Here is a 115343-nt window from a genome sequence, read left to right on the forward strand (position 1 = left end):
TCGTGGCCGCCTTCGCCATCTCCGAGCTGAAGACGGGCTTCACCATCGGCTTCCTCATCTACATCCCGTTTTTGATCCTGGACATGGTCGTGGCCTCCATCCTGCTGGCCATGGGCATGATGATGCTCCCGCCGGTCATGATCTCGCTGCCGTTCAAGATCCTGCTGTTCATCCTCATCGACGGCTGGAACCTGCTTATCGGCTCGCTGGTCAACACCTTCCAGTGACGAGATGCACAGGCATTCCCAGGGAGCCTGCGCGGAATTTCCAAGGCTGAGGCAAGGCAATGAAGAACCCGACAACCAAGGAGCATGAGGCATGACACCGGAATTCGTCGTCGGCTTCGCGAGACAGGCCATCGAGATGACCCTGATCATCTCCCTGCCCATGCTCGGCATCGGCATGGCGGTCGGCATATTCATCTCCATTCTTCAGGCCGCCACCCAGATCCAGGAGATGACTCTGACCATGGTCCCCAAGATCGTGGCCATCTTTCTCGCCCTACTCCTTGCATTCCCCTGGATCATGGACAAGATGACCACCTACACGACAAATCTTTTCCTCAATCTTCCCAATTATATAAAATAAACCGCACCCTTCCCGTGCGCCGCCCCGGCAGCGCCAGCTCCGCGCGGGGGCCTCATCAACTTGCTGACAAACATGGGGAAACCACGTAAGTTCCGTTGTAGCGGCGAACCTCTCGCCACACAGCAACTCTCGTGAGCGTTTGATGAAGCAGACCACCCCACCCAAGGCCAAGGCCCTTCCCGTCTCCAAGCTCCGCGCCACTCTGGACCCGGAGCGCATCCCGTACGCGGACAGCACGGAGATCCCCGACCGCAACGTCTATCCCCGGTTTCAGCCCAGAGCCATCCAGGCCCTGTCCCTGGCCCTGCGCATCACGGGCAACGAGCATAACGTCTACGTGGCCGGCGAGCCGAACATGGGCCGGACCTACTTCGTCAAATCGTTTCTGCGGCCCGCGGCGTCCAAGGGAAAGACCCCGTGCGACTGGGTCTACCTGTACAACTTCGAGGACAGCGACCGGCCCGTCTGCGTCGCCATGCCCGCAGGCCGTGGCCGCAAGCTCAAGCAGGCACAGCACAAGGCCATGACCGCCATCCGGCAGGAAATCCCGGCCCGGTTCGAAAAGGATGCCTTCCAGAAGAAGCACGAGCGCCTCGTCAAGAAATTCAACACCAAGCGCGAGGACCTCTTCGCCAAGATGGACGCCACGGCAGAAAAGGAAGACTTCTCCCTGAGCCTGGACGATGAAGGCGTACTGACCCTCTCGCCAATCGTGGACGGCGAGGTGGTCTCGGACAAGGACTTCGACAAGTTCAAGCCCGCCGAGCGCAAAAAGCTCAAGGCCAAGGGCGAGGAACTGCTCGCCTCGGTCTCCTCCATCCTGCGCCAGATCAATCAGAACGAGATGGACCTGCGGGACTCCGAGACCGACCTGCACCGCGAGACCGCCAAAAACGTCATGGCCGACTGCTACCTCAAGGTAGTCGAGAAGTTCAAGGACATCGAGGCATTGCGTGGCTACTTCGAGGACGTGATCAACGAGGTGGTCGACAACGTGGACCAGTTCATGCCCAAGGACTCCGCCCTGGCCGGGCTGCTGTCAGACGCCGTGCCCGGCGGCGAGGACTTCTTCTCCCGCTTCGAGGTCAACCTGTTTGTGGACAACGGCAAGACAAAGGGCGCGCCGGTCATCGTTGAGGACCACCCCACGGCCTTCAACCTGCTCGGCTCCATCGAGCGCGAGGCCGAGATGGGCGCGCTCTACACGGACTTCACCCTGATCAAGGCCGGAGCCCTGCACAAGGCCAACGGCGGGTTCCTGATCCTGAACATCGAGGACCTGCTCTCCAATCCCAACTCCTGGGAGGGCCTGCTCCGCGCCCTGCGCTCCGGCCAGTCGCGCATCGAGGACCCGGTGGACCCGGACCAGGTCAGGGCGCGCTCCCTCCAGCCCGATCCCGTCGAGCTGGAGCTCAAGGTCGTGCTCATCGGCACGGACGAGCACTATGAACTGCTCCTCTACAATGACGACCGCTTCGCCAAATATTTCAAGCTGAAGGCGCACCTCCAGCACGCGGCGCCGCGCACTGCGGCCAACATCCGCAACTTCCTCTCGGTCATCGGCCAGACCGCAAAGGCCGCCGACACCCTGCCCTTCACCAGGGAGGCCATGGCCGGACTGGTGGACTTCGCTTCCCGCCTGGTGGAGGACCAGAAACGGCTCTCCCTGTACGTGCCTCTCATCCGGGAACGGATGATCGAGGCCTCGGCCATGGCGCGCATGGCTGGCAAGGAGAAGGTCGGCACGGCAGAACTGGCAGAGGCCGTGTCCGCCAAGGACTACCGCGTGAACCTGTACGAGGAGGAATTCCTCTCGGACTATGACCGCCAGGTGATCAAGGTCTCCACCTCGGGCCAGGGCACGGGCCGGGCCAACGGCCTGTCCGTCACCATGTTCGGCGACTACGAGTTCGGTCTGCCCCACCAGATTTCCTGCACCGTCGGCGTGGGCCACGGCGGCATCCTCGACCTGGAGCGCGAGGCCCAGATGGGCGGCCCCATCCACACCAAGGGCATGATGATCATCAAGTCCTACCTGGTCCGGCTGTTCGCCCAGGACAAGCCCATCGTGCTCACCGGCTCGCTCTGTTTCGAGCAGTCCTACGCAGGCATCGAAGGCGACTCGGCCTCGGGCGCGGAGCTGGCCTCCCTGCTCTCGGCCCTGTCCGACGTGCCCATCAACCTCTCCCTGGCCTTCACCGGCGCGGTCTCGCAGACCGGCGCGGTCATGGCCGTGGGCGGGGTCAATCGCAAGATCGAGGGGTTCTTCGAGGTCTGCCGCCGCCGCAAGCTGACCGGCAAACAGGGCGTCATCCTGCCGGAGGACAACGTGGTCAACCTGATGCTCAAGGACGAGGTGGTCCAGGCCGTGAAGGACGGCCTCTTCCACATCTTCCCGGTCAAGACCATCGAGGAGGCCATGACCATCCTCACCGGAATGCGCTGCGGCACACGCAACAAGCGGGGCAAATACCCCACGGATTCCCTTTATCATCGCGTAGACAAGCGGCTTGCCGAGCTGGCCGAGCTGGCCGCCCCCGGCAACGGAGCCTGCTGGACGCACGGCGAGTCCTAGGCACGCAGCAAGATTCTCGACAGAAGGCCACCCCGAGGTTATCGGCGGTGGCCTTCGCCTTTCATTGACTCCGCCTCCCCTGGGGGATACGGTCCTGTCGAATCCCCTGACCAAGCCATTTTTCGGAGTTGAAAGATATGTATTTCATAGCATTCGGCGACGTGCACGAGTCCACCGGCGTCCTGGAGAGCATCCCGGACCTGGCGAACGCGGACGGCGTGATCATCACAGGCGACCTGACCAACCGGGGAAGCCGGGAGGCGGCGGCCCGGGTCATCGACGCGGTGGCCGCCATCAACCCGCGCATCCTGGCCCAGCCGGGCAACATGGACACCGATACGGTCCAGGCTTACCTTGAGGAACGCGGCATGGGTCTGCACCTTCAGGTGCGTGAGCTTGCCCCGAACCTCGGCCTGCTGGGCGTCGGCCTGTCCACGCCCACCCCCTTCGGCACGCCCGGCGAGATTTCCGAACAGACCCTGGCCGGCCTGCTCGACGAGACCTACGCCAAGGCCGACGGATTCGGCCATCTGGTCTGCGCCATCCACGAGCCGCCCCACGGCACCGCCCTGGATATGCTCGGCAACGGCCAGCACGTGGGCAGCCCCGGCGTGCGCGCCTTCATCGAGCGAGTCCAGCCCGCCCTGGTCATCTCCGGGCACATCCATGAGGCCGCAGGCGTGGACCGCGTGGGCGATACCACGATAATCAACCCCGGCATGCTCGCCGGAGGCGGATATGTGCGCATAGACTATGCGGACGGCGAACTGAACGCCGAACTCAAGAGCATCTAACGGAGCCATGTCGAAAATCGGATTCATCTGGGTAGGCAAGCTCAAAGAGCGCTTCTCCCAGGAGGGGTGCGCCCTCTACTGGAAAAAACTGTCCCGCTTCTTCAAGCTGGACGAGGCCGTGGTCAAGGACGGCCCAAGCAAGCTGCCCAACATCGATCGCAACAAGAAGGAGGGCGAGGGAATCCTCGCCAAGGTGGGCAAGGGCGACGTGCTCATCATCCTGGACGAGCACGGCGAGCGGCTCACCTCGCGCAAGCTGGCCAAATTGGTCCGTCAATGGACCGACGCCCCCAACCAGCGGCCGGTCTTCGTCATCGGCGGCCCCTTCGGCCTCTCGGACGAGGTCAAGGAAGCGGCGCGGCACGCCATTCGCCTGAGCGACATGACCCTGCCCCACGAACTGGCCCGCCTCGTACTCCTGGAGCAGCTCTACCGGGCCGGGACCATCCTCAAGAACATGCCCTATCACCACGACTAGCGGAGACCCTATGCTGGACATCGACTACCTCAAGCGCGTGGCGCACTATTTTGAAAGCGGAGACTGCCAGTTCGAGTTCGAGCACGGCGAAGAAGAACGCCGTCTGGCCATCATCGACTTCCTCGAGCACCTCATGGAGCTGGGCGAACAGGCCGACGAGCTGGCCACCAAGCTCATCTTCAAGGACGCCTACGCCTCCATGACCAACGAGGACGGCGTGGCCAAGGCCCTGGAGGAGGAAGCCGCCGGGGAGCCTGGGGACTAGAGCCTTTGCTTTATCGACCGTCCGTGCTAGGACGGGCCACCCGATGGCGGGATGAGCCGCTGCCGGAAATAATGGGGCCACGCCCCGGAGAACAGCCATGAGCGAAGATCAAACCAAGGACTTCCTCGACTCCCTGCCGGAGCTGGAGGAAGGCAAAACATACTGTTTCAAATGCTATCCCGGCATCGAATGCTTCAATGCCTGCTGCAGCGACCTGAACATGACCCTGACGCCCTACGACATCCTGCGCATGCGCCAGGCCACGGGCAAGGACTCCATCGACTTCCTGCGCGTCCACACCATCGGACAGCGCGCCCCGGACACCAATTTCCCGGTCTTCAAGCTGCGCATGACCGACAACGCGGCCCGCACCTGCCCCTTTGTCACTGAAGAAGGCTGTGCCATCTACCCGGACCGCCCCGGCGCGTGCCGCATGTACCCCCTGGGCCGCGCCACCCGCCCGGACGGCAAGGGCGGCGTCAAGGAGCAGTTCTTCATCGTCAAGGAGGACCACTGCAAGGGCTTCCTCGAAAAGGACGAATGGACCGGCGCGTCCTGGAAGCAGGACCAGGGATTCCACGAATACACCGCCAGCAACGACCGCTACATGCACATCCTGGCCCGGATCAAGGAAGGCGGCCATCCCGTCTCCGACAAGATGAGCCACATGGCCACCCTCGCCCTCTACAAGGTCGACGAGTTCCAGCGGTTCATCGAAAAGATGCGCCTCTTCGAACGCGTGGACGTGGACGAGAAACGCCAGCGCGCCATCCTCAACGACGAATTCGTCTGCCTCTCCTTTGCCATGGACTGGTTCGAGCTGATGCTCTTCCACGACACCACCAAGCTCAAACCCAAGAACGTGCCGACCCGCACGCCCTGCCAGAAATAGGACGACGCCATGGCCCTTCCCGAAAATTCCAAGCTCATGTCCATCCGCACCTACCTGAAGCGGAAGGCGGAATTCATGCCCGGCCACCGGGTGGTCTTCACCAACGGCTGCTTCGACGTGCTCCATCCCGGCCACGTGGACCTGCTCACCCGGGCGCGCGCCCTGGGCGACTCACTCATCCTCGGACTCAACTCCGACGAGTCCGTCAGGATGCTCGGCAAGGGCGCCGACCGCCCCCTCAACTCCCAGGAGGAGCGCGCCTTCGTGCTCGCCGGACTCACCTGCGTGGACCAAATCATCATCTTCCACGAGTCCACGCCCCTGGAGCTGATCAAGGCCGTCCGGCCCCAGATCCTGGTCAAGGGCGGCGACTGGCCCGTGGAGGACATCGTGGGCAACGACGTGGTCACCAAGGCCGGCGGACAGGTGCTCAGCCTGCCCCTGCTCGAAGGCTACTCCACCACCGCCTTTTTGGTGAAGGTCCGCGCTTCCTAAGCTGGCTTCCATAAGAATGACGAACGGCGCACGCTTTTGGAGCGTGCGCCGTTTTTTTTGGCTTTTATGTGCGGGAGTATGGCGTGAGGGGAAGGCCTCCGGCGGCCCTACCGGGGGTCGCCTTCGGCGGGACCAGAGAACCCTTTGGAAAGGGTTCTCCGGACTCTCCTAAACTTTTTGTGTTCGCTTCGCTCAGAGCCGTGCGGAAGCAAGCTGGCTGCCATGTATGGAACTGAGGTCAGCCAATAGTTTTTCCTTTTAAAGACGTTCGCCAAAGGCGAGAAAGGGTTTCCAAAGGGGGCTCGCCCCTTTGGCCGCCGGAGGCTAAATCACCCGACATCGCCGCCCTGAAGGGCGGCTTCCCCTTCTGATTTTTCCGCCTCTACCAGGCAGCCCACACAGCTACTCCTTGACCGAACCGGCCAGCAGACCCCGGATGAAGTAGCGGCCAAGGAAGATGTAGATGCAGAGCACGGGCACGGCGGCCATGATCGAACCGGCCATGGGCAGGTTCCAGCTCACGGCCTGGCCGCCCGCCAGTTGCGCCAGCCCCACGGTGATGGGGTTGTCCGCATGGCGGGTGAGACAGATGCCCCAGAGGAACTCGTTCCAGATCTGCGTGAACTGCCACAGCGAGGTGACCACGAAGCCGGGGATGGAGAGCGGGAACACGATGCGCAGGTAGATGGAAAAGAAACCCGCGCCGTCCAGCCGCGCCGACTCGATGAGCGCAGTGGGAATCTGGGCGTAGAAGTTGCGGAAGATCAGCGAGGTGATGGGCAGCCCGTAGACGATGTGGGCCAGAATCAGGCCCGGCAGCCCGCCGTAGAGGTTCATGGCCCGCAGGGTCTGGAAGAGCGGGATGAGGATGACCTGGTACGGGATGAACATGCCGAACAGGAAGAGCGTAAACACGATCTCGCTGCCCGGGAACTTCCACTTGGAAAAGACGTAGCCGTTCAGGGAGCCGAGCACCGTGGATCCGGCCGTGGCGCACAGGGTCAGGATCACGGAGTTGATGAAGTTCGGCTTGAGCAACTGGATTGCCTGGGAGAAGGACGACCAGTTGAAGACCGAGGGGAGCTCCCAGGCCGAGGGCAGGGATATCTCCGCAGGCAGCTTCAGGGCGGTCACGGCCGCCATGTAGGCGGGCATGAGGAAGAACAGGGACAGGACGGCCAGGGTGCCGTAGAGCAGGATGGAACCGGTGGTGGTGCGTTTCATGGCTATCCCCTCCTCCTCTGGCGATACTGCCCGATGAGGTACGGCACGATGAAGGTGGCGGCCACCAGGAAGAGCACGATGGCAATGGCGGCGCCCACGGCGAAATCATTGGCCCGGAAGGTGGTCAGGTACATGTTCAGTGCCGGATGGCCGGTCTCGGCGTTGTCCGGACCGGTCATGGCGAAGATCAGGTCGAACATCTTCAGCGAGATGTGCGAGAGGATGATCACTGCGGAAATGGTGATGGGCTTGAGCATGGGGATGGCCACATGTCGGTAGTAGCCCGCGTCGGACGCGCCGTCGAGCATGGCCGCGTCGCGCAGGTCCTGGGAGATGCCGTTGAACCCGGCCAGGTACAGGGCCATGGTGTAGCCCGAGTACTGCCAGATGGTGGCCATGATGATGCCCAGCGTGGCCATGTTGAAGCCGTGCATCTCTTCCATGAAGAGCGCCTCGGGCAGCAGCCCGCCGAAGAGCCAGGTTCCCGCGCCGAGTACGATGCCGGGCCCCAGCCAGCGCTTCACGGCCCGGCTCCCGTCTTTCCTGAACACGAAGAGCCCGGTCATGATCAGCAGGAAGGAAGCCACGTAGAGCAGGATGGAAAAGAGGTTCTGCCAGTTGAACTCGAGGATGGCGGCGGTGGAGGAGAGCCATTCGAAGTTCAGCGGCTCCATGCCCAGATAGGTGGGCAGGACGTTGACCCCGCCCTGGGGCGCGAGCAGCCAGCGCCAGATGGTGCCGGACACGATGAACGACAGGGACATGGGATAGAGGAAGATGGTGCGCAGGACGTCTTCGCCCTTGGGTTTCTGGTCGAGCAGGATGGCGATGAACATGCCCAGCCCGATGGCTCCGGCCAGGAGCATGATCGAATAGTAGACCGCGTTGACCAGGTCCTGGCGGAACCCGCCGCCGAGGAAGCCGGTGAACAGCTCCACGTAGTTGTCCAGTCCGACGAAATGCTTCTCGGGATTCAGGGCCAGGGACCCGGAGCCGCCCCAGTCGGTCATGGACGTCCAGATGGTGTTACCGATGAACCCGTAGACGAAGATCGCCATCAGGATCATGGAGGGCAACAGTGTCAGAAACGCCTTCAGTCTGTCTTTGGATGCTTCACGCATATTCCTTGCCTCGACGGCTGTTGCACCAGCATCGTCCGCGTTGTTGTCGGCTCTTAGGAAACCTCGGCGCAGATGCGCCCTTGGTTGTCTCGGGGGTGCCGACCGGCGTCCGTCACTTGTCGAACAGCCTCCATATCTGTCTTGAGCGGGCCGCGCACGGAAGCCGAAGCGTCCGGCGCGGCCAGCCCGGGTTGGTTTATGTTAGATGCCCGCTTTCTTGGCCAACTGCTGGCAGGCCTTGGCTGCGGCGGGAGCGTTCTTGGTCTTCAGGAACATCTCCATGACCGAGGCGAAACCGCCCATGAAGGTCTCGTTGGCGGCGACGCCGTGAGCCAGGGAGCCGACCACGCGGTCCTTGCCGAAATCGTTGGCGGAGGACTGCAGGTAGGCGTTGTACTTGGACAGATCGGAGTCGGTACGCGCGGAGATGGAGCCCTTGATCGGGTTGAAGGCATCAGAGCCTTCCTTGGAGCCGAGCACCTTGAGCCAGGCAATGGCGTTGTCGCGGTGCGGGGAACCCACGGGCAGACCGAAGGAGTCGGCCAGGAACATGAACTCGCCGGTGGTGCCGGGGGAGGCGGCCCAGCCGTAGCCCTCGCCGGGTACCAGCTTCTTGGTGGTGGTCATGTAACCGGCGGCCCAGTCACCCATGATGTTGAAGGCGGCGCGGCCGTCGATGACCATATCCGTGGCCTGCTGCCAGGACAGGGAAGAGGCGTCGGAGTTGGTGAACTCGAGCACCTTGCCGAAGAGTTCCCAAGCCTTGATGCCTTCGGGGGAGTCGAACTTCAGCTTGCCGGACCACAGGGCATCCCAGTTGTCCGCGCCGAGGGAGGCCAGGGCAACGGATTCCCAGAGGTGGTTGGCAGTCCAGTTCTGGGCCAGGGCCAGGGGGGTGACCCCGGCGGCCTTCAGCTTGGGCGCGATGGCGAAGAACTCGTCCCAGGTCTTGGGCGCTTCCACGCCCCACTTCTTCAGGTTGGCCGGGATGTACCACATGACGTTGGAGCGGTGGATGTTGACCGGGACGGACCAGATGCCCTTGTCGGTGCCGATCAGCTTGATCAACCCCTTGGGGAAGACGTCCATCCAGCCCTGTTCCTGGAACAGCGGAGTCAGGTCTTCCATGCGTCCGGCCTTGACCCAGGTGCCGATCAGTTCCTGTCCGGCGTGGACCTGGAAGGAATCCGGCGGCTCACCGCCGAGCATGCGGGTCTTGAGGACCGCTTTGGCGTTGACGCCGGAACCGCCGGTGACCGTACCGTTGATCACGTTCACCTTGGGGTTCTGCGTCTTGTAAATGTCGATCAGGGCCTGCAGGGCAGGACCCTCGTCGCCGGCCCACCAGGAGAAAATTTCCAGATCGCCGGTCAGTTCCTTGGCCTGGACGGCCTGCGGCATGGAGAGCAGCAGGGCGGCGACCAGCACCACGCACAGTTTGACAAAGGCCTTGTTCATAGTACCTCCTAGAATTGAAACTCTACACCTTAACCAATCAATTACACATAAAAACAAGCGATTGCAGCCTCGCAACATCAAACAATCGCATTTGTCGTCTCAGGATCGAACAGGACCATGCGGTCGAATTCGAAGCCGATGGGAACAGTTTCTCCGGGATGGGCGAGGACCCGCCCTTCCACTTCGGCGATCAGTTCGTTCTCACCGTCGATGACGATCTCCAGGTGGGACTGGCCGCCCAGGATCTCCGAGACCACCACCTCGCCGCTGCACAGCCACTCGGGCGGCAGCTTCTCGGTCCGGTCGCCCATCTTGATGGCGTCGGGCCGGATGCCTACGAGCACGGGCGTACCGTCCTTCAGAGACTCGGCCTTGCCCTCGGTGACAGGGAAGGCCGACTTGCCCACCTGCACGATGCGCCTGCCGTCCGCAACCCGGTAGGTGCCCTTGAGGATGTTCATGGGCGGGTTGCCGATGAACTGGGCCACGAATACGTTGACGGGCTTCTCGAAGACCTCGATGGGCGAGCCCACCTGCTGGATGTAGCCGTCCTTGAGGATGACGATGCGGTCGGCCAGGGTCATGGCCTCGATCTGGTCGTGGGTGACATAGATGGTGGTGGTGGCCAGCCGCATGTGCATCTTGCGCAGCTCCATGCGCATCTGGGTGCGCAGCTGCGCGTCCAGGTTGGAGAGCGGTTCGTCGAAGAGAAAGACGTCGGGCTTGCGCACCATGGCCCGGCCCATGGCCACGCGCTGGCGCTGGCCGCCGGAGAGTTCCGAGGGCTTGCGCTCCAGGTACGGCTCCAGTTCCAGAATGCGGGCGGTCTCGTTGACCTTGGCCGCGATCTCGTCCTTGCCGCTGCCGCGCATCTTGAGGGAGAAGCCCATGTTCTCGCGCACGGACATGTGCGGGTACAGGGCGTAATTCTGAAAGACCATGGCCACGTTGCGGTCCTTGGGCGATTCCTGGTTGACCACGCGGTCGCCGATGAGCACCTCGCCGCCGCTGATGGCCTCCAGCCCGGCGACCATGCGCAGGACAGTGGACTTGCCGCAACCGGAAGGACCGACCAGGACGATGAACTCGTTGTCCCGGATTTCCAGGTCCACACCGTGGACCACTTCCACGCTGCCGTACCGCTTGACGACTTGCTTCAACTCGACATTTGCCATTGCATCACCTTGATCATCCGCCGCCTCACGTGGTGGAGAAGCGGTATTCCGTTACATGTTGATAGGTCTCGCCCGGCCGCAGGGTGATGGCCGGGAACCCGGGTTGGTTGGGCGCATCCACGTAGCCGTGGGCCTCCAGGCAGAGGCCGTGCCGGTGGCCGTAGAGCGCTCCGAGCTTGCCGGAGAGCCGTTCTGGCAGGCCGTTGCCGGAATAGAACTGCACCCCCGGCTGGGTGGTGCGAACCTCCAGCACGCGGCCCGAGCCGCCGTGAAAGAGCTGCGCCGCCGTCTTCATCTCGCCCGGTGCGCCGTCCAGCACGAAATAGTGGTCGTATCCCTGGCCCATGGCGATGGCCTCATGGGGCGCGTCCACGTCCAGCCCCACGGCCTTGGGCCGGGTGAAGTCCATGGGCGATCCCGCCACGTCCGCGATCTCCCCTGTGGGGATGAGCGCGTCGTCCGTGGGCAGGTAGCGGGAGGCGTTGAGGGTCAGCACGTGATCCAGGACAGACTCTTCGAGGTTGCCGGACAGGTTGAAATAGGCGTGGTTGGTCAGGGAGACCAAGGTGGGCTTGTCGGTCACGGCCTTGAACTCCATCACAAGCCCTCTGTCGGCCAGGGTGTAGGTCACCTCGGCGTCCAGGTCGCCGGGATACCCCTCCTCGCCGTCCGGGCTGTGGTAGCGCAGGACCAGGGAGGCGCTGTCCGGGCCGCTCCCCACGGAAGCGTCCCAGAGCCGGGAATGGAAACCGCCGGGGCCGCCGTGAACCTGGTTCTCCCCCTCGTTGGGGGTCACCTTGTGAACCGTGCCGTCCAGCTCGAAGCGGGAATTTGACACTCGGTTGGACACCCGGCCCACGGTAACGCCGAAATAATTGGGATCGGTGCGATACTCCTCCAGGGTGTCGTACCCCAGGATAACATCGGCCATGGCTCCCCGCCGATCCGGGGCGGTCAGCTCCACCAGGGTCGCGCCGTAGTCCGCAATGCTGGCGCGCATGCCGCGTCCGTTGGTCAGCGTGAACAGCGAAACCTCGCGCCCGTCGGGCAGAGCTCCCCATGTTTGCCGTCTGATGTCCATCTACCGTTCCCTCCGCAAGGAAGAACCGCGCACCCGCAACTCGGTCGCAAGGATAACGGTTTCGGGATCGATCGTATCACGATCTTCATCGAATTGCTTCATCAAAAGCATCGCGGCTGTACGCCCCATTTCAAAGGCGGGCTGAAAGACCGTGGTCAGCGGCGGATCGATGAGCGCGGCAGCGGGTGTGTCCGAGAATCCCACCAGGGCCACGTCCTCGGGGATGCGCACGCCAGCCTTCTTGAATTCTGAAAAAAGTCCAACAGCCACTGGGTCGTTGATGGCCAGGATGGCCTCGGGCAGCTTCTCCATGGCAAGGTAGCGCGCGGCCCCGCGCCGCCCGTCCTCCTCGCGATAGCCACCGTGCAGGTGGTACCGCTCCTCGTAGGCCAGGCCGTGGTCCCGGAGTGCGTCGCGGTAGCCCCGGTAGCGGTGATCGTTGAGGGCGATGCCGTCCTCTCCGGCCATGTGTCCGATGACCCGGTAACCGGACTCGGCCAGATGGGAAACAGCCTCGTAGGCGGCCTTGTAGTCGTCCACCACCACCTTGGGCGTAGGCAGCTCCTCCACCACCCGATCGAACTGGACCAGGGGCACCCCCTGGCGAATCACGGCCTCCAGGTGCGCGTAGTCAGTGGTCTCGGACGAGATGGCGATCAGCAGCCCGGCCACGCGGTTGTCCACCAGGGCTCTGGTGTTGATCGCCTCGCGGGCCAGGGACTCGTTGGATTGGCAGACCATGATGGTATAGCCGTGCTCGTAGGCCACTTCCTCGATGCCGGAGATAACCGTGGAAAAGAAATTATGCCGTATTTCCGGGACGATAACCCCGATGGTGTTGCTGCGCCGCTTCTGGAGGGACTGGGCCAGCTGGTTGGGCCGGTAGTCGTAGCGCTCGGCGGCCTCCATGACCCTGCGCTTGGTCTCCTTGCTGATATCCGGGTGGTCGCGCAGGGCACGGGACACCGTGGACGGCGAGATGGAGAGCTTGCGGGCGAGGTCCTTGATGGTGAACTGGGCCACGGCTACGCCTCCCCGTCCGGCAGGATCAGATCAAGACCGGGCCTGCGTACGCGCAGGGGCAGCACCGCGCCCAGCCCGAACACGGCTTCCATGTAGGCCTGATAGTCCGGGAAGCGGTCCCGGGGCACATAGGCCTGGATGGTCCCGGCGAAGCCGCCGCCCTGGATGCGCCACGCTCCGTTGCCCCCAAGGAACCGTTCGGTCAGGGTCAAGGCCAGGGGGATGGGCTGCTCCTCTGGCCGGATCGTGCTCACGCAGTTCTGCAGCAGCCTCCAGGACGAGTCTCCCGAGGCCAGGACAAGGCGGAGAAAGGCAGTCATGTCACCCTGCGCGAGGGCCTCGGCCTGAGCCTGGGCCCGGTCGCTCTCCTCGATGAAGTGGAGCAGCCGGAGCAGAGCCCTGTCCCCGGCCTCGCGCCGGATGGTCGGTGCCGCGTCCAGGACCTGCGCCACGGTCAGACCGCGCGCCGTCTCCTGCCCGAGCACTCTGGCGGCCCGGCCCATCTCGGCCGGGATGGCCGCATACTCCGGGGTGAGATCCGCGTGGCTGCCCCCGGTGTCCACCACCGCAAGCTGGTAGTCCGTGGCCCCGAAATCGAAATCCACCTGACGCGTGACCGGACTCGCAGGATCGGCGAAGTCGATGGACAAGACACCTTGGGCTGCGCAGGCCAACTGGTCCATGAGCCCGCACGGCTTGCCGAAATGCACGTTCTCGGCCTGTTGCCCGAAGCGGGCCAGCTCCAGGGGGGTGACCCGGCCCTCGTTGAAAAGCTGGTTGAGCACCTGCCCCATGCAGACTTCGAAGGCGGCGGAGGAACTCAGCCCCACGCCCATGGGCACACCGCCCGAAACGCAGGCGTCGAAGCCGCCCACCACATGCCCGGCCTGCGCGAAACCATGAACAACCCCGCGGATAAGCGCCTCCGGGGTGCCCTCCTCGGTCTTGCGGGGCGCGGTGTCGGCGCAGTCCACTTCGATGGTCCCGCCAAAGCCCTCTGACTTGACCCGGATGCGATTCCCTTCCGAGGCGCGGGCCACGGCAAGGCAGTCGAAGCTCACGGCGGCGGCCAGCACCACGCCGTGGTTGTGGTCCGTGTGGTTGCCGCCCAGCTCGGTCCGCCCGGGCGCGCTGACCAGAACCGCAGGGCCCGTCCCCCGCCACTCGGCCATGCGCTCCAGCAGGGACGCCGCGCGCAGCCCCTGCCTGTCGGTTTCGCCCTCTCCGTACAGCTCGGCAAGGGCGCGGTCCAGCCCGTGGGAGTGGACGGCGGCGAGATATTCCTTCAGGTCGGTCACGGGGTCACGTCCAGGTAATGGGTCTCGGAGAGTTCCCGCAGGCGCAGGGCGGCGGCCTCGGCGGTCAGATCACGCTGAGGCATGGCCATCATCTCGAACCCGACCATGAATTTCTTCACGGACCGGGACCGGAGCAGCGGCGGATAGAAGTGCATGTGCCAGTGCCAGTGGGTGTGCTCCCCGCCGTCCGTGGGGCGCTGGTGGATGCCCATGGAATACGGGAACGAGGTGGAAAAGAGGTTGTCGTACCGGGTGCAGAGGCGGACAAGAGCGTCTGCCAGATCGTTGCGCTGGGCCGCGTCCATTTCGGTGATGGCACCCATGTGCGCCTTGGGCAGGAGCATGGTCTCGAATGGCCAGACCGCCCAGAACGGGACCAGGACAGCGAAGGAGTCGTTCTCGAAGACCACCCGCTCACCGCCGGAGAGTTCCCGCTCCAGGTAGCGGCAGAGCAGACATCCGCCGTGCTCCTCCAGATGGGCGCGCTGCCGGTCGTCTTCCATGCGCGGATACATGGGCACGGACCCGGTGGCCCAGATCTGGCCGTGGGGATGCGGATTGGAGCAGCCCATGATGGCGCCCCGGTTCTCGAAAATCTGAACGTAGCCGATGCTCTCCCGCGCACCCAACTCCGCGAACTCGCGGCACCAGACGTCCACCACCCCGGCCACGCGCTCCGCGCCCAAGCGGGCCATGTTCAGATCGTGGCGGGGGGAATAGCAGATGACCCGGCAGATGCCCGGCTCGTGCTCGGCCACAAGCAGGCCGTCCTCCATGGGGGAGGCTTCGCCCGTCTCGGGCAACAGGGCCGCAAAGTCGTTGGTGAAGACGAAGGTCTCGTCGTAGTCCGGGTTGACGGCACCGCCGGCCCGCTCGTTGCCGGGGCAGAGATAGCAGTGGGGATCGTACTCGGGCAGAGTGGAGACGTCGGGAGCCTCTTCCTTGCCCTGCCAGGGCCGCTTGGTGCGGTGGGGCGAAACCAACACCCACTCTCCGGTGAGCTGGTTGAGCCGCCGGTGCGGCTGCTCGTCGAACTGTATGCGCATCCCCGTAACCCCCTCTTCAAACACCTGTTCGACTGTTGGAAATCCAACAAGCCGGACTTGCTCGCCTTTTTGTGCAAACGTTACCGCAAACGTTGCCGCAAACGTTTGCGGGCGCGCGGAACAGAAAACCATATCGACACGTTCCTGTCAATAAACGGCCACAAAATGCTCGGCCACTCACAGAATATCGGACAAAATGGGGGGATGCGCAGTTATTTTTTACGGCTTGTGCCCAAATAAAGCGCGCTCGCGCCACACGGGCAACGGAAGAATGCACGGAGGGGAATCAGCGTGTAAGTTTCTCGGAGCACGGGAGGCCTCCCGCCCCCCAGGTCTCCTTTTTGACGACCTCATGGATTACGGAGACAGGTGCCTCGTCACAGTCTGCAGTGCGAGAGATCTCCCCGGTCCGGACCTGACCACGCTTTTGCCCGGCGCAACTTACCGCCCGCATTTCCACGCATATGATCGGCATGGGTCGCCTTTCCAGGGCGCAGCCCGGGAGGTGTCCGTCTCCGGTGGAAAGCGTTCGGACGGAGGACGTGCCGACGCGGCCACGGCCTTGACCGAAGGCTTCCCGTTCCCCCGAAAAGCTCACCCCCGGCATGGCCGGGGGGGAGCGAAAAAGCAGGATCAGTCGGGCAGCTGGGACAGGGTCTGGCCCACGCCCGCAGCGGTGAGGATGGAGAAACAAAGGCGCGCCTTGGTGTCGCCAAAGCTCACGTCCATGTAGACGGTCTCGTCGTGCTGGAAGCTCTCGGAGGCCGTGCCGGTGAGCAGGGGCAGCTCCGTGGTCTCGCTCAGGTCGAACTCCACCGGGATCATGCCCAGCTTCTCAGGGCCGATGGGAGCCTGGCTCATGTTGGTCAGGGCCTCGGCCATGCCCTTGGCGGCGTCAAGCGCCACCGGGAGGTACAACTGGCCGAACTGGAGCAGGCAGACGCCGTGCTCCTCCAGAAGCATGCCCTGGACCTCGACGTCGAGCACCTGGAAAAGATAGGGGCCGCCATCGCCGAATTCGATTCTCTGGCCTTCTTCGGTCACGGGAACCTCCTAGTCGATGTACGAGCAGCAGTAATCGGTGACCGAGGCCACCTGAAGCTTGAACTTGGACGAACCCGGGACCTCGAAGGTCTCGCCGCCCTTGACCGCGACCCATTCGTCGCTGCCGGGCAGTTGCACGGTCAGCTCACCGGCCAGGATTTCCATGACCTCGGGCTTCTCGGTGCCGAATTCGTAGTCGCCGGGAAGCATGATGCCCAGCGTTTTCACCGTTCCGTCCGGGAAGGTCACGACACGGCTGGTGACCTTCCCGTCAAAATAAATATTGGCTGCTTTCTTGATGGTTACGCCCGCAAATTCCGTCATGACTGCTCCTGGCTGAGTGAAGTTGAACGTGGATGAAAATCCCTCCTTGCGGTGGGGTGAAATCAGGCTATAATGGTCTTCATCCACCGTCAACAAAACCAAGGAATCTCCATGCGAAAAATACGTTTCGGCGTGCTCGGCGCGGCCAAAATCGCCCGGACCAAGGTCATCCCCGGCATGCAGGCGGGAGACCTGACCGAAGTGACCGCCATCAGTTCCCGAACCGAGGACTCGGCCCGGGCCGTGGCCGACGAACTGGGCATTCCCAAGGCGTACGGTGGCTACGAGACGCTCCTGGCAGACCCGGACGTAGACGCGGTCTACATCCCCCTGCCCAACCACCTGCACGTGGACTGGTCCATCCGCGCTCTGGAGGCGGGAAAGCACGTGCTCTGCGAAAAGCCCCTGGGCCTGGATTCGAAGGACATCGCCCGACTCATGGAGGCGGCGGCGCAGCACCCGGAACTGCAGGTCATGGAGGCGTTCATGTACCGCTTCCATCCCCAATGGGAGGAAGCCAAACGACTGGTTGACGCTGGGGAGATAGGTCCGGTGGCCTCCATCCAATCCTACTTTTCCTACTTCAACGCCGACCCCGGCAACATCCGCAACCGGGCAGAGATGGGCGGCGGCGGGATGATGGATATCGGGTGCTACAACATCTCCCTGTCCCGCTTCCTGTTCGGCGGAGAGCCGGACCGCGTCTGCGGCTTCGTGGACCGCGCCCCGGACTTCGGTACGGACAGGCTCTTTTCCGGCATGATGGATTTCTCGGGCCGGGTCTCGACCTTTACCTGCTCCACGCAACTGGCCGGACACCAGCGCGTGGACATCCTGGGCGCAAAAGGCCGCATCGAGCTTCCCATCCCCTTCAACGCCCCGCCGGACGAGCCCACCCGTCTCATCCTCCAACGGGAAGAGCACAAGGGCACAGACCGGCACCTGACCACCATCGAGTTCCCGGCCTGCGACCAATATACGGTCCAGGGCGACCGCTTCGCCAAGGCCATCTTGGACGGTGGCCCCACACCCACGCCCCTGGACGACGCCCTGGCCAACATGCGCGTTCTGGAGGTCCTGCTGGAGAGCGCCGACGCAGCCCGTTGGATCACCTGCCGGTCCTGAGCGTCTCCACCCTGCTGACCAGCGGCCAGCTCAGGGCCGACCCCATGATCACCGGGCGCATAGAGCTTGAGGACATCGTGGACAAGGGGTTTCTGGAACTGATCAACAACAAGGACGAAAACATCAAGCCCTGCGTCCGTCCTGAAGAATAGAGGCGTTCACGAAAGCCGTGAAGAGGGCCGCAAATCCGGCACGCTCTCCGCAGCGGCTCCGGACTCTCCCGCCTGCTACGAACGCGATTTGCCTCCGACCGTGACGGGAGCGGCCGGTTCCGCCGCTCAAAAAAATCAATCCCGCTGCCGCTTCAGCCTGACCGCCTCATCCAAGACCGCCACCAGATCCTCCATCTCCACGGGTTTGGGGATGAACCCGTCCATGCCCATGGACAGGAACTTGTCCCTGTCCCCCGCCATGGTGTAGGCGGTCATGGCGTAGACCGGCACGTCACGCCGTTCCGCCCCGGCCTCGCCCTCTCGAATGGCCCGGGTGGCCTCGATGCCGTTCATGCCCGGCATCTGAATGTCCATGAACACGGCGTCGAAGGGTTCGGCGCGAAGGAGGTTGATCGCCTCCCGGCCATCTTCTGTCACGCTCACCGAACACCCGGCCTTTTCCAGCATACGGCTGCCCACCAACCGGTTCACGTCGTCGTCCTCTGCCAGCAGCACGCGCAGCGGGACGGGATGGCCCGCTTCCGGGGCAGCCGCGTCAGGATCGGGCGAAGACATTCCGGCGTCTCGTTCGAAGGGAAGGACCAAGCTGAAGGACGTCCCCTTGCCCACTTCGCTATCCACGGCCATGTGACCATCCATCAGCCCCACCAGCCGTTTGCAGATGGAGAGCCCCAGCCCTGCTCCCTGAAACTGCCGAGCGTACCCTCTGCTGCCCTGGACGAAAGGCTCGAACAGGGACTCCAGTTGCGTCTCCTCGATGCCTATGCCCGTGTCCTCCACGACGAACAGGAGACGGAGCGGTTCAGCCTCGGGCGGAGAGACAAGGGAGACCGTCACACGGACGAAGCCGCTTTCGGTAAACTTCAACCCGTTGCCCACCAGATTGGTCAACACCTGCTGGAGACGAACATCGTCTCCAAACAGATGGGAAGGCACGGCCTCGTCCACAATCAGGGAAAGAGCCACATCCTTTTCCTCGGCGGCGAGCAGGAAATAGTCAAGGACCCGCCGGATCACGTCGTGTAGCTCAAAGCGTACCCGCAACAGCGGCATGCGTCCGGCCTCCACCCGCGACAGATCCAGGATGTCCGAGAGAAGCCGGTTGAGCCGAACGGCGGAATCTCTTCCTGCCTGGGCGTATTCCAGTTGGGTCTCGTCCAGTTCAGTGCCCTGGAGCAGGGTGAACATTCCCTGGATGCCGTTCAGCGGCGTACGGATTTCATGGCTCATGTTGGCCAGGAATTCGGATTTGGTCTCGTTGGCGGCCACTGCCTCCTCCTTGGCCCTGACCAGGCGATTGTGAATGCGTTTGATCTCGGACAGGTCGACGTCCACACAATACATGCATTTTTCGCCCGACGTTGTTTTCTGCATGACGTGAGAGGAGTAGACAGGAACCGGGTTGCCGTCCTTATGCAGCAGCTCCAGCTCGGCAGGCGGGATGGGTTCGTTCTTTTCCAGCCATGCCCTGTGCCCCAGGCGCACAGGCTCGTGCATGGGGTCGGGGATGATCAATTCCAGCAGCCCCCGCCCCATGGCCTCATCCCTGGTGTAGCCGTACAGCCTTTCGCTGGCCGGATTCCAGTAAACCACGTGGAGCGCGCTGTCGTAGCCCTGCACGGCGATGTCGATATTTTCGAAAATCTCACGGAACCGCTGCTCGCTCTCCCGCAGGGCCTCCTCGTTCTTCTTGCGCCGGGTAATGTCCTCAATGTGCCCCAGCGCCTTGACCACGCGGCCCTCCCTGTCGCGGATGGGAATGGCGGTCATGCGATACCACTTGTCAGCGCTCCTGTGCTGAACCTCCACCGACCTCGTCTCCCCCACACGGAAGGCCGTCTCAAAGGGGCAATCTTGGCCAGGCGTATCCAAATCGCTGAAAAAGTCGACGCACAATCTCCCGATCTCGCATGAACCAGGGAACATCCTCGTAAGCTCGCGGTTGAACCAGTCCACGCTCAAGTCCGGCCGAAGCAAAACCATGCCGATGTCCAACGCGGTAAGGACTTCGTCAAAGTAATCCCTTTCGGCCTTGACTGCGGCCTGAAGGCGATTTCGGTCCGTAACATCACGGCTTATGAGAAACACCCCGTAGATGTTCCCGTCACTGTAACGGTGTGGCGCAAACGTGACGTTCATGCACCGCTCGCCCACAGAGGGAAAGACTATTTTGAGCTCGGAATTGACATGCTCGCCGTTGAGGCACCTTTCCAGAGCGGGCAAGGCATCGTTGTAAAGGGCCTGGCCCACCACGTCCGGCATATGGGCGCCGAGAATAGATTCGCGCGGTCTGTCCCAATACCGGCAATACTCAAGGTTCGCCACGAGATAGCACAGCTCACGGTCAAAGATGGCCATCATGTCCTGAGACTGATCGAAGAGAGCCTGCACCTGCTGTAAATCCATCAGCACTCCTAGCTTGTCGAGCTTACACCAGCCTTTTCAGCATACCCTCTCCTGCACAAACCGCAAGGAATTCTTCCATTCCATCCTAATACTATTCGGAATGCACAAAAAAAGGGCCCCGCGCGGTATGCGCGGAGCCCCTGTGCAGCTGTCTGATCTATACTTATTTGATGAACAGCATCTCCTGGTAGCTCGGGAGCGGCCACAGATCATCAGCGACGATGCCTTCCAGGGCGTCGGCGACTTCGCGGACGGCCAGCATGGCGGGCAGGGTCTTGGTGGTCTTGTAGGCGGCTTCGGCTTCCACGGAGGAGTCGTCGGTGTCGGCGATCACGCCTTCCAGGGCGACGATGTTGTCCTGGAGATCACGCAGCATGTCAGTGACCTGCTGGAGCAGGGTGGTGCGGGGCTCGATGCCGGCGGCCTTGATGGAGGCGGCGGTTGCGGCCAGTTCGCCCTGGTAGCGGATGGCGGCGGGCAGGATGATGGTCTTGGCGATCTTCACCACCAGCAGGGACTCGGTCTGGATGTGCTGGTTGTACTGCTCGTGGTAGACTTCGCAGCGGGCGTGCAGCTCGTCCTTGGACAGGACGCTGTACTTCTCGAAGACCTTGACGACTTCCTCGCCGGTGATCATGGGCAGGGCTTCGGGAGTGGTCTTGAGGTTGGCCAGACCGCGCTTGGCGGCTTCGACCTGCCAGGCGTCGGCGTAACCGTCGCCGTTGAAGACCACGTGGCCGTGCTTCTTCATGATCTCCTGGATGACCTTCTGGGTGGCTTCGTTCAGCGCGGTGCCCTTCTTGGTCAGGGCTTCGATCTCGTCGGCGACGAAGTCCAGGGACTCGGAGATGATGGTGTTCAGTGCGACCTGAGCGCCGGCGATGGACTGGTTGGAACCGACCGCGCGGAACTCGAAACGGTTGCCGGTGAAGGCGAACGGAGAGGTGCGGTTACGGTCGCCGGAATCCATGGGCAGGGCGGGCAGGGTGTCGACACCCAGCTCCAGGCAGCCCTTGGCGTCGCAGCCCTTGAGGTCGCCCAGTTCGATCTGGTTGAAGATCTCGGCCAGCTCTTCACCGAGGAAGATGGAGATGATGGCCGGCGGGGCCTCGTTGGCGCCCAGGCGATGGTCGTTACCAGCGGAGGCGACCACGGCGCGAAGCAGCGGAGCGAATTTCTCCACGGCGCGGATGGTCGCGGCGGTGACGGCCAGGAACTGCATGTTCTCGGCCGGAGTTGCGCCGGGGGAGTACAGGGAGCCCTGGGAAGCGGAAGAGATGGAGTAGTTCAGGTGCTTGCCCGAGCCGTTGATGCCGGCGAACGGCTTTTCGTGCAGCAGGCAGGCCATGCCGTATTTCTTGGCGACGGACTTCAGGGTGGTCATGACCATCTGGTTGTGGTCGGTGGCCAGGTTGGACTGCTCGTAAACCGGAGCGATCTCGAACTGACCGGGGGCCACTTCGTTGTGACGGGTCTTGACCGGGACGCCCAGCTTGTACAGCTCACGCTCGACTTCCATCATGAAGGCGAGCACGCGGCGCGGGATGGCGCCGAAGTAGTGGTCGTCCAGCTCCTGGCCCTTGGCCGGCTTGGCGCCGAACAGGGTGCGGCCGCAGACCATCAGGTCGGGGCGGGCGAAGAAGAAGTTGCGATCGACCAGGAAGTATTCCTGCTCGGGACCGGCGTTGGAAACGACCATGTCGCCGGAATCGTCACCGAACAGCTTCAAGAAGCGCTGGCCGGCCTTGTTCAGGGCCTGGTTGGCGCGCAGCAGCGGGGTCTTCTTGTCCAGTGCATGACCTTTCCAGGAAACGAAGGCGGTGGGGATGCACAGGAAGGTGCCGTTGGGGTTTTCCAGGATGTAAGCCGGGTTGGTCACGTCCCAGGCGGTGTAGCCGCGGGCTTCGAAGGTGGCGCGCAGGCCGCCGGAGGGGAAGGAGGAAGCGTCCGGCTCGCCCTGGATGAGCAGCTTGGCCTCGAGTTCGGCGATGGCGCCGCCCTCACCGTCGGGGGACAGGAAGCCGTCGTGCTTCTCGGCGGTCAGGCCGGTCAGCGGGTAGAAAACGTGGGTGTAGTGAGTCGCGCCCTTGGAGATGGCCCATTCCTTCATGGCGGCGGCAACAGGTCCGGCCACGGCGGGGTCCAGCTTCTCGCCGGACTTCTTGGTCTTCATCAGGGACTTGTAGACGTCCTTGGGCAGCATGGACTTCATGACAGCGTCATTGAAGACGTTGGCACCAAAGACTTCCGTGGGGGTGGTCTCGGCGAAATTCAGGGGTTTCACGGTAGGGGTGTAGTTGGTCACCGCGTTGATGGCGTTCTGACGAGTCTGGTATCCGCTCATGTAAAATCTCCTTCAGGCAATAAGAAATGGATTTCCGGCACATCCGGATAAAAAAAAGGGCGCCTGACCCTTAGGTGTCTAGCGCTCCCCCCTACCAAGTTATATGCCAAACAATAAAAATCAAGATATCTCAGTCGACTATACTTTTGCACCTTTCCCGGAGAAGAGGAAATCATACGAAAATGTAGTTTGAGACCCCAATTCTTGCAGTTTGCGATAACAAATTTGAAAACTTTTTTGTATGTTTTTACAACATACTAATTTTATTGAATATAATAATGACATTAATGGGAATATCGCTCACAAAAAAAGGAAAAATTGCCTGTTTTTGCCATCCCGGACGGCATTTCAGCCCGAAGTGGCGTCCCCTGAAATGCCACTTTCGCCAACCCGGAGAGTGAATAAAGGCTCCAACTGCATCGGAGGAGGGGGCATCGGATTTCGATCGAGTCGGCAATCGCCCGCTTTGTTTGCTCGGAATGACAGCTGGCTGTGTTGCCGAGGCAGAAATGAACCCTGTCTTGGCCGGGGCCGTAGACGCCCCCTTTTCTTGCCATGGCACGTATGATTCCACCCCTGCCGCACCAAGGAGGTCGAGAGGGCTCCACCCCCTAAAACGGAGGCGGCGAGGTGAACTCCATGGGCTTGCGCGTCTCGGGATGGCGGAAGCGCAGGGTCCAGGCGTGCAGCTTGAGCTGGCCAGGGCCGGTGCCTGTGCCGTAGAGCCGGTCGCCCACGATGGGGACGCCCAGTCCCTTGGGATGGGAAGCGTGGAGACGGAGTTGGTGGGTGCGGCCAGTCAGCGGCATGAACTCCACCCGGGTCCGGCCGTTTTCGACGCCCAGCTTGCGCCAGCGCGTGGTGCCGGACTTGCCCCGCTCGGGGTCGTAGACCTGGTAGGGCCGGTTGTCCGGGTCCAGCCGAAAGGAAAGTTCGATGACGCCCGCGTCAAGCTCCACCACCCCGTCGAGCAGGGCGATGTAGCGTTTGCCCACCAGCTTGTCCATGAACTGCATGGAAAGGGTGCGGTGGGCGGCTTCGGTCAGGGCCAGGACCAGCAGCCCGGAGGTGTCCTGGTCCAGCCGGTGCACCGAGGGCTGGTCAATGGATTCGGGATGCAGGGCCTTGACCCGGCTGACGACGCAGTCCTGGTTGGCTTCGCCCTTCCCCGGCACCGAAAGCAGGCCGCTCGGTTTGTCCACCACGACGATGTGGCGGTCTTCGTAGACCACGGTCAGTCCGTCAGGAAGGTTCACGCGCCGCACTCCTCGCAAAGCATGTACCCCATGATGCGGGCGCATTTCTCGTGACAGGCCGCGTACATGCCGCCGTGACGCCGGGTGCCGGAGCGGTTCTCCCGCCCAACGTAGAACTCGGCCAGGCCCAGCGGCGTCAGGGAGTGGCGGGCCGCATAGCCCAGGAGCTTGGGACCGCAACAGTCGCCCATTCCCGTGGGGATGCCGCCCTGTCCGACAACGGCTTCCCGCAGGGAGATCAGCTCGCCGCACAGGTTGGGGATCATGTAAAGATTATGGATATCGCGCATGAGAGCTCTGGATACGGCCCGCCGTCGTGCGACAAGGGCCTCCCGCTCCGGCGAACCGGCCGGAGCCTCGTCGATCTGCCTTCCGAGGCGCTTGATGAACCGCTCCACGCCCGTGTTCACGGCATGAAACCGATCCATGTCCACCAGGGGAGGCACCCAGCCGTCCACCTCCCATACACCGTTGTACTGCCCGGAGAAGGCCTTGAGCAGGCCGGGCCTGCCGTCCATGCCGCGCACCACGAGCACGCCGAACATCTGCCCCCTGGCCTCGCCGTAGAGATAGTCGGTTGAGAAGCGGGGATCGGCCTCGCCGTCCGGGACCTCCAGGTCGATGCGCCCCTTCTCGGTCAGGGTGTGCAACAGCCTGTCGGCGAACCGACCGGCATAGCCCACCACCATGGTGTGCTCGCGCTTGCAGCGGGCACAATACCCACGCGCGGAGACACGGGTGTCGAAGCTGCCGGAGATGTCGATTGGTTCCAAAAGCATGCAAAGGCCCCACAGGTTTACTATGGGGCCAGAATACACGCTATCGGTTGTGAAACAATGATTTTCTTATCCGTTCAGGCCGGCAACGCCGAGAAACTCGACGGAGACGATCTCGTACTCGATCTTGCCACGCGGAGCGTCCACCACGACCTCGTCGCCTTCCTCCTTGCCCAGCAGGGCCAGGCCCATGGGCGAAAGGACGGAAATGGAGCCCTTCTTGTGGTCCGCGTCATCCGGGCCGAGCAGCAGGAACTTGCGGGTCTCCTCGGTGTCGATATCCTCGACCACCACGGTGGCTCCAAAGGTGGCCTGGTCACCCTTGAGGTTGTCCAGGTCGAAGACGTCGAACAGCGGCATGCGCGAGTTGATGTAGGTAATGCGGGCTTCGAGCATGCCCTGGCGCTCGCGGGCGGCGTCGTACCCGGCGTTTTCACTCAGGTCACCTTCTTCGCGGGCTTCCTTGATGGCCTGGATAATGGCAGGACGCTGGGCCTTGAGATCCTCGAGCTCCTGCTTGAGCTTGTCGTGTCCCTGTTTGGAAATGGGGATGCGATCCATGGGGTTACCTCTCTTGAGTCTGTCGAAAAAAATATAAAAAAAAGATGCAGATCGCGCGGCGTCACTAGGAGGGACCGCGCCCCTGCAATCGGTGTCTCAACGGGGCGACAAGGAAACCGATAAAACATCATCGCCCCCCGGTCAAGAGGGGGCGATGCAATGCTCGCCGGGGGCTGCCGGAGAACGAAGGCCGTTCCCCGGGAACACAACGGTCGCTAGGGGAAAATAACCTCGCACCGCTCTCCGGCGTTTGCGCCGTCCACGATCTCGCCGATGCGGTAGGCCTCCACGCCGTCCATGGAGTCCAGCAGGTCCATGGCCTTGTCCGCGCTGTCGGCGTCCAGAATGAGGATGTAGCCGATGCCGCAGTTGAAAATCTGGAGCATCTCGGGCCAGGACAGGCCGCCCTGGGCCTGGAGCCAGTCGAAGATGGGGAGCATGGGCCAGGTGCCGAACTCGATTCGCGCGGCCACGCCCTCGGGCAGGATGCGGGGAATGTTGTCATAGAAGCCGCCGCCGGTGACGTGGACCATGCCCTTGATCTCCACATTCTCCATGACTTCCAGCACGGGCCGCACATAGAGTTTGGTGGGCTCGATGAGCACCTCGGCCACAGTCTTGTCGGTGCCGGGGAAGGTGTCGTCCGCCTTGAGTCCGGATTCGGAGTAGAGCTTGCGGATGAGGGACCAGCCGTTGGAATGCGCGCCCGAGGAGGCCAGGCCGATGAGTACGTCGCCCTCGGACACGGACTTGCCGGTGACCAGTTTGGGCGTGTCGACCATACCCACGGCGAACCCGGAGAGGTCGTACTCGCCGTCGGGATAGAAGCCGGGCATCTCGGCGGTCTCGCCGCCCAGCAGGGCGCAGTCGGACTGGCGGCAGCCCTCGCAGACGCCGGAGACGACCTGCTCGGCCACGCCGGATTCCAGCTTGCCCGTGGCAAAATAATCGAGGAAGAAGAGGGGCTTCGCGCCCTGAACCAGCACGTCGTTGACGGACATGGCCACCAGGTCGATGCCCACGGTGTCGTGCCGGTCGAACATGAAGGCGAGCTTGAGCTTGGTGCCCACGCCGTCGGCGCCGGCCACGAGCATGGGAGCCTCCATGCCTGAGATCTCGGGCTTGAACAGGCCGCCGAAGCCGCCGATGTCGGTGGCCACGCCCGGAGTGAACGTGGATTTGACCATGTCCTTGATCCGGCTGACAAAACGGTTGCCCGCCTCGATGTCCACTCCTGCCGCGGTGTATGCCTGGGAACGTTTGGCGCTCTCGCTCATCTGTCTCTCCCTGAAAAAACTGTTTCGCCCGCCCTTGTCCGGAAACCTGCCGGGCGTGCGCTGAAAGCTCTATATGTGTTTGATGGCCCAAGTTCAAGTAGAGACTTGCCCGGCTCGCCAATTGCATTGCCATGACCGGCACCAGGGTATACATAGGTTAATAGGGGCGCGCACGCCCCCACGGAGGTAACCATGCGCTATTTCGGCACGATGCTTGTCCTTGCGGCGACGGTCGTCATTTTGACGCTCTCCCCGGCGGGGGCGGCAAAATTCAAGAACAAGGACACGGCCAAGAACCGGCAAAACAACGTCTTCGGCACCGAACCCGCCGAGGGCGACTCCAAGCGGACCACCTTCGGCAAGGACGAAAACGGGGACACCACCATCCGCACCAAGCACAAGAAGCAGGAAGAGGTGGACTGGTACGACAAGGTGATCATCACCGTGGACCCCAACGTGGACTGGAGTTCGGACTAGCCGGCCCAGTCGCCCGCGAGAGGCGGGCCAACGGCAGCCAGGAGGTTTGACATGATCGAAGCGCGCCTTTGGAAACCCCTCAAGGAAGGTTCGGTGCAATGCCGGTTGTGCAACCACTACTGCGCGATCAAGCCCGGGGAGCGGGGACGGTGCGGCGTGCGAGAAAACCGGGACGGGACCCTGTACGCCCTCAACTACGGCAAGATCGCAGCCCTGAACCTGGACCCGGTGGAAAAGAAACCGCTCTACCACTTCCAGCCCGGCACGCGCACCTATTCCTTCGCCACCATGGGATGCAACTTCCGCTGCTCCTTCTGCCAGAACTGGACGCTCTCCCAGCCCCCGCGCGAGGGCGGGGCCATCGAAGGCCGGAACTTCACGCCCGAGGAGCTGGTGGACGAAGCCGTCCGCCTGGAGGCGTCCTCCATCTCCTACACCTACTCCGAACCAACCATCTTTTTCGAGCTGATGCAGGACACCGCCATCCTGGCCCACAAGCGCGGCCTGAAGAACATCATGGTCTCCAACGGGTTCATGAGCCGGGAGTGCCTGGACGAGCTCGCCCCGCACATCGACGCCATCAACGTGGACCTGAAGGCGTTCACCGAGACCTTCTACGAGGAACTCAGCGGAGCCAGGCTCAAGCCGATCCTGGAAAACCTCAAACACATCAAGCATCAGCTCGGCTGGTGGCTGGAGATCACCACCCTGCTCATCCCAGGCAGGAACGACTCGCCCGAGGAGCTGGAGCAGCTCACCGACTTCCTGGCCAAGGAGATCGGCCCGGACACGCCGTGGCACATCTCCCGCTTCCACCCGAACTACAAGATGGGCGACGTCCCGGTCACCGGCGGAGACTCCCTGGGCCGCGCCTTCGACATGGGCAAGGCCAAGGGACTCAAGTACGTGTACATAGGCAACATGCCCGGCATGGACCGCCAGCACACGGACTGTCCCGGCTGCGGCAGGCAGATCATCGACCGCACCGGCTTCGCCGCGGGCCGTATCGAGGTGACGGACGGCAAGTGCGACCACTGCGGCGAACCCATCGCCGGAGTGAACATGGGCTGACCCGCACTTGCCAAGGGAGCCCTTTTTCAGTAGGTATGCGGACCTTTCGTGACGATTGCCGAAAGCGAACCAGCGCCGACGACCGGAGGCACCCCGGATCAATTCAGATTCGTGAGGATTGACATCCGGCAAGGCGCAAGAAACAGCCGGGACCGCCGCGTATCCCAATACGCAAGGGCCCAAGAGGTTCGCAGCAACACAGCCGGTGGCACCCTCCGATCTTTCAGATTCGTGAGGATTGGCATCCGGCAAGGCGCAAGAAGCGACCGGGACCGCCGCGTATCTTAATACGCAAGGGTCCGGACGGTTCGCAGCAACGCAGCCGGTGGCACCTTCCGATCTCTCAGATTCGTGAGGATTGTCATCCGGCAAGGCGCAAGAAGCGGCCGGGACCGCCGCGTATCTCAATACGCAAGGGTCCGGACGGTTCGCAGCAACGCAACCGGTGGCAATCCTCACGAATCTGACGGGGCGTGGCGCAGTCTGGTAGCGCGCCTGCTTTGGGAGCAGGATGCCGGGAGTTCAAATCTCTTCGCCCCGACCAGACAAAGAATGGACCTCATGCACAGGCATGGGGTCTTTTTTTTGGTATTCCGGGCATAAGCCCGGGCGAGGAGAAGAGGATAAACGCCAGGAGCAGGGCAGGTTTTCAATCTTTTGGCATCCCATGCTTTGAGGGGCCGAAATCATCGGAAAGGCCAGATTTATCGCGATGAAATATTTTCCCCAGCGATATGGACACAGTCTCGTCCTGCCTCCTTACTGAGGTAAAGTTGCCTGTCTGCCCTGTCGACCACAGCCATGGCCAACTCTCCTTCCTTGGAAATTGCCCCTCCGAAAGAGGCCGTCACCGCTATCCTTGCATTTTCATAATCAACCCAGGATTCTGCAACAAGCATCCTGAGTCGCTCGGTCACGACAACAAGACCGTCATGGGTAATGTTCGGGATCAGGATTACAAACTCTTCGCCGCCCCAGCGACAGGCCACGTCTAGAGGTCTGAGAACGGTTTTCAGAGTTTTTGCAACCATGGCAATGACCTGATCGCCAACACGATGGCCCCACCTGTCGTTGATTTCCTTGAAATGGTCGATGTCTGCGAACACAACCCCAAAGGGAACGCCGCTATCGCGCATGGACGAATCAAGCCTATCCAGAGTGATGTCTGCATATCGCCGATTCCCGATACCTGTGAGCTGGTCGGTGAGAACTTCTTTCCGAAGGCTTTCCATTTCTTTGATTATATCGAGATTCTTGCTGTTATCGGTAAAGACTTCCACTGCACCGACTATCTTGCCCGATTCATCACGCATGGGAGAGGTGCGCACGAAAATGGGCACCCTATGGCCGAATTTGTGGTGCATATACACGTGGGCTTCTCTCAAATCACCATCTTCCATCGTCGCAGCCAAAGGACATCCGTGAAGACAAAGCTGAACGCCCTCGTCATCTACATGACGAAGGATATTATCTGCGCAGCTTTTCCCAACGATCTCCTTGGCAGTGTATCCGCTGAGCCGCTCTGCCGCTTTGTTCCAAAAGGTAACCTGCTTCTCAAGGTTGACGAAATAGACACCGTCCGTAAGAGAATCAAGCAACTCTTTGTAAAATTCTTGGTTCATATACACCTCCACATATTCATAATGTGCCTTTTGTTGCATTGAGGTGCAATGATATATTGCGCTTTCAATAAAATCATTGGAATTGCAGAATCAAAAAATAACACCATTAAGGTATACTTTGTCACAAGCTGGAATTATCTATTATTTATTCTATAGCAACAATAGAAACACTCTATAACTGTCTAAAAAAACATCGCCCTCATCCCCTTATTCTTCTTCCACCCCTTCCCAAAATTCATCTGCTCATGTAGTCAACTGATGAACTGGGAATCATTCCCACTAGCGCATCAGCAACCATGACCAAAGGAGATTGTCATGCCAGAAGAAACCAGTGTTTCCTGCGAGCGCCCCAAGAGCGTCGTAAGCGAAGCCCCTCCGGCGGAGGCCTCCCAGGCCGCGCCCAGACCCGTGGAACAGGGCCCCAGGGTCCGCATCGGCCAAAAGGCCCCCGACTTCACCGCTCCCGGCTTCATCAACGGCGGGTTCGGCGCAGTCAAATTGTCCGAGTACGTTGGCAAATGGGTGGTTCTGTGCTTTTATCCAGGTGATTTCACCTTTGTTTGAGCAACCGAAATCTCTGCGGTCGCAGAGAAGTATGCCGAATTCGAAAAGCTCGACGTGCAGGTATTCTCCATGTCCACCGACTCCATGTTCGTCCACAAGATCTGGGTCGAGGAGGAGCTTTCGAAGATGATCACCAAGGGCGCGGTGCCCTTCCCCATGCTGTCTGACGGCGGCGGCAACGTCGGCAAGCTGTACGGCGTGTACGACGGCGCGGCGGGCGTGGATGTCCGTGGCCGCTTCCTCATCGACCCGGACGGCGTGGTCCAGGCCTATGAGGTCCTGACCCCGCCGGTGGGCCGCAATGTGGCGGAAACCCTGCGCCAGATCCAGGCATTCCAGTTGGTGCGCGAATCCAAGGGAACCCAGGCAACTCCCTCGGGATGGAAACCGGGCAAGCCCGTGCTCCGCCCCGGCCCCGATCTTGTGGGCAAGGTCTGGAAGGAATGGAAGGTCCAGATGGCCTTCGACGACTAGTTATTCAGGCTCCCCGGGCGGCCGGGGAGCCTTCACCCCCAACTCTTCCAAGAGGTACACCGTGTTCTGTCTGTATGTTTTCAATGGAGAATTGATGTGTTTCATCCATGTCCTGCTCAACGCCCTGGACATGAGGGAAAAGGGCAAGGAGGCCACCATCGTCATCGAGGGCGCGGCGGTCAAGCTGGTCCAGGAACTGGAGCAGGAGAGCTGCCCCCTGCACGCGCTCTACGTCAAGGCCAAGGAGGCCGGACTCATCGACGGCGTGTGCAAGGCGTGCTCGGCCAAGCTGGGAGCCCTCGACGCGGTCAAGGCGTCGGGCCTGCCGCTGCTCGACGATATGTCCGGCCATCCCTCCATGGCCGCCTACATGGACAGAGGGTATACGATCATCACCTTCTGATTCCGTTAAATGCCAGGAAAAACAGCCCGGTGGAGACTCCTCCGGGCTGTTTTTCGTTATTATTCCAACCCCCGTGAAATGAACATGGTAAAGCGGCCCGCCAGGGGAACGGTGCCTACCTGCCAGGCAGACCAGGGCTATCAGCAAAACAAAGACGGCAGCAGGTGCGCCGCCGTTTTTTCGGACCGCCGGAATCCTAGAAAGAAAAGACCTTGGCCTCCTCGGCCAGATCGATGAGAACCATGCCGGTGCTGATCTCGAATCCCGCGGGAAGGTCGTCCTCGCCGAGCATGCGGGTGGCCGCGCACGGCTTGCAGACCAGGATTTTGCCCTTCTCCTGGATTGTCTGGAGATACGGCAGCATTTCGTCGCCGGTGGGACACTTGATCCGCTCGGTCAACCCGAGGTTGGCGAAATACACGGCATCGTCTACCAGGAAGACGGTCACATCGTGCCCTTTTTCGGCGGCGATCTTGGCAAACTGGAAACAGCGCACGGCGCGGGTGGGATCTTCGGGGCCACGGGACAGGACGAACAGGAACTTGCTCATGGGTCACTCCACAAATTTCATATGAATATCTTTACGGGCATTCAGACAATGTCGGTTGTATAGCCCCGCCGCCATTTTTCAGCAAGGGGCTACGGCACCCTTTCACTCCGCTGAGAACAGGCATGATTGCAGCGTTGCTGTGAAAAGTTCAGGCCCTCGCGTACTTATGTTACACGAGAGTCTGAACTTTTTGCTTCACGCTTATGAACCTCTCCCGACAGCCTTCCGAAATGGACTTTGCCAACACTCTTTCTGGCGAAGCGTTCCTTCCCCCCTGTCGTTCACGGTGCGAGCGGTGGACAAAACCCACTTTTTTGCATACACGATTCTCACTTTTTTGAGAAAAACAGGGGAAAATTCGAAAAAATCAACAATTTTTGTCGTTTTTTCTTATTTCTCCTGAGGGCGACGCGGAATCTTTTCCATTGCGCCCGTATTCATTTCCGCTGCCGGGCGGAACGGACTTTCAAACCACACAGGTGAAGCATAATGGCTCAACGAGAACAATGGGGCTCACGCACGGGCTTCGTCCTGGCCGCGGTCGGCTCCGCCATCGGGCTGGGAAATATCTGGCGTTTTCCCTACATGGCCTACGAGAACGGCGGCGGCGCCTTCCTCATTCCCTACATCTTTGCCCTGCTCACCGCAGGCATCCCCTTCATGATCCTCGAGTTCGGCATGGGGCACAAATACAGGGGCTCCGCGCCCAAGGTGTTCCGGCGTCTCGGCTCCGGCCGGGAGTTTCTCGGCTGGATGCAGGTGGTGGTGGCCCTGGTCATCTCCATCTATTACGTGGCTGTCATCGGCTGGACCATCAACTATACCGGGTTCGCGCTGAACCAGGCCTGGGGCTCCGATCCCAAGGCCTTCTTCTTCGGCGACTACCTTGGCCTGACCGGCTCTCCATTCGAGCTGGGCGGCATCCGCTGGTCCATCCTCGGGGCCTGCACCCTGGCCTGGGGCGTCACCTGGCTGGCCATCACCTCGGGCGTGCGCAAGGGCATCGAGCGCGCCTGCAAGATTCTCATCCCGACCCTGTTCCTGCTGGTGCTGGTGCTCATCGCCCGCGTGGTCACCCTGCCCGGAGCCATGACCGGCCTCGACTTCCTGTTCAGGCCCGACTTCTCCAAGCTGACCGACTTCACGGTCTGGGCCGACGCCTACGGTCAGATCTTCTTCTCCCTGTCCATCGGATTCTCCATCATGCTCGCCTACTCCAGCTATCTGCCCAAGGACGCGGACATCAACAACAACGCGGCCATGACCGTGTTCATCAACTGCGGATTCTCCCTGCTGGCGGGCGTCATGATCTTCTCGGTGCTCGGCAACATGGCCCACGCCACGGGCCAGGCCGTCTCCGACGTGGCCGGAGCCGGTGTAGGCCTCGCCTTCATCACCATCCCGGCGGCCATCAACACCATGCCGGCCCCGGTCTTCGTGGGGACCCTCTTCTTCCTCTGCCTGACCATGGCGGGGGTCAGCTCCCACATCTCCATCGTGGAGGCGGTCAGCTCGTCGTTCATCGACAAGTTCGGCATCAGCCGAAAGCGGACCGCCACCCTGGTCTGCGGCTTCGGCTTCCTCGCCACGGTGATATTCACCACCGGCGGCGGGTTGCTCATCCTCGACATCGTGGACCACTTCATCAACAACCTCTGCATCCTGGGCCTCGCCCTGGCCGAAATCCTCCTGATGAGCTGGATTGTGGGACTGGAAGACATCCAAAAGCACGTGAACGCCTCCTCGGACTTTTCCGTGGGCAACGCGTGGAAGCTCTGCCTCAAGCTCGTGACCGTGGGCGTGCTCGGCTACTCCTTCGTCATGAATGTGGTCACGGACCTCGGCAAGCCCTACGGCGATTACGCGACCACCGACCTGGTCACCCTTGGCTGGTCCCTGCTGCCCGTGGCCTTTGTCCTTTCCCTCGCTCTGAACAAGCGGCAGGCCGCCTACGGCTTCGCGCAAAACGATTAAGGAGGCACCCATGACCACTTCCGCCATCGTCATGATGATTCTCGGACTCGGCGTAACCTGGGGCGGCGCGGCGTTCTGCATTCGCCTGGCCATCAGAAAACAGCGCGGATAGCGCTCTCGCACCCACAAAAAACAAGGGCGTTGTCCATGAGGACAGCGCCCTTTTCCTTTTGTAACAGCCAGGAGCGTCTCCTGGCCCGCCCGATCAGATGAAGCAGTACATGACCACAAAGTGGCAGGCGGAGCCGCCAATGACGAAGAGGTGGAAGATCTCATGGAAGCCGAAACGCCTGGGCAGGGGATCGGGCCACTTGAAGGCGTAGATGACCGCGCCCAGGGAGTAGACCACGCCTCCGGCCACCAGCCAGACCAGGGCAGGGACGGACAGGGCGAGGCAGAGGGGGTAGATTCCGACCAGCACCAGCCAGCCCATGGCCAGGTACACGGCGGTGGAAAGCCAGCGCGGCGCGTGCAGCCAGAAGACCTTCATGCCGATGCCCGCCAGAGCCAGCCCCCAGACGACCCCGAACAGGGACCACCCCCACGGACCGCGCAGGGGGATAAGGCAGATGGGCGTGTAGGTGGCCGCGATGTAGAAGAAGATCATGGAGTGATCCACGCGCCGCAGCAGGCGGACCCCCCGCTCGGACACGGGCAGCCAGTGGTACAGGGTGGACGCGGTGTAGAGCAGGATCATGGCCCCGCCGAAAATGGAGAAGGTCACGATGTGCCAGGGCATGGCCGGACTCACCGCGCGCAGGACGAGAAAGATCGTGGCAAAAACTGCCAGGACCGCACCGATGAGGTGGGTCAGGCCGCTGAGGGGATCGCGCAGACCAAAAACCATGAGAAACTCCCTTGTTGGAATGCCGCAGGTACAGAGCATACACGGAATCGCCGGATCAAACAAGCGTTTGAACATCAGCCCGCTGAAGGGATACGCAGGAAGTGACGGTAAAAGGACCGGGCAAAATGGCCCGGACGGCGCGCAGCCGCGCCGTCCGGACGTATCGTAAACAGCTAGTCCATAAGCATGGGGATGGAGTCCGAAGTACGGCACTCCTCCGCATCCGCCAGCATATCTGCCAGGGTGAAGGTATTCAGCCGGTCGTACATGGCATCGGCGGCCTCCAGCCAGAGCCGCCGGGTGAGGCAGACGTCCAGGCGGGAGCACTGGTCGCTCTCGCTCCGGCACTCCACCAGGGAATCATCTCCCTCCAGGACCCGGACCATGTCGCCCATGCGGATCTCGGAAGGCGGAACGGCCAGGGCGTGTCCGCCCCGGGGTCCGCGCTTGCTGCGGATGTATCCCGCCTGCTTGAGCTTGCGTATCAATTTTTCCAGGTACTTGACCGAGACCCCCTGGCGGTCGGCGATGTCCTGGATGCGAACCAGGCCCTCACCGCTGTGTTGGGCGATATCGACGGCCATCCTGGTGCCGTATCGGCTTCTCGTCGTCAGTCGCATCTCCTCTCCGATGGTAATCGTTCAAAGAAAAAAACGCCTCTTGAGCCGGAACCCGCCACATAATCCGCCCTCGACAGGCTCAGCACCACCACTCCGGGATACGTTCCCGGGCCTTCCACCGTCACGCAGGTTCATGGCACGGAGCATCTCGCTCCCACCGGATGAACCGGGAAGCCGGACAGTCCAGCCCGCCCCAAAAACAGGGAACCCCCGTAAAACGGTAGGAAAACGACACTGCCGTTTCTCCGCCGCACCGGGAGTCTTGACGGGAAGCCCTGCCACAACTCCTTAAATAGACTAATCCTTTTCCATTCATGAAAAACGATTCGTTTGGGAGGGAAATTAGCACAAAAAAAAGGCCGCGACAACTGACGCGGCCAAAAAGAAAAAATGGATGATTCCGGTCTGAATTAGCTGGATTTCCGGCTCTTCATATATGCGGCAACGCCGAACAGGCCGAAGATATAGCCGATGCCCGCCATGATGTCCGAGACAGTGGGACCGCTCTGATTCATGTCGGCCAGCATGCGCTTGACCGGAGCCAGTTCCTTGCGCACCACGGCCTCGACCTCGGCCACGCCGACCCCGCCGGACATCGGAGCCGCCACCTTGGCCGGGGCCGCCTCGACCGGCTCGGCCGCTTCAATCGCGGAAGGGGCCGCGTCCGCGCTGCCGTACTCGGCATACTTCACGGTCCACTCGGTCTGGTGGCCCTCTCCGGCCTTGAGCCGCAGGAGCAGGTCCATGTGCCCTTCCCTGGCCTTGGCCGGAATGGGGAACGCAAAGAGGCCGTCCTTGTCGGTCGTGCCGGTCAGAAGCACCTGGCCGGTGGCCGCGTCCAGCACCTCGACGGTACCGCCCTGGACCCGCTTGGTGCGACTGTACCCGGAGTCCGAAACCACGGTGTCTCCGTCAACGTAAGCAAAGATATTGACCTTGTGGGCGTGGGAGGCTGCGGCCAGCACCAGGGTCGCGGCCAGGGCCAGACAAGTTGCGAGAATGAGTCGTTGCATGAGGAGTCCTTGCGTCAGTTGGAGGATACGGCCACGGTTTCCGGCTTGACCCGGGCCAGGAACGTATAGGCGAAACCGGTGATCACGCCTTCCACGACCATGATGGGCAGGTGCGCGGCCAACAGGGCCTGGGCCGCGCCTATGAACGCGTCGCCGGACAGGGCCAAGGAGCCGGCAGTGAGCAGCGCGCTGAAGAGCATGGCGCAGAATCCGCAGGCAAAGGCGGCGGCGAAACGGCTACCGGTCCCCCGGCTCAGCAGGGGCCTGAACACGAAATGGCAGAGCACGGCGGGCGCGGCCATGTTGAAGCAGTTGACCCCGAGCACGGTCAGACCGCCGTACTGGAACAAAACCGCCTGCAACACCAGCCCCACCAGGATGGAGGGAAACGCGGCCCAGCCCAGAATGACCCCGAGCAGACCGTTGAGGATCAGGTGCGCGTTGGACACGCCGATGGGCACATGCACCAGCGAAGCCACGAAAAACGCCGCCGACAGGATGGCCACGGTCATGATCCGGTCATAATCGATCTTTTTCAGCCCGATGGCAGTGCCGGTCACGGTCAAGGCCGCCCCGGCCAGCAACACCGGCCCGGACAACACTCCTTCCGAAATATGCATGAGCCCTTCCCCTCGCTGGTTCGGCCATCATCCGGCAACTCGCACGGATTAAGACCGAATTCGTGTGAACAAATTGGAATCCGTATACACCCTGTAATCAGACTTTACAAGGGGTGTTTACTGTTGGGTACGGGATATAGCGGCAGGAGTGATAGTGTTGCCGAGTTACCGGGGATCAATCAAAGTCGGCAAGGAGCGCGCTGACCTGCACACCCGCGATGACCGGGGTCTCGTTGTAGCGCATGCGGATGCGGTAGAGGGCGTGGTGCAGCTGGTCGGACGAGATGCCGTTCTTCAGGGCGGTGTGGGCCTCGATGTAGGCGGCCAGGGAATCGCAGACCTTGAGCAGCGGTCCGTCCTTGGGGTCCAGGGAATCCCGGTTGGCCTCGCCGCAGAGCTGCTCCTCGGAGGCCTCGAGCACCTCGCCGTCCCGCATGAAAGTGGCCTTGAACTCGCTGCCAACCTCCAGGCCGAGAAAATATTCCAGGCGGTCCGCGATCTCCGCGTAGCCGCCCTCCTTGAGGGGGGCGAGGACAACCCGGTTGAGTTCCCGGATTTCATATTCGTGGATCAGATCGGCAATCTCGCGCGACGCGCCCTTGACCGGGGAGATGATGTCCCGGGTGAGCAGCTCGGGCAGGTCGTGGAACAGCCCGGAAAAGAAATTGTTCTGGCGGCGGGCGCGGCAGGCCCCCACTTCGGTGCTGAAAAACCAGGAATAGGCTGCCACGATGAACATGTGCCCCAGCACCGAGGTCTCGGGCACGCGCGGGGTCTGGGACCACCGCTTCTGGAAACGCAGCCTGCCGCACATGCGGGCAAAGCGTCCGAGCACGTTGTTGTCCTCGTCCAGGAGTTCGCCGACCCCGTTAAGGTCGCGCATGGCCTCCAGCCGGTCCACAAAGCTGGCCTCGATCTCTGTCAGCTCGTGGTCCATACGGTTGATGGACTTGAGCAGCTTGAACTCCGAGTAGCTGGCGTAGAGGTGCGCGGCGTGCAGGATGCGCCGGGCTAGCCCCTTGTCCTCGGGCTGCATGAGGTACTCGCCCATGCGGTCCATGAACTCCTGCCCCAGGGGCATGATCCGTGGGCGCAGCTCATTCAGGACCCAGTTGGTAAGCGTCCGGTAATCCTCCGGGTTCTCCTTGATCCGATAGAACACCGGCGGCTTGATGTCGGTGATGACCAGCCGGTAGAGGTAGTCGAAGAGGCCGCCCTCGACGATGGCCTCGCCGAGTGCGCGCTTCCGCGCCACCTCCATGTCGCCCGAATTGAGCAGGAACAACAACCAGGCCACGATCATCTTGTGCGCCTGCTTGTCGACCTCGACCAGCTCCATGGGGCGGAGCTTGTCGTTCCACCGCTTCATGAAGGCGCCGGAAAAAAGGAGCTCCAGCAGGCTTTTTCGAATGATCACTGACATGATGGGCTGACAGTGCCGAAATTACGGAAGATTGGCAACATGGGTTTGCCTCGGGGAAAAAAACGGGGGCCGCGAAAAACGCAGCCCCCGGGTGATTCCGTCAGGATATCTCCGCCTAGTGCAGCGCGGCGCGGGTCTCCTTGGGCTTGGAGATGACCACCATGTTGCGGCCGTTGTGCTTGGCTTCATAGAGCGCCTTGTCCGCCTTGAGGATCAGGTCCTCATCCTTGGACAGGGCACCGCCCTCCACGCTGGCCACGCCGATGGAGGCCGTGACCGTGAAGTCGTGGCCGTCGAAATGGAAGCTGCACGTCTGGATGGCTTCGCGTACGCGCTCGGCCAGGGTCCAGGCGTCCCGCTCGGCGGTGTGAGGCAGGAGCACGACGAACTCTTCGCCGCCGTATCTGGCGGGCAGGTCGGTGGTGCGGAAAGTGGTGGTCAGGATTTCACCCACCTTGCGCAGGACCATATCGCCCGCCTTGTGGCCGTAGGTGTCGTTGACCTGCTTGAAGTGGTCGAGGTCGACCATGAGCAGGGAAAGATCGTGGTTGTAGCGGCGGCGACGCTTGATCTCGTAGATCAGCCGCTCCTCGAAGGAGTGGCGATTGTAGATGCGGGTCAGGCCGTCGCGGTCGGCGCGCAGCTTCACTTCCTTGAAGGTCATGCCGTTACGCAGGGCCAGGCCGAGGTGAGTGATGGCGGAACGGAAGGTTTCCACCTGGTCCTTGCCGAGACGATAGGAGGACTCGCACAGGAGCATGAGACAGCCGAAGGTGTCCTGCCCGGCGCTCAGGGGCATGGTCACCAGCCGCCCGTCCGCCGGGGTCTGGGAATACTCGGGTCGCCTGAGGGACTCGGCGTGGACCACCTGGAAGCTGTTGACCGACCCGCCGCCCATGTCGGTTGCGGCGGCCATAAGCCTCTCCACCCACAGGGACTCGGTTTCAGGGGGCATGGCCCCGTTGAGAAAGATTTCCACGTCGGCCACATCGGACTCCTGCTGACGGGTCCAGAAAGCGGCATGCAACTGCTTGATGGGCAGGAGCAGGCTCAGGGTCTCCTTGGCGTTGAGCAGGATCACGGCCGGGTCCAGGCTCTCGGTAGCCGAGGCCAGGATCTTGTTCAGGAACAGGAGTTGGTCGGTCTTGCGTGCAAGCAGTTCCCGCTCGAGCAGGATCTCCTCGGTCATCCGGTAGATGTCCGAGTACATGCTCTTTACTTCCCTGGCGCGGAAGACCGCGTCCTGAACCTTGGGCCGGGTCAGGGGCGTGCGGACCACGGTCAGGAAGCCGTCGGCCAGAACCTGTTCCATTTCCAGGTCTTTTTCTCCCTGGTCCTGGATCAGGATACGCTGGGTCTCCTCACGGCTGCGGCATTCTTCCCGTTGATGCTCCGGCATGGCGGACCAGACCGACCACGGAATCCAGGCCATGGCAGGCTGTTCACCGTCCGTGTCGGCATCGGGCCAGGAGAATGCCCCGGCAGGAAAGTTGCGGACGTAAAATCCGGGACCCACGCCTGTTTCCACCTGGAGCTTGAGTTCGTCGCTCAATCCCAGGCCCCACATGAGTTCGGGCCGTTTGCCCCGCTGTATAGTCTTCTTTCGCATGGTTGCGGCTCCTCAGAGAGTCAAAAAGATGACACTTCCTTGTGTCCACTGGGATGATGAGCAAGATGGAGGCCAATGCTGCAGATGCGAGGCGATACAAGCGATAATCCTTCCCAGTTACTCTGAATCACGAACCATTTTTTTTGACCATTCATCTAAACGGCCTATCCGACCCGGCAAAATGTACCGTCCGTTTTCCGCCAAACCCATTGACAAAACGGCCCGTTGCGGTGTTGACCTAGGTATGTCCGAAACAAAGCGCATCTGGGGAACCCTGGACCCCTTTTTCGAGCCAGGCCCGGTGCTGGGCCGCAGGGTGGCCAATGTCCGCTTTCTGCACGCCCTGCTTGAGCGGGATCCGTTCGCCGAATATCATTTCTTCCTGGCAGACAGAGGCCAGACCGATTCCCTGCGCCGCCACCTGGAAGGGACAGGATTGCCGGGTACGGCCCGCTGCCGGTATTTCGACCGGAGGGAGCTGCCCTCCCGGCTGGAGGAGACAGACTACCACTGCTTTCACCTCTCGGACTGCATCACCACACAGCCCGCCCTGGCCCGGCTGCGCAACCGGCACAGCCGGGAGATCTTTCCGGTCACGGGCACTATCCACTCCCTGAGCTACGCCAACTACGGCGCCCCATTCCTGCGTCACCTCTGGCCCGGGGCCACGGGCAGGGACGCCATCGTCTGCTCCTCGGGCCCGGGAAGACGGGTGGTGGAGAACCTGTTCTGCTGGCTGCGCGAGTCCTTCGACCTGCCCCCGGAGACCCCGGCCCCGACCCTGGCGCACGTCCCTCTCGGCGTGGACACGGACGCGCTCACGCCCGGCGAGAACCGGACGGACGGTGGGCCTGTGCGACTGCTGGTCTTCGGGCGTATCTCCCATCATTCAAAGATGGACCTGCTGCCCCTGGTGCGCGCCCTGCACCGACTGGTCTCGGACGGTCTGGACCCGACCTCGGTGGAACTGGTGCTGGCGGGATGGGGCGACGATAACGACGATTTCCTGCCAACGCTCAAGGACTATGTGGCCAACGTGGGCGTCGGCCTGACCGTGGCGCTGCGTCCCACGGAAGCGGAAAAGACGGCCCTGTTCCGGTCCGCCGACATCTTCGTCTCCATCGCGGACAATCCCCAGGAGACCTTCGGCATCACCCTGGCCGAGGCCGGGGCCTTCGGCCTGCCCTGCGTGGCCTCGGAGTACGACGGCTACCGCGACATCGTGGTCCCCGGAGAGACCGGACTGCTGGTGCCGACCGTGGGGCCGGACGCCACCCCGGACGTGGACGAACTGGCCCCGCTGCTCTTCGACAACCAGTACCACCTGCTGCTCTCCCAGCGCACCGCCGTGGAGATTCCGGCCCTGGCCGAGGCGCTGGGAAGGCTCATCGCCTCGCCGGCCCTTCGCCGCGACATGGGCAGGGCCGCCCGGACGCGGGTGGAGAAACGCTTCTCCTGGGCCACGGTCATCGAGCAGTACCTCGCCCTCTGGAACGACCTGTGGGCTCACCCCACCGACGCGGACGCTCTGCGGGAAACCGATCATCCCATGGACATGCCCTACGGACGCCTTTTCGGCCACTACACCAGCCGCGTCCTCGGCCCGGACACGGTACTCAAGGCCGGACGCACGGGCGACGCCTTCTACCGCGGCAAGGATTTTCCCACCCTCTATTCCGGCATGACCATGACCATTGATCCGGAGATCGCCAGAAAACTGGTTTTTCTCGCCCGCAAACCCATTGACAGTAGGACACTGATGGGGAAGCTTATGCGGGTCGAGCCCAGCCTCGACGCAAACGTCGTTACAAATCATCTGCTCTGGTCCCTCAAGCACGACATACTGGAGCGAGTAGAATAACCACGCCCCTCCCGCCCGCTGCCAGGCAAGCCTTCGGGCTGCGGCACACGCGGGCATCGCCCCTGCGGCAATCCGGGGAAGGGGTGGCGGCCCGAAAGACATGAACGGAGACCCTCTTACGAGAGGCGTTTCGTTTTTCCGGCCGCCGGAGACAGCAGTTATGAAAGCGCTGAGAGCGGCGCGAATGGAACGGTGCATCGGCTGCCATTCGTGTTCGTTGGCCTGTTCGCGACAGGTCCACCATTTTCTCTCCTGGAACAGGGCGGGTATCCGCATTGCCTCGGCGGGCGGTCTGTCCACCGGATTCGAGGCCAAGGTCTGTCTGGCCTGCCACCCGGCCCCGTGCGCCGAAGCGTGTCCCTCGGGTGCGCTCGTCCAACGCAGGGACGGAGGCGTGATGCAAAAGAAATCTCTCTGTGTCCGCTGCGGTCTGTGCGCCGAGGCGTGCCCCGTAGACGCCATCTACCTGGACAGCGAGAACAATCCCTACGTCTGCATTCACTGCGGGCAGTGCGTGGCGTTCTGTCCGCACAACTGCCTGGAGATGGCCGATCTTTCACCGCGTGAAAAGGACGGGGAGGCTGACCATGATTAGGGATTTCTTCCGCGTCATGGTCGTGGACCTGTCCAGCGGCGCCACACGCATCGCCGAGCACACGGGAAGAGCCGAATTTCTGGGCGGTTCGGGACTGGCCGCGCTCCTGTTCGAGACGTACGGCCACATGGACCGGAGCTGGGACGACCCGGACCAGCCGCTGATCTTCGCCATCGGCCCGCTGACCGGTTACTACCCGCTGATGTCCAAGACCTGCTGCGCCTTTCGCTCGCCCTACCATGATGAATATACCGAGAGCTACGCGGGCGGGAAATCCGCCCTGTCCCTCAGGTTCGCCGACCTTGACGCCTTGGTGGTGACCGGCAGGGCACCCCGCCTGACCGCCCTGTGCGTGGGCTCTGGCGGTACGGACCTGCGCGACGTGGAATTCCTGCGCGGCTTCGACGCCCTCCAGACCGGGCGAGTGCTGCGCAAGATGTTCCCCGGCGCGGGCAGGCGCTCCATCCTGCGCATCGGCCCGGCCGGCGAAAACCTCTCGGCCTACGCCTGCATCAACGTGGATACCTTCCGCCACTTCGGGCGCATGGGCGGCGGCACGGTGATGGGCGCGAAAAATCTCAAGGGCATCTGCATCCTGGGCGATCAGGGCTTCCCATTGCCCGAGGGCAAGGCCTATCCGAAGCTCTACCGGCGCATCTTTGAGCAACTGACCACAACCGAGATGATGGCCAAGTACCACGGCGTGGGCACGGCCATAAACATCAACCCGCTCAACGGGCTCAAGTCCCTGCCCTGGCGCAATCTTCAGGCCACGGCCGCCCCGGCGGCAGAGGCCATCTCCGGCGAGCGGTTCGCGGACGACGTCCTGCTGCGCAACGCGGCCTGCGCCGGGTGTCCGGTGGGCTGCATCCACATCGGATTCGTGCGCGAGCGGTTCCAGGCCAACAACCAGTATCTCTACCGCCAGGTGGGCTACGACTACGAGCCCATCTATTCCTGTGGCGGCATGCTCGAGGTCACGGACCCCAGCCAGGTCCTGCGCATCCTCGATGTCATCGAGAAGGAGGGGCTGGACTGCATGTCTGCTGGTGTGGCCCTGGCCTGGGCCACGGAGGCTCTGGAGAAGGGCGTGGTCAGCAAAGGGGAAACCCTGCTCGACTTCGCCTGGGGCGACGCCGAGACCTACATGCGCGGGGTGGAGCTGATAAGCCGCCCGCCCAACGAGTTCTATCGCCAGCTGGCCCAGGGCACCCTCAAATGCGCAGCCCGCTTCGGCGGAGAGGATTTCGCCTGCGTCCTCGGCCAGGAGATGGCCGGCTACGCCACGGGCGAGGTCTTTTTCGTGTCCGAAGGGCTCGGCTTCCGCCACTCCCACCTGGACGCGGGCGGCTACGCCTGGGACCAGAAGCACGACGAAAAGGACGTGGACAAGGCCCTGGAGTTTCTGATCGAGGATAGCCGCAAGCGCATCGTGGTCAACTGCATGGTGGGCTGCCTGTTCTCTCGCGGAGTCTACACCGAAGACTTGCTGGCCGAAGCCCTGGACGCAGTGGGCCACACCGGGTTCGGCAGCTCCCTCTCCGCCATCGGCGAACGTGTCCAACGCCTCCGCTGGCGCCTGCGCGTCCGCATGGGCTACGACCCCCGCCAGGTGAAAATTCCCAAGCGATACACCGAGCTGACCACCTGGAAAGGCCCCATCGACACGGACTATCTCGAGGCCCTGCGTACCGAATACGCCGCCCGAATCCTCTCCATGGCCGCCCCGGCTCCCGGCTCCGAATAACCCCAATGCAGGAAAAATCCGAATTCGGGCAAAAAAGGACTTGCCAACACCCTCTCGTTTCGGTAATTACTCCCTCTCACCGGCGCTCAGGTAGCTCAGTCGGTAGAGCAGGGGACTGAAAATCCCCGTGTCGGCAGTTCAATTCTGTCCCTGAGCACCATTGAAGATCAAGCCCTTACGGAGAATCCTTCGTAAGGGCTTTTTCTTTGCGTATATCAATCCCATCAGCCCTCTCTGCTGTGCCCATTTTATTGGTATGGGACAACTGCTTTTCAGCCGGCTTTCCGAACGACTCGTGTGAGGAAAGGCCGTCGCAAGCGCTTGGCGTACAGCTTCAACAGCGCTTTGGATATCGTCTCCAAAAAAAAGGGCGCACCGGATAATCCGGTGCGCCCTAATTACTGGCACAGGTGGGTTACGGCGTTTCCTGCCCGTTACCGATGAGGAACGGAGCCTAGGCCGAGCCCTCCCCGCTTCCGGGGGTTTCGGGTTCGTCCCAGTCCACCGGGGGCTTGTACTTGAAGACCTTCCTCAGGCCCACGTAGAGCAGCGGGATGAAGAAAACGCCCAGCACGGTGGCCGAGAGCATGCCGCCCATGACGCCGATACCGACGGAGTTCTGCGCGCCGGAACCGGCTCCCGAGGCCACGGCCAGGGGGAGAACGCCGAGGATGAAGGCGAACGAGGTCATCAGGATCGGGCGCAGACGCAGCCGGGCCGCCTTGAGGGTGGCCTTGATGACGTCCAGGCCGGCGGCCTGCTCCGCCACGGCGAACTCCACGATGAGGATGGCGTTCTTGGCAGTCAGGCCGATGGTCGTCAGCAGGCCGACCTTGAAGTAGACGTCGTTGCTTTGCCCGAAGGTGCTCGCCGCCAGCAGCGCGCCGAAGATGCCGATGGGCACGGCCATGATGACCGCGAACGGGATGGACCAACTCTCATACAGAGCGGCCAGACAGAGGAAGACAACCAGCACCGAGATGGCATAGAGCGGCGCGGCCTGGTTACCGGAGAGTTCCTCCTGGGCGGAGAGGCCCGTCCAGGACATGGCATAGCCGGGCGGAAGCTGGGCGACCAGCCGCCGGACCTCGGCCATGGCGTCGCCGGAGCTGACCCCCTGGGCGGCCTGGCCCTGAATCTCCAGGGCGGAGGAACCGTTGTAACGCTCAAGGCGCGGGGAGTCGTAGGTCCAGCGCCCATTGGCAAAGGAGGCGAAGGGAACCATGCCGCCCTTGTCGTTACGCACGAACCAGCGGTTCACGTCCTCGGGCTGCATGCGGAAGCCCTTGTCTCCCTGCAGGTAGACCGGCTTGACGCGGCCTCGGTCGATGAAGTCGTTGACGTAGTCACTGCCCCAGGCCGTGGACAGGGTGGTGTTGATATCCGAGAAGGAGAGCCCGAACGCACTGGCCTTCTCCTGGTCGATGTCGATGTGATACTGGGGCTCATCCTCCTGCCCGTTGGGCCGGGTGTTTGCCAGTAGCGGACTCTTGGCGGCCATGCCCAGGAACTGGTTGCGCACGGCCATGAGCTGCTGATGTCCGGCACCGTTGATGTCCCGCAGGTAGAAGTCGAAGCCGTTGGAGTTGCCCATCCCATGAATGGCGGGCGGAGCAAGGCAGAAGATCCGGGCCTCACGGTTTCTGAAGAATGCGCCCATGGCCCGCCCGGCCACTGCCTGGGCCGACAGGGAGGGGTCCTTGCGTTCCTCAAAGGGCTTGAGCCGGATGAAGCCGATGCCCACGTTCTGGCCCGCGCCGCTGAAGCTGAACCCGGCCACGGTGAGAACGCCTTCAACGGCCTCCTTCTCATTGTTCAAAAAGTGGTCGCTGACCTCGGTCAGAACCCGCTTGGTCCGCTCCTGGGTGGCTCCCGTGGGAAGCTGGACCATGGCGATCAGGATGCCCTGGTCCTCCATGGGCAGAAAGGAACTGGGCAGTCGGTAGAACATCCAGCCCATGACCCCGGTGATGAGCACGAAGACCAGCAGGAAGCGCCCGGTGCGGCGAAGCATCCAGGCCGTTCCGTCGTGATAGGCGTTGGTGCCGAAATCGAACGCCCGGTTGAACCAGCCGAAGAAGCGGGATTTACTCTCGCCGTGAGCGGGTTTGAGCATGGTGGCGCACAGGGCCGGGGTCAGAATCAGCGCAACAACCACGGACAGGAGCATGGCCGAGACGATGGTCACCGAGAACTGGCGGTAAATGACGCCCACCGAGCCGCCGAAGAAGGCCATGGGCACGAAGACTGCGGACAAAACCGTGGCAATGCCCACCAGTGCGCCGGAGATCTCCTTCATGGACTTGCGCGTGGCCTCGCGGGGGCCGAGCCCTTCTGTGGCCATGACGCGCTCCACGTTCTCGACAACGACGATGGCATCATCGACCAGGAGGCCGATGGCCAGGACCATGGCGAACATGGTCAGGGTATTGATGGAATACCCCATTATCGAAAGCACCGCGAAGGTTCCGAGCAGAACCACGGGCACGGCAATGGTCGGGATGAACGTGGCCCGGACGTTCTGCAGGAACAGGAGCATGACGATGAAGACCAGGACGATGGCCTCGATCAGGGTCTCGATCACATCCTCGATGGAGAGCTTGACGAAAGGCGTTGTGTCGTAGGGATAGACGACCTCCACGCCGCTCGGGAACGTGGGCGTGAGCTCGGCGATGGTCTTTTCCACGGCCTCGGCGGTCTGGATGGCGTTGGCCCCGGTGGCCAACTGGATGGCCAGCCCCGCAGTGGGATGTTTGTTGTATGTGGTGCTGGTGGTGTAGCTCTCGGCGTCGAGCTCAACTCTGGCCACGTCGCGAATGCGCACCACCGAACCGTCGGGAGAACTCTTGATGATGATATCCCGGAACTGCTCGGGGGTCTGCAGTCGGCTGCGCGCGGTGATGGTCGCGTTGAGCTGCTGGCCCCGTACTGCGGGCAGGCCGCCGAGCTGGCCGGCGGAAATCTGCGTATTCTGGGCCTCGATGGCCCGGGCCACATCGCTGGGCATCAGCGAAAACTCGGTGAGCTTGTCCGGGTTGAGCCAGATGCGCATGGCGTAGGACGAGGAGAACAGCCGGGTGTCGCCCACGCCCTCCACGCGCTTGAGGGTATCGTTCAGGGAGCTGTCCACGAAGTCGGCGATGTCCGTGGAGGTCATGGTGTCGTCCGTGGAGACGAAACCGAGGACCATCAGGAAACTGGCCGACGACTTGGTCACGCTCAGTCCGTTGCTCTGGACAACGTCCGGCAACTGGGAGGTGACCTGCTGGAGCTTGTTCTGGACCTGCATCTGGGCCACGTCGGGGTCGGCGGCGTTGGTGAAGGTCAGGGATATCTCCGCCCGACCCGTGGAGGTCGAGGTGGAGGTCATGTAGTCCAGATAGTCGATGCCGGTCATGCCCTGCTCGATGACCTTGGTCACCGAGTTCTCCACGGTCTTGGCGTCCGCGCCGGGATAGGTGCAGGTGATCCGGACGGTGGTCGGAGCGATCTCGGGATACTGGGAGATGGACAGGGTCCGCAGGGCCAGCAGGCCGCCGAGCATGATGACGATAGCGATGACCCAGGCGAAGATGGGCCGCCGGATGAAGAATTCGGACATGAGCCTGCCTAGCCTTCCTTGCTTTCCGCCGCAGGCGTTGCCGGAGCCTGCGCGGGCCTGATCTCGCCGGTGGCGTCATCCAGGATCATTTCCTTGACCGTCACGGTCTGGCCTGCACGGATAAATTGGGAACCCTGCACCACGAGGCGGTCGCCGTCGCTGATGCCGGAACCGACCAGCCAGGAGTTGCCGTAGCTTCGGCGCACGTCGAGGATGCGCTGCTCGACCTTGCCGTCCTTGTCCACGAACAGGCCCACGGGCTCGCCCTTGGGGGTCCGGCCCACGGCCCGCTGCGGCACCAGGTAGCAGTTCTGGAACACGCCATCCTGAATAATGGCCCGAACGTACATGCCGGGCAGCAGCAGACGGTCCGGGTTGGGGAACTCGGCGCGCAGGGTATACGTGCCGGTGGCCTCGTCCACCTTGGCACCGGAAAATTCGACGGTGCCCTCATAGGGGTAGACGGTCCCGTTTTCGAGCTTCAGCTTGACGGTCATGGTCTTGCCCTCGACAGTGATCACGCCGGAGGCGATGGCCTGGCGCAGGTTGAGCATGGTGGTGCTCGACTGGGTCAGGTCCACGTTGATGGGGTCAAGCTGACGGATGGTCGTCAGAGGCGCGCTCTGATTGGCCGTGACCAGGGCTCCCGGGGTAAGGTCGGACATTTCCACGCGGCCGCTGATGGGGGCCTTGATCTCGGTGTAGTCCAGGCTGATCTTGGCGCTCTCCAGGGCGGCCTTGGCCGAGGCCACGGCGGCCAGATCGGCTTCGAACACGGCCTTGGCGTCCTGATAGTCCTGCTTGGAGATGGCTCCCTGGCCGATCAGTTCGGCGTAGCGCTTGGCCTTGCTCTCGGAGCTGGGCAGGGAGGCCTGAGCCCTCTTCAGGGCAGCCAGGGCGTTGCTGTACTCGGCCTGGTAGGTGGAAGGCGCAACCCGGTAGAGCACTTCACCGGCATGGACCTCGCTACCCTCGCGGAAGAGCCGCTCGCGAATGATGCCGTCCACCTGGGGGCGGACTTCGGCCACCAGCGAAGCGGTGGTCCGGCCCGGAAGCTCGGTATTCAGCGGCACGGCCTGTGGATGCAGGGCGATTATGCCGACCTCGACGGGCGCGGCAGGAGCGCCCTTGGCCTCGGACGTCTTCTCGTCGCATCCTGCCAGGACGACCGTGAGCAGCAGGCAGGCCAGGGCCAGCAGGGTCGCCGCACGGGGAGGGGTCGAAACTTTATTATACATTTATGGAGGCTCCTCTTGACGCCTGTAAAAGGCTTTATTTATGGTACCAGGCAGTACCTTTATTAACGGTAAGCCGGAGAGTCAATCCCGAAAATGGTGAAATTTTGTTAAATGAGCATTCCATGACCAAGCCGAAACCCAAGGGGAAGCGGGGCCGACCCAAGGTCATGCCCGACGACCAGCGCCGGGCCCTGATCGTTGCCGAGGCGGAAAAACTCTTTGTTGAAAGGGGGTTCAACGGCACGTCCACGGAACAGATCGCAGCCCATTGCCAAATCTCCAAGCAGACCCTGTACCGGCTTTTTCCGTGCAAGATCGAACTGTTCGCCGCAGTGGTCGAATCCCACCGACTGAGCATGATCGACCTCGGCGACGGGTACGACGACCTCCCGCTGGACCAGGCCTTGGCCAGGATCTTCATGATCGGGCTGGACCAGCCGAGCTATGAACTCAGGGCGGCCTTCCTGCGCGCCGCCCATGTCGAGTCCGTGCAGCACCCGGAACTGCGTGAAATCCTCCGCAGCCGGGGCGGCGAAAGAACTCGGACCGAACTTGCGGCGTGGCTGGACCGCCAGTGCGCCAAAGGGCGCCTTGTCATTGACGATCCTGACAACACCGCCCACATGCTCATGGACATGTTCACCGGCGCGGTCATCTTCGAGGCCATCGGCGGATTCGGCTGGGCCACCCGCGAAGAGCGAATGGCCCATTTCCGCGTGTGCATCGACACCTTTCTCAACGGCACCCTTCCCGGCAGCCGGAGGAGCTGAAATCCCCCGACCGCCTTCGGCTGCCGCCACCAGAGGCTGACGCCCTCCAAAGGGCATCAAACATCTGACACGCCCTTGCCCTGCCCCTGCTCCCGCTTAGGGCTGGCGAAAATCTTCGTTCCAATTTTGCACTTGCCCGGCCCTGGCTGGCCGCCACCTCTTGACGGAACCAGGATAGCCATCTAACATATTATTAAAACTAAACTTTACAACTGATTTGCGGCAAGGAGCATCTCCAGCCTTCAGCATGCTCAGTCCATGAGGCATCTAAATTTTTGCCTGGCCGTGCCGATTAATAGATGGGAAGTTGTGCCAAGGCCTCATGACAGCCGAAAGAGTAAAGAGTTCAGTTTAGAAGCATTGTTGCTCCAGTTGCAGCGACATCGTACCCAATGACGGATTTGGATTGGAAAGGTGGAATTATGAACAAGAGATCGCTGAGTGACATCCCGAAAGGAAGCCGTGTCGCAATATATGGTGCGGGCGAATCCGGACAGAAAATCATGATGATTTTGCAGGAATTCCGTCCCGACGTATCAATACGCTGCTTTCTGGATACGTATAAGTCAGACACATTTCACGATCTCCCGTGCATCCGGGTCGATGATTTATCCACAGTACTGGACTCCATCGACCTGATCGTGGTCGCCTCCGCTTTCTACCCTGAAATAACCAGCACATTGCGGCTTCGAGGCGTTTCGAATTACCTCGTCATCGACCGTTCTTTCTACAGGCTTCCGTTTTCCACCAGGGAAGAACTGCGGGCAATGAGCGCCATGATCGAGCAGTGCGAAAAGCGCAGCTCGCACCCGGCGGCCACCATGTTGGACGAATACATCCGGAAGGTGGAGTGGGACCTGAGCGAATTGAAGGCATACCAGGACACCGGATTCCTCCCCCATGGGGCGATGGTCCAGATTTCGAAGAAGTGCAATCTTCGCTGCGTCTTTTGCGGACATGAGGCATGGAAGGAAAATACCGGCTTCATGGACTTCGAGTTGCTGCAGAAGGTTGTTGAAGAAATAAACGCCATCGGCGCCAACATGACCCTTGTCGGCCCTCAGGGAGAGCCGACGCTTCATCCTGAATTCGAGAAAATCATCCGGTATGTCGGCAAGCATGTGCCCAGGGCGCTGCTCTGCACCAATGGAACGGCGTTAACCCCAAGCAAGATTGAAGCGATCGTGGACAGCGGGCTGACCTCCGTTGAGATCTCGTTCGCCGGCTATGACGCCAAGTCCTACGAGAGCATCTACGTGGGAGCCGATTTCGAAAAGACGACCCGAAACATGCAGCAGCTCTCCGACGCCATCCAGGCCTCGGGCAAGGATATTTCGCTCGTGATCAAAGGGATTTACCCGTACTCCTGGAACCAGGAGGATGACTTCGAGAGCTTCAAGGCTAAATGCTTTGCGCTCTATGAGCGGCTCGGGATCAAGGGACGGTACGACATCTCAGGCGAACCGCACAATTTTGCGGGTAACGTCGAATCAGGGCCATATGACGAACAGCTGAAGCTGTTTACGACAAAGACGATTGCGAACTCGCGTCCCCGGCTTTGCGGGCAGCTCTTCAATCCCTGCGTTCACCACGACGGCAAGGTGAGCGTTTGCGGATGCCATGATGCGAACTGCAGGATGCCAATCGGAAAGATCGGACAAGAGTCTTTTGCGGCAATGATGCAGGGAGAACAAATGAAGGAATATGTCATCAGTTACATGGAACGGAGATACGACAAAATACCTTTGTGCCGGAAATGCGACGTGCCGTATAAATAGAGTTTCGCCTGGTTAACTTTTCCCATGATCCACGGTTGCTGTCTTTTCATGGCGAATGGCAAATTCACCTACAAGTCTTGAGGGTTGTTGTGAACAATGTGATTCTTCCGTTGCATCTTTCCGGGGCTGCTCTATCTCGATATCACAACATCCTGTATATCGTGCTTCCCAAATGCGGCAACACCTCGATGAAGAGGATGATGGTTGAACTGGAGGGCGATGCCGACTTTGCCGGTTTCGACATTGATTCGATAGACGTCCACACTCACAAGAACAAAACGGTAATCCAGAACGATTTCAGAAAAAACATAGAGCACCTGAGAGCGTTCTCGGAAAAGCTCTTTGTTTTTACCGTTGTCAGGAATCCCTATGTCCGGGTCTTGTCGGGATATCTGGATAAGATTCGTAATTCCCCGGACCCCAGGGCCACCTGGTTCGGACAAAAATATTCCGCCAAAAACCGGCAACTGTCTTTTGTCGAGTTTTTGCATCTCTTGAAACAGTCGGATCTGAACACCATCGATTGGCACCTCAGGCCAGCCCATCTCGTCGCGCAGACAGGCCTTGTCCGATACGATTACATCGGGAAACTCGAAGAGGTCGACAGAGTCGCTGAAGCCATCAACGCGGCCCGCCACTGTGACATCCGCCAGGCGCCCTATTGCTCCAGGCGAATCCACTCCAGCAGCAAGCGCCTCTTCGGTTACTACGACTCGGAGGCCGTTGAACTGGTGGACGAAATCTTCGCTTCGGACTTTGTCTATTTCAACTATCCGAAAGGCGACTTCGAGAACCTCGCCGGGGGACACATAGACATTGACCGTGTCAACGCACCTGCCAAGGATGCCATGCTCGGATTTCGCCCGAGAAAGCGATTCGAGGAAAACATGGATGCCTTCCTGCTGATGGAGCAAAGCCTGCAGCACAGGCTTTCAGGGGATCTGCCTGCGGCTTTGCGGGAGAACGAACAGGCAATCGCACTTGTCAGCGACAATCCATACTTTTTCGCCTTTCTCGGCGATCTTCTGGACGGAGCCGGGAATCATGCCGAAGCAGCCGACGCCCTGACAAAAGCCATTGCCCTCGCCCCCCTCGACTCCCGCCTCCACCTGCAACTCGGTGTGATACACGCGCATCTGGATGACGCAAGATCCGCAACCCGTGCCGTCTTGGCGGCCATCGCCACGAAGGACTATCACCACGAGTTCTACTCCGCCCTCTTCAACGTGCTCATTTCGATCTTTGACTTGCAGGGGACGGAAGAAGTGCTGCAACAGGCAATCGGGCATGACCCAGATAATCCTCATTTTCATCTACTCCGAAGCCGGATTCACGACCACTTCGGCCAGAGCGAAACGGCAATCGAACTGGCTCGGGAAGCCATGGGCGTGGTGAACTATCATCCTGGCCTGCACATGCATCTGGCAACAATGCATGCCGCGCGCAACGAGTTTACAAAAGCAGCAGAGGTACTGAAGGAGGCCATCTCCCATAATCCGCAGAGTTCTGCTATCCGCTTGCGGCTGGGCCGGTTGTACTTGCAACAGGGAGAGACCGGAAGTGCTTTGCATATGGCTCGTGAAGCCATTGCCACAAAAGACTTCTACATCGGTTTTTATCAACATCTGACAGCTTTGCTCAACGATTGCTGCACACTGGAAGAATTTGAAGACGAACTCAGGCAGGCGATCGCTCTCAACGAGGGGAACGCGCACTTCCTGTTGCAGCTCAGCCATGTCCACAGGCGGCAAAACAAAATCGACGAGGCGGTCCTGGCGGTTCGGGAAGCCATCCGTAACGACAGCCTGTACCCCGGCTTCTACTACCACCTGACCAACCTGCTTCTCGACTCGGGAGACCCGGAGGGTGCCCGTGAGTCCGCACAGAAGGCGCTCACCCTTGTGCCTGACGATCCGGGAGTCTTTCACGCCCTGCTCGGCAAGACTTATTCTGCTCTTGGCGACACGAAGGCCGCAGCCGAAGAGAGGGGAAAGTCACTTGAGAAAGTGAAGCGACCAGCCAATTTCGACGAATACTTCGCAAGCCTTTTCAGAGGGCTACCTGCCAAAGGGACAAGCTCGGCAACGGGATAACCGTACTCCGGGATCAGTTCTCCGGAGCACACACCATCCGGCACAGCCAGGTCGCGCCGCCGCCTGCTCAGTCCTCCGTCCTGTGGATGTGAATTTCCTGCTGCGGGAAGGGGATGATAATGCCCTTCTCGTTGAAAGCCCTGTAGATGTCCTTGCAGAGCAGGTGCACGAGCCTGCCCCGGTCGTGGGGGCGGGCCGCCCAGCAGAGCAGCTCGAATTCGAGTGCGGAGTCGCCGAAGGCGCGGAAGCGCACCCGGGGCTCGGGATCGGCGATGACCAGCGCGTTCTGCCGGGCCATCTCCAGCAGCGTGGCCTCCACCAGGTCGATGTCGGAGCCGTAGGCCACCCCGATCTTGACACCCACCCGGAACGAGGGGTGGGGCATGCTCTGGTTCACCACTTTGGCGTTGGTGATGACCGAGTTGGGGATGGAGATCATGATGTCGCCACGGGTGAGCAGCCGGGTGCTGCGCATGCCCACGGCCATGACCTCGCCCCGCTCGCCGCTGTCCAGGACGATATAGTCGCCGGCGCGAAAAGGACGGTCCATGAAGATGGACACTCCGCCGAAGAAGTTGGCCAGGGTTTCCCGCGCGGCCAGGGCCACGGCCACGCCCGCGATGCCTGCGGAAGCGAAGATGGCGGTGACAGGAATACCGAAGTGGCTCCCCACGTGGTAGAAAAGGATGAAGATCAGGCAGAAGGTGACCAGCCTGCACAGCAGCTTGATCACGTCGGCGTCCAGGGCTTCCTCCTTGATCTTGGCGGAGCTTATTATCATCCGCATGACGATGTTTCCGGCGTAGATGATCGCGATTCCGGCGAAGACAGCAAAGGCGGCTCCGAGCACCACGGTCAGGTAGCGCAGGATGTCGCCGGTGATGTTGATCTGGTCGTTGGCGATGAATTTGATGAACGTGCACATCCCCATGGCGTACAGGGGAAAGAGCATGCGCTTCGTATGGAGTTTGCCCGGCTTGGCCTGGTCCGGACGAATCCTGCTCCATTTCCAGACAAGCCAGATGGAAAAGCCGCAAACTGCCATGACCACAAACAGCGCGAGCCACTGCCAGATGGCCTGACCATGGACGCCCTCCATCATCCAGTCGGGCAACCGCTTCAGAAATCCGTCAGGGATCATCCAGCCCGAGGAGTAAATGTACTGCTCGTAGAAGCCGGTGTAGTCCGGCCCCTTGTCGATGCGATACGGCAGGTCCTTGACCTCGTTGTAGAATCCTTCCAGCTGGTCCACCGTGGCCGCAGTAAAGAGGTAGGACCCCATGCGGGGACCGGCCGCAATTCTTTCGATGGTGATTTCGGTATGGGGAATACGCCAGCGCAGGAGCTTGTTTTCCCGCACCTGGTTTTTGTCCGGGACGTCCGCTGTCTCGGGCAGCTCAATGCGGTCGAGGATCTCGCGCAGCATGAGCACGGATTCCACCGCAACTTCGCTTCGCAGAGTCGGGGGGACCTGCTCGAGATCGAAGCAGCGTTCGGCCCGCTGCAGGTACTCCCGCTCCAGGAAGACATCCTCCCTGCTGGCCGTGGCCGCCTCGTAAAGCTTGTCCGTATAGGTGAGAAAGCTGTTCAGCGTGGCCCTGGGGCTGGACGTGTCCGGCGGCTCCAGCGGAAAGAGGTTCGCCGCTCCGGCGGGCAGGGAAAGCAGCAAAAGAATAAGCAGGACAAAAGACGCGCGGCGAAACATGGAAACTCCCGTTTGTTGCAAGATGGCATACCCTATCACAATCCCTTGACCGGACGCCATCGGCTTATAGGGCAATCAGGACACGCCGCAGCATCCCACGCCCGTCCCCGCCATGGCGGCCATTCGCTCCTTCCCAAAGGTCGGGGGGGCTGGTAAGGAATCCTTGCTATGTGTGGAATCTGCGGCTTCATCAATCCGGGCATGACCGGCGACGCGCAAGGGCTTGCGGCCCTGGCCGAACGCATGGCCGACACCCTCGCCCACCGGGGTCCGGACGCCCACGGGGCCTACGGCGATCCCGAGGCGGGTGTCGGGCTGGGGCATCGCCGCCTCTCCATCCTGGACCTCTCGCCCGCGGGCTCGCAGCCCATGCACGGCGGAGACGGGCGATTCGTGCTGGCCCACAACGGCGAGATATACAATTTTCTGGAACTGCGTCGGGAACTTGAGGCCGAAGGCGGCCCGTTCCTGCCCTGGCGCGGGGACTCGGACACCGAGGTCATGCTGGCCGCGTTCCAGGTCTGGGGCGTGGAAGGGGCACTCACCCGGTTTGCGGGCATGTTCGCCTTCGCCCTCTGGGACCGGAAGGAGCGCATCCTGCACTTGGCCAGGGACCGCATGGGCGAGAAGCCGCTCTATTTCGGACGGGCGGGCAGCGGGCTGGTCTTCGGCTCGGAGCTGAAGGCGCTCCGGGCGCACCCGGACTTCGAGGCCGGGCTGGACATGGAGGCCCTCTCCCTGTTCCTGCGCTACCAGTACGTCCCCGAACCGCGCTCCATTTATGCGAACGCGCACAAGCTCATGCCCGGCCATCTGCTATCCATCCGCGCGGACAGACCGCAGGAATGGAACCCCAGGCCCTACTGGTCCCTGCGTGACTGCGTGGAGCGCGCCCAGGCCGATCCGTTCACCGGCTCGGAGCAGGAGGCCGCGGACGGACTGGAAACCCTGCTCTCGCAGGCGGTGCAAAACCAGATGCTCTCGGATGTGCCCCTGGGGGCACTGCTCTCGGGCGGAATCGACTCCTCACTGGTTACGGCGCTGATGCAGGCGGCCTCGGATCGCCCGGTGCGCAGCTTCACCATCGGTTTTGCGGACAAGGCCTACGACGAGTCCTCGGACGCCCGACGCGTGGCCGACCACCTGGGCACGGAGCACACCGAACTTTTCGTCACCCCGGAACACGTGCTCGACCTGATCGGCGGGCTGCCCGAGCTCTACGACGAGCCCTTTGCCGACGCCTCGCAGTTGCCCACCCATCTGGTGGCCAGACTCACCCGGGAGCACGTCACCGTCTGCCTCACCGGAGACGGCGGGGACGAGACCTTCGCCGGGTACAATCGTCATTTCTGGGCCCCTGCCGTGTGGGACCGAATCGGAAGCGTTCCCGCGCCGCTGCGCACGCTGGCGGCCTCGACCATGCGGCTGGTCCCGCCCGGCGGATACGACACCCTGTTCGAAGCGGCGGACGGCCTGCTGCCGGAATCCCTGCGGGTGCGCACCCCCGGCTTCAAGGCCCACAAGCTGGCCGACGCACTGGGCGCACCCACGAAGGAGGCGCTCTACAAGCGGCTCTGCTCGGCCTGGCCCGATCCAAACGCGCTGACCGGGACGCCCGAGCCCGCCACGCTGGTGGACCGGCCCGGCGCCTGGCCGCGCACGGACGGCTACACGCGGTGGATGCAGTTCATGGATTCCGTGACCTACCTGCCGGGGGACATCCTGCACAAGGTCGACCGCGCCGCCATGGGCGTGGCCCTGGAGTCACGCGCGCCGTTCCTGGACCATCGGGTGGTGGAGTTCGCCTGGCGGCTGCCCCTGCCCATGCTGCTTGCGGGGCGGGAGGGCAAGCGCATTCTGCGCACGATCCTGTACCGGCACGTGCCGCGCGAGTTGGTGGACCGACCCAAGACCGGCTTCGGCGCGCCGCTGGAGCACTGGCTGCGCGGACCGCTCCGCGACTGGGCGCACGAACTCCTGGACCCGGCCCGCATCCGGCAACAGGGACTGTTCCGGGCCGAGGCCGTTTCCGGGCAACTGGCGGATCACATGAGCGGCAGGCGCGACAACCAGTACCGGCTGTGGACCATGCTCATGTTCCAGGCGTGGTACGACAGGTGGATGTAGGGAACGCCCGACGGCTACATGGCGTCCAGCGCGGCGGTCCGATCTCCGTAGAGGGGAAATATCTTGTCGTATCCCGAGACCTCGAAGACTTCCTGGATGTAGTCCTTGATACCGCAGATGCCCACGGCGCCGGAGGCCTTCTTGAGGCGCTGGTAGGCCAGGACCAGGACGCGCAGGCCGGAAGAGTTGATGTAATCAAGCCCTGAAAAGTCGAAGAGCAGTTTGGTCTCGCCGCCCTCGAGCAGGGCGAGGACTTTTTCCTCAAGCACCTGGGTGCCTTCGGCATCGAGATTGCCGTCGACGGTCAGGACGCTGACGCCGTTTTCCTTGGTTTCCTTCAGAGCCATGATTCCTCCCTATTGCAACCTACCCCTGGTGGGCGCAGGTCTTCAGATCTTTTGTCATTGTCAGAATGTTCTTGCCGTTGCTTCGCTGGTACTTGATGTGGCTGACCATGTTCTTGACCAGGTGGACGCCCATGCCCCCGATCTGTCGCTGGCGTTCCTCCAGCGGAGTGTCGAGCTCCGGCTCGGGCGCCTCCAGGATGTTGAAGGGCTCGGCGTCGTCCTCGATTCGGATGGTCAGCATGTCGTCCTGCTTGGCGATGGTGACCTCGATGGGATGTTCGTCCAGGTCGGCGTAGCCGTAGGTTATGATGTTGGAGATCAGTTCGTCCAGCACGAGAGTGAGGTGAAAGACCGCCTTGGGCGGCAGACCGTGGCATCTGCCGAAGGATTCCACGCGCGGCTGGAAGCACTTGAAGCAGTTTTCCTTGTTGGTCATCCGGAATGTGGTGGCGTCGACGTTCACTTCCTTGTCCCTCTTGATGACGACCACCGCGATGTCGTCCTCCTGCCCGGCGGGCCGGAATGCGCCGGCGGCGTCCATCAACGCCGCGCGAATGGTCTCCGCATTGTTGTGCGCATTCTCCTTGACGATGGCAAGCATTCTCTTCTTGCCGAACATCTCGCCCTCTTCGTTCCGGGCCTCCCAGATTCCGTCCGTGGCCATGACAAGCACTTCCCCCGGTTCGAGGAAGGCCGTGTAGTCCTCGTACTCAAACTCCTCGAGCACGCCCAGGGCGAGGCCTTCACCGCTCAACTCGGAGAACACGCCGGTCTCCGGGTTGTATCGGATAGCGGGCTCGTGTCCCGCCCGCACCCATTGTATTTCCGGAGAATTCGCCTTGAGGCGGAGATAGAAAAGAGTCAGGAAGCGACCCGTGCCGTCCATGTCCCGGCTGAGAACCGTGTTGACAGTCTGGATGCGTTCCCTGGGCGAAATGGCGGCCGAGGAGAGGGAACGCAACAGCCCGCGCGTGGTGGCCATGACCAGGGCGGATTGCACGCCATGGCCGGACACGTCGCCCAGCACCACGCCGAGGGAACGGGTCCCCTGATCGTCCATTTCGATGAAATCGTAGTAATCGCCGCCGGTCTGATCACAGAATGAAATCCCGCCCGCGATGTCGAACCCGCACAGCTCGGGCTCCTTGCGGGGCAGCAGCAGGTTCTGGACTTCCTGCGCCAGTTTCAGGTCGCGGCGCAGCAGCAGCCGCTCCTGAAGCTTGGGGCCCATGTCGTTGAAGGCGTGGATGAGTTCGTCCCGCTCGTCGCCGGTGTGCAGGTCCATGTGTACGGAAAAGTCTCCCTTGGCCAGCCGTTTGGCCGCGTCGGCCATGTGCAGCAGGGGATTGGTCACGGCCCGCGAGCCGAACCAGGCGATGAGACCGATGATGACGATCATGATTCCGGAGACAATGGAGGAAATGCTCCTGATACGGCTGAAGAGCGTCCCCAGGGTGCCGCCCACCTGATCGGGCAGACGGGTAATCACGGAATCGGGAGCGATGAGGATGAAGCTGATCTCGTCGTTGGAGGCATAGGCCCAGAATGCGTTTTGTCCCTTGTGGCGCAGATTGACCACGCCGCCCTTGTTCTGTTTCATGGCCTCAAGCAGGGGCTCGATCCCTCGAGGATCATCGGTCTTCATCCAGTCGGGCTCGATGCCGACCATCCAGTGGCGGCGCTGGCCATCGTCGTAGGCCTGTTGGGCCAGGATGAGCAGCCGGTCCTCGTCGCCCGGTTTCCGATAAACCATGTACGCCTCGATGTCGCCGCTCCAGCGGGAACGAAGCTGGGCTTCCTCGATAATTCGGAAAATGGGGACGTCCACCGAAGCCGCACCAAGGAAGCGCCCTTCCTTGTCGCGAATGGGGTAGCTGGCCGTGCTCACGCTCAAACGGGTGGCCGGATCAATGCCCGGCGCTGTCCATACGACCTCGTCCGTTGCGTGGCGGGCGTTGAGATACCATTTCTGACTCCGGTGATCGAAGTGCGGGGGGAAGTGACCGTGTCCGGGATAGGTGAGAAACACGCCGGACTCCAGCCCGACGTTGAACCATTGGGAGTCCTTACGCTGTTCATTGAAAAGGGCCTTGAAGACGGGGGTGAGCTCGTTGAGGCGCTGGATGTCCTCTTCGGTCTTCCCGGCATCTGTCGGTTCCTCCATCATATCCATCATGCCCATCTTGGAGAGCAGGAAGGCGGGCTGCTCCAGGCTGATGTACAATGGCGAGGCCTTGCTGGTCCGCCCCCGGCGCAAATAGAGGTCGGAGGGGGCCAGATCAGGCGGGGCCGCATTGCCGGGGTGAAAATTGGAAGCGTAATAGACAGGCGAGGACTTTTCCGGCAACTGCCAGACAAGATAGTGCTCCGCCTGCCTGGCCAGCATGCGCGCGCTCAGTGAGATGGCTTGGCCGCGCGCCTCGAAATAGCGCAGCAGGCTGTCGGCGTTGTGCTCCAGCTCCGCGCGGATGATGTTGAGCATCTCCCCCCGTGTCTCGCCGGAGACCTGATCGACCATCTTGCCCGCCTGCCGGCTCATGAGAGTGCGCGACAGGAGCAACGGCCCCATACTGAAGGCCACGAGAACGATGAATATCTTGATACGGATGGAAAATTTCATAAGCTGCGCCTGCGCCCGGATTTGATCACAGCGTCCTGCCGCTGTCCACTGGCCGCCCATTATAATTACATTAAACTTGGAAAACGGCCTCATTCCGTTTATATCACTATGCATTAACTCCACACCGCAAGCAACGGGACAACCATGCCGAACGCCAATGAAACCAAGCGCGTAACAAAAACATCACTGTATTCGTGGGTGTTGTACAAGAACCTGCACCTCCAGCTCGCCGTGGTCGGGATCATCGTCATCACCGTGGCCATGCGCGTCCTGCCGTTGGAATTGCAGAAGCGGATCATCAACGAAGCCATCGGCCTCAAGGATCTGCCCGCCCTGTACCGCTACTGCGCCCTCTACATCGGCACGGTCACCCTGGCGGGCATCCTCAAGCTGGCCATCAACCTGATGCAGGTCTACATCGGGGAGCGGACCCTGAAGGTGGTCCGGGAGCGGCTTTACGAGCACCTGCTCTCCCTGCCCATCCAGTTTTATCGCCGCACCTCGCCCGGCAACGTCATCTCCTACATCATCACCGAGTTCATTCCGGTGGCCACCTTCATCGGCCAGGCCGTGGCCGTACCCGCGGTCAACATCCTGACCTTCCTGGCCATGGCCGGGTACATGATCTACCTCAACCCGACCATCGGCCTGATCTCCATCACCATCTATCCGGTGGAGATCTTCATCCTGCCCCGCATCCAGAAGTATTTCCGACGCGCCAACCGCCGCCGCATCAAGCACACCCAGAAGCTCTCCGGCCTGGTGGGCGAGGCCGTCTCCGGCGTGCACGAGGTCCACTCCAACGCCTCCATCCCCCTGGAGTCGCGCCGCTTCAGGCTGGTGCTCGAAGAGCTCTACAAGGCCACGGTCCTCCAGAACGCGCTGAAATTCGCCATCAAGTTCGTGAACAACTTCTTCATGAGCCTGGGACCGTTCGTCCTCTTTCTCATCGGCGGCTACTACGCCATTCAGGGCCACTTCGACGTCGGCGCCATCGTGGCCTTTCTCTCGGCCTACGAGAAGCTCTACGACCCGTGGAAGGAGCTGATGGAGTTCTGGCAGGTCTACCAGGACAGCTCGGTGCGCTACAAGCAGATCATGCGCGCCTTCGACCATACCCCCGAGTTCGCTCAGGACGTGGTGGGCCGCGAGCCCTACGCCCTGGACAACGATGTGGAGGTCAGGGATCTCACCTTCGTGGTCGGCGGCAACATCAAGCTGCTGGACCGCGTCTCGCTGAAGGTCAAAGGCGGCGAACATGTTGCCCTGGTCGGCTTCTCCGGCTCCGGCAAGTCCACCCTGGCCCTGTGCGTGGCCCAGCTCTACAAGTACACCAGCGGTTCTGTCATGGTCGGCGGCAGGGAGGTCTGCGAACTGGCCAAGCCGGACATGTCCTATAACCTCGGCATGGTCGCCCAGCACCCGTTCATCTTCGACGGCACGGTGCGCGAGAACCTGCTCTATTCCTGTCAGTCCCTGTCCATGCAGGGCGGGCACTGCCCCGGCCCGGCCGAGGAACCCGACCTGGACACCCTGATCAAGATCACCCAGCAGGTGGGGCTGTTCACGGACGTGCTCGCCTTTGCCCTGCGCTCCCGCCTGGAGGACGGAAAACACGACGACCTGCGCGACTCCATCGTGGCCGTGCGCCGGGACTTCCAGGAAGGTCAGGAAGGCATGTACGCGGACGTGGCCGAGCACATCGAATTTTTCGAGATGGACAACTACAGCCACTACATGACCGTGGCCGAGAACATCGCCTTCGGCGCGGCCGTGGAGAAGGACTACGACCAGGAGCACCTCCATCTCCAGCCCGGATTCATCGAATTCCTCCAGAGCCACGGCCTCATGGCGCACCTCATCGTGCTGGGTGAGACCCTGGCCCGCGTGGTCACCGACGAACTGGGCCCCGAACCTTCCCACGAGGCCTTCGAAGGTTCGCCCATTCCCGAGGCCGAGTACGGCGAATACCAGAAGGTGGCCAACCGGATCGATTCCGGCGAACCCCTCAGCGCGGAAGAAAAAGACCTGATCCTCAAGCTCGCCCTGGGATTCACGCCCGGCATACACCGCCAGGTTCCCCTGGACAGGGGATTCGCCAACCGGGTGGTCAACTCCCGCCAGGACTTCATAGACCTGGTCAACGAGACCCGTCCCGGCGCATTCAGCTTCTTCATGGGAGACGAATACATCGGCGCGGTCAACATCAAGGATAACATTCTGTTCGGCCGCGTCCGTTCCGACGATCCCAGCGCGGAGGACGAGATCAACCACCGCATCATGCAGGCCCTGATCATGCAGGGAGCCCTGGAACCCGTGGCCGAGATCGGCCTGGAGTTCGAGGTGGGCTCCATGGGCGACCGCCTGTCCGGCGGCCAGCGCCAGAAAATCGCCCTGGCCCGGACCTTCCTCAAGAATCCGCCCGTGCTCATCCTGGACGAGGCCACCGCCGCCCTGGACAACAAGTCCCAGGCCCGGGTCCAGAACATCATCACCAACAACCTCAAGGGCAAGTCCACGGTCCTGGCGGTCATCCACCGGCTGGACATGCTCCCCTACTACGACAAGGTCGTGGTCCTGAAGGCGGGCAAAATCGTTGAACAGGGCCCGTACCAGGAGCTGCTCGACAGGAAGGGAGCCCTGTACACTCTGGTTCACGGCAAAGAAGATTAATCTTTTTAGCTACGACGCACCCAGCCGATACATTGTTTTTCCAGTGTATCGGCTGTTTTTTTGCCAATGAGCAAAATTTTCGTCACGAAATAAAGAAAATAAACGCAGGATTTCCACTTTACATGGGTAAATTTTGCATGTAGGCCAACTTTACCCAAATCGGGACTCTCTCTCATAGGGCTTCGGCCCCGGAGCTGGTCTCCGGGGCCGGAGACCAGTGAAAGCTCCATCAATTCCCCCCTTTTTTTTAGATCACGCCGCAGGATTTTGAGCCTGGCGGACCCTTTTTTTTGGCATGTGCGCCTAAATCCGGCTCTCTGCTGGAGTGAGGTGGCTGCCCTTTTTGCGATTAAGAAGAGATAAGGAAGCCGCCTGTCGGCGGCGATTGATGTTGAAAGGGTTTCGGCCCTTTCGGGCCGACCTTCTTTTGGGCTAGCGCGTCCAAAAGAAGGCAAAAGACGCGCTTTTTGGTGCTGCAGCGCGATCACGGGCCTAAGAGCCGCTAACACGGCTTCCGCTGCCCGAAATGCGAAAGCCTGCGGGCAGGCGCGCTTCGGGCTGCACTACAGCCGTGTGCAAGCGGCTCTAAGCCCCGAGCTCGATGACCGGTCGTTGCCTGGTTGATTGGTAGCTTACCGGATGGTGTTATTTATCTTCTCCCGCCAAGTCGAGCTAGCACCCAGCTATGCGATAGGGGCAACTCATCCTCGCCCATCAAATCGAGCGACCCCGCTGTGATGAATCAAAAAGAAGCCATTCGGCGCTTCGACTTCCTCATCGGAGGTCCGCAGTCAGCCCCTTGCTCACGGGCCTAGAAGCTCACCAAGCCGGGCGGCGGCTTTTGTCCCGGAATCCGCACGGGGTCGGACGGCCTCCGAACAGTAAAGTTGGCAGAGCGTCCCACTCAACGAAGTCCGGAGCCGACCGGGTTGGATGAGATTCTTGCCCGAGAGCATCGGGGCGGGGATGACGCTCCAAGCGCCTTTTCTTTCGTCCATTTCTTTTGGTGCAGCAAAAGAAATGGACCCCGCCGGGAGGGCATGGAGGGCTTTTGGGGCGCAGCCCCAAACCCGGCTCTCGCGCGCTGCAAGCGCGATTCCCGGAGGGGGAGGAGCGGAACGCTCCAACACCGGCTCTTCCCGCGCCACAGGCGCGAACCCGGAAGCGAGGGGGCAGGCCCCAACGCTGGCTCTTACCAACCTACGGCAACAAAGCCTTCTCCACCGCCTCGCGAATCTTGTCGCCTTCCCCTTCATACACGGCACGCTCCTCCACGGGCGTGGGAGCCGTCACCTCGGGCCAAACCCCGGGCTGGGGTTCGCTGCCCTTGAGCGCCTCTGCGGACGGCTCCACATCGACCATGACCGGGGTCCTGCGAATGTCCACCTCCGGAACCGGAGCGGAAAACTCGATGGGGATATTGTTGGGATCGAAGGTGTAGATGGAATGGATGAACCCGTGGTCCACCACCTCCGAACACCAGAAGTCTGCGGCCTCAAGCTTGTCCTTGAGTTCCCAGAGATCCTCCTCGCCAGCCACCTCGAAAGAGATATGATCGAAGGCGGCCTTGCCCTTGACAGGAAAGCCGTGGTCCTTTTCGTCCAGGGGCTCCACGCCCGGCCACTCGAAAAAGGCGATCATGTCGTGCCCGGTGATTTCAAAGAAGTAGTGGCGGTAGCCGGGATGCCCCAGGCCGGTTACCAGGCGCATGCCGAGGAGGTCGCGCCAGAAGCGGATGGTCCCGTCCATGTCGCCGGTGACCATGGCCAGATGGTTGATGCCGGTGTATTCGACCACGGGAAACCTCCTGTTATTCCTTTTGTGCCGATGCCCACCCTTCTTCCAGGGCGCGCTCGCGCTGGCGGTTGGCGCGACGCTGCTCGGCCTCGCGATGCCGCCGCCGGGCGGTGTCGGTGTCCAGTTTGAGCGGGGCCACCGGGGTGGGCTTGCCTTCGTCACTCAGGGCCACGAAGGTCAGGTAGGCCGAGTTGGTGTGGCGCACCTCTCCGGTGCGCAGGTTTTCTGCCTCCACGCGCACGCCGATCTCCATGGAGGAGCGGCCCACGTGGTTCAGTGACGCCTTGAAAATGAGCAGCTCCCCCATGTAGGCGGGCTGCCTGAACGACATGCGATCAATGGACGCGGTGACCACGTTGCCGCGCGAGTGACGCTTGGCCACCACTCCGGCGGTGGTGTCGATATGCTTGAGGATAACACCGCCGTGCAGGTTGCCCGCAGGGTTGGCATCCTGGGGCAGAACCAAGTGTGTCATGATCACTTCCGTATCTTTGGCGGATTTGGGTTCCACTTCATTCTCCCTTGTGTTTTCCGTATTCGACCCGCGCCTCCCAGACCAGCTTGCCGACCTTTCTGCCAAGGTCGGCCTGGCGGGCGCGGATAAGCGCTTCGGAGGCCTCCTGATTGCCCTGCTGCTTGAGCAGAGTGGCGGACTCCAGATCACGCAGGTGCTTCTCGCACTCGTGGATCAGCCCGGACAGGTTCAGGGTCTCCAATTCCTTGGGCACGCGCACGGAGCGTACTTTCCTGCTCATGAACAACCTCCCGCTGTTTTCATACCGTCATACCATTCTGATGACAGAGCGTGCCCCACCGGTCAAGCTGTTCCGTGCCACGCGCGCCGGGCCCTCCCGGCGCGGCCCCCCTTTACCGACCCGCACATCGCATCGTCAACTCGCGAACCATACGCTTCCCTCACCGGAGACTACGCCATTTGACTTGACACGCGCCCTCGCCTTCCGTAGTCATACATCAATATATCTTTATATTGAGATTCATTGATACAGCAGAAGCCAAGGAGGTTGCGAACATGCGCATTCCCGATTTGATCCGTGGCCTGGACAGGCCCTTCGTTTCCGTCGAACTGTTGCCGCCCCGGCGGGAGACCGAGCAGTCAGGGTTTCTGGCGGCGGTGGAGAAGATGAAAGCCATGAAGCCGCTCTTTGCGGCCGTGACCTGCGGGGCGGGCGGGTCCGGCTCCGTGGGCACGCTGCAGACCTCGCGAAATCTGGCGGAAGGGCACGGACTCACGGTCATGCCGCATATAACCTGCGTACACTCCAGGCAGGAGACCCTGGCCGATCAGCTCGACGCCATCCGGACCTGCGGCATCCGCAACGTGCTGGCCGTGCGCGGCGACTTCCCGGCTGGCATGGACTCCGGCCCACGCGGGCTAATGCACGCCTCCGACCTGGTGGCGCGCATAGCCGCGCTGGCCCCGGACCTGGCCGTGGGCGTGGCCGCCTATCCGGATGGACACCCGGAGTCGCGCTCCATCCGCGAGGACATCGGCTTTCTCAAGTTCAAGCTCGACGAGGGGGCGTCCTTCGGCGTCACCCAGCTTTTCTTCGACAACCGGCGCTACTTCGACATGCTCGACAGGCTGGCCGCAGTGGGCTGCGACAAGCCGGTCATCCCATCGGTGCTGCCCATCCGCAGCCTGGGCCAGATAAAACGGGTCATGGAGCTGTGCGACGCCCCGGTGCCGGGCAATATCCTGTCGGGTATCGAAAGCGCCCACGCCAAGGGGGGCGACGAAGCGGTCCGCGAGTACGGCATATCCCTGGCTGCGACGCAGATCAGCTCACTCCTGGAAAACGGCGCGCCGGGCGTGCACCTCTATCCCTTCAACCGGGCGGAGATGTGCGTTGAGGTCATGCGCCGGGCCGGACTGACGGCGTAGGAGTCGTGAGAGAAAGCGCGTCGCCGCGCCGCAGGCAAGAGACAGTGGCTACCAGACCGCGTCGGCCAGTGAGCCCTGCATTTCGTAGGGAAAGGTCCGCTGGCCGATGGTCATCTCGCCCTTGAGATCGAAACGGGTGCGGAAGAGGTTGCCGCGATGCAGGACGCCAGTTCCCGCAGCCTTGTACGCCAGGGGCTTGCCCATGCTGAAATCGCGGACCGTCATGTCCCTGCCGTGAATCTCGGCGGTGAACGCGAGGTCCTCCACGCTCTTGCCGTCGGGCAGCAGCAACTGCTGGGAGCGAACGTCGATCCAGCCGTTTTTCGGCAGCACCGCGCCCGCCGGCAGGAAGAGGTTTCCGGCCACGCGCAGCACGCCCCTGACGTCTGCTCCGCCCAGGAGCGTCGTCAGGTTCACGTCGCCTTCGAACTCGAAGGCCCCGCTCTGGAAGAGATTGAGCTCACACTGTGGCCCGCCGGTGTCCAGCCGGACATGGGCCACGGGAGAGAAGCCCACATTGACGTACGCCTGTTGAAATCGGAGGCTGCCCGGAGTGTTCGCCACGGAGATACGCAAACCGCGCACCCTGAAGCCGAAGGGACCGTCGCGGTCGATGGCGTCCCACTTGAGCCCCACCGACGGCAGTCTCTCGTCCAGAGAGGCCAGGGCAGAGGCCCAGATCTTGTTCCACGGCGTGAACAGGGCCGCTCCGATGAGGAACCCGAGCAGGACCAGGAAGAAGCGGGCCAGGATGCGGCCGGGCAGGGAAGAGGATTTCTGGTACGGGGATGCCACGGACTACCTCGCCAGAACGAAATGGGCGTCCGCCAGGCGCGGGTCGTCCGGGTTGCGGGTCAACGTGCAGCCCGGCGTTTGCAGGCTCGCCCGGTCGCGTAAATCGCGGAGAAAATCCATGAGCCGGTTGAGCGGCAACCCCTTGAAGGTCACCTGGGCGGCGTCGAGGCCCTCATCCAGCTGCGTTGCCCGGAAGGAGGTCAGTTGCTCCTCGATACCCAGGCCGTCGATGATGGCCCAGACCGCTTCGCTCACCGGCTTGTCAACCAGATCCCCCTGCTTGGCGCGCAGGGCGCGGACCTCTTCCACAATGGGCACCACCCGACCGTACTGTTCCCTGGCCTCAACGATGCGCTGCTCCAGGGAACCGGAAAAAAGCTTCAGCCCAACGGACACGGCAAAAGTCGCCACCACCGTGCCGACCAGCGCCAACCGGAACAGCCGCTCCTGCGAGGCCGCAGGCCAGGAAAGCCAGAAATACTTCGGTTCGCCGTGCATCACTTGGGCTCCACGATCAGACTGAAAATGATTCCGCCGAACACGTCCTCCCGCTTCTCCAGGGAAAACAGGAACTGCTCGTCATCGGTCAGGTCGTTGATGTACGAGTCGAAACGGTCGACGTTGGGGCCGAAGAAGCCGCGCACGCGGCCCCGCTTGCCCTCCAGGGCGATGCCCTCGATGCGCAGGCTCTCAACCGCCGGGCGGCTCAACGCGGCGAGCACGCCCACCGGGTCCAGCCCGATGCGGTACGTGGCCGCCAGCTTGCCCTGCTCGAACTGCAACCGGCCAAAGGGCGAGCTGCCGATATCCGGCCCGAGGACCGAGGCATACAGCTTGTCGGTCTCGCCCAGGATCTCGTTGAGCTGCGCCTTGTTGTAATGGTAGCGCAACGCCTGGCCCGCCAAAAACAGTCCGCAGATGATCACCACCCACACAAGGTTGCGCACGAACCGCTTCGACGCGGAGATTCTCGCCCTGTCCGTCATTCCGCCCAAATACGTCATTCCACCGGTCTCATCAAGGACGGCGACGCCCTTTGTCGAAAAGGGAGGCAGTGGACGGCCCGATCGTTTGCCTATATCGTAATACGTTGTGACCGGAACGGCTCCGGGACCGTATATCTCAAGAACAGGAAGGAGGTTTCATGAAACCCTGGAAGAAACTTATCGTGATCGGCTGCATCCTCGCCCTGATGCTCCCGGCCTTCGGCTGCTCGGATGAGGGCACTGCGGAAAAGGCGGGCAAGAAAATAGACCAGGCGGTCGACGACGCCAAGGATTCGGCAAAGAAGATGTTTGAATAGAGCCTGCATGAAAAAACGGAGCATCCGGTTTCCGGATGCTCCGCAAGGCAAGACACAAGCCGTCGGGCTTCTGAGAAAGGTTCGGGTGCGAGGCGCAAAATGGTTTTGCGAGGCGGCAGCCGAATCTTTGTCAGCAGCCTGAGAGGGCGCCCGATTGGCGGGCGCCCTCTTACTTTTGATATCCCTAACAATTTATCCCGACGGACCAGGATTACATTACCCGGCAGCCGTCCTCGGTTACCAGGACCTGATATTCCCAGCGGATACCGCCCCAGCTCGCGTCGTAGAGGCCCGGCTCCACGGTGACGACCATGCCCGCCGCCAGCTCGCCGGGGTAGGCCCTGGACAGGCTCGGCGCCTCATGGGTTTCCAGGCCGACCCCATGCCCCAGGCCGTGGGTGAACAGGTGCTCCACGCCCGCCTTCTCGAAGACCGAATAGGCTGCCTTGTAGGCCTCGATGCAAGACAGGCCGGGGCGGATCACATCGATGGCCGCCTGCTGTGCAGCCAGGACCAGCTCCTTGGTCTCCTTGAAGCGATCCGAGGGCTTGTCGCCCACCCAGAAGGTCCGGGTCTGATCGGAATTATACTCCTCCAGACGGCACCCTGTGTCGATGAGCACCATCTCGTTGTCCAGCACCTTGTCCGAACCGGGGATGGCGTGCGGCAGGGCCGCGTTGGGACCAACGCCCACGATGGTGGAGAAAGCCAGTTCCTCTGCCCCGTTCTCGCGGAAGAACCGCTCCACATCCCAGGAGACCTGCTCCTCGGTCATGCCCGGCTCCAGCCGCTGTTCGATGTACTCGAAGAGACGGTGGTTGAGGGCCATGGACGCGTCCATGCGGCGAATCTCGTCCTCGTCCTTGATGATGCGCAGGGATTCCACCAGGTTGTCCGTGGAGGCCAGGGAAAAGCGCTCCTTCAGGTTGTCGTAGTCGAACAGGTGGAGCGCCTTGGGCTCGATGCCCAGCGATTTCACGCCCGCGCTCTTGAGCACTTCACCCATCAGCACGAACTTGTTGGCCGAATAGATGTGCAGGTTGTCCTCGCCCCACACGCCCCGGGCCGCGTCGAAGTAGCGCGGGTCGGTGAACAGCTTGTCCTCGCCGTCAGCGGTGATCACCAGCCAGCCCGAGGATTCGTTACACTGCGGGTCGTGCAGCTCGAAGCCGCTCAGGTAGTAGCGGTTGGCCGCGTGGGAGACCAGCAGTGCGGGGATCTCCTTCTCCTTGAGCAGCCGCTTGAGGTTCTCTCGCCGTTGTTCGTATATGTTCTTCATGTCGTTCCTCGCTTTCGGCCCTGAAAAACGGACGCGCGGACGCCGGCAACGACCTGGAGGCCGCGCCGTGCGCCGGGGTCCGTGCCGCCGCCGAAATGGCAGCGGCCGTGGGCCGGTTATTCCCAGGAATAGGTTGATTCGGGCGTATCAGTGACCATGCGTTCGGCCCACTCCACGCCCTGCATGACAGAGTGGTCCATGTTGGACACCTCGTACTTCCAGCCGCCGAAACGGCCACGCGAGTAGATGTCCAATTCCTCCAACCGGGGCTGGATGGCGCGCAGGGAGGCGTCCCGGGAGAGGGTGGGCACGGGATAGCCGTAGTCCACGTTGGTCTCCCACCGGGTGACGATGTCGTCCACCCTGCTCTGGTCCAGCAAGGAGGTATTTACCAGACCCGCGACGGTACGGTCCATCAATTCGTCGATCTTTTCGGGCTTGTGCGCGGAGTGTGAGGTCTCGCACATGAAGGCAAGCTGCTCGCCTGGCCGGGCCACGTTGTTGGGCGAGTAGTTGTGAAAGTTGGTCACCCGGTAAAAGGGGCAGTCCTTCTCCGGGAAATACATCCAGCAGCGGGAGTTGCGCTCGCGCTCCTCGCGGATGTCCAGGCCGACCCCGGCCACGTGCACCGCGTTGTGCTCCAGGCCGGACGCGGCCTCCACCAGAGCGGAATCCGGCGAAGCCATCCACTCAGCGACGAAGCGGTCCAGGGGCGCGGTGTTCAGGAGCACGTCGTACTCAACCTCCAGACCGTCCAGGGTGGTCACGCGTTTGGCCAAGGCGTCCACCGAAGCCACTTCCTGGCCGTAGCGGATGCGATCGCCCTGGAGAGAGGCCATGCGCCGGAATATTTCTCCAGTGCCGCCGTGAAGCGGAAATTTGAAGGTGTTGTTCGGCCCCCAGGCCACGTCGTCCTGCGCCAGGATGATGTTCTTGAGCACCTTTCGCAGGTCCACGACGCTGACCCGCTCGCCGATCCAGTTGAACTGCATCAGCTCGGGCGGTGTGGCCCACACCTTGAAATTGTACGGGGCCATGAAATGTCTGGCGATGCCCGCGCCAAAGATATGCTCGAACCACTGGGCGAAATTTTCCGGCGCGGCCTCGGACCGGTTGCCGGGCAACAATCCCTCCACGCACTCCCAGCGGGGCTCGCGCGGCAGGTAGCGGATATTGTTCTGGAAGGGATACGGCACCCAGGAGCCGTGGGAGCGGACCCAGGACTCGCGCTGGTGCTCCAGCCGCTCCTCGCCAAGCAGGGAATCCATGAGCGCGTCGAAATACGCATAGTGCGAGAAGACCACGTGGCCGCCGATGTCCCAGGTGAACCCGGCGTCGTCCCGGAAGCTGGCCGCCAGGCCGCCCGCGTGGCCGTGCCGCTCAAGCACCAGGTAGTCGTCCGCGCCGAGTTCCTTGAGCCGGTGGGCCGCGCCAAGGCCGGTGGGGCCCGCCCCGATGATCAGGTATCTGGTCTTCACGTATTCGTCCTTGTCTTGCTCCCAAAGGGGGAAGTTATTTCCATCCGGAAGAGATAATCAAGTTTGATGCCAACATGCGTCGAAACGGACGCCCTTGACCGCAACGGCGACCCGGTGGCAAGGTCGGACTCTCAACCGCAACGCCCCAAGACACAAGGAGAACACACCGATGAACTGGCCCGCCTACGTCGCCATGGACGCCGTCCCATCCGGTTCTTCTGTGCTGCTCTACGGGGCGGGAGGCCGTGGCGGCCGCGCACTGGAGCTGCTCAAGGCGCTCAACCCCGGAGTCACGGTCCTCGGCTTCGTGGACAGCTTCAAGCGAGGGCGCTGGCAGGGTTTGCCGGTCCACGCACCGGAGGACATCCTTACCGGTGCTCTGGGTGCGGACTTCGTCATCGTCACCACCTTCGACTTCATCCCGGTGCTGACGCGGCTTGACCACGCTCTGGGAGAGAAGCTCCTGGTGGGAGACATCCCCATGCCGGAACGAAAGCACGCCATCATCTCCCACGGGCTGAAGGCAATCTACCTGGTCATGCCCAAGGTGGCGAGCACCACGCTGGAGGTGGCCCTGGCCGCTGCCTCGCCCACGCCAATCGAGGTCATTCAGGAGGCCGACCTGTCCGCCTGCCCCCGTGACTACTTTTCCTTCACCTTCGTGCGCAACCCATACGACCGCATGGTCTCCATTTTCCGGCACGAAGCCAACAACTTCAACCGGAACGTGTACCGCCCGGCCATGGAGTGGCTGGGCAGGGACCCGGCGGACTTCGCCAATTTCGTGGAGTTCGTGCACCGCCTGCCCGATGGCATCGCCGACATCCACGTCCGGTCCCAGCACAGGCTGCTGGAGGGCGTGGAAGAGACCGTGGGCCTGGATTTTGCGGGACATCTGGAGTCTCTGAATGAGGACTTCGCCCGCGTGGCCGAGCGTCTCGAAATCCCGTCCGATCTGGGACACATCACCAAGAGCAAACGCGGGCACTACCGCGACTACTGCACCCCGAAGCTGCTCGCCCTGATCGGAGAGCGCTATCGGCGCGACTTCGAACTGTTCGGCTACGAGCTTGAAGCATAGCAGAGGAAAACCCTTGCATTGAAAAAGCCCCCGTACGCTTGGCGCACGGGGGCTTTGCATTCAGTCTGCCTGAAAACGGGCTACTGCACGTAGACCTTGAGGCGTTGTCCGGCGTAGATGGTGCCCTTGCTGTTAAGGGAGTTCCAACGACGCAGGTCCGAGACCTTGACTCCGAAACGGCGGGCGATGGAGATCAGGTTGTCGCCTCTGCGGACCTTGTAGCGGACCAACTGGGTCTTGACCTTTTCCGCGTCCCGGACCGCCTGCTTGGTGGCGGTGCTGGAGTTGTTGGGGATGTAGAGCTTCTGCCCGGCCTTGAGCCGGTTGGAATTCAGGCCGTTGGCGCGCTTGACCGTGGACACCGTGGTCCCGAATTTGCGGGAGATGGACCACAGGGTATCGCCGGAACGGACGATGTAGTTGCCGCGCTTGGCAGCGATGGCACGGGTCTCGGCACGGGAAGACGACGAAGCCGGGGCGGCCGAAGCCACTATGCTGCGGCTGGACCCATTGCCCGGAACCATGACGAACTGGCCGGGACGCAGGGTGTTGGTGCGGGTGTTGTTGACCTTTTTCAGCACGGACACGGGCACGTGGTAACGGCGGGAGATGCGCCACCAGGAGTCGCCGGAGCGAACGCGGTGCCGGGTGTATCCGGCGTAGGGCCGGGAACCGGGATCGGCCAGGTAGGCCATCATCTTGTCCGCGCGGTCCACGGGCAGATAGGCCGTGGCCCCCATGTGCGGCGGGCTGACCTGGCGACGAAAGGCCGGGTTGAGTCGATGGAACTCGCTCCAGTTCATGCCGCCGGCGCGGGCCAGGGCCAGCAGATCGGTGCCCCCAGGCACCTCGACAGGCACCAATTCCTGCTCCATTTCCCAGGAAACCGGCTCGAAGCCCAGGGCATCGAGGTTCTGGAAGATCTTGGAGATGGCGATGAACTTGGGCACGTAATGACGGGTCTCGGTCTTGAGGCGGACCCGACGGGAGAGCTTGCGGTTCTTGGCGGTCAATTCAAAGAAATCGTTGCATCCGGCCTGCTTCAGGGCGCGGGAAATCTTGCCTTCGCCCGCGTTGTAGGCGGCCAGGGCGAGATACCAGTCACCGAACTTGTCGTAGAGATCCTTCAGGTGACGGGCGGCGGCATCCGTGGATTTGTAAGGATCGCGGCGTTCGTCGATCCACCAGTCGGACCGCAGGCCATAGAGTCGGCCCGTGCCGCGCATGAACTGCCACATGCCCCCGGCACCGGCCCAGGAGTAGGCGCGAACGTTGTAGCCGGACTCGGTAAAGGGCAGCAGGACCAGGTCCTGAGGCAGGCCGTATTTGGTGAAGACGCGGCGCACGTAGGGAAGATAGGGCTGGGAACGTTCCAGCCAGCGCACCATGGTCTTCCTGGCTTTGTGGGTGAAGTAATTGAAATATTGTTCGACGTCTTCGGTCTCGTGGGCCTCGAGGTCGAAGAGCAGGCCGAAGCGGGCGTTCAGCACCGCCTGCTCGGTTTCGGTCAGGTCGCCTTCCACGTCGGGCTGGGCCGCCACCTCGGGCTCAAGGGGGTCGGCGTCCACCGGCACTTCGGGCTCGGCCTCGATGTCCGTCTGGGTCGCCTCCACAACGGCGGGCTCGACCGGCTGCTTCTTTGCGCAACCAAACGACAATCCCGCCACGAGCAGGACCAACAACAGTAACCGTACAGACTTCGATATTTTCAAATTTTCCTCCGGCTTCCTGCACCCCCGTATCAAAAAAGGGGTTTCTTGGGAAGTCTAGAAAAAATCTTAACGTTAAATAGGGATCGCATTCTGCTATCCCACCTTGCGCGGGATTGCAATAGCAGGGTAAACCCATTACAGAGTCGCGGTGTCCTACGCAACCTTGTGCAATGGTTTGCCGAATCCTCATACGGAGAGAAAAATGCAGCACAACGAAAAAGGCAAGAAAGAAGGCAAGACCTACGTGGTCGGCAACAATCCGGTCAGGGAGCTCCTGGAGGGCGACCCCGCCAGGGTGGATTTCGTGGCCTTCCGCAAGGGACGCCGAGACAAGGGCCTGGAGGAGATCCTGGAACTGTGCCGCACCAAGAACGTCCCGTTCAAATCCGTGTCCGCACAGGACCTGGACCACATGTACCGGGGCAACCACCAGGGCATCGCGGCCCGCTGCGCGGCCCTGTCCTACACTCCGCTTCACACCCTGCTGGAGACCGGAGCCGAGGCTCCCCTGCCGCTCATCGTCATCCTGGACCAGGTCCAGGACACGGGCAACGTGGGCGTGCTCGGCCGCACCCTCTACGCCCTGGGCGGCGCCGGGCTGGTGGTCTGCCAGCACCACGGGGCCTATCTCGGAGCAGGAGCGGTCCGTGCCAGCGCCGGAGCCCTGAACATGCTCCCCGTTGCCAAGGCTGGCAACCTGGCCAGCGCGGTAAAGGACTGCGTCAACTACGGCTACACCGTCTACGGCGCGCAGTTGGGTTCCGGGTCCGAGGACGCCTACACGGTCGACCTGGACACCCCGGCGGCGCTGGTCCTGGGCAATGAGGAAAAGGGCATCCGCCCTGGCGTGGCCAAGCACTGCCACCACTTCCTGCACGTCCCCTTCCGCCGTGAGTTCGACTCCCTGAACGTGGCCCAGGCCGGGGCCATCCTGATTTCGGAGTTCGCCAGACGGACCGCCTGATCCCCGCAAGCCCCGGCTTGTTCCATCCCGCGCACGTCCGCGGGCCCTTTTCTCACGGTTGCATTGTTTCCCCACTCTGGTAAGGATTCCAGTCAGGAGGCGACATGACCAAGCTCAAGCTTGTATCCATGGTCAAAGCGGCCGGTTGAGCCGCCAAGATCGCTCCGGGGGACCTGGAGCAGGCACTTTCGGGCGTTGAGGTCCGCGCAGACGACCGCGTGTTGGCCGGAGGACCGGGCGACAACGAGGATGCTGTGGTATTGTCCGTTCCCGGCGGCAAGGCCCTGGTCCAGACGGTGGACTTCTTCACGCCCGTGGTCAACGATCCCTATCGCTTCGGCCGCATTGCCGCGGCCAATTCCCTGTCCGACGTCTACGCCATGGGCGGCACGCCCTGGTCGGCCATGAACATCGTCTGTTTCCCGGTCAAGAAGCTGCCCAACCACGTGCTCACCGAAATCCTCAGGGGAGGCCGGGACGCGGTGCAGGAGGCGGGTGCAGTGCCGTCCGGCGGGCACAGCGTGGAGGACGACGAGCTCAAGTACGGCCTGGCCGTCACCGGCGTGGTGGACCCGGACGGGTTCGCATCCAACCGGGGAGTACGTCCGGGCGACGTGCTGCTACTGACCAAACCCATCGGCACGGGTGTCATCGCCACGGCCATCAAGGGCGAAATGCCCGAAGCGGATGCCATGGAAGAGTTGCTGTTCAATGTCTGCGGAAGGCTGAACAAGGCTGGCGGCGAGGTCATCCGCGAGCTGGGGCTCAAGGGCGCCACGGACATTACCGGCTTCGGCCTGGGCGGGCACCTGATCGAGCTGGCCGAGGCCAGCGCCGTGGCTATCGAGCTGCGCACGGACGCGGTACCGCTTCTCGATGGAGCCATGGACATGGCCTCCATGGGCATGCTCCCGGCGGGCTCCATCTGCAACCGCAACCACTACCTGCCCAAGACCGACATCGCACCGGGCCTTGACGAAATCCGGCGCGACCTCATGTTCGACGCCCAGACCTCGGGCGGCCTGATCCTGGCCGTGCCGCCGCACCTGGCGGACCGGGCCACTGCCATGCTCACGCAGGCCGGCGACCTTGCCGCGCACGTAGGCACGGCCCGCGAACGCAAGCAGGGCGAACCGCCCTTATTCCTTGTATAGGTTCTGCCTGGAACCGACTGTTACTGTGCGCCGCCGCGCCCGTTTTCCAGGACGCGCCTCAGCTCGTCCTCAAGATCGTGCATCTCGAAAGGCTTGGCGATGTACCCGTTCATGCCCGCTTCGAGGAATCGTGTCCGGTCGCCCTTCATGGCGTGGGCGGTCAGCGCCACTACCGGAATGTTCAGCCCGAGCTCCTCGCGGATGACGCGGGTAGTCTCCAGGCCGTCCATGCCGGGCATCTGAATATCGGTAAGGACACAGTCAAAGGTGTGGGAACGCAGCAGCTCAACCGCCTTTTCACCGTCCTCCACGCAGGTAGCCGTGTGTCCAAGCCGGTGCAACAGCCGCCGGGCCACAAGGCGATTGACGTACTCGTCCTCGGCCACCAGAATGGAAAGCCCTGACCGGAAATCTCCGGCTCCGGCCTTTTCCAGATGCCGGGGTAAAGGTGCGTCGCTTGAGCGCAGCAGGACGGTGAAGGCCACTGAAGTACCTTCGTTCACCATGGAGGAAACCGAGATGGACCCGCCCATGAGCGTCACCAGGCGACGGACGATGCTCAGGCCCAGGCCGGTGCCCTGGTAGCGGCGGGAGGAAGACCCGTCCACCTGGGTGAAGGGATCGAAAACCCGTTCGATCTTGTCCTCGGGGATGCCGATTCCGGTATCGGTCACGATGAAGAGGACCCGTTGCAGCCCGTCTTCGAACGTCGCCTCCAGCGGATAGGCCTCAACCACCACCGAGCCCGATTCGGTAAATTTGATGGCATTGCCCACCAGATTGAAAAGAATCTGCCTGAGCCGCCCCTTGTCGGCCAGGAAGTGGCAGGGCCGAGAATCATCGAGACACCATTGCAGGTCCACGCCACGCAGTCCGGCCAGGTGCCGGAAGACCGAATTCACCGACTCCAGGAGCTCGCCCAGCTCCATGGCCTCCTCCTCGAACTCCATCATGCCCGACTCGATCTTGGAAAGGTCAAGGATGTCGTTGAGGATCTGAAGCAGGTTCCGCCCGGAGTTGACCGCAGTGCCCAGGCTCTCACGCTGCTCCTCGTCCAGGTCGCTGAATTGAAGAATCTGGAGCATGCCGAGCAGTCCGTTGAGCGGCGTGCGGATTTCATGGGACATGTTGGCCAGGAACTCGTTCTTGGCCACGTTGGCGGCCTCGGCCTCGCACATGGCGTGCTTGAGCTCCTCCTCCATCTCCTTGAGGGCGGTGATGTCGGCGGCCATGTGCATGTGGACCAGCTTGCCCTCCAGCCACTCGATGGCCCGGTCGTGATTGAGGGTCCATCGTTGGGTTACGCGGTTGAAGGACTCCCGGATAAGGGTCTCCACGGGCACGCCGTCGTCATCCAGCAACCGGGTTTTGGGGCAATTCGAGCAGGGTATGGGGTTCCTGCGAAACCGACTGAAACACTTCTCCCCGGACAGGGGGGTCCCGAATTTTTCCCGCATGTGCTTGTTGATGAAGAGAATGTCGTACCCGTCGACGTCCGAGACGCAGATGTCGGCGTCCATGCCGTCCAGAATGGTCAGCATGCGACGGTGCGACTCCTCCAGCTCCAGGGCGGCCTGACGCTCCAGGGTCACGTCGCGGGTGGAGCCGTAGACGCGATATACGTTGCCCTGCGCGTCGAGGTCGGGGATGGACTTCTTGTGAAATACGGCCTTGCTCCCGTCCCGCTTGACAACGCGGTATTCAACCTCGTCCGGGATCTTCTCCTCGAGGACCACGCGCCAGTGTCGGTGGACCGACTCCTGGTCGTCGGGGTGGACGTAGGTGGAGACGATCCGGTCCACGCTGCCGGGATTGAGCCCCGGCTTGACCCCGTGCAGGCGACACTGCTCGTTGGTCCAGTAGACCTCACCGTTGACCATGTCCACGTCCCAGCCTCCGGTGCGGCTGATGCGCTGCACCTCGTTGAGCAGGTCGCTGCTGCGCCGCAGGGCTCCTTCCGCCTGTTTGCGCTTGGTGATGTCCGCGATCATGGCGAAGGATCCCGTGGACTCCCCGGATTCGGAAAGCAGCCGCGAGGCCGAGACCAGCCCCCAGACGCGAGCTCCGTCCTTGCGCACGAAGGGACACTCGTAACGGGTTTCCGCGTCCGCCTCGCGCATGGCCAGACGCCGCAGCAGTCCCTCCGACTCCTCCGGGGGGAGGACGTCTCGCACGGGCCTGCCGAGCAGTTCGTGCCGCTCGAAATCAAGAAAATTCGCAAGGACCTGATTGGCAAAAACGATACGCAGGGAGGCATCCAGGCCGATGATTCCCTCGTTGGCCGTCTCCACGATCCGCCGGTACTGGCTCTCGCTCCGCAGGAGAGCCTCTTCGGCCTTGATGGTCCGGGAGATGTCCTTGACCATGACCCAGGTGCCCTTGATGGAGGAGGTTATGCCGGGAACGCTCCAGAAACGGATGGAGACAGGTATGCGGTGCCCGTTGGCATGCACCAATTCGAGGCGAATATCGCCGTCGAACCGCTCTCCCCGCAGTTCCCGCTTATGGAGTTCCCGAACCTCTTCCGCGCCGCCCGGTACGATGACGTCACGACCGTTCTTGCCGAGCAGCCCATCCCGGGTCATGCCGAGCATCTTGCAGAAGGCGGGATTGACGTCGAGAATGGTGGCTTCGGCATCGATGTAGATGATGCCGTCGATGCTGGTCTCGAACAGCCCCCGGAACCGCTGTTCGCTTGCGGCCAGCCTCTTTTCGCTCCTGCGCTGCTCGGTGATGTCGCACAGCACGCAGTGGGCGAGACTGAATTCGCCTTCGGGTCCGGGGCTGACGCGTATGTCCAGGCTGACAAGAACCCTCGAGCCCAGCCGGTGAATCAGAATCAATTCCAGACCGGTGACCTCTTCCCCGGCCAGAAGCAGAGGAAAGGCCTCCCTGAACAACCCCAGGGACTGGGTCGTAAGCAGGGTCTCGAACGGCGTTCCCGCAACCGTGTCCCGGGGATACCCCAACATCTCCAGCCAGGCCTGGTTGACGTCCCGCAACCGGCCCTCGGCATCCAGAGACTGGTACGGCATCGGGACATGATCGAACAGGCCCGACGCCACGTCCCCGTCCTCCCCCGTCCCGGGAGGACCGGATTTACCCAACTCGTGATCACTCTTTTTCGCCATGCAACACCACCCCTCAACCCGGTTCGAAAACCGGTCGCATGGAATGAGCCAGTACAACAAATAGGATCGTTGCGCCGTTATAACCTTCAATTCTCCCGCAAGAAATGGACGGCGCACGCAATGGAATGCCGCTTTTCTCGCATATTCCGGTAGCCGGAGCAAGTCCGGCGCGCCATTTCCTCTGCCGACGCGACCAGAGAACTCGGGACTGGCCTTGACAAAATTTCGCCATCGGGCCCATACCTGATATTGTAGGAGATTCAGGCAGGTTACCCAGCCCCGTAAATCCGTGAAGTTGCACTCGGGAAGGATGCGCGGGACGAGGCACTGCCCACAGATGGCCGAGGCCGTCATCATGACCGAAAAAGGAGAGGCGAGATGAAGCCGCAGGAATACATACTGATCGAAGAAGAGTTCGGTGCGCACAACTACAAGCCGCTGGACGTGGTCCTGACGCGAGGCGAGGGCATCTGGGTCTGGGATGTGGAGGGCAAACGCTACCTGGACTGCCTGTCCGCCTATTCCGCCGTGAACCAGGGCCACTGCAACCAGCGGATCATGGATGCCATGGTCGAGCAGGCCAAAAAGCTGACCCTGACCTCACGCGCCTTTCGCAACGACCAGCTCGGGCCGCTCTACAAGGAGCTGTGCGAGCTGACGAGGTCGCACAAGGTCCTGCCCATGAACTCCGGGGCCGAGGCCGTGGAAACCGCCATCAAGGCCGTGCGCAAGTGGGGCTACGAGATCAAGGGCGTGCCCGAAGACAAGGCCGAGATCATCGTCTGCCGCAACAATTTCCACGGCCGGACCATCTCCATTATCTCCTTCTCCACCGACCCCACCTCCACGACCCACTTCGGGCCCTTCACCCCCGGCTTCAAGGTGATCGAATTCGGTGACGCCGACGCCCTGGAGCGGGCGATCACCGACAACACCGTGGCCTTCCTGGTCGAACCCATCCAGGGCGAGGCCGGGGTGATCATTCCCCCGGACGGCTATCTCCGCGACGTGCGCCGCATCTGCGATGACAAGGGCATCGTGCTGATCTTCGATGAAATCCAGACAGGCCTGGGCCGCACAGGCAAGCTGCTGGCCGAGGAGCACGAGGGCGTGGAGGCCGACCTCACCCTCATTGGCAAGGCCCTGTCCGGCGGGTTCTACCCGGTCTCGGCAGTGCTCTCCAACACCGAGGTGCTGGGCGTACTCAAGCCCGGCGAGCACGGCTCCACCTTCGGCGGCAACCCCCTGGCCTGCGCCGTGGCCCGCACCGCCCTCAAGGTGCTGGTGGAGGACGGGCTGGTGGAAAACGCCGCAGCCGTGGGCGAATACTTCATGGAGGGCCTGCGCCGCATCGACAATCCCAAGATCAAGGAAGTGCGCGGACGCGGCCTGCTCATCGGCGTGGAGTTTCACAACGACGCCGGGGGCGCGCGCCAGTACTGCGAAAAGCTCAAGGAAGCCGGGCTGCTCTGCAAGGAGACCCACGAGACCATCATCCGCTTCGCCCCGCCCCTGGTCATCACCCGGGAAGACATCGACTGGGCCCTGGAACGGATCACCCCGATCCTGAGCGAGTAGAAGAGAGGAAAACCAGGGGAGGAAGCCGCTGTGGTCGAGTAATAAAATTTTATAGAGCAGTGCCAGGGCGCACACGTTGGCGCAGGATGATATTCTGGTCAAAGCACGGCCAATGCTGGAGATGGTGCCAGATTGGATCACCATCTGTCTGGACCGGGCAGACTGGATGAATTCGAGTCGGTTACAAGTACTGAGAAGACAGGCCGCCCGTTGAGAGGTGAGTCGTTTGTAGACAAGCTGGAAGTGATGCTAGGAAGAGAGCTAAAGCAGAAGAAACGTGGACGAAAGAAGAAAGGATAGTTAAGGTGCCTACAAAAAAATAGAACGTCAATTCGCAAACTACCCCGTTTTTCGGAGTATGTTTATAGGCTATACCTAATGAGTATTCAATCTTCGCATACGGTAGGCCGCATGGGCTTGGCTGTCTGGGCTTCGGTCGTCCTGCTCGGTGCTCTGTTCGTCTGGACGCTAGGCGGCGGGTCGTCGTTGGCATTGGTTCCGTCAATGTTCATGGCCGCTCTGGCCCTGGAAGGAAATTGGTTCTACTTCCTGGCCACAGTCTGCATCGGCGGTGCCGTGACATGCGTCTGGCTTCTGCGCCCGACATTCCAGCGGCTCGTCCTGGCAGGAGCGTCGATCTGGGCCACCGTGACGGTATTCGTTTACTTCTCTGCAATGCTCACTCCCTACGGGCGTTAACCTCTCTTCCCACATTCGTTCGCCTCCCAGAAGGTGCCGCATGTTGAAGCTTTACAACTTCGACAGCGGTGGCGACCTGCGCGTTGACGACGACCGCCTAGCCACGGTCTCCGATCTGGAGACCGCCGTAGTCATCTCCCTTTTCTCCGACCACCTCGCCGACCACGACGAGGAATTGCCAGCCCGCGAAACCGACCGCCGAGGCTGGTGCCTGGACCACACGCTGCCGACCTTGCAGGACGGCAGCGGCGACGCCTTGGCTCCAAGTTCTGGCTGCTCCGCCGCGAAAAGCTGACGCCTGAGACCGTGTCCCGTTTCCGCGAGTACGCCCTGGAGACGCTCAGTGGCTGGTGGATGAGGGCGTGGCTAGCGCGACGGCAACACCACGATCACTCTGAACGGCTACACCGTCCAGGCGGACGGCACCTACGAGTGGGCCTCAGCAGACACCGAAACCCTGCAGACCTGTGAGGACCTCATGGCTTTTACCAGACCGACACTGCTTGAAATCGTTGACCGCAACGAGGCTGACGTCGCCAGCCGGTTAGCCGGTTGCGGTTGGGTTGTGTGTGCAATTACAGGGACACCATACTATTTAAAATCGACTGATCATAGATATGGCGCGTATAGCAAGAGTTGTAGCACCAGGGTATCCGCACCATGTGGTGCAGCGGGGGAATAGGCGGTTGCCCACGATCTTTCGAGATGAAGCTCATTGGCTTTATCTACGGTTGATGAGCGAAGCTACAAGAAAACGCGCCAAAGGCGCAGAGCAGGAATCCAAAGGACCTGTCCTTTGGCCGCCGGAGGCGAAGTCACCCGTCAATCCCGCCGAAAGGCGGCTTCCTCTCCTGATTTCAACAGTCAGGGAGTCAACTATCGAGCGTCCTTTTCAAAGAATTTCTTAAGCCGCAAGAAAGTCGGCCCGCAGCCCCCGGCTCAGGGCTTGAGCTGGCTCAGCAGCATGCCCGCGAGCATCAGGCCGCAGCCGATCATGGCGCGGACCGTAAGCACCTCGCCGAGGAGCATCCAGCCGCCCAGGGCGGCGAAGACCGACTCCAGGCTGAGGATGATGGCGGCGTGGGCGGGCTGGGCGTCGCGCTGGGCCACCACCTGGAGGGTGTAGGCCACACCCACGGACATGAGCCCGCCGTAGGCGATGGGCAGGGCCGCGCCCTGCACTCCCGCGAAGGAAATTTCTTCCGTGAATACGGCGCAGAGCAGGCTGAGCACCGCACAGGCCGCGAACTGCACCGTGGAGAGCTTGATGGCGTCCACCGCGTCCATGCCGGGCGAGAGCTTGCCGATGAGCAGCACGTGCCCGGCCCAGAACAATGCACCGATGAAGACGAGCAGGTCGCCGAACGAGATGGTCAGATCCGCGGTGACCGAGAGCAGGTACATGCCGACCACGGCCAGGGCCGCGCCGATCCAGGTGCCCCAGCCCGGTTTCTGTGCCAGGAGCAGGCCGAAGAGGGGCACGAAGACCACGTAAAGTCCGGTGATGAAGCCAGCCTTGCCCGCAGTGGTGGCGGTGAAGCCGAAGGCCGCGAGTTGCGGACCGGCCAGCCCCACCTGCTGGAGCGTGGCTCCGAAGAACAGGGCCAGGCCGAGGCAGCCTCCGCCCACGGCGAGCCGTTTCTTGCTTACCCCTGCATGGCTCGAAGAGCGGAATTTCTCCATGCGCAGGATGAGCGGAGTCAGGGCCAGGGCACCGAGGGCGAAGCGGACCCCGTTGAAGGTCAGCGGCCCCACGTGGTCCATGCCCACGCGTTGGGCCACGAAGGCGAAGCCCCAGATGGCTGCGGTGACGAAAAGCAGGATGTCGGCTCGAAGGGCGCGGCTGTTCACGGACGGATGCTCCTTTGCAAAAAGATCATCCCGTGTACTGTATTACCCCTTTGCAGACAAGCGGAACCGGCGGCTACTGCTCCGGCTCTTCCCCCGACTCCGCGCCTTCCTGCGCCTCCTTGGCGGCGGCCCCGGTCAGTTCGGCCAGGTCCTTGAGCAGGTTGAGCAGGAAAGTCGTGGCTTCGGGCGTGCCCTCAACCGGCGCCCAGGCCGGGATGTCCTTGTCCGCGTCGTGCTCGTAGGGACCGTCCTTGACCTCGAAGATCAGGGTGTCGGGCTTGAGCGCGATATAGGTGTGAATGACGTGCGGGGCCACGTCCACGCCGAATATTTCGGTGCCGGGCTGAACCAGGGTGTGGTTCTGGATCTCGCCGTCGTCGGTGAACTCCACGAAGAGCAGGGATCCGGAGATGACCAGCACGGACTCGGTCTTGGGCGGGGAAAAGTGCCGGTGAGGCATGACGTAGGTGCCGGGCTGGAGCGCGTTGAACATCTTGTGCACCCCGGCCTCCGGGCTCTTGTGCAGGCACTGGATCATCCGCCTGCGGGGGCTTTCCCTGGACAGGGAGAGCAGGTCCCCCACCATGGTCAGGGTCAGGGGAACGACGTCGCCTTCAGGCGCGGCCACGGCCGTGGGAAATTCTTTTTTCTCTTCGCTCATGTTGTCTGGTCTACATGGCCCCGCAGTTTTGGGCAAGGCACTGCTACACTTTGCCCGGCCTGGACGAGCCCAGGTAGATGCCGATGAGCGCCAGTCCCACGCCCACAAGCTCCACCGGCGTGGAGACCTTGTCGAACAGGAGGGTATCCCAGACATAGGACAGGGTGGGCTGAAGCAGGAGAATGAGGCCCACCAGGGAGGTGCGCACCCGCTGCATGGAGCGGGTGATGAAGTACCAGCCCCCGGCGTGGCAGCCCAGGCCCAGGACCCCGACCGCCGCCAGCGACTTGAAGCCGGGGAAGGCAAAGGATTCGCCCTCGGCCAGGGCCAGCCCGCCCATCAGAACGGCCGTGCACAGCGCCACGGCGCAGGCCAGGGCCAGAGGGTCGGCCCCACCCTGGCTGACCGAAAACTTCAGGCTGAGCAGGTACAGGGCATAGGCCAGCGCCGTGAGCAGGCCGAAGATGATCCCGAGCTTGAACTCGGGAGAAAAGGAGTCCCAGGACACCCCGACCATGCAATACAGACCGGCCATGGTCAGGCCCATGGCCAACAGGAAGGACGCCGAGACCCGCTCCTTGAGAAAGACGATGGAGACGCAGGCCAGGATGACGGCCTGAAAATTGACCAGCATGGTGGCCAGGCCGGGCCCCACCAGGCCGATGGAGCGGTGCCAGAAGAAGAAGTCGGCGGCAAAGAACACGGCGCTGAACAGCGACCATTTCCAGATGCGCCGGGTCAGCAGGTTCAGTCCGCCCGTGCCCCAAAGGAGGACGAACAACCCCAGCCCGCCCCCGGCCAGACGGTAAAAGCCGACCACGTCCGGCGGCATGCCCGCCAGCGTGACCATGATCGAAGCAAAGCTGATGATAATCGCACCGAGAACCAGACCTGTCATGGACGCACCACCTTGAGCCGCTTTCCGAGCGAAATGCCGCTCTCATCCACGTTCGCCACGTAGGGCCAGGCTTCAACGCCCTTGTCCAGGGCCTGGTAAAACAGCTCCGCATAGACCGGGTCGATCACGTCGGCCGGACCAAAGCAACCGCCGTCAGGACGCTGGACCAGAAAGAAAAGCGCCACCCGCGCCCCTGTCTTTGCCAGGGCCATGAGCTCGCGCAGGTGTTTCTGCCCCCGCTCGGTGACCGCGTCCGGGAAACAGGCCACGTCGTCCTCGACCATCGTCACGTTCTTGCACTCCACCCAGAGCTCGCCTCTGTCACCGGAAAGATGGGCGTCCAGGCGGCTTTGCCCCACCTTGGCCTCTTTCCTGAAATTGGCATAGCCCTCCAGCTCGGGAATGGCCCCGGTCTCCCAGGCGCGATGGAGCATGCGGTTGGGCGTGAGCGTATTCACGCCGACCCACGCCCCGCCGAGTTCCAGGGCCTCCAGAGTGTACTTGAGCTTCCGGTTCGGGTTGGCGGCGGGCGAAAGCAGCGCGGCCTGGCCGGGACGAAGCAGGCCGAGCATGGAGCCGGTATTGTTGGTGTGGGCCATGAGAGCCTCTCCGGCGTCCTTGCCGTCAAGAGCGGTAGCCTCCACCGTGAAACGCTTGTAGCGGCCCACAAAGGCGGCTCTTCGGCAGGGGCCGGGAAAAATCAATCTGCAAGCGGTGTTGGTCACGAGGTCTCCTTATCGGCCAAACAGCGGTTTCTCACCATTCCGCCGCCAAATCAAGCAGTATTGCCTTGTGAACAAGGGGATTATAGACTAAACCTGATACTGGCTACAGTTACAGCATAGGGAGACGCCAATGCCCATCATCGACATCGACGCCCTGGAACCGGGCATGATCCTGGACGAGGACCTGAGCACCTCGGACGGCAGGCTGCTCCTGCCCGGCGGGACCATGCTCACTGACGCGCACATCCGGACCTGCAGGGTCTGGGGCATCGCCGAGGCCCGAATCCAGGGGGATGAAGAAACACCTGGTGGCCCGACCTCCCTGGACCAGCTGGACCCCGAAGTGCTGGAGGCCTGCAAGATCATGGCCGCCCAGCGTTTCGTGCTCAACCCCCTCAAGCACCCCGCCGTCCAGGAGATGGCCAAACTCTATGTGCTTCACCAGGCCCGCGGCCTGAACGCGGAGCAGGCCCGCTGGATGCTCACGGCCAACCCCCATGACGACACCGTCGACTTCTTCGGAACGCCTGAGCGCCCCGCCCTGAACGTGGACCCCGCCGCCGTGGTCCAGCAGGAACTGGAGCTGGCCTCCCTGCCGGACATCTTCACCCAGATATCCGAGGCCCTGGAGAACCCGCGCAGCTCTGCCTCCTACGTGGCCGAGATCATCAGCCGGGACGTCTCCCTGGCAGCCAAGCTGCTCAAGCTCGTCAACACGCCGTTCTACGGTTTCCCCAGCAAGATCGACACGCTGTCCCGCGCCGTAACCATCGTGGGCACCAACCAGATCACCAACCTGGCCCTTGGCGTCTCGGTCATCGCCGCCTTCGACGACATCCCGGAAGAATACTTCACCCTGCGGGAGTTCTGGATTCACTCCGTGACCTGCGGCACAGTGGCCCGCCTCCTGGCGCACAAGGCCGGGCTCAAAGGCGACGAAAAATTCTTCGTGGCCGGGCTGCTGCACGACATCGGGCGCCTGGTCATGCTCAAGAATCACCCGAAGGAGTCCACCGAGGTGCTGCGCGAGGCCAAGGTGGGCCGCCGCGCGCTGGAAGACGTGGAACTCTCCCTGTGGGGGTGCACCCACGCCGACATCGGCTGCGAAATGCTCAAGGCCTGGCACCTGCCCGAGTTCCTGGGCCAGATCATCTGCCACCACCACCATCCCCAGCATGGGGTCCACCCTGAAGAGGCCTCCGTGGTCCACCTGGCAGACTTCATCACCCACGGGCTCGGCATAGGAGCCTCGGGCGCGTCCCTGGTTCCCAGCCTCAACGAAACGGCTTGGAATACTTTGAATCTCTCCACCAAGGATCTCTCGGAAATCTGCCACGTGGCCGAACGCCAGGCAGCAGACGTCATCAAGGCGTTTTTCTAGAAGCCCCCGCCGGGAGATTTCGCCACGGGCTCCATGCCAGACGGATGGGGAAAGGGACTGCGGACGCAAGCCCGGCCTTGGAATTCTCTTCTTTCAGGCAACACAGACAATTACGTCAGATTGCGAGCGCGGAACAAGAGCGCCGAAAGGCCCGAACTCACCGAAATCTTCGGCAGGCCTGTTCGCTCTCGTCCAGAAGGGCCAGCACTTCACGGCCCATCTGCTCCAGGTGTTCAAAGTATTGGCGATACCCCTCGGCCTGTGCGGCAGGGCCTCCCTCGAAGACCAGGCGATGAAAATGGCGGTTGTCGAAGCCGGGATGGCGCTCGACCAGGAAGGTCACTCCACTGCCGTCCAGTTGCTCGAGGATGGCCGCCCCTTTGATGAGGATCGCCGGGGTCCGGTCTCGAAGCACCTCTTCAGCGGCCCGGAGAATGGCGGTCCAGCTCGCCCGTTCATGGCGGACGTGCTCCAGAGCGAGGTCCGGGCGGCTGCTTGGGGGTTCCGGCTTGAACAGGTCGGCCAGGGCGCGGGAAAAGGAGGCCTCGGGCAGAACGGGTTCGCTCTCGAAGCGGATGCCCGGCCCGTACAGGATGCTCTCCCTGCTGGTGTTCACGCACTCGATTCCGGAGAGGCGGATTTCCTCGGCCAGCCAGAGGGCGGCGTCACGGAAGTTCGGCGTGGTGTACAGGGTTTGCCCGAAAGGCGTGTCCACGGGATAGAGCTGCGGGTGCTGGTTGATGAGCGCCCGCCGCCTCGATTCGGGTGCGTGATTGGTCGCCCCCTTGGCGTAGGCCAGCTTCCAGGGATCGGGCGAGGCGAGCTGTCCGCCCGCAATGACGCACCGCGCGCACCCCAGATGGCGGGCCAGAGAAAAGGCCGTGGTGATCACCGAACCGTGCAGGTCGAGGTCCTCGCGGGGCGGAAAGATGTTCGGCAGGTGCTCGCCGAAGAGGTACTTGACCCGGAACCGGTCCCGGCCCAGGTCGGAGAGGCAGTGCCCCACCAGGATGGTGCCGGGCTGCTCGGGAATGTGCCGGAAGACCTCGCCCGAGCTGAGCGAGGTGTCGTTGATGACCGTGAAGTGGGGCCGGATGCCCGCCTCGGCCAGGGGCTTGAGCGCGTTGTTCACGCAGATGACCACGGCACGGTCGCGGTTGGCCCGGATGTAGTCGAGCTTTTCGGTCAGGGCCGGTCCGGCGGCAACCAGGATGGCGGCGTGCCCCTTCAAACGATTCCTGAGCTGCCGAATGCCGGGCCGCGAGAGGTAGTCCGGGATGTTCTCGTAGGCGTGGACCTGCTGGTCCCAGGTGAGCTTGCGCTTGATGGACCGGATCGGGCGGGAGAGCTTCATCAACTGGCCGGTGAGCGGGTAGACCGCGTGGCGGAAGTGGAGAATCTCCAGGTATTCCGTCACGGCGGCGGCCCAGGATTCGTATTCGGCGGCGATGCGCCCGGTCTGGAAAAAGGCGGGGGTGCCCCGCTCGAACACGCCGGAGGGCAACTGGTCCTGAAGCGCCGGGGCAAAGGAACACGGGTCGCCAAGGAAGAGGAAGGCATTCTGCCGCGCCAGGCGCGTGGCCGGGACCGCCTCGAGAAATTTCGCCAACGCCGCCTCGTCCGGTTCGAAAAGCAGGACCAGGGCGGCGGGATCATCCAGGCAGGCCCGGAGCTCGGGCGAGTCCGCCGCGCCGAGGAACACGGTCAGCCCGGTGACGGCCAGAGCTTCGGCCACGGTCAGACCGGGCTCGAAGAAATCGAAAACCGCGATGGACTTGTCCGGGAAGGGACGGCGGTAGTTGTGATTCTCGAACCGGCAGAACTGGGTGTGGTCCCTGTAGGCGTGGGGGCCCGGGTCCGCTTTGTCTCCCTGTCCGGGCGCATCCGCCCCCCGGCTGAGGATTCCCAACTCGGCCAGGGCAGTAAATGTGGGGTTTTCCATAAAGGTGTCGGAGCGTTGTTGCCGGGTTGCGTTCAGGGCCGTGACCGTACCCGAAAATGGCCTCCCCTGTCGTCGATGTCAAGGCCGCGACATCAGGCGGGGCAGATATCCTGTTGCCCGAAACCCGGCTTTGGCGTAGGTAAACCGCATGAAGATAGGCGTCTTGCAACTCAATCCAGTGGTGGGCGATCTGGCCGGAAACCGGTCCCGGATCGCCGAGGCTGCCCGCCGGGCCGCCGCGTCCGGCGCGGACTTCTGCGTCACTTCGGAGCTGGCCCTGACAGGGTATCCGCCCCGAGACCTGCTGCTCTACGAAGGATTCGTGGACAAGGCCCGCCTGGAGGCCGAGGCACTGGCCTCGGAGCTGGCGGACCTGCCGCCCCTGCTCCTGGGCAGCGTGGTCCGCAACGAATCAGGCCAGGGCAAGCCGGTGTACAACTGCGCCCTGTGGTGCGAAGGCGGGGAAATCCGCAAGGTCGTCCGCAAGACCCTGCTGCCCACCTACGATGTCTTTGACGAGGCCCGTTATTTCGAGCCATCGCCGCCCGGCGACCCGGAGGCGAACATCATCCGCTACCAGGGCATGATCATCGGCGTGACCATCTGCGAAGACGCCTGGAACGACAAGGATTTCTGGGAAAACCGCATCTATACCCACGACCCCCTGGAGGAGATCGGACGGCACGGCGCGGACGTCATCGTCAACCTCTCGGCCTCGCCGCTCTCCCTGGGCAAGCAGCAACTGCGTGAGCGCATGCTCGGGGCCGTTGCGCGCAAGTACGGCGTGCCCGTGGTCTACGTAAACCAGACCGGCGGCAACGACGACCTGGTTTTTGACGGGCGCTCCTGCGGCTTCAAATCCGACGGCCAGCTCATGGCCCGCGCCCCCGGCTTCGAGGAAGCGGTCATGGCCGTGGACATCACAACCGGCGGAACCGTAGCCGAAGACGACTTCTGCCGCGAGGCCGAGACCTGGCGCGCCCTGGTCACCGGCACCCGCGATTACGTGCTCAAATCAGGATTTTCCAAGGGCATCATCGGCCTGTCCGGCGGCATCGACTCCGCTGTCACCGCCGTGGTCGCCGCCGAGGCACTGGGCCCGGAGAACGTCATCTGCGTGCTCATGCCCTCGCCCTACTCCAGCAAGGGGTCCATCGACGACTCCCTGGAACTGACGGCCAACCTCGGGGTCAAGACCCTGACCCTGCCCATCGAGCCGATCATGGACGCCTTCACCGAGACCCTGTCCGAGGCCTTCGAGGGCTACTCGCCGGACACCACCGAAGAGAACATCCAGTCGCGCATCCGGGGCAATCTGGTCATGGCCCTGTCCAACAAATACGGGGCCCTGCTGCTGACCACGGGCAACAAGAGCGAGCTGGCCGTGGGCTACTGCACCATCTACGGCGACATGTCCGGCGGCTACGCGGTCATCTCCGATGTGGACAAGACCGGCGTCTTCGGCGTGGCCCGCTGGTACAACGACCACGTGGCCCCGCACATCCCGGAGGCGATCATCACCAAGCCGCCGTCCGCCGAGCTCCGCCCCGACCAGAAGGACGAAGACTCCCTGCCGGACTACGCCACCCTGGACGCCATCCTGGCCCTGCACATCGAGCGGCACAAGTCGCGCGACCAGATCGTGGCCGAGGGCTTTGCGCCCGAGGTGGTGGACCAGGTGCTGGGTCTTGTTCGGTTCGCCGAATTCAAGCGCCGCCAGGCCGCTCCCGGCATCAAGCTCACGCCGCGCTCCTTCGGCACGGGCTGGCGCATGCCCTTGGCCTGCAAGCGGGAGCTGTAGGGAACGGGCCGGGCGCGACCGCGAGAGGACACCATGGCAGCAGCAAGACGCAAACGTAGCGAGGAGTGGGCCAGGAACATCATCCTGATCCTCTGCGCCGTGGGTGCCATGGTCATCTTCTTCAACCTGGATATCGTGCGCCAGGGCGATTCGGTGTTCAACCACACGGGAACGGCCAAACTCTATTTCCGGGGCGATCTGACGGAGAGGGACTTCAGCACCAAGGAAGTCGACCGGCTGCGCAAGTACGTGAACGCCTACGCCAAGATAGTCACCTCGGCCACTGTCGAGACCACGATTCAGGACCGCTACAAGGGAGTCACCCCACAGTCCGAGGTGATCTTCGAGGTCCGGCTGATCATGCGCGACGGGGCGCGGATCACCACCCCGGCGCGCCGGGCCAAGCGGTCCGAACTGGTCCGCGCCATACTTCTCAAACTGGACAAGGATATCGACGCCTACCGCCAGTTGAAGAAGGAAGGCAAGGAAATGAAAGGACTGGTCAACACTTCATAATTCTCTCTGACCCATGGGCAATCGATACGACGTCATCATATGTGGAGCCGGTCCGGCCGGAGCCACCGCCGGAACAGTGCTGGCGCGGCAGGGCCTGTCCGTTGCCCTGTTCGACCGCGCCCGATTTCCGCGAAAAAAACTTTGCGGCGGACTGCTGACCTGGAAATCGGTCAAGCTGCTGGAAGCCGTGTTCGGAGAAACCCCGGAATCAATGATCCGGTCCGGGGTGATTAACCACGTCTCCGAATACTACTCCATCCGCACCTTTGAGCACGGTCTGGCCTCGGGTCGGCTTCCCTATCCCTTTCACTTCACGGACCGGACGCGGTTTGACGACATGCTGCTCGGCCATGCCCGCGCAACCGGAGCCGAGGTTTTCGAAGATGAGGGCGTGACCGCCTGTGATCCGGAGAAGGGGAGCGTGACCCTGGCGTCAGGCCGGACCGTCTCCGCCCGCCACGTGCTGGGCGCTGACGGCGCCAACTCCGTGGTCCGGTCCGCGTTTCCCCGATTCGATCGGGACCGCTTTCGCCGGAACATGGCCCCGGCCCTGGAAATATCCCTGCCGCCGGAAGACTTCCCCAGGCCCGTGGATCACCCCGAACTGATCGTGGGCATCCTCGACGCGGGCTACGGCTGGGTCTTCCCCAATAGGGACAGGGTGATCCTCGGGATCTGCGGCCTCAGACGCAAAAAAGAGAATTTTTCCGAGCTGTTCCGCGCCTACCTGACCCGGCTTGGCGTGGACATGGACCTAGTGCCCGCCCTGCACGGCCACCCCCTGCCCTATGGCAATTACCTGGGCGCCCCATTCCACCAACGCGCCCTGCTTGCGGGAGACGCCGGCGGCTACGTGGAACCCCTGTTCGGCGAAGGCATCTTCTTCGCCCTGTGCACCGGGTTGTATGCCGGGGAGGCGCTGGCAGAGAGCCAGGCGAACCGCGTCGACCCCGGACCGCGTTACGCCAGACGGCTGCACCGCCAGATCATCCCCGAACTGAAGGCCTCGGACCGCCTGCGCTGGGCCCTGTTCCAGGGCATGCGAATCGCCGGACCTGGCTCCCTGAGCCTGTTCGTCAACGCCGGGGCCACGCGGTTGGCCGAGATGGTCCACGGCATACGCTCTTATGCCTGGCTCCGCCGCAAGGAGTGGGATTTCCTCTAGAAGGCATGCGCGCGACAGGCAATGCCGTTCGCCCGCGATTATCATTGATTTCGCGCTGATGGACGGGCAACGTGGGCAGAACAATGCATTGGAGGTTTCCCATGGTCGCTCGCCCGCTTCGCTTCACTTTCGCCCTTGTTTTCGCCCTGATTCTTCTGTCCGGCACTGCCGCCGCCGGGGCCTTCGAGGACCGCCTTTCCGGATTCGAACGGTATGGGGTCAAGGGCATGAAGGACTGGAAGGTCCCGGGAATGGCCCTGGCCGTGGTCAAAGGCGGCGAGGTCGTCTACGCCGAGGGGTTCGGCACCCGACGCTTTGGCGAAGACCTGCCCGTGACCGGGGACACGGTCTTCCAGGTGGGGTCCACCACCAAGGCGTTCACCGTAGCGCTCATGGCCACCCTGGTGGACGAAGGCAAGGCGGACTGGGATGATCGCGTGGCCGAACTCGACCCGGCTTTCATGATGTACGACCCCTGGGTGACACGGGAATCCCGTATCCACGACCTGTTCGCACAGCACAGCGGCATGCCCGCCTACGCGGGCGACGCACTGAGTTTCCTTGGTTTCGGGAGGCGGGACATCGTCCGTTCACTGCGCCACGTCAAGCCCATCTATTCCTTCCGCGACAAGTTCTCCTACGTGAACAACCTGTTCGTGGCCGGGGCCGAGGTCGAGGAACGGCTGACCGGCAAATCCTGGGAAACCCTGATGCGGGAGCGCATCCTGTCCCCCCTTTCCATGACCGATTCCTCCCTGACCGAAGCGGGGCTGACAGGGAACACGAACAATGCCTCGCTGCACGTGCTGGTCAATGGCACGCCCAGCCCCATCGAGCCTGGCTCCATGCTTGCGGCATGGCCTTACGTCTACGGACCGGCGGGCGGGCTCAATTCTACGGCCCGGGACATGGCGCGGTGGGTTGGGGTGCAGTTGGGACGCGGGGAGTTCGCCGGGGCGAGGCTGTTCAGCCCGAAGGCCGCCGATTACATGCACACCCCGCAGACGCCTGTCTTCGCAGGGGATTTTCACGGCGCATACTGCCAGGGCTGGATGCGCAGCGAGTTGAAGAAGACCGTGGTGGTCTGGCACAACGGTGGCACCTCGGGCATCAATTCCTTCGTAGGCTTTTCGCCCGAACTGGACCTGGGCCTGGTGGTGCTGACCAACCTGGGCGGGCACAAGCTCGCCGACGCCCTTGGCCTCCAGTTCTTTGACCTGATGTCCGGAGTGGAGAGCGACTGGAGTGAACGATTCCTCAAGGAACGCGCAGCAGCGGAAAAGGCCGAGGCCGAAGAAGCGGAGGCGACACCGCCCAGCCTGCCGGGCCTGCCACCGGCAGCCTACGCGGGTACATACTCAAGCCCGGTTTACGGAGAGATGGCGGTCACGGCGGAGCGCAACCGGCTCATGGTCCGGTTTGGCAAGGACAAGCGGGTGGCCATCAGGGTCCGCCACCGGACCATGCACACCTTTGCCGGGGACTGGCCCGAGATGGACCCGGACTCGCCCGAGTACCATTTCGACTTCGACGTGACCCCGGACGGGGACGTGGCCTCGGTGACCATCAGGGAATTGCACTACGACGGGCTGGCGGTGTTCACGCGGAAGTGACGCCGTCCGTTGCCTTCTCTTCCGGACAAGGGACGGCCTCTTCGCCCGAGCCGTACTTGACCACCACCAGGGTGATGTCGTCGTCGGCCCTGGCCCCGTCCGTAAAAATCCGAACCGCTTCAAAGACCGCGTCCAGAATGTCTTTGGCCGATCCCCGGGCGTTGTCGCGCAGGACCTGGCGGAACCGCGCCTTGCCGAACATTTGGCCGGACGCGTCACGCGATTCCCAGATGCCGTCGGTGCCGATGGCGATGATCTGGCCCGGATGGACCTCGCCCGAGGCTTCGGGATAGGTGGAGGTACCGATGACGCCCAGGGGGAGCCCGGCCACATCAGCCCCCAGTTCGGTGAAGGCGTCCTTGTACGGGCAGTAGATCAAGGCCGGATCATGCCCGGCGCGCACCCAGCGGGCAACGCGCTGCTCCGGATCCAGGTTGAGATAGAACAGGGTCATGAACCGGCCCGAGCCCTCCAGGTCCTCTGAAAGGTGGCGGTTCATCTCGGTGACGATCTGGGCCGGGGAGCCAGGCTGTCCCGCGCGCATGCGCAAAAAGCCCCGTGCCGTGGTCATCAGCAGTGCCGCGTCCACGCCGTGGCCCGAAATGTCGCCCACGGCCAGGGAGAGGGTCGGGTGTTCCGGGTCGAGCCCCTCCAGATAGTCGAAATAGTCGCCGCTGGCCACTTCCGAGGCCACGGAGGCCCCGGCCACGTCCAGGCCGGGGATGCTCGGAGCGCGCTCCGGCAGCAGGCTCTTCTGGACCTCGCCCGCGAGCTCCAGGGCCTTCTTCTGCTCGGTCAGGTCCGTGACGAAGGCCACGTGCCCAAGAAATTCGCCGTCCTCCCCGAGCAGGGTGTGGGCGTTGACCAGCACGGGTACCACTCGACCGCTCCTGTGGATCATGGACCCTTCGAACCGGCGATGCATCTCCATTTTGAACCGCTCCCGGTTGGCCTCCAGAAAGCGCTGGTACTCCAGGGTGGCAAAGTCATGGGGGCGTCTGCCCAGGAGATCCTCCCGCGCATACCCGAGCATCCGGCTATAGGCCTCGTTGACCTCGCGGATGTTCAGTCCGGCATCCATGAGCAGGTAGCCCTGGCCTGCGCCCTCGATGGTCCGGCGGAATTTGAACTCGTTCCGGGCGAGGGCCTGCTCGGCCTCCTTGCGGCGGGTTATGTCCAGAAGCACACCCTGATTGAACAGCGGAGCGCCGTCATCGCCGCAGATCACGGACGTGGCGTCCGATATCCAGCGGATGCCGCCGCCCCTGGTGCGGATGCGGTATTCCTGGGAGTACGTCTCGGCATTGCTGTCCCGGAAGCTGGAGAGTTCCTCGCCCATGCGCTCGGCGTCTTCCTCCATAATGATATCCCTGAACGTCAGCTCGCCCGAAAGAAACTCCGCAGCGGTGTAGCCCCACTGGCTGACGTTTTCCGAGACATAGACCAGCTTGGCGTCCTCGTTCGCCTCCCGGCGGAAAAGCACCGCCGGGGAGTGCTCCACGATGAAGTTGGCCATGCCCAGGGCCTCGCGAGCCCGCTGCATGGATTCGATCCGGTCCAGGCATTCCGCCCGCTCCTCGGACCCGCTGGACCTGAGCTCCTCCAGCGCGCCCTCGCTGGCGGCGAGCCGCAGTCGCAGTTCCGCAACCTCGCGGATCAATTCTTCCCTGGTGCTGTCTTTTTCCTTCATGCCGCGCTCCGCCCGGACAGGGCGGCCTCCTCCCCTTTTACCACTCACTATCCCGCGTCCAGCCAAAGATCAAACAGGGAATTCGCCGCGCCGATCATTTTTCACTTGACATTCTGACCATTTTTAGGAATGAATACTGTTATCAGCAAAACAACACGGACTCGAAGGAGAAAATAATGGAAGCTAAAGTACTCGAAGCAATGCGTGACGCAGGCAAGCCGGTTCGTCCCGGAGATGTGGCCAAGGCCCTGGGCGTGGACAGCAAGGACGTGTCCAAGGCGATCAAGTCCCTCAAGGAAAACGGCCAGGTCATCTCGCCCAAACGCTGCTATTACGAACCCGCCTGATAATTTTTCGGATCAAAGAAGAGCAACACCCATCACACTCTCGCCCTTCAACCTCCAAGTCTGCGAATCCCCGGTCTCATGCCCCCGAGACCGGGGATTCCCGGTTTCAGGGCACAGATGCATGAATAAGCCACCAGAAAGACAGCCGAAGAGAGGCCTCCCGCCATGAAGAGACCCTGAAAACCGACCCGTCCCGAGCCCGCCCTAATTCATGGCGTAGCGTTCGATCTTGCCTTTGTAGGCCTTGACGCCCTCGACGATGCCTTGGGCGAGGTACTCCAGGTAGGCCTGGGACTTGAGGCGGCTCGCCTCGCGCTTGTTGGTGATGTAGCCAAGTTCCACCAGAACCGAGGGCATCTTTGCGCCCATCAGCACGTAGAACGGAGCCTCGCGGGTGCCCTGGCTCTTGAGCGACCACTTCTTGCGCACGCGGCTCACGGTGCTGACCTGGACATCCTTGGCCAGATCGCGGCTCTCCTTGATCTTGGAGCTGACCATCAGATCGGTGAGGATGAACTGGAGGTCGGAGATGGAGCGCGGGTCCACCGCGTTCTCCCTCGCCGCGATGCGCACGGCGTCCTTGGACTTGGCCAGGTTGAGACTGTAGGTCTCCAGGCCGTTGACGCTGTGGTTGCGGTTGGCGTTGCAGTGGACGGAAATGAACAGGTCCGCCTTCTTCACGTTGGCCATGGCCGTACGCTGCTCCAGGCGGATGAAGGTGTCCGTGCTCCGGGTATAGAGCACATGGAACCCCTTTGCCTTGAGCTTGCCGCCAAGCAGCTTGGCGAAGCGCAGGTTGATGTCCTTTTCGCGCAGGCCGTTGGCCACCGCGCCCGGGTCCTTGCCGCCGTGTCCGGCGTCGATCATGATCGTGCGCACGGTGAGGCCGAGTTGCTCCAGCAGGTCGCCCGACTGGGCCTTGGAACCTTTGGGCGGACGGTACTTGCTGTCCTTGGCCGACCGGACTGGCTCGCTCTTGGGCTTGGCGGCCATTGCGGTCGGGGCGGGCGTGCCTTCGCCGGGCGAATAGACGTCGATGACGATGCGGAAAGGGTTCTCCAGGGGAAATATCTTGTACTCACGCATGGAGAGGAAATCGAGGACCACGCGGGTGGTGTCGGATGTATATTGGCCTGTGCGGATGGACCGCAGGATGCCGTCCGAGACCTGGGTCGAGGCGGTCACGTCGTTCCCCAGCCTAGAGCCCTGGAGGTCGATGTAGAGACGGTGGGGGCGGTTGACCTTGGGGTTGGGGTCAAGCACCTGGTAGCGGTACTTCACTCGATCATCCAGTTCCAGCACAACGCGCGTATAGTCGTCGCTGGACCGGTAACGAACCATGTCGAGATGGGCCAATCCGGAGGGGTCCTTGGGGCTGGTCTTGGGCGAGGGTTTGGGCTTTTTCGCGGGAGCGGCATTGACCGTCGCGCCGGAATCGCCGCCCTTGGCCTCGGCGATGGCCTGATTGTACTTGCCCAGGCGGCGCAGATAGGTCTTGGCCTTGGCGTGCATGTCCGATTTGGGGAACTCGACGATGATCTTGGCCAGGTCCCGCCTGGCGTTGCCGTATTCCTTGAGGCGACGGGCATAGATGTCGGCCCGGCGGTAGAGGCAGTCATCGGCCCAGCCGTGGCGCGGATAGCGCGAGACCACGCGGCCGAAATAGTCCGCCGCGCGCCGGAAATCGGACTTGAGCCCGGACTGGACTCCCAATTCCTCATGCACCCGGCCGATGTAATAGAGGGCCTTGGGAGCAAAGGGACCGTCAGGGTCCTGCTTCAGGCAACGGGAAAAGTTTTTTTCCACCGCTTCCCAGCTGGAGCGGTATTTTCGTTTCTTGGCGTTCTTGAGCAGGGCGTGGAAATCGGAGTGCCCCACAAGGAAGTAGGAGCGGGCCGACTGAGCGAGGACAGGAGAGGCTGCCAGCAGCGACGCGGCGAGAATCAGGAACGGCAGCGCCCTGGAAATACGAAAAAAATGGGGGTGCAGTGCTTTCATGTCTAAAGCCATTGGAGCAACGCGTTGGAATCCTCGTAACATGACCGCCCGTTCGGGCGTACCTCTGAGCCTGGAAATTGTCCGCATTCTCCAGAAAAATCTAAAAAAAGTCCAGAAAAGAATGAGCCCGGACGCGCCGGGCCCCGGAAAGCGCCCCGGATCACGCCAGTCCGGTGCGCAGCCATCCCGCCCAGTCCTCCCGGCCGTTGCGGGCGGCCATGGCAGCAGCCTGCTCCCAGTCGTAGCGCACGGCGACGAACTCGGTCCTCCACCCCTGCTCTTCCCGGTAGATCAGCGCATACCTGGCGTGGGGTGAGCCCGAGGCCATGGCGTGGGGCGGCGTGTCGTCGTCGTAGGCCGGCAGCCCCACACTGCCGGGATTGACCACGGTCACTCCGCCGCAAACCGTCTCTCCCTGGAGATGGCTGTGTCCGGCCAGGACCAGGGAGCATCCTTCGGCTCCGGCCTTCAGGTCCTTGCCGATCTCCTCGCAGTTCCGGGGCACAGGCAGGCCGGTGGAGACGTCCTCCAGTAGATAGGCCGTGTCGTTCGCCGGGGTGCCGTGGCAGAGCAGGACTGAGTCCATGACCAAGGTGGGGGACAGGGAACGGAGCCAGTCCAGCCCCGCCTCGCCGATGGCGTCCATCGTGGCGCGGAATGTCGGCACGGAGGCCCATTCCGGGCCGTTCTCCAGCAGGACCCGGTCCTGATTGCCGAGGATGGCGGGCATGTCCAGGTCCTTGAGAAGGTCCCATGTCCCGCCCGGGTCAAGCGGACCGTAAAAGGTGTCGCCCAGATTGACGAGCCGGTCCGCGCCGCGTCGGGCGGCGTCGTCCAGCACGGCGCGAAGCGCCAGGGAATTGCCGTGTATGTCGGCCAGTACGGCCAGAAAAGGATGCGTCATCATACTTCTTATTTTCGATCAAATCATGGGGAAAGGCAACCCGCATTTCGCCCTTCGGACCCCTTTGCCTTTACTAACGCCAGCCAACCCTTTAAAGAATGCTTGCGGCGCATGCCGCGACAATCGCGCCCGTCCGAACAAGGAGATGTTTTGGCCCGACAGCGAGACCTGCACTACATGGGCAACCGGTACATGCTCAAACGGAGCATCGGATACTTCGGCCCCTACAAGCTGCGCGTGACTTTTGCGGTCATCGCCATGTTGCTCTACGCTCCTATTGCGCCGGCCCTGGCCTGGCTCACCAAGTACGTCACCGACAAGGTGCTCATCGCCAAGGACATGGACATGCTCAAGCTGTGCATCGCCGGGCTGGTCACCCTCATCGTGCTCAAAGGCATCCTCCAGTTCTGCCAGGTCTACGTCATGAACTCCACCGGCATTCTGGTGCTCAAGGACATGCGGCGCGACCTCTTCGACAAAATCGTCCGGCTGCCCATGCCGTTTTTCGCCGAATCGGAGATCGGCATGCTCATGAGCCGCATCGTCAGCGACGTGGTGGCCGTGCGCCAGTGCCTGCCCAGCGTGATCATGTTCATCCGCCAGGTCTTCACCCTCCTCGGCCTCATCGGCATGGTCATCTACCTGGACGCCCATCTCGCCTTCTGGTCCCTGGTGGTCATGCCCGCCGCCTTGTACCCGCTCATCTGGTTCGGCAAAAAAGTCCGCAAGTACGGACGAAAAATGCAGGCCGAACTGTCCGGGGTCAACGTGGTTCTGGAGGAATCGTTCTCCGGAATCAAGGTGATCAAGGCCTTTGCCAACGAACTGCGTGAATCTCGCCGCTTCGACAAAGAAAACACGAACCTGGCCAAGGCGATCATCCGTCAGATCTTCTACAGCGAGAGTTCCTCGCGGGTCATGGACTTCGTATCCGCCGGAGCCGGAGCCACGGTGCTCTGGATCGGCGGCTCCCGCGTCATCGGGGGCCAGATGACTCCCGGCGACCTGACCGCCTTCCTGGTCTGCCTGGTCCAGCTCTACGAGCCGATCAAGAAAATCAACATGTCCAACAACCAGATCCAGCAGGGACTGGCAGGCGCCGAGCGGGTTTTCGACATTTTCGATTCTCCGCGTATCCAGGTGGAGGACGAGGGAAGCGCACGGTTTGACGGTGATTTCAGGGAGTTGTCCTTCGAGGATGTCCACTTCACCTATCCCGACGCACCCAAGCCCGCGCTCAACGGCGTCTCCCTGAGAATCGAGGCGGGGCAGCGCGTGGCCATCGTCGGCCCCAGCGGCTCGGGCAAGACCACCCTGGTCAACCTCATCCCCCGATTCTATTCGCCCCAGCAGGGGCTCGTCCGCCTTAACGGCCTGCAGCTGAAGGACTATTCCCTATCCAGCCTGCGCATGGGCCTGGGGCTGGTCTCCCAGGACACCTTCCTGTTCAACGACACGGTCACGGCCAACATCGCCTACGCCCGCGACGAATACGAACGGGACGAGGTGGAGCGAGCCGCCAGAGGGGCCTTTGCCCATGACTTCATCATGGAGATGCCCGACGGCTACGACACCGTGGTCGGCGAAGGCGGAGTAAAAATCTCCGGCGGCCAGAAGCAGCGGTTGACCATCGCCAGGGCGATCATGAAGAACCCGCCGCTGCTCATTTTGGATGAGGCCACTTCGGCCCTGGACACCGAGTCCGAGCGGGTGGTCCAGAAGGCCCTGGAAAACCTCATGCAGGGGCGCACCTCCATCGTCATCGCCCACCGCCTGTCCACCGTCCTCAACGCGGACGTCATCGTGGTCATGGAACAGGGCCGGGTGGTAGCCAAAGGCACGCACCGGGAACTGCTCGAATCCTGTTCCCTGTACGAGCGGCTCTACCGAATGCAGTTCGAAGATTCAGCGGAATAGCCCCCGATCGAAACAAGGGGACTGACAACCCCGCCGCAGTGGGGTATCCTCGCCAAACATGACCAGGGAACCGGACCATACAACGCCCCAGCCCGTCGGCTGCGAGGCATCCACTGCCAAGCGGGAGCCGCTCGTCGTCAATATCTCGGACATGAAGCTGTCCAGCGATTCCGCCGACGTTATCGTCACTTACTCCCTTGGGTCCTGTCTCGGGGTTACCGCATACGACCCCGTGCTCCGTATCGGGGCCATGGTCCACTGCCTGCTGCCATCCCCAGGCGCCAACAGGGAAAAGGCCCGCAAAAACCCGTTCATGTTCGTGAACACGGGTGTGGCCACCATGGTGCGAAAGGTCATCGACCTGGGCGCAAAACGCGAACGCCTCATCTTCAAGGCGGCGGGCGGGGCCAACATGCGAAACGATACGCTGTTCAATACGGGCCGAAGAAACTTCGAGGCCCTGGAAAAATTGCTTGAACGCAACTCCGTCACCCTCTCCGCCCAGGACGTGGGCGGGACTATCCCGCGAACCCTGTTCCTCTATCTGGATACCGGACGGGTGGTTGTGCGTTCTTTCGGCAAGGAGAAGGAGTTATGAGCAGACGGAATGAAATCCTCGATCAGGTCTCCAAGGTGGTGGCAGTGCCGTCCTGCTCCCACATGGCGTCCGGCCTGCTCGGCAATCCCGACGCCGACTTCAGGGAGCTGGCGCGCGTCATAGAATATGACCCCGGCCTTACGGCCAACCTGCTCAAGGTTGTCAACGCCTCCTTTTTCAGCGGCAGCCGCCCGGTGCGCACGGCCAGGGAGGCGATCATCAAGCTCGGCACCACCCAGGTCCTCCAATTCGTCATCTCCACGGGCGTGGCCCCCTCCTTCGTGCAGAAGATCGAGGGGTACGACCTGGCCCCGAACATGCACCTCCAGCACTCGGTCTCCGTGGCCATGGCAGCCCGCGAGCTGGGCTCCATTCTCTCCATGGACGTCCCGGACTACACCTTTACCGCTGGCCTGCTCTCGGGCATCGGCAAGACCCTGCTCGGCGCGTATGTGGACGTCAACGTCCAGTCCATCCTGGATTTCGCCCTCAGAGACGGCCTCAGTTTCGACCAGGCCGAGGACATGGTGCTCGGCATCAACCACGCCGAACTCGGCGGCATCGTGCTCGAATCATGGGGCCTCCCGGAAGAACTCACCCGCGTAGTCCGCCATCACCTCCGGCCCGACGAATACGACGGGGTGGACCCGGTCCTCGACCTGGTCCACATCGGCAACGTGCTGGCCAAGATGATCGGCGTCGGGCTGGGCGTGGACGGTCTGAACTACATCCCCTCCCAGAAGGTGGCCGAGCGGCTCGGACTCTCGCCGGACGTCCTGGACATGGCCGCGGCCAACGTGGTGGTGGGACTTGAATCCGTGCGTAGCCTGTTCATGGAGTGCGTAGCCTAGGCGGAAGTCCTTCGCGCAGCCACAGCCCCAAAAAAACGGACGCCGGGATTCCTCCCGGCGTCCGTTTTTTTTGCTGAATGACGGCCCTATTTCGCTCGGTAGACCTTGGTCAGATAGATGGGCTTGAGCGGCACGTCCTTGTACATGCTGCTACGGCCCGTTTTGACCTTGAGCATCTCTTCGACAACCTGCATGCCCCGGATGACCTTTCCGAAGGCGCAGTATCCGGTCCGGCTGGAATACTCGTCACGCTCAGCGTATTGGGGAACAGAATCCCGTGAGTTGAGCGCGGGATTGTCCAGGACGTTGAAGAAGAACTGGCTGGTGGCCGAGTTGGGGTCCGAGGTGCGGGCCATGGAGATGGTCCCGGCCTTGTTCTGCAGTGCCATGGCGCTTTCGTTGATGATGGGCGACCACAGGGGGCGCTTCATGCGCATGGGCGGAACGAATCCGCCGCCCTGGACGATGTTTATGGAGGAAAGCGGATTATCCTTGTTGACCTCCTGCTGCACCACCCGGTGGAAGATGGTGCCGTCGTAAAAGCCTGCATCAACATAGCGCAGAAAGTTTTTGACCGTGACAGGTGCGTCCTTGGGGTAGAGCATGACGATGATCCGACCCATGGAAGTTTCCATGATGACCACGGGATTGGGTCCGGCGGCCTCGCTGTTGGCGGGGACCAGGAGCAATCCTGCCGCCAGCAGGCAAAGCAGGGTCAGAAAGCAACACTGTTTGAAAAATGCATTCATGATATTCACCTTCAAGATTGTTTCAGGCGGCAGGATACGGATTTCGAACGGTTCTTTCAAGACCGCTTTCCGGCCAGGGCATCCAGCAACAGGACGCGCGCGCATTCCTCATCCATATTCAGGCGGGTCCAGAGTGCGAACTGGGCCAGCCCCTGATGCAGAAACATCTCCAAACCGGAAACAGTGGCGCAACCGGCCTCCCTGGCCTCGCGCAGAAAACGGGTTTCCAGCGGATTGTAGACGATGTCGTAGGCGATGCATCCGGCGGGGAAGCGGTCCGCGTCCCACGGGGTCCGGTCTTCCATGGCACCCGCCATGCCGAGCGGCGTGGTATTGCAGATGAGTCCCGGAGCATGGTCCATTCTGTTCTCCCAAGGGATAGCACGGACGTTGAAGTCCTGCGCCAGGGAGTCGGCCTTGGACGCGGTCCTGTTGGCCACGGCCACATCGCCGATTCCCAATTCAAGGAGCCCGGCCACAGCGGCCCGGGCCGCGCCTCCCGCACCCAGCACCAGGGCCGAGGCGGGGCGAGCCAGCTTCCTGAGAGGGGCGACAAGGCCGATGACATCGGTGTTCTCGCCGCACAGCTCGCCGCCGTCCCAATACAGGGTGTTCACCGCACCCACGGCCTTGGCCCGGTCCGTGATGCGATCAAGGAACTCCATGACCGTCCGCTTGTGCGGAATGGTCACGCTCACTCCCCGGATGTCATCGGTCCGGACACGCTCAATGAAGGCGGAGAGTCCCTCAGGCTCCAGGGGCCAGGCCTCATACCGGGCGTCCAGGCCGAATTGCCCGAAGCCCCAGTTGTGCAGGACCGGACTCATGGTGTGCCCCAGGGGATAACCGATAATGCCGTACCGGGCGGTCATGGCGTCGTCTCCTACAGGGCCTCGGCCTGTTCCAGGCTGGCCACCGCCTGCCCGGTCCAGTCGTCGCCCTCGCCTTTGAGGTTGGGGGTGAGCAGCTTATACAACACGCCCTTGGGGCCAACCTCAACGAAGGAACGCACGCCGGAGGCGTAGAGCCCTTGCAGAGTCTGGGTCCAAAGCACGGACGAAGTCATCTGGCTCTGCATGATTTCCAAGATCTTGCCGCTGTCGGCCTCGGGCTGCGCAGTGGCGTTGTGGTAGACAGGGAAGACGGGCGCGTTCCAGGCAAGACCCTTAAGATACTCGGCGAACTCGTCTGCCGCCTCCTGGATGAGCGGGCTATGGAAGGCGCCGGACACGGCCAGGGCGATGGCACGGCCCTTGGCTTCCTTCACCTTTGCAGCGGCGGCATCCAGGGCGGCCTTTTCGCCGCTGATGACGAACTGGGCCGGAGAATTGTAGTTGGCGATACGCAGTTCCGCGCCGGTTGCCCCGGAGGCGTCCTCGACAATCGCCTCCACGGTCTCCCGGGCGAGCTTGACCACAGCGGCCATTCCGTGTCCCTCCTGTCCGGCCTCGGCCATGAGCCTGCCGCGCAGAGACACGGCCTTGACCGCGTCCTCGGCGGAGAGGACGCCTGCTGCGGCCAGAGCGGCAAATTCCCCCAGGCTGTGCCCGGCCGCAGCCACAGGGGCAAGCTTGTCCTTGATGGCCAGCCAGAGCGAGAGATTGGTCACTGTCAGGGCGGGTTGCAGGGCGCGGGTGTCTGCCATGTCGGCGGCTTCGCCCTCCCAGTAAATTTCGCGCAGGGGCAGGCCGCATTCAGCCTCGGCCAGTTGCCACAGGCCCATGGCCTCGGCGTTGGCTTCGGCCACATCGCGGCCCATGCCCTTTTCCTGGGATCCCTGGCCGGGGAAGAGTATTGCTATTTTGGTCATGATGATCTCCTTGAATGTCGGTGTACGACAACCGTGTGTGCGGGATAACTAACCGTTATCCTCCCTGGCCGCAAGTGAGGCTCCTGTAGGGAGAAGTCTGTCTGGACAGCAGGACCAGACGCCCGCCCGAGCCGCAATGACCACACGGGCTGGTTGACAGTAATTTTCACAACGCGGTAGGGGGAGGAGTGCGGGGTTACTTTACCGGAAATCATGGCGATATTGCCCTGCTGTTGAAAGGGGAAGCATGAAGATACTGATTTTTGGCAACGGCGGCCATGCCAAGGTCGTGGCCGACATCCTTCTGGACGCCTCCGGCATGGACCCCATAGGGTTCCTGGCCCCGGAGGAAGGCACGCCTTTGCTCGGCCTGCCTTTTCTGGGAGACGCCGGGCAGGCTGCGATGACGCCCCATGACGGAGCCGTGGTGGCCATCGGCGACAACCGCGCGCGACGGACCGTGTATTTGGACTGCCTCGCCAAAGGGATGACCCTGACCTCCGCCATACACCCTTCCGCCGTTATCGGACGGGAGGTGACCATCGAACCGGGCTGCATGATCTGCGCCGGGGCGGTGATCAACTCCGGCGCGACGATCCGGGCCAACACCATTCTCAATACCGGATGCACGGTGGACCACGACTGCGTGGTCGGCCCTCACGCGCACGTTGCGCCGGGTGTGAACCTGGCCGGCACCGTAACCGTGGGCGAAGGCGTCTTCCTCGGCATCGGGACCAGCGTGATACAGGGAATCGAAATCGGCGCGTGGGCCATTGCCGGCGCGGGCGCGGCCATCATAGAAAATGTCAGGCCCGAGGCCGTGGTGGTCGGCGTGCCTGCCCGCGAACTGACGAAACGAACACCCCGGGAACGACATTGAGCAAGGACCGCATCTATCTCTCCCCGCCGCACATGGGCGGCAGGGAACTCGACTTCGTGAAGGAGGCCTTCGCCTCCAACTTCATCGCGCCCGTTGGGCCGCAGCTCAGCCGTTTCGAACGGGAGTTCGCCGAGCTGACCGGGTTCGCCCATTGCCTGGCCGTGTCCGGCGGCACAGCGGCCCTCCACCTGGGACTCCGACTTCTCGGCGTGGGACCGGGCGATGTGGTCGTGGCCTCAACCCTGACCTTTATCGGCTCAGTGAGCCCGGCCACCTTCCTGGGAGCGGACCTCCATTTCGTGGACTGCGACCGGGCCACCTGGAACATGGACCCGGCCCTGCTGGCCGAGGCCGTGGACTCCATCCGGGCAAGCGGCAGGCGCGTGGGGGCGGTGGTGCCCACCGATCTCTATGGCCAGTGTGCGAACTACGACGCCCTGCGCGCGGTCTGCGAGCCTCGCGGCATCCCGCTGCTCATCGACGCGGCCGAGTCCGTGGGCGCGTCCTACAAGGGGCGGCACGCCGGGCGCGGCGGCGATGCGGCGGTATACTCCTTCAACGGAAACAAGATCATCACCACCAGCGGGGGGGGCATGCTCGCCTCGGACGACGAGGCGTTCATCCGCGAAGCGCGCCGCCTCTCCCAGCAGGCACGCGATGACGCCCCGCACTACCAGCACTCGACCATCGGCTACAATTACCGCATGTCCAACGTGGTGGCGGCCATCGGCCTGGGTCAGTTGCCCCTGCTCGACTCCTTCGTAAAGAGGCGTAGAGAAATCTTTTCATGGTATGTTGAGGCGTTCGCGGACATCCCTACCATTTCATTTATGCCCGAGGCCGACTACGGACGAGCCAACCGCTGGCTGACGGTCATGCTCCTGGACAAGAACGCGTCCGCCACCCCGGAGGAAGTGCGCCTGGCCCTGGAGGCGGAGAACATCGAATCCCGCCCGGTATGGAAGCCCATGCATCTGCAGCCGGTTTTCGAGGGAGTGCCCGTCACGGGCGGCGCGGTGGCCGAAGACCTGTTCAATCGCGGGCTGTGCCTGCCTTCCGGGTCCGGCATGAGCGAGGATGACCTGGAGCGGGTGTCCGCCGTGGTAAGGGACATGGTGCGATGAGACTGAACCTGCCCAATTTCCGAAACATCAATTTTTACGTCATGTTCATCGCGGACATGGTCATCTTCACCTGCGCCCTGCTCCTGGCCTACTCCTTCCGCTTCGACTTCGATATCCCGGTCCGCTACTTCCTCCAGTACAAGGGGATGCTCAAATACGTCCTGGCCTTCAAAGCAGTGGTGTTTCTCTTTTTCGGCATGTACCGGGGCATGTGGCGCTACACCAGCCTGGACGACTTCTGGAAAATCCTGCGCATCACCATCCTCCAGAACCTGATCCTGATCTCCTTTGTGGTCTTCCGCTTTTCCTTTACCGGGGTGCCACGTTCCATCTTCGTCATCGACTGGCTGCTTACCCTTATCCTGTGCTCGGGGCTGAGGCTCTCCATCCGTGCCTTCTACACCAAGAGCGAGGGGGCGGTGGTCTCCAGGGCGGCGCGCAAACGTATCCTGGTGGTGGGGGCCGGAAGCGCAGCCGAACGCATCGGCCGCGAGCTGGCGGCCAACCCGGTGCAGTACAAGCTCGTCGGCTTCCTCGACGACGACAAGTCCAAAAAAGGGCGGACAATTCACGGCAAGCCCGTGCTCGGCGAGGTGGCCCTGCTGGGAGCCATGGCCGACAAACACAACGTGGACGAAATATTCATCGCCGTATCCCGGGCCTCGGGCGAGGAAATGCGGCGGATCGCGGACGCGTGCAAGGCCACGGGCCTGCCCTTCCGCATCCTCCCCGCCCTGACCGAGATCATGGATGGCAAGGTGGGCATCAAGACCCTGCGCGACGTGGACTACCTCGACCTGCTGGGCCGCTCCCCGGTCACCCTAGACGCAGAGCGCATCCGGCGCTACCTCACCGGTCAAACCGTGCTGGTCACCGGCTGCGGCGGGTCCATAGGCTCTGAGCTCTGCCGCCAAATAGTCCGTTTCTCCCCGGGCCACATTGTGCTCGTGGACATGGGTGAATACAATCTCTACCAGATCCAGATGGAACTGGAGCACATCCTCGGGTTCGCCAACCTGACCACGGTGCTCGGCTCCATCACCGACCGCGACCTCATGGACCGCACCTTTGCGGAGCACAACCCGTCCGTGGTCTTCCACGCAGCGGCCTACAAACACGTCCCCATGCTGGAACGCAATCCGTGGCAGGCCGTGCGCAACAACATCCTGGGCTCCCGGACCATCATGGAGACTGCGGTGAAGCACGGCGTGGAGCGGTTCGTGGTCGTGTCCACGGACAAGGCGGTCAGACCGACCAACGTCATGGGCGCGTCCAAGCGGGTCACCGAACTGATCATGCAGTCCCTGCATGGGCAAGGGACCCGATTCATGGCCGTGCGCTTCGGCAACGTGGTCGGTTCCAGCGGCTCGGTCATCCCGCTCTTCCGCAAGCAGATCGAGGCGGGCGGCCCGGTCACCGTCACCCACCCGGATGTGACCCGCTACTTCATGTCCATAGCCGAGGCGTCCCAGCTCATCCTCCAGGCCGGCAGCATGGGGGAAAAGGGCACCGGGGGCGAACTTTTCGTCCTGGACATGGGCGTGCCGGTGAAGATCGCGGACATGGCCCGGGACCTCATCCGCCTCTCGGGCAAGGAGCCGGACACGGACGTGCGCATCGAGTTCACCGGCCTCCGGGAAGGCGAAAAGCTCTACGAAGAGCTGATCACCGAGGGCGAAGGCATCGTCCGCACCGAGCACGAGAAGATCCTGGTCCTGGGCAGCGAGTACTGCGCTACGGCCGAGGCCCTCAACCAGGGGCTGGAGGCATTGCTTGAAGCCAGTGAACACCATGACGGCGAGACTGTCAGAACTCTCCTCAGGCAACTGGTCCCGGAATACATCCCCCAAGGCAACTAGCTGATTTTAAAACATAAATGTTTTATTCGCTTCGTCCTTTACAGGACGAAACGTGCCAACATGCCGTTTTTCAAGAATATTTCTAGACTCCGCCGACAGCCGGATGTTTGCAATATTCAAGAAAAAAGGGCTGACCGACTTGATTTAACTGGATTTCCCGGTTATCAATACGGCTAGTAATGGACAAGTCTTCGTGCGTTGGGACGGATGTCGAAGGGAAAAACCCTTGGCAAATGGACCTCGCGAGGTAAAGGAGCTAAGGTGCTGAAGGACCCAGACTGCATATTTTGCAAGATCGTGGCCGGAGAGATTCCCTGTGCCAAGGTCTTTGAATCGGAAGCCTGCCTGGCCTTCCTGGACATTGCGCCGGTGCATCCCGGGCATGTCCTGGTCCTGCCAAAGGATCATCACCCCACACTCATGGATACTCCTGCGGAGTTGGGAAAGGATCTCATGGCCGCACTGTCTTCGGTTTCGAAGGCGGTCATGGAAGCGACCGGCGCAGATGGACTCAACCTGTTCCAGAACAACCACGAGGCTGCCGGACAACTGGTGCATCACGTTCATTTTCATCTCGTTCCGCGCCACGCCGACGACGGCCTGGAGCTGTGGCCGCAGTCCGGCTATGACGACACGGAAGAGATGACCAGGCTGGCCCAAACCATCGCGGGCCTGCTGGAATAAGTTTTCGGAAACCCTTTTTGGAGGAAAGCAATGAGCACCCTCACCAAAGCTGGCATCGTCGACTACATCTACGAGCGCACCGACAAGAACCGCGCAGAAATCAAGGATCTGGTGGAAGTCATCCTCGAGATCATGAAGAGCGCGGTCAAAAAGGACCATGCCCTGCTGATCAGCGGCTTCGGCAAGTTTGAAGCCTACGACAAGCGCGCACGCAAGGGACGCAACCCCCAGACCAGCCAGACCATCACCCTGCCCCCGCGCAAGGTGGTCGTGTTCCGACTGTCCCGCAAATTCCGCGCTGAGCTCAATCCCTCCTAGGGAAGAGCGAGACCGGCCGGTGTCGCCGTTGGGGCCTATCGGCTCCGGTGCGGTGACGCGCGCCTGAAAAGCGAAGAAGACAGAAAAACCGGTGCGCACGATTGTGCGCACCGGCATTGCTTTTACGTGTCCTGGAAACCGCCGACTGCGGGCTCCCCCTTCTCCCCTACTCTATTCTCCAGGCTTGTCCTTGAGCACAAAGACCTTCGGGAAATCGCCGGAGAGCCGCACCATGGCCTCTTCTGCCTCGGCCTTGTCGGCAAAGGCTCCGGCCTGCACCCGGTAGAGTCCGGTGCCGGTCGCGGAGAGCTTGGACCCCTTGTAGCCCTGGGCGATAAGATCGGCCAGGACCTTGTTGGCGTTGTCCAGCTCCGTAAACGCGCCCACCTGCACGTAGTACATTTCTTCCATTATCACCGGAGCGGCGGTCTCGGTCTGGACGGGCTCGGCAGAGACGGTCTTGGTCGAAGGCTCTGAGGGCACAGCGGGTTGCGCCGCCTCTGCAGCGGGCAGCGACTCCTCGCCCAGGTCGCCTTCCTTGAGCGGAGCGGGGGCCTCGATCTCGGGAGCGTCCACCACGAAGGTCTCCTCGATCACTTCAGGCGTCTCCTCCTTGACCTCGGGCTGCTGCGCGGGTCGGGCCTCCGCTGCGGGCGCAGGCTGCGTGGACCGCGTGGACGGCGGAGTGGAGACGATGTGCTTTCGAAAACAACCACCCAGAACCAGGGCGGCCAGGGCCAGGGCCAGAATCGGCAGGGCCGTGCGATGCGGGAAAAATTTCATTGTTCACCCTCTTGCGTTCGTTGCGCTAACTCCGCCGGGAGTAGCACGCCCGGTTTCATCAAGTCTAGAGTTAATCTAAACTACAGGACGCCGATGGACGTTGGCAAGGGACGGTTTCCCCGGGGTGCGAATCGAGACGTTCAGGCCTGGTCGATGGTCTTGAGCTTGCCGACCAGGTCGGCTTCCATGACGGCCTGTTCTCCGGCCATGGCCTCCAGGAGATCCTCCCGGGCGTGCATGGTCTGCATCTTGTACTTGTTCCCCAGCGCGTTACCCTCTTCGCGGGCCGAGGTGCGTGACGCCGCGCCGGTCCTCTTCCTGTGGCGCACGGCCAGATGCCCCTGGTAGACGGGAAAACGACCGGCCTCGCATAAGCGCAGGTCGTGCTCCATGTCGTCATACTGGGTAGGCGAGAGCTGAATGGCGAAGTCGCCCGAATCCTGCAGAACGGAAGTGCGGAAGAGATGGCAGCAGCCAGTCACCGAGGCGCAGGGACGCATGGCGTTGAGCATCCCCGAGTCCAACCCCTGGATGTGCAGGTCGGAGAGTCGGAACGGGTTGGGCTCCGGGCGTGAAAGATCAAGGGGCGGACCGACCTCCTCCACCAGCAGGTGGCCGTCTGCGGACTGGATCAGGGCCGGGTTGGCGTGGTCCACCACCTTGCAGCCCCAGGCCCCGGCGTCGGGATAGCGGCGCACCGCCGCGCCCAGCCTGAGCAGCCAGTCCGGGGGCAGGATCACGTCATCGTCCAGATAGCAGAGAAAATCATGCCCGGCGGCCGGGGTGTGGTGCAGGAGCCAATTACGGGCCGCGGGAGCTCCGATGTTGACCGGCAGGGTGATGACCGAAAACCGCTTCGCTCCCAGTTGCTTTTCGAAACGCGCTCCCCAGGACTCCAGCACCAATGGCGTGGAATCCGTGGAGCCATTGTCCAGAACGAACACGGACGCGCCGGTCAGATCGGACTCGAAGAGGGAACGCAGGGTGGCGTCGATCTCCACCTCGTTGTTCCATGTGTAGAGAAGCACTGCGGTGGAGCCTTCAACAGGGCGTGTTTCCCGATCCCATCCGGTGAGCAGATCATGCAGGCGGAAGGCGAGGCTGGCGTTCCACGGCGCGTTGGCCACGGCCTCCAGCAGGAGCAGATGGGCCGAAGCGGGATCACCTTCTCCGAGCATGCACAGCCCGGCACTGGAGGCGGCAAAAGAGGGACCAAAGGCGTTTCCGGCGTTCTGAAAACGCCGTGCAGCTTCGCCGTAGCGGCCCCGGAATGCCAGGGTCCGGGCGAGAACATTCGTCATGACAGGGGTGTCCTGGCCTTCATAGCGGGCGAACATGGCCTCGACCCAGTCCGGATCCCCGTCGATGAGGCCGAAGGCCACGGCCTGCTGGAGCCAGAACAGGTTGCCAGGCTCCTTGGCGATGGCGTCCGCCAGATAGGTCTTGAGCTTGCCGAAATCGCGCAGGGCCAGGAGACGTTCCAGGTAGCCGGTGTTGGCAGGCTTGCGCCAGGCCCCGGCCAGATACGCAAGAGCGGTTAGGGTCTCTTTGGGCAACAGGGCGCGGACCTCGTCACGGGCGAGCAGCTCCGTGGCCATCTCTCCGTCCAGGGGATTTTCGCCGAAAGCAGTGAGCAGGGCGTCCGCCGCCAGGGGAGACAGAGCCGGATCGCCGGAGCGAAGACACCAACCGGCCACCTCCAGCAGGTGGCGTTTACCGGTGAAACCCAGCCTCAGCCGGACCTTGAGGGCTTCCGGCAGGGAAGCCCAATGGCTGGTGAGAAAGCCGCCCTGCGCCTGCATCATTCGGTCCCTTCCGAAACGATCCTGGCGGCGACGTCCTCCACTGGCAGAAGATCGTTCAGCCGCTCTCCCATGTAGACACGCATCAGGGCGTGGGCCTTGGCCTCGGGCGTAAGCAGGGTCCGGGTCACGGCGCGTCCGATCCGCCCCATGGCCTGACGCCGGGTCGGCTCTTCGGCCATCAGGCGCATCTTTTCGGCCAGGCAGGCAGCATCCTCGCTGGGGCAAAGGTAGCCATTGACCCCATCGTGGAGCATCTCAGGGATGCCGCCGACATCGGTGCACACACCGGGCAGGCCGTGATCAAAGGCCTCGATGAGCGAATTGGGAAAGGACTCCTTGCGCGATGTCACGCAGACGACGTCGGCGAACCGGAGCTCCTCGATGACCTCGGCATGGGGAATCTCCCCGGTGTCGCGCAGCCGCTCCCGGAGGGCCGGGCTGTAGAGATGCTCGAACCGCTCGGCCTCGCCTTGCTTGAGCCCCACGGCCACGAACTCCATGTCCCGGCAGTCGCCTTCGCACAGGAGATTGGCCGCGCTAATGAACACATCGTAGCCCTTGGTCTCCGCGCCGTTGCCCACGTAGATGAAGCGCGTGCCCCGCTTCTTGCGCGGTTTGGGCTCCCCGTAGTCCGGGCCGCAATAGGCGTTGTAGACCACGTTCAGCCTGCTCTTCATGACCCGGTGATTGCGCAGCACCCTGGCGCACTGGGCCGAGTTGCAGACGACGCCGTCGGCCAGTGCGGTCCAGAGGAAGAATATGTCATTTGGCCGGGAGATCACGCCCCGATTGATGAACAACTTGAAGCGCGCGCCCATGAGCCGGGCGATGACGCCCATCTTGTAGGCCCGGTTGTGGAAGGAGTGGACCACGTCGATGCGGTTCTCGCGGACCACGTTCTTGAGAAACGCGCCTGACCAGAGATACTTGCGGAAACCGTCAAAGGGATGGATGACCACGTCCCTGCCCTCCAGGGCCGGGATCAGGGGAGACTCGGGATGGAGCACGGCGTGAGTCTCGATGCCCATGGCGGACATGGCCTCGACATTGTTGATCAACTGGCGGCTGCCGCCGGAAAGTCTGGTGGAGTCCGTGGCGTAGAGGACCCGCTTTATCTCGGGCCGCTTCCGGTGGAGCTTGAAGAAGACGCGGGCCGCCGGGTCCGAGCCGTACATGCGCAGCCGGGCCTGGACCCACTTGCCGCTCTTGGGCTTGCCCACGCCGATACGGTTGATGCGGTAGGGGTCGGTGCCGCGCGCGTTGACCCAGCGCTCCAGGGTGAAGGCCCCGGCATAGCCGGCTCGCTTCAATTCGGTCTCGGCATCCTCGCAGAACTGGCCCCACGGCCAGCAAAAGAGCTGTTCCGCATACCCGTTGAGCTCACGCATCCGCTCGAAACTCCGGGCAAAGTCCTTGTGACAGAACATCAGCCGCTCCTGCGGAGTGCGCGTCTTGAACCGCACCGCACCCGTCTTGTCGACCTCGGGCCAGAACCCGTCGTAGACGTACGCGCTGGCCGCATCGAAGGTTGGCCAATCCGGATTAAAGTCGGGGTAGATGCCCCAGGCGGGCCAGCGGGCCTTTTTTGCGCCCATGGGGGCGTAGGGCCGCAGGGTGCGGAAGGTTCCCTGGTGGCGGCAGCCGTGGGAGAAGACCTCCATGCCCTTGCCAAGCATGGCGCGAATCTCTCCTTCGTTGAAGAACTGGGCGTGGTCGTGCTCGGTGAGCGCGGCCTTGAAGGCCTCGGGCATGGGCAGCATGGCCGGGGCGGTCGCCGCGTTTCGGGCAGCCCCGGACTCGGTGAAGTCCGTGAGCGCGAAAAAGGTCCCGGTCATGCCCCGCTTTTCCAGCTCGGGCACGCAGGTCAGCCAGTTGGAGAGGTGGCCGTCGTCAAAGGTCAGCACCACGGACTTGCGGGGCGCCTTTCGGTCTCCGCGCACCACTGCGAGCAGATCGCGGGCGGAGATGGTCCGAAACCCGGCCTCAAGTATGGCGTCCAGGTGTTCGGCGAAGCGCTCCGGGGTGTGGCCGTCCACTTCGCTGACGTTGTGGTAGCACAGGACCGGTATGGATGTTCGTATCATGATTTTCTCGTTTGCCTCGGCTCCTCCGAGGTACCAGACAGGCCGGTCCAGGGCAAGATCGACACGCCCCGGAGGCGAAGGCCGCCGTGGCGGACTTCCGCTTTTTCTTAGTTTCGCGGTCACATTGTTGCAATATAATTCTGTCAAAAAATAAAGGTTATACAAGGTCAAGAGTTGAGGTTCGTAAGATTTTCTAGTAAATCTGTAGAGCAATCTCTCACCTGCCAAGACAGCGCAAGGACTTTACGATGAAAAGCATATCCCTGGTTGACGAATGTATCGCCAAGTTCATCA

102 protein-coding genes and 2 tRNA genes (2 of these 104 cut by a window edge) are annotated in these 115343 nt (G+C 62.3%); 50 read left to right on the forward strand and 54 right to left on the reverse strand.

What is annotated here, in order from left to right:
* From fliP to rfaE2, 8 genes are all read left to right on the forward strand, one after another.
* Positions 1–227, forward strand: the end of a protein-coding gene (gene fliP, locus GM415_RS03640) for a flagellar type III secretion system pore protein FliP (RefSeq protein ID WP_158946476.1). The gene continues 538 nt to the left of window position 1, outside the view; 227 of the gene's 765 nt are visible here — the last part of the coding sequence; the start codon falls outside the window, past its left edge; the stop codon is at positions 225–227.
* 91 nt (positions 228–318) lie between these two features.
* On the forward strand, positions 319–588 hold the full coding sequence (gene fliQ, locus GM415_RS03645; RefSeq protein WP_158946477.1) for a flagellar biosynthesis protein FliQ: 270 nt from the start codon (positions 319–321) through the stop codon (positions 586–588).
* A gap of 142 nt (positions 589–730) precedes the next feature.
* Positions 731–3163 carry a Lon protease family protein gene (locus GM415_RS03650; RefSeq protein ID WP_158946478.1) on the forward strand — a complete coding sequence of 811 codons (2433 nt, stop codon included), beginning with the start codon at positions 731–733 and terminating at the stop codon, positions 3161–3163.
* 137 nt (positions 3164–3300) lie between these two features.
* Positions 3301–3957, forward strand: coding sequence for a metallophosphoesterase (locus GM415_RS03655; protein ID WP_158946479.1), 657 nt, complete (start codon positions 3301–3303; stop codon positions 3955–3957).
* A 7-nt stretch (positions 3958–3964) separates the two neighbouring features.
* The gene (locus GM415_RS03660) at positions 3965–4435 is read left to right on the forward strand and encodes a 23S rRNA (pseudouridine(1915)-N(3))-methyltransferase RlmH (RefSeq protein ID WP_158946480.1); all 471 of its coding nucleotides are present in this window, start codon (positions 3965–3967) and stop codon (positions 4433–4435) included.
* Positions 4436–4445: 10 nt separating this feature from the next.
* On the forward strand, positions 4446–4700 hold the full coding sequence (locus GM415_RS03665) for a hypothetical protein (protein ID WP_158946481.1): 255 nt from the start codon (positions 4446–4448) through the stop codon (positions 4698–4700).
* Between the two features lie 97 nt (positions 4701–4797).
* Complete coding sequence (locus GM415_RS03670; RefSeq protein WP_158946482.1) at positions 4798–5592, forward strand: YkgJ family cysteine cluster protein; 795 nt, start codon at positions 4798–4800, stop codon at positions 5590–5592.
* 9 nt (positions 5593–5601) lie between these two features.
* Entirely contained in the window at positions 5602–6087 is a 486-nt protein-coding gene (gene rfaE2 / locus GM415_RS03675) for a D-glycero-beta-D-manno-heptose 1-phosphate adenylyltransferase (protein ID WP_158946483.1), read from the forward strand.
* A 402-nt stretch (positions 6088–6489) separates the two neighbouring features.
* On the opposite strand, the gene GM415_RS03680 is transcribed toward rfaE2, so the two are convergent.
* The 10 genes from GM415_RS03680 to ppnP all read right to left on the reverse strand — a co-directional run bounded on the left by GM415_RS03680 (position 6490) and on the right by ppnP (position 16881).
* A complete protein-coding gene (locus tag GM415_RS03680; RefSeq protein ID WP_158946484.1) occupies positions 6490–7311 on the reverse strand; it encodes a carbohydrate ABC transporter permease in 822 nt (273 codons plus the stop codon).
* A 2-nt stretch (positions 7312–7313) separates the two neighbouring features.
* Entirely contained in the window at positions 7314–8432 is a 1119-nt protein-coding gene (locus tag GM415_RS03685; protein WP_158946485.1) for a carbohydrate ABC transporter permease, read from the reverse strand.
* 201 nt (positions 8433–8633) lie between these two features.
* Positions 8634–9890 (reverse strand): ABC transporter substrate-binding protein, encoded by a 1257-nt coding sequence (locus GM415_RS03690; RefSeq protein WP_199244332.1) that lies wholly within the window; start codon positions 9888–9890, stop codon positions 8634–8636.
* A 77-nt stretch (positions 9891–9967) separates the two neighbouring features.
* Entirely contained in the window at positions 9968–11065 is a 1098-nt protein-coding gene (locus GM415_RS03695) for an ABC transporter ATP-binding protein (RefSeq protein WP_158946486.1), read from the reverse strand.
* A gap of 25 nt (positions 11066–11090) precedes the next feature.
* Positions 11091–12146, reverse strand: a complete 1056-nt coding sequence (locus GM415_RS03700) for an aldose epimerase family protein (RefSeq protein WP_158946487.1) — start codon at positions 12144–12146, stop codon at positions 11091–11093.
* Positions 12147–13169, reverse strand: a complete 1023-nt coding sequence (locus tag GM415_RS03705; RefSeq protein ID WP_158946488.1) for a LacI family DNA-binding transcriptional regulator — start codon at positions 13167–13169, stop codon at positions 12147–12149.
* 2 nt (positions 13170–13171) lie between these two features.
* Positions 13172–14467, reverse strand: a complete 1296-nt coding sequence (locus GM415_RS03710; RefSeq protein WP_242012339.1) for a galactokinase — start codon at positions 14465–14467, stop codon at positions 13172–13174.
* Positions 14464–15513 (reverse strand): UDP-glucose--hexose-1-phosphate uridylyltransferase, encoded by a 1050-nt coding sequence (locus GM415_RS03715; protein WP_199244333.1) that lies wholly within the window; start codon positions 15511–15513, stop codon positions 14464–14466. The genes GM415_RS03710 and GM415_RS03715 overlap by 4 nt, the downstream gene beginning before the upstream one ends.
* Before the next feature lie 633 nt (positions 15514–16146).
* Positions 16147–16557 carry a hypothetical protein gene (locus tag GM415_RS03720; RefSeq protein ID WP_158946489.1) on the reverse strand — a complete coding sequence of 137 codons (411 nt, stop codon included), beginning with the start codon at positions 16555–16557 and terminating at the stop codon, positions 16147–16149.
* 9 nt (positions 16558–16566) lie between these two features.
* A complete protein-coding gene (gene ppnP, locus GM415_RS03725) occupies positions 16567–16881 on the reverse strand; it encodes a pyrimidine/purine nucleoside phosphorylase (protein WP_158946490.1) in 315 nt (104 codons plus the stop codon).
* Positions 16882–16992: 111 nt separating this feature from the next.
* Here ppnP and GM415_RS03730 point away from each other — a divergent pair, with 111 nt between their 5' ends.
* Together GM415_RS03730 and GM415_RS03735 are read left to right on the forward strand one after the other, a co-directional pair.
* A complete protein-coding gene (locus GM415_RS03730) occupies positions 16993–18006 on the forward strand; it encodes a Gfo/Idh/MocA family protein (protein WP_158946491.1) in 1014 nt (337 codons plus the stop codon).
* Positions 17985–18158 carry a hypothetical protein gene (locus GM415_RS03735; protein ID WP_242012340.1) on the forward strand — a complete coding sequence of 58 codons (174 nt, stop codon included), beginning with the start codon at positions 17985–17987 and terminating at the stop codon, positions 18156–18158. The genes GM415_RS03730 and GM415_RS03735 overlap by 22 nt, the downstream gene beginning before the upstream one ends.
* A gap of 135 nt (positions 18159–18293) precedes the next feature.
* Here the strand turns inward: GM415_RS03735 and GM415_RS03740 are convergent, their stop codons facing one another.
* From GM415_RS03740 to purM, 6 genes are all read right to left on the reverse strand, one after another.
* The gene (locus GM415_RS03740) at positions 18294–20585 is read right to left on the reverse strand and encodes a PAS domain S-box protein (RefSeq protein ID WP_158946492.1); all 2292 of its coding nucleotides are present in this window, start codon (positions 20583–20585) and stop codon (positions 18294–18296) included.
* Positions 20586–20748: 163 nt separating this feature from the next.
* Positions 20749–22929 carry a glutamine synthetase III family protein gene (locus GM415_RS03745; protein ID WP_158946493.1) on the reverse strand — a complete coding sequence of 727 codons (2181 nt, stop codon included), beginning with the start codon at positions 22927–22929 and terminating at the stop codon, positions 20749–20751.
* 611 nt (positions 22930–23540) lie between these two features.
* Entirely contained in the window at positions 23541–24185 is a 645-nt protein-coding gene (locus GM415_RS03750; RefSeq protein WP_242012341.1) for an RluA family pseudouridine synthase, read from the reverse strand.
* On the reverse strand, positions 24182–24964 hold the full coding sequence (locus tag GM415_RS03755) for a hypothetical protein (protein ID WP_158946495.1): 783 nt from the start codon (positions 24962–24964) through the stop codon (positions 24182–24184). Before GM415_RS03755 ends, GM415_RS03750 begins: the two co-directional genes overlap by 4 nt.
* A gap of 66 nt (positions 24965–25030) precedes the next feature.
* On the reverse strand, positions 25031–25522 hold the full coding sequence (gene greA / locus GM415_RS03760) for a transcription elongation factor GreA (RefSeq protein ID WP_158946496.1): 492 nt from the start codon (positions 25520–25522) through the stop codon (positions 25031–25033).
* A 215-nt stretch (positions 25523–25737) separates the two neighbouring features.
* On the reverse strand, positions 25738–26799 hold the full coding sequence (gene purM, locus GM415_RS03765; protein ID WP_158946497.1) for a phosphoribosylformylglycinamidine cyclo-ligase: 1062 nt from the start codon (positions 26797–26799) through the stop codon (positions 25738–25740).
* A 192-nt stretch (positions 26800–26991) separates the two neighbouring features.
* On the opposite strand from purM, the gene GM415_RS03770 reads away from it, so the two are divergent.
* From GM415_RS03770 to GM415_RS03780, 3 genes are all read left to right on the forward strand, one after another.
* On the forward strand, positions 26992–27276 hold the full coding sequence (locus GM415_RS03770; protein WP_158946498.1) for a hypothetical protein: 285 nt from the start codon (positions 26992–26994) through the stop codon (positions 27274–27276).
* Positions 27277–27327: 51 nt separating this feature from the next.
* Positions 27328–28347: an AmmeMemoRadiSam system radical SAM enzyme gene (gene amrS, locus GM415_RS03775; RefSeq protein ID WP_158946499.1), complete on the forward strand. Its 1020-nt coding sequence runs from the start codon at positions 27328–27330 to the stop codon at positions 28345–28347.
* Positions 28348–28814: 467 nt separating this feature from the next.
* Positions 28815–28891 (forward strand) — tRNA-Pro (locus tag GM415_RS03780).
* A 160-nt stretch (positions 28892–29051) separates the two neighbouring features.
* On the opposite strand, the gene GM415_RS03785 is transcribed toward GM415_RS03780, so the two are convergent.
* Positions 29052–29969 carry a sensor domain-containing diguanylate cyclase gene (locus GM415_RS03785; protein WP_158946500.1) on the reverse strand — a complete coding sequence of 306 codons (918 nt, stop codon included), beginning with the start codon at positions 29967–29969 and terminating at the stop codon, positions 29052–29054.
* 315 nt (positions 29970–30284) lie between these two features.
* Between GM415_RS03785 and prxU the strand changes: the two genes are divergently transcribed.
* Positions 30285–31007 carry a thioredoxin-dependent peroxiredoxin gene (gene prxU, locus GM415_RS18035; RefSeq protein WP_242012342.1) on the forward strand — a complete coding sequence of 241 codons (723 nt, stop codon included), beginning with the start codon at positions 30285–30287 and terminating at the stop codon, positions 31005–31007.
* A 94-nt stretch (positions 31008–31101) separates the two neighbouring features.
* On the forward strand, positions 31102–31410 hold the full coding sequence (locus GM415_RS03800) for a DsrE family protein (RefSeq protein WP_158946503.1): 309 nt from the start codon (positions 31102–31104) through the stop codon (positions 31408–31410).
* A 196-nt stretch (positions 31411–31606) separates the two neighbouring features.
* On the opposite strand, the gene GM415_RS03805 is transcribed toward GM415_RS03800, so the two are convergent.
* On the reverse strand, positions 31607–31960 hold the full coding sequence (locus tag GM415_RS03805; protein WP_158946504.1) for a DsrE family protein: 354 nt from the start codon (positions 31958–31960) through the stop codon (positions 31607–31609).
* Between the two features lie 489 nt (positions 31961–32449).
* On the opposite strand from GM415_RS03805, the gene GM415_RS03810 reads away from it, so the two are divergent.
* Together GM415_RS03810 and GM415_RS03815 are read left to right on the forward strand one after the other, a co-directional pair.
* Positions 32450–33934, forward strand: a complete 1485-nt coding sequence (locus tag GM415_RS03810; RefSeq protein ID WP_158946505.1) for a sodium-dependent transporter — start codon at positions 32450–32452, stop codon at positions 33932–33934.
* A gap of 10 nt (positions 33935–33944) precedes the next feature.
* Entirely contained in the window at positions 33945–34046 is a 102-nt protein-coding gene (locus GM415_RS03815) for a MetS family NSS transporter small subunit (RefSeq protein WP_158946506.1), read from the forward strand.
* Between the two features lie 93 nt (positions 34047–34139).
* On the opposite strand, the gene trhA is transcribed toward GM415_RS03815, so the two are convergent.
* The 6 genes from trhA to GM415_RS03845 form a co-directional block, all read right to left on the reverse strand.
* Positions 34140–34781, reverse strand: a complete 642-nt coding sequence (gene trhA / locus GM415_RS03820; RefSeq protein ID WP_158946507.1) for a PAQR family membrane homeostasis protein TrhA — start codon at positions 34779–34781, stop codon at positions 34140–34142.
* 173 nt (positions 34782–34954) lie between these two features.
* Positions 34955–35401 (reverse strand): RrF2 family transcriptional regulator, encoded by a 447-nt coding sequence (locus GM415_RS03825; protein WP_158946508.1) that lies wholly within the window; start codon positions 35399–35401, stop codon positions 34955–34957.
* A 410-nt stretch (positions 35402–35811) separates the two neighbouring features.
* Positions 35812–36414 (reverse strand): hypothetical protein, encoded by a 603-nt coding sequence (locus tag GM415_RS03830; RefSeq protein WP_158946509.1) that lies wholly within the window; start codon positions 36412–36414, stop codon positions 35812–35814.
* 14 nt (positions 36415–36428) lie between these two features.
* On the reverse strand, positions 36429–37034 hold the full coding sequence (cbiM, locus tag GM415_RS03835) for a cobalt transporter CbiM (protein WP_158946510.1): 606 nt from the start codon (positions 37032–37034) through the stop codon (positions 36429–36431).
* A 175-nt stretch (positions 37035–37209) separates the two neighbouring features.
* Positions 37210–38457: an HD domain-containing protein gene (locus GM415_RS03840; protein WP_158946511.1), complete on the reverse strand. Its 1248-nt coding sequence runs from the start codon at positions 38455–38457 to the stop codon at positions 37210–37212.
* A 115-nt stretch (positions 38458–38572) separates the two neighbouring features.
* Entirely contained in the window at positions 38573–40066 is a 1494-nt protein-coding gene (locus tag GM415_RS03845; protein WP_158946512.1) for a GGDEF domain-containing protein, read from the reverse strand.
* A 244-nt stretch (positions 40067–40310) separates the two neighbouring features.
* Here GM415_RS03845 and GM415_RS03850 point away from each other — a divergent pair, with 244 nt between their 5' ends.
* From GM415_RS03850 to GM415_RS03865, 4 genes are all read left to right on the forward strand, one after another.
* Positions 40311–41927 carry a glycosyltransferase family 4 protein gene (locus tag GM415_RS03850; protein WP_158946513.1) on the forward strand — a complete coding sequence of 539 codons (1617 nt, stop codon included), beginning with the start codon at positions 40311–40313 and terminating at the stop codon, positions 41925–41927.
* Positions 41928–42087: 160 nt separating this feature from the next.
* Positions 42088–42522: a 4Fe-4S binding protein gene (locus tag GM415_RS03855; protein ID WP_158946514.1), complete on the forward strand. Its 435-nt coding sequence runs from the start codon at positions 42088–42090 to the stop codon at positions 42520–42522.
* Positions 42515–44269 carry an aldehyde ferredoxin oxidoreductase C-terminal domain-containing protein gene (locus tag GM415_RS03860; RefSeq protein WP_158946515.1) on the forward strand — a complete coding sequence of 585 codons (1755 nt, stop codon included), beginning with the start codon at positions 42515–42517 and terminating at the stop codon, positions 44267–44269. The genes GM415_RS03855 and GM415_RS03860 overlap by 8 nt, the downstream gene beginning before the upstream one ends.
* Positions 44270–44353: 84 nt before the next feature.
* Positions 44354–44429, forward strand: a tRNA-Phe gene (locus tag GM415_RS03865).
* A gap of 294 nt (positions 44430–44723) precedes the next feature.
* On the opposite strand, the gene GM415_RS03870 is transcribed toward GM415_RS03865, so the two are convergent.
* The gene (locus GM415_RS03870) at positions 44724–47870 is read right to left on the reverse strand and encodes an efflux RND transporter permease subunit (RefSeq protein ID WP_158946516.1); all 3147 of its coding nucleotides are present in this window, start codon (positions 47868–47870) and stop codon (positions 44724–44726) included.
* An 8-nt stretch (positions 47871–47878) separates the two neighbouring features.
* Positions 47879–49108, reverse strand: coding sequence for an efflux RND transporter periplasmic adaptor subunit (locus tag GM415_RS03875; protein WP_158946517.1), 1230 nt, complete (start codon positions 49106–49108; stop codon positions 47879–47881).
* Between the two features lie 122 nt (positions 49109–49230).
* Here GM415_RS03875 and GM415_RS03880 point away from each other — a divergent pair, with 122 nt between their 5' ends.
* The 3 genes from GM415_RS03880 (at position 49231) to GM415_RS03890 (ending at position 53749) form a co-directional block, all read left to right on the forward strand.
* Positions 49231–49878 carry a TetR/AcrR family transcriptional regulator gene (locus tag GM415_RS03880; protein ID WP_158946518.1) on the forward strand — a complete coding sequence of 216 codons (648 nt, stop codon included), beginning with the start codon at positions 49231–49233 and terminating at the stop codon, positions 49876–49878.
* Positions 49879–50300: 422 nt separating this feature from the next.
* Entirely contained in the window at positions 50301–51656 is a 1356-nt protein-coding gene (locus tag GM415_RS03885) for a radical SAM protein (protein WP_158946519.1), read from the forward strand.
* Positions 51657–51745: 89 nt separating this feature from the next.
* On the forward strand, positions 51746–53749 hold the full coding sequence (locus GM415_RS03890; RefSeq protein WP_158946520.1) for a sulfotransferase family 2 domain-containing protein: 2004 nt from the start codon (positions 51746–51748) through the stop codon (positions 53747–53749).
* 67 nt (positions 53750–53816) lie between these two features.
* Here GM415_RS03890 and GM415_RS03895 read toward each other — a convergent pair whose 3' ends face one another.
* Positions 53817–55454, reverse strand: a complete 1638-nt coding sequence (locus GM415_RS03895; protein WP_158946521.1) for a mechanosensitive ion channel family protein — start codon at positions 55452–55454, stop codon at positions 53817–53819.
* A gap of 168 nt (positions 55455–55622) precedes the next feature.
* Between GM415_RS03895 and asnB the strand changes: the two genes are divergently transcribed.
* Positions 55623–57581, forward strand: coding sequence for an asparagine synthase (glutamine-hydrolyzing) (gene asnB / locus GM415_RS03900; protein ID WP_158946522.1), 1959 nt, complete (start codon positions 55623–55625; stop codon positions 57579–57581).
* A gap of 14 nt (positions 57582–57595) precedes the next feature.
* Here the strand turns inward: asnB and GM415_RS03905 are convergent, their stop codons facing one another.
* Together GM415_RS03905 and GM415_RS03910 are read right to left on the reverse strand one after the other, a co-directional pair.
* Positions 57596–57928 (reverse strand): STAS domain-containing protein, encoded by a 333-nt coding sequence (locus GM415_RS03905; protein ID WP_158946523.1) that lies wholly within the window; start codon positions 57926–57928, stop codon positions 57596–57598.
* Positions 57929–57947: 19 nt separating this feature from the next.
* A complete protein-coding gene (locus GM415_RS03910) occupies positions 57948–60548 on the reverse strand; it encodes a SpoIIE family protein phosphatase (RefSeq protein ID WP_242012343.1) in 2601 nt (866 codons plus the stop codon).
* 144 nt (positions 60549–60692) lie between these two features.
* On the opposite strand from GM415_RS03910, the gene GM415_RS03915 reads away from it, so the two are divergent.
* Positions 60693–63221, forward strand: a complete 2529-nt coding sequence (locus tag GM415_RS03915; protein WP_158946524.1) for an ABC transporter ATP-binding protein/permease — start codon at positions 60693–60695, stop codon at positions 63219–63221.
* 5 nt (positions 63222–63226) lie between these two features.
* Here the strand turns inward: GM415_RS03915 and GM415_RS03920 are convergent, their stop codons facing one another.
* The 4 genes from GM415_RS03920 to GM415_RS03935 form a co-directional block, all read right to left on the reverse strand.
* A complete protein-coding gene (locus tag GM415_RS03920; RefSeq protein ID WP_158946525.1) occupies positions 63227–63709 on the reverse strand; it encodes a hypothetical protein in 483 nt (160 codons plus the stop codon).
* Positions 63710–64421: 712 nt separating this feature from the next.
* Positions 64422–65018, reverse strand: a complete 597-nt coding sequence (locus tag GM415_RS03925; RefSeq protein ID WP_158946526.1) for a VOC family protein — start codon at positions 65016–65018, stop codon at positions 64422–64424.
* Between the two features lie 13 nt (positions 65019–65031).
* Positions 65032–65529 (reverse strand): acyl-CoA thioesterase, encoded by a 498-nt coding sequence (locus GM415_RS03930; RefSeq protein ID WP_422393761.1) that lies wholly within the window; start codon positions 65527–65529, stop codon positions 65032–65034.
* A gap of 1 nt (position 65530) precedes the next feature.
* On the reverse strand, positions 65531–65773 hold the full coding sequence (locus tag GM415_RS03935; RefSeq protein WP_158946528.1) for a hypothetical protein: 243 nt from the start codon (positions 65771–65773) through the stop codon (positions 65531–65533).
* 275 nt (positions 65774–66048) lie between these two features.
* Here GM415_RS03935 and GM415_RS03940 point away from each other — a divergent pair, with 275 nt between their 5' ends.
* Positions 66049–66921, forward strand: coding sequence for a methylenetetrahydrofolate reductase (locus tag GM415_RS03940; protein ID WP_158946529.1), 873 nt, complete (start codon positions 66049–66051; stop codon positions 66919–66921).
* 48 nt (positions 66922–66969) lie between these two features.
* Here GM415_RS03940 and GM415_RS03945 read toward each other — a convergent pair whose 3' ends face one another.
* Genes GM415_RS03945 through GM415_RS03955 form a run of 3 tightly spaced genes read right to left on the reverse strand, consistent with a single transcriptional unit; the run spans position 66970 to position 68720 of the window.
* Complete coding sequence (locus tag GM415_RS03945) at positions 66970–67716, reverse strand: hypothetical protein (RefSeq protein WP_158946530.1); 747 nt, start codon at positions 67714–67716, stop codon at positions 66970–66972.
* A 3-nt stretch (positions 67717–67719) separates the two neighbouring features.
* Positions 67720–68214, reverse strand: coding sequence for a type II secretion system protein M (locus tag GM415_RS03950; RefSeq protein WP_158946531.1), 495 nt, complete (start codon positions 68212–68214; stop codon positions 67720–67722).
* Positions 68214–68720, reverse strand: coding sequence for a hypothetical protein (locus GM415_RS03955; protein WP_242012344.1), 507 nt, complete (start codon positions 68718–68720; stop codon positions 68214–68216). Before GM415_RS03955 ends, GM415_RS03950 begins: the two co-directional genes overlap by 1 nt.
* 140 nt (positions 68721–68860) lie before the next feature.
* Here GM415_RS03955 and GM415_RS03960 point away from each other — a divergent pair, with 140 nt between their 5' ends.
* Positions 68861–69019: a transport-associated protein gene (locus GM415_RS03960; RefSeq protein ID WP_158946532.1), complete on the forward strand. Its 159-nt coding sequence runs from the start codon at positions 68861–68863 to the stop codon at positions 69017–69019.
* A 211-nt stretch (positions 69020–69230) separates the two neighbouring features.
* Here GM415_RS03960 and GM415_RS03965 read toward each other — a convergent pair whose 3' ends face one another.
* Together GM415_RS03965 and GM415_RS03970 are read right to left on the reverse strand one after the other, a co-directional pair.
* Positions 69231–70298 carry a M24 family metallopeptidase gene (locus tag GM415_RS03965; RefSeq protein WP_158946533.1) on the reverse strand — a complete coding sequence of 356 codons (1068 nt, stop codon included), beginning with the start codon at positions 70296–70298 and terminating at the stop codon, positions 69231–69233.
* A gap of 116 nt (positions 70299–70414) precedes the next feature.
* Entirely contained in the window at positions 70415–71776 is a 1362-nt protein-coding gene (locus GM415_RS03970; protein ID WP_158946534.1) for a protoporphyrinogen/coproporphyrinogen oxidase, read from the reverse strand.
* Between the two features lie 169 nt (positions 71777–71945).
* On the opposite strand from GM415_RS03970, the gene GM415_RS03975 reads away from it, so the two are divergent.
* Positions 71946–72857: a sulfotransferase family 2 domain-containing protein gene (locus GM415_RS03975; RefSeq protein ID WP_158946535.1), complete on the forward strand. Its 912-nt coding sequence runs from the start codon at positions 71946–71948 to the stop codon at positions 72855–72857.
* Between the two features lie 80 nt (positions 72858–72937).
* On the opposite strand, the gene GM415_RS03980 is transcribed toward GM415_RS03975, so the two are convergent.
* A complete protein-coding gene (locus tag GM415_RS03980) occupies positions 72938–74569 on the reverse strand; it encodes a lytic transglycosylase domain-containing protein (RefSeq protein ID WP_158946536.1) in 1632 nt (543 codons plus the stop codon).
* A 202-nt stretch (positions 74570–74771) separates the two neighbouring features.
* Between GM415_RS03980 and GM415_RS03985 the strand changes: the two genes are divergently transcribed.
* Both GM415_RS03985 and selD read left to right on the forward strand, forming a co-directional pair.
* Positions 74772–75533 carry a TrmH family RNA methyltransferase gene (locus tag GM415_RS03985; protein ID WP_158946537.1) on the forward strand — a complete coding sequence of 254 codons (762 nt, stop codon included), beginning with the start codon at positions 74772–74774 and terminating at the stop codon, positions 75531–75533.
* A gap of 104 nt (positions 75534–75637) precedes the next feature.
* Positions 75638–76687 (forward strand): selenide, water dikinase SelD, encoded by a 1050-nt coding sequence (gene selD / locus GM415_RS03990; RefSeq protein ID WP_158946538.1) that lies wholly within the window; start codon positions 75638–75640, stop codon positions 76685–76687.
* A gap of 20 nt (positions 76688–76707) precedes the next feature.
* On the opposite strand, the gene GM415_RS03995 is transcribed toward selD, so the two are convergent.
* The gene (locus GM415_RS03995) at positions 76708–79818 is read right to left on the reverse strand and encodes a PAS domain S-box protein (RefSeq protein ID WP_158946539.1); all 3111 of its coding nucleotides are present in this window, start codon (positions 79816–79818) and stop codon (positions 76708–76710) included.
* Between the two features lie 378 nt (positions 79819–80196).
* Between GM415_RS03995 and rocD the strand changes: the two genes are divergently transcribed.
* The 4 genes from rocD (at position 80197) to GM415_RS18170 (ending at position 82566) form a co-directional block, all read left to right on the forward strand.
* Positions 80197–81396, forward strand: coding sequence for an ornithine--oxo-acid transaminase (gene rocD, locus GM415_RS04000; protein WP_158946540.1), 1200 nt, complete (start codon positions 80197–80199; stop codon positions 81394–81396).
* A 378-nt stretch (positions 81397–81774) separates the two neighbouring features.
* A complete protein-coding gene (locus tag GM415_RS04005) occupies positions 81775–82095 on the forward strand; it encodes a hypothetical protein (protein ID WP_158946541.1) in 321 nt (106 codons plus the stop codon).
* 40 nt (positions 82096–82135) lie between these two features.
* Positions 82136–82390 carry a phage GP46 family protein gene (locus GM415_RS18165; RefSeq protein WP_158946542.1) on the forward strand — a complete coding sequence of 85 codons (255 nt, stop codon included), beginning with the start codon at positions 82136–82138 and terminating at the stop codon, positions 82388–82390.
* Positions 82303–82566, forward strand: a complete 264-nt coding sequence (locus GM415_RS18170; RefSeq protein ID WP_158946543.1) for a phage GP46 family protein — start codon at positions 82303–82305, stop codon at positions 82564–82566. Before GM415_RS18165 ends, GM415_RS18170 begins: the two co-directional genes overlap by 88 nt.
* Positions 82567–83034: 468 nt before the next feature.
* Here the strand turns inward: GM415_RS18170 and GM415_RS04020 are convergent, their stop codons facing one another.
* The 4 genes from GM415_RS04020 to sfsA all read right to left on the reverse strand — a co-directional run bounded on the left by GM415_RS04020 (position 83035) and on the right by sfsA (position 86230).
* The gene (locus tag GM415_RS04020) at positions 83035–83946 is read right to left on the reverse strand and encodes a DMT family transporter (RefSeq protein WP_158946544.1); all 912 of its coding nucleotides are present in this window, start codon (positions 83944–83946) and stop codon (positions 83035–83037) included.
* 73 nt (positions 83947–84019) lie between these two features.
* Positions 84020–84607, reverse strand: a complete 588-nt coding sequence (locus tag GM415_RS04025) for a WbuC family cupin fold metalloprotein (RefSeq protein ID WP_158946545.1) — start codon at positions 84605–84607, stop codon at positions 84020–84022.
* A 43-nt stretch (positions 84608–84650) separates the two neighbouring features.
* Positions 84651–85505, reverse strand: coding sequence for a DMT family transporter (locus tag GM415_RS04030; RefSeq protein WP_158946546.1), 855 nt, complete (start codon positions 85503–85505; stop codon positions 84651–84653).
* A complete protein-coding gene (sfsA, locus tag GM415_RS04035; RefSeq protein WP_158946547.1) occupies positions 85502–86230 on the reverse strand; it encodes a DNA/RNA nuclease SfsA in 729 nt (242 codons plus the stop codon). Before sfsA ends, GM415_RS04030 begins: the two co-directional genes overlap by 4 nt.
* 130 nt (positions 86231–86360) lie before the next feature.
* On the opposite strand from sfsA, the gene GM415_RS04040 reads away from it, so the two are divergent.
* On the forward strand, positions 86361–87611 hold the full coding sequence (locus tag GM415_RS04040; RefSeq protein ID WP_158946548.1) for an HDOD domain-containing protein: 1251 nt from the start codon (positions 86361–86363) through the stop codon (positions 87609–87611).
* Positions 87612–87768: 157 nt separating this feature from the next.
* On the opposite strand, the gene GM415_RS04045 is transcribed toward GM415_RS04040, so the two are convergent.
* Complete coding sequence (locus GM415_RS04045; protein WP_158946549.1) at positions 87769–89553, reverse strand: motility associated factor glycosyltransferase family protein; 1785 nt, start codon at positions 89551–89553, stop codon at positions 87769–87771.
* A gap of 148 nt (positions 89554–89701) precedes the next feature.
* On the opposite strand from GM415_RS04045, the gene GM415_RS04050 reads away from it, so the two are divergent.
* The 4 genes from GM415_RS04050 to GM415_RS04065 all read left to right on the forward strand — a co-directional run bounded on the left by GM415_RS04050 (position 89702) and on the right by GM415_RS04065 (position 94648).
* Complete coding sequence (locus GM415_RS04050; RefSeq protein ID WP_158946550.1) at positions 89702–91354, forward strand: NAD+ synthase; 1653 nt, start codon at positions 89702–89704, stop codon at positions 91352–91354.
* Between the two features lie 33 nt (positions 91355–91387).
* A complete protein-coding gene (locus tag GM415_RS04055) occupies positions 91388–91870 on the forward strand; it encodes a hypothetical protein (RefSeq protein WP_158946551.1) in 483 nt (160 codons plus the stop codon).
* 13 nt (positions 91871–91883) lie between these two features.
* Positions 91884–93035 carry a geranylgeranyl reductase family protein gene (locus GM415_RS04060; RefSeq protein ID WP_158946552.1) on the forward strand — a complete coding sequence of 384 codons (1152 nt, stop codon included), beginning with the start codon at positions 91884–91886 and terminating at the stop codon, positions 93033–93035.
* A 101-nt stretch (positions 93036–93136) separates the two neighbouring features.
* Positions 93137–94648 carry a serine hydrolase gene (locus GM415_RS04065; protein ID WP_158946553.1) on the forward strand — a complete coding sequence of 504 codons (1512 nt, stop codon included), beginning with the start codon at positions 93137–93139 and terminating at the stop codon, positions 94646–94648.
* Here the strand turns inward: GM415_RS04065 and GM415_RS04070 are convergent.
* On the reverse strand, positions 94635–96338 hold the full coding sequence (locus GM415_RS04070) for a PP2C family protein-serine/threonine phosphatase (protein ID WP_158946554.1): 1704 nt from the start codon (positions 96336–96338) through the stop codon (positions 94635–94637). The two genes, GM415_RS04065 and GM415_RS04070, sit on opposite strands and share 14 nt — an antisense overlap.
* Positions 96339–96514: 176 nt before the next feature.
* Between GM415_RS04070 and GM415_RS04075 the strand changes: the two genes are divergently transcribed.
* On the forward strand, positions 96515–96685 hold the full coding sequence (locus GM415_RS04075; RefSeq protein WP_158946555.1) for a helix-turn-helix domain-containing protein: 171 nt from the start codon (positions 96515–96517) through the stop codon (positions 96683–96685).
* A gap of 204 nt (positions 96686–96889) precedes the next feature.
* On the opposite strand, the gene GM415_RS04080 is transcribed toward GM415_RS04075, so the two are convergent.
* Together GM415_RS04080 and GM415_RS04085 are read right to left on the reverse strand one after the other, a co-directional pair.
* Positions 96890–98683 carry an N-acetylmuramoyl-L-alanine amidase gene (locus tag GM415_RS04080; protein WP_158946556.1) on the reverse strand — a complete coding sequence of 598 codons (1794 nt, stop codon included), beginning with the start codon at positions 98681–98683 and terminating at the stop codon, positions 96890–96892.
* A 160-nt stretch (positions 98684–98843) separates the two neighbouring features.
* The gene (locus tag GM415_RS04085) at positions 98844–99587 is read right to left on the reverse strand and encodes a metallophosphoesterase family protein (RefSeq protein WP_242012345.1); all 744 of its coding nucleotides are present in this window, start codon (positions 99585–99587) and stop codon (positions 98844–98846) included.
* Between the two features lie 150 nt (positions 99588–99737).
* Between GM415_RS04085 and GM415_RS04090 the strand changes: the two genes are divergently transcribed.
* The 3 genes from GM415_RS04090 to GM415_RS04100 are packed head-to-tail and all read left to right on the forward strand — an operon-like array spanning position 99738 to position 102953.
* Positions 99738–101504 (forward strand): ABC transporter ATP-binding protein, encoded by a 1767-nt coding sequence (locus tag GM415_RS04090; protein WP_422393762.1) that lies wholly within the window; start codon positions 99738–99740, stop codon positions 101502–101504.
* A 58-nt stretch (positions 101505–101562) separates the two neighbouring features.
* The gene (locus tag GM415_RS04095) at positions 101563–102102 is read left to right on the forward strand and encodes a chemotaxis protein CheD (RefSeq protein WP_158946559.1); all 540 of its coding nucleotides are present in this window, start codon (positions 101563–101565) and stop codon (positions 102100–102102) included.
* A complete protein-coding gene (locus tag GM415_RS04100; protein ID WP_158946560.1) occupies positions 102099–102953 on the forward strand; it encodes an HDOD domain-containing protein in 855 nt (284 codons plus the stop codon). The genes GM415_RS04095 and GM415_RS04100 overlap by 4 nt, the downstream gene beginning before the upstream one ends.
* Positions 102954–103039: 86 nt before the next feature.
* Here the strand turns inward: GM415_RS04100 and GM415_RS04105 are convergent, their stop codons facing one another.
* Genes GM415_RS04105 through GM415_RS04115 form a run of 3 tightly spaced genes read right to left on the reverse strand, consistent with a single transcriptional unit; the run spans position 103040 to position 105512 of the window.
* Complete coding sequence (locus tag GM415_RS04105) at positions 103040–103702, reverse strand: peptidylprolyl isomerase (RefSeq protein WP_158946561.1); 663 nt, start codon at positions 103700–103702, stop codon at positions 103040–103042.
* A 56-nt stretch (positions 103703–103758) separates the two neighbouring features.
* The gene (gene aroE, locus GM415_RS04110) at positions 103759–104574 is read right to left on the reverse strand and encodes a shikimate dehydrogenase (RefSeq protein WP_158946562.1); all 816 of its coding nucleotides are present in this window, start codon (positions 104572–104574) and stop codon (positions 103759–103761) included.
* An 11-nt stretch (positions 104575–104585) separates the two neighbouring features.
* Positions 104586–105512, reverse strand: a complete 927-nt coding sequence (locus GM415_RS04115; protein ID WP_158946563.1) for an ACP S-malonyltransferase — start codon at positions 105510–105512, stop codon at positions 104586–104588.
* A 247-nt stretch (positions 105513–105759) separates the two neighbouring features.
* On the opposite strand from GM415_RS04115, the gene GM415_RS04120 reads away from it, so the two are divergent.
* From GM415_RS04120 to GM415_RS04140, 5 genes are all read left to right on the forward strand, one after another.
* Positions 105760–106392, forward strand: coding sequence for an acetyltransferase (locus GM415_RS04120; protein ID WP_158946564.1), 633 nt, complete (start codon positions 105760–105762; stop codon positions 106390–106392).
* On the forward strand, positions 106389–107516 hold the full coding sequence (locus GM415_RS04125) for a DegT/DnrJ/EryC1/StrS family aminotransferase (RefSeq protein ID WP_277872930.1): 1128 nt from the start codon (positions 106389–106391) through the stop codon (positions 107514–107516). The genes GM415_RS04120 and GM415_RS04125 overlap by 4 nt, the downstream gene beginning before the upstream one ends.
* Complete coding sequence (locus tag GM415_RS04130) at positions 107513–109375, forward strand: polysaccharide biosynthesis protein (RefSeq protein ID WP_158946565.1); 1863 nt, start codon at positions 107513–107515, stop codon at positions 109373–109375. Before GM415_RS04125 ends, GM415_RS04130 begins: the two co-directional genes overlap by 4 nt.
* A gap of 264 nt (positions 109376–109639) precedes the next feature.
* A complete protein-coding gene (locus GM415_RS04135; protein WP_242012436.1) occupies positions 109640–110059 on the forward strand; it encodes an HIT family protein in 420 nt (139 codons plus the stop codon).
* A gap of 30 nt (positions 110060–110089) precedes the next feature.
* Entirely contained in the window at positions 110090–110377 is a 288-nt protein-coding gene (locus GM415_RS04140) for an integration host factor subunit alpha (RefSeq protein ID WP_158946567.1), read from the forward strand.
* 171 nt (positions 110378–110548) lie between these two features.
* Here GM415_RS04140 and GM415_RS04145 read toward each other — a convergent pair whose 3' ends face one another.
* The 3 genes from GM415_RS04145 to GM415_RS04155 form a co-directional block, all read right to left on the reverse strand.
* Positions 110549–111160, reverse strand: coding sequence for an SPOR domain-containing protein (locus GM415_RS04145; protein ID WP_158946568.1), 612 nt, complete (start codon positions 111158–111160; stop codon positions 110549–110551).
* A 140-nt stretch (positions 111161–111300) separates the two neighbouring features.
* Complete coding sequence (locus GM415_RS04150; RefSeq protein ID WP_158946569.1) at positions 111301–112965, reverse strand: glycosyltransferase family A protein; 1665 nt, start codon at positions 112963–112965, stop codon at positions 111301–111303.
* Positions 112962–115049, reverse strand: a complete 2088-nt coding sequence (locus tag GM415_RS04155) for a glycosyltransferase (protein WP_158946570.1) — start codon at positions 115047–115049, stop codon at positions 112962–112964. The genes GM415_RS04150 and GM415_RS04155 overlap by 4 nt, the downstream gene beginning before the upstream one ends.
* A 248-nt stretch (positions 115050–115297) precedes the next feature.
* Here GM415_RS04155 and GM415_RS04160 point away from each other — a divergent pair, with 248 nt between their 5' ends.
* Positions 115298–115343 carry the start of a hypothetical protein gene (locus GM415_RS04160; protein ID WP_158946571.1) on the forward strand. 245 nt of this gene lie beyond the right edge of the window, so the window shows 46 of its 291 coding nt (coding positions 1–46); its start codon is at positions 115298–115300; its stop codon lies beyond the right edge, outside the window.

Source organism: Pseudodesulfovibrio cashew (assembly GCF_009762795.1).
GTDB lineage: Bacteria > Desulfobacterota > Desulfovibrionia > Desulfovibrionales > Desulfovibrionaceae > Pseudodesulfovibrio > Pseudodesulfovibrio cashew.

Excerpts from the sequence above, each read along its gene's own strand:
- GM415_RS03770 (WP_158946498.1), top strand. The coding sequence starts at position 26,992 with ATGCGCTATTTCGGCACGATGCTTGTCCTTGCGGCGACGGTCGTCATT.
- GM415_RS03650 (WP_158946478.1), top strand. The coding sequence starts at position 731 with ATGAAGCAGACCACCCCACCCAAGGCCAAGGCCCTTCCCGTCTCCAAG.
- GM415_RS04150 (WP_158946569.1), bottom strand. The coding sequence starts at position 112,965 with ATGATGCAGGCGCAGGGCGGCTTTCTCACCAGCCATTGGGCTTCCCTG.
- GM415_RS04095 (WP_158946559.1), top strand. The coding sequence starts at position 101,563 with ATGACCAGGGAACCGGACCATACAACGCCCCAGCCCGTCGGCTGCGAG.
- GM415_RS04030 (WP_158946546.1), bottom strand. The coding sequence starts at position 85,505 with ATGACAGGTCTGGTTCTCGGTGCGATTATCATCAGCTTTGCTTCGATC.
- GM415_RS04080 (WP_158946556.1), bottom strand. The coding sequence starts at position 98,683 with ATGAAAGCACTGCACCCCCATTTTTTTCGTATTTCCAGGGCGCTGCCG.
- GM415_RS04145 (WP_158946568.1), bottom strand. The coding sequence starts at position 111,160 with ATGAAATTTTTCCCGCATCGCACGGCCCTGCCGATTCTGGCCCTGGCC.
- GM415_RS04025 (WP_158946545.1), bottom strand. The coding sequence starts at position 84,607 with ATGAGCGAAGAGAAAAAAGAATTTCCCACGGCCGTGGCCGCGCCTGAA.
- GM415_RS04005 (WP_158946541.1), top strand. The coding sequence starts at position 81,775 with ATGAGTATTCAATCTTCGCATACGGTAGGCCGCATGGGCTTGGCTGTC.
- GM415_RS04075 (WP_158946555.1), top strand. The coding sequence starts at position 96,515 with ATGGAAGCTAAAGTACTCGAAGCAATGCGTGACGCAGGCAAGCCGGTT.
- GM415_RS03935 (WP_158946528.1), bottom strand. The coding sequence starts at position 65,773 with ATGAGCAGGAAAGTACGCTCCGTGCGCGTGCCCAAGGAATTGGAGACC.
- GM415_RS04055 (WP_158946551.1), top strand. The coding sequence starts at position 91,388 with ATGGCAGCAGCAAGACGCAAACGTAGCGAGGAGTGGGCCAGGAACATC.
- GM415_RS04105 (WP_158946561.1), bottom strand. The coding sequence starts at position 103,702 with ATGAATGCATTTTTCAAACAGTGTTGCTTTCTGACCCTGCTTTGCCTG.
- GM415_RS03785 (WP_158946500.1), bottom strand. The coding sequence starts at position 29,969 with ATGAACCAAGAATTTTACAAAGAGTTGCTTGATTCTCTTACGGACGGT.
- GM415_RS03940 (WP_158946529.1), top strand. The coding sequence starts at position 66,049 with ATGCGCATTCCCGATTTGATCCGTGGCCTGGACAGGCCCTTCGTTTCC.
- GM415_RS03695 (WP_158946486.1), bottom strand. The coding sequence starts at position 11,065 with ATGGCAAATGTCGAGTTGAAGCAAGTCGTCAAGCGGTACGGCAGCGTG.
- asnB (WP_158946522.1), top strand. The coding sequence starts at position 55,623 with ATGTGTGGAATCTGCGGCTTCATCAATCCGGGCATGACCGGCGACGCG.
- GM415_RS18165 (WP_158946542.1), top strand. The coding sequence starts at position 82,136 with ATGTTGAAGCTTTACAACTTCGACAGCGGTGGCGACCTGCGCGTTGAC.
- GM415_RS03915 (WP_158946524.1), top strand. The coding sequence starts at position 60,693 with ATGCCGAACGCCAATGAAACCAAGCGCGTAACAAAAACATCACTGTAT.
- GM415_RS04070 (WP_158946554.1), bottom strand. The coding sequence starts at position 96,338 with ATGAAGGAAAAAGACAGCACCAGGGAAGAATTGATCCGCGAGGTTGCG.
- GM415_RS03905 (WP_158946523.1), bottom strand. The coding sequence starts at position 57,928 with ATGGCTCTGAAGGAAACCAAGGAAAACGGCGTCAGCGTCCTGACCGTC.
- fliQ (WP_158946477.1), top strand. The coding sequence starts at position 319 with ATGACACCGGAATTCGTCGTCGGCTTCGCGAGACAGGCCATCGAGATG.
- GM415_RS03950 (WP_158946531.1), bottom strand. The coding sequence starts at position 68,214 with ATGCACGGCGAACCGAAGTATTTCTGGCTTTCCTGGCCTGCGGCCTCG.
- GM415_RS04060 (WP_158946552.1), top strand. The coding sequence starts at position 91,884 with ATGGGCAATCGATACGACGTCATCATATGTGGAGCCGGTCCGGCCGGA.
- GM415_RS03975 (WP_158946535.1), top strand. The coding sequence starts at position 71,946 with ATGAACTGGCCCGCCTACGTCGCCATGGACGCCGTCCCATCCGGTTCT.
- GM415_RS03855 (WP_158946514.1), top strand. The coding sequence starts at position 42,088 with ATGAAAGCGCTGAGAGCGGCGCGAATGGAACGGTGCATCGGCTGCCAT.
- rfaE2 (WP_158946483.1), top strand. The coding sequence starts at position 5,602 with ATGGCCCTTCCCGAAAATTCCAAGCTCATGTCCATCCGCACCTACCTG.
- GM415_RS03815 (WP_158946506.1), top strand. The coding sequence starts at position 33,945 with ATGACCACTTCCGCCATCGTCATGATGATTCTCGGACTCGGCGTAACC.
- GM415_RS03685 (WP_158946485.1), bottom strand. The coding sequence starts at position 8,432 with ATGCGTGAAGCATCCAAAGACAGACTGAAGGCGTTTCTGACACTGTTG.
- GM415_RS03825 (WP_158946508.1), bottom strand. The coding sequence starts at position 35,401 with ATGCGACTGACGACGAGAAGCCGATACGGCACCAGGATGGCCGTCGAT.
- GM415_RS03670 (WP_158946482.1), top strand. The coding sequence starts at position 4,798 with ATGAGCGAAGATCAAACCAAGGACTTCCTCGACTCCCTGCCGGAGCTG.
- cbiM (WP_158946510.1), bottom strand. The coding sequence starts at position 37,034 with ATGCATATTTCGGAAGGAGTGTTGTCCGGGCCGGTGTTGCTGGCCGGG.
- ppnP (WP_158946490.1), bottom strand. The coding sequence starts at position 16,881 with ATGACGGAATTTGCGGGCGTAACCATCAAGAAAGCAGCCAATATTTAT.
- GM415_RS03870 (WP_158946516.1), bottom strand. The coding sequence starts at position 47,870 with ATGTCCGAATTCTTCATCCGGCGGCCCATCTTCGCCTGGGTCATCGCT.
- GM415_RS03660 (WP_158946480.1), top strand. The coding sequence starts at position 3,965 with ATGTCGAAAATCGGATTCATCTGGGTAGGCAAGCTCAAAGAGCGCTTC.
- rocD (WP_158946540.1), top strand. The coding sequence starts at position 80,197 with ATGAAGCCGCAGGAATACATACTGATCGAAGAAGAGTTCGGTGCGCAC.
- GM415_RS04120 (WP_158946564.1), top strand. The coding sequence starts at position 105,760 with ATGAAGATACTGATTTTTGGCAACGGCGGCCATGCCAAGGTCGTGGCC.
- GM415_RS03995 (WP_158946539.1), bottom strand. The coding sequence starts at position 79,818 with ATGGCGAAAAAGAGTGATCACGAGTTGGGTAAATCCGGTCCTCCCGGG.
- GM415_RS03715 (WP_199244333.1), bottom strand. The coding sequence starts at position 15,513 with ATGCGCATACAGTTCGACGAGCAGCCGCACCGGCGGCTCAACCAGCTC.
- GM415_RS03840 (WP_158946511.1), bottom strand. The coding sequence starts at position 38,457 with ATGTCAGTGATCATTCGAAAAAGCCTGCTGGAGCTCCTTTTTTCCGGC.
- GM415_RS04155 (WP_158946570.1), bottom strand. The coding sequence starts at position 115,049 with ATGATACGAACATCCATACCGGTCCTGTGCTACCACAACGTCAGCGAA.
- GM415_RS03845 (WP_158946512.1), bottom strand. The coding sequence starts at position 40,066 with ATGCGAAAGAAGACTATACAGCGGGGCAAACGGCCCGAACTCATGTGG.
- trhA (WP_158946507.1), bottom strand. The coding sequence starts at position 34,781 with ATGGTTTTTGGTCTGCGCGATCCCCTCAGCGGCCTGACCCACCTCATC.
- GM415_RS04065 (WP_158946553.1), top strand. The coding sequence starts at position 93,137 with ATGGTCGCTCGCCCGCTTCGCTTCACTTTCGCCCTTGTTTTCGCCCTG.
- GM415_RS03955 (WP_242012344.1), bottom strand. The coding sequence starts at position 68,720 with ATGACGTATTTGGGCGGAATGACGGACAGGGCGAGAATCTCCGCGTCG.
- GM415_RS03985 (WP_158946537.1), top strand. The coding sequence starts at position 74,772 with ATGCAGCACAACGAAAAAGGCAAGAAAGAAGGCAAGACCTACGTGGTC.
- GM415_RS04115 (WP_158946563.1), bottom strand. The coding sequence starts at position 105,512 with ATGACCAAAATAGCAATACTCTTCCCCGGCCAGGGATCCCAGGAAAAG.
- GM415_RS04085 (WP_242012345.1), bottom strand. The coding sequence starts at position 99,587 with ATGACGCATCCTTTTCTGGCCGTACTGGCCGACATACACGGCAATTCC.
- GM415_RS03875 (WP_158946517.1), bottom strand. The coding sequence starts at position 49,108 with ATGTATAATAAAGTTTCGACCCCTCCCCGTGCGGCGACCCTGCTGGCC.
- GM415_RS04130 (WP_158946565.1), top strand. The coding sequence starts at position 107,513 with ATGAGACTGAACCTGCCCAATTTCCGAAACATCAATTTTTACGTCATG.
- purM (WP_158946497.1), bottom strand. The coding sequence starts at position 26,799 with ATGAGCGAGAGCGCCAAACGTTCCCAGGCATACACCGCGGCAGGAGTG.
- GM415_RS04050 (WP_158946550.1), top strand. The coding sequence starts at position 89,702 with ATGAAGATAGGCGTCTTGCAACTCAATCCAGTGGTGGGCGATCTGGCC.
- GM415_RS03730 (WP_158946491.1), top strand. The coding sequence starts at position 16,993 with ATGCGAAAAATACGTTTCGGCGTGCTCGGCGCGGCCAAAATCGCCCGG.
- GM415_RS03965 (WP_158946533.1), bottom strand. The coding sequence starts at position 70,298 with ATGAAGAACATATACGAACAACGGCGAGAGAACCTCAAGCGGCTGCTC.
- GM415_RS03810 (WP_158946505.1), top strand. The coding sequence starts at position 32,450 with ATGGCTCAACGAGAACAATGGGGCTCACGCACGGGCTTCGTCCTGGCC.
- GM415_RS04100 (WP_158946560.1), top strand. The coding sequence starts at position 102,099 with ATGAGCAGACGGAATGAAATCCTCGATCAGGTCTCCAAGGTGGTGGCA.
- GM415_RS03895 (WP_158946521.1), bottom strand. The coding sequence starts at position 55,454 with ATGTTTCGCCGCGCGTCTTTTGTCCTGCTTATTCTTTTGCTGCTTTCC.
- GM415_RS03880 (WP_158946518.1), top strand. The coding sequence starts at position 49,231 with ATGACCAAGCCGAAACCCAAGGGGAAGCGGGGCCGACCCAAGGTCATG.
- GM415_RS03665 (WP_158946481.1), top strand. The coding sequence starts at position 4,446 with ATGCTGGACATCGACTACCTCAAGCGCGTGGCGCACTATTTTGAAAGC.
- GM415_RS03755 (WP_158946495.1), bottom strand. The coding sequence starts at position 24,964 with ATGCTTTTGGAACCAATCGACATCTCCGGCAGCTTCGACACCCGTGTC.
- GM415_RS04045 (WP_158946549.1), bottom strand. The coding sequence starts at position 89,553 with ATGGAAAACCCCACATTTACTGCCCTGGCCGAGTTGGGAATCCTCAGC.
- aroE (WP_158946562.1), bottom strand. The coding sequence starts at position 104,574 with ATGACCGCCCGGTACGGCATTATCGGTTATCCCCTGGGGCACACCATG.
- GM415_RS03700 (WP_158946487.1), bottom strand. The coding sequence starts at position 12,146 with ATGGACATCAGACGGCAAACATGGGGAGCTCTGCCCGACGGGCGCGAG.
- GM415_RS03830 (WP_158946509.1), bottom strand. The coding sequence starts at position 36,414 with ATGCAACGACTCATTCTCGCAACTTGTCTGGCCCTGGCCGCGACCCTG.
- GM415_RS04140 (WP_158946567.1), top strand. The coding sequence starts at position 110,090 with ATGAGCACCCTCACCAAAGCTGGCATCGTCGACTACATCTACGAGCGC.
- GM415_RS04040 (WP_158946548.1), top strand. The coding sequence starts at position 86,361 with ATGCCCATCATCGACATCGACGCCCTGGAACCGGGCATGATCCTGGAC.
- GM415_RS03805 (WP_158946504.1), bottom strand. The coding sequence starts at position 31,960 with ATGAGCAAGTTCCTGTTCGTCCTGTCCCGTGGCCCCGAAGATCCCACC.
- GM415_RS03850 (WP_158946513.1), top strand. The coding sequence starts at position 40,311 with ATGTCCGAAACAAAGCGCATCTGGGGAACCCTGGACCCCTTTTTCGAG.
- GM415_RS03910 (WP_242012343.1), bottom strand. The coding sequence starts at position 60,548 with ATGAAATTTTCCATCCGTATCAAGATATTCATCGTTCTCGTGGCCTTC.
- GM415_RS03745 (WP_158946493.1), bottom strand. The coding sequence starts at position 22,929 with ATGAGCGGATACCAGACTCGTCAGAACGCCATCAACGCGGTGACCAAC.
- GM415_RS03800 (WP_158946503.1), top strand. The coding sequence starts at position 31,102 with ATGTGTTTCATCCATGTCCTGCTCAACGCCCTGGACATGAGGGAAAAG.
- amrS (WP_158946499.1), top strand. The coding sequence starts at position 27,328 with ATGATCGAAGCGCGCCTTTGGAAACCCCTCAAGGAAGGTTCGGTGCAA.
- GM415_RS03690 (WP_199244332.1), bottom strand. The coding sequence starts at position 9,890 with ATGAACAAGGCCTTTGTCAAACTGTGCGTGGTGCTGGTCGCCGCCCTG.
- GM415_RS03860 (WP_158946515.1), top strand. The coding sequence starts at position 42,515 with ATGATTAGGGATTTCTTCCGCGTCATGGTCGTGGACCTGTCCAGCGGC.
- GM415_RS03680 (WP_158946484.1), bottom strand. The coding sequence starts at position 7,311 with ATGAAACGCACCACCACCGGTTCCATCCTGCTCTACGGCACCCTGGCC.
- greA (WP_158946496.1), bottom strand. The coding sequence starts at position 25,522 with ATGGATCGCATCCCCATTTCCAAACAGGGACACGACAAGCTCAAGCAG.
- GM415_RS03960 (WP_158946532.1), top strand. The coding sequence starts at position 68,861 with ATGAAACCCTGGAAGAAACTTATCGTGATCGGCTGCATCCTCGCCCTG.
- GM415_RS03655 (WP_158946479.1), top strand. The coding sequence starts at position 3,301 with ATGTATTTCATAGCATTCGGCGACGTGCACGAGTCCACCGGCGTCCTG.
- GM415_RS03740 (WP_158946492.1), bottom strand. The coding sequence starts at position 20,585 with ATGGATTTACAGCAGGTGCAGGCTCTCTTCGATCAGTCTCAGGACATG.
- GM415_RS03885 (WP_158946519.1), top strand. The coding sequence starts at position 50,301 with ATGAACAAGAGATCGCTGAGTGACATCCCGAAAGGAAGCCGTGTCGCA.